General features: G+C 38.0%; 124 protein-coding genes, 3 pseudogenes and 1 riboswitch (1 of these 128 cut by a window edge). Of the genes and pseudogenes, 51 read left to right on the top strand and 76 right to left on the bottom strand.

What is annotated here, in order from left to right; translation table 11 throughout:
- Both CA730_RS16810 and CA730_RS16805 read left to right on the top strand, forming a co-directional pair.
- Positions 1–931, top strand: the 3' portion of a protein-coding gene (locus tag CA730_RS16810; RefSeq protein ID WP_096669015.1) for a bifunctional sterol desaturase/short chain dehydrogenase. Its footprint begins 293 nt before the window's first position; 931 of the gene's 1,224 nt are visible here — the last part of the coding sequence; its start codon lies off the left edge, out of view; the stop codon is at positions 929–931.
- Between the two features lie 399 nt (positions 932–1,330).
- Positions 1,331–1,621, top strand: a complete 291-nt coding sequence (locus tag CA730_RS16805) for a type II toxin-antitoxin system Phd/YefM family antitoxin (RefSeq protein WP_231939867.1) — start codon at positions 1,331–1,333, stop codon at positions 1,619–1,621.
- 40 nt (positions 1,622–1,661) lie between these two features.
- On the opposite strand, the gene CA730_RS16800 is transcribed toward CA730_RS16805, so the two are convergent.
- The gene (locus CA730_RS16800) at positions 1,662–1,961 is read right to left on the bottom strand and encodes a papain fold toxin domain-containing protein (RefSeq protein WP_096669011.1); all 300 of its coding nucleotides are present in this window, start codon (positions 1,959–1,961) and stop codon (positions 1,662–1,664) included.
- Between the two features lie 36 nt (positions 1,962–1,997).
- The gene (locus CA730_RS24580; RefSeq protein ID WP_157750012.1) at positions 1,998–2,288 is read right to left on the bottom strand and encodes a hypothetical protein; all 291 of its coding nucleotides are present in this window, start codon (positions 2,286–2,288) and stop codon (positions 1,998–2,000) included.
- 204 nt (positions 2,289–2,492) lie between these two features.
- On the opposite strand from CA730_RS24580, the gene CA730_RS16790 reads away from it, so the two are divergent.
- Both CA730_RS16790 and CA730_RS16785 read left to right on the top strand, forming a co-directional pair.
- A complete protein-coding gene (locus CA730_RS16790; RefSeq protein WP_015212917.1) occupies positions 2,493–2,792 on the top strand; it encodes a BrnT family toxin in 300 nt (99 codons plus the stop codon).
- Complete coding sequence (locus CA730_RS16785; RefSeq protein WP_039203742.1) at positions 2,789–2,989, top strand: hypothetical protein; 201 nt, start codon at positions 2,789–2,791, stop codon at positions 2,987–2,989. The genes CA730_RS16790 and CA730_RS16785 overlap by 4 nt, the downstream gene beginning before the upstream one ends.
- 32 nt (positions 2,990–3,021) lie before the next feature.
- Here the strand turns inward: CA730_RS16785 and CA730_RS16780 are convergent, their stop codons facing one another.
- The 5 genes from CA730_RS16780 to CA730_RS16760 form a co-directional block, all read right to left on the bottom strand.
- Complete coding sequence (locus CA730_RS16780; protein WP_157750011.1) at positions 3,022–3,162, bottom strand: hypothetical protein; 141 nt, start codon at positions 3,160–3,162, stop codon at positions 3,022–3,024.
- A 126-nt stretch (positions 3,163–3,288) separates the two neighbouring features.
- Positions 3,289–3,612: a hypothetical protein gene (locus CA730_RS16775; protein ID WP_096669005.1), complete on the bottom strand. Its 324-nt coding sequence runs from the start codon at positions 3,610–3,612 to the stop codon at positions 3,289–3,291.
- 59 nt (positions 3,613–3,671) lie between these two features.
- The gene (locus CA730_RS16770; RefSeq protein ID WP_096669003.1) at positions 3,672–3,983 is read right to left on the bottom strand and encodes a HigA family addiction module antitoxin; all 312 of its coding nucleotides are present in this window, start codon (positions 3,981–3,983) and stop codon (positions 3,672–3,674) included.
- A gap of 76 nt (positions 3,984–4,059) precedes the next feature.
- A complete protein-coding gene (locus CA730_RS16765; RefSeq protein ID WP_096669002.1) occupies positions 4,060–4,338 on the bottom strand; it encodes a type II toxin-antitoxin system RelE/ParE family toxin in 279 nt (92 codons plus the stop codon).
- 157 nt (positions 4,339–4,495) lie between these two features.
- A complete protein-coding gene (locus tag CA730_RS16760; RefSeq protein WP_096669000.1) occupies positions 4,496–8,482 on the bottom strand; it encodes a magnesium chelatase subunit H in 3,987 nt (1,328 codons plus the stop codon).
- Positions 8,483–8,813: 331 nt separating this feature from the next.
- Between CA730_RS16760 and CA730_RS24575 the strand changes: the two genes are divergently transcribed.
- From CA730_RS24575 to CA730_RS16755, 3 genes and pseudogenes are all read left to right on the top strand, one after another.
- Entirely contained in the window at positions 8,814–8,978 is a 165-nt protein-coding gene (locus tag CA730_RS24575; protein WP_157750010.1) for a hypothetical protein, read from the top strand.
- Between the two features lie 271 nt (positions 8,979–9,249).
- A pseudogene (locus CA730_RS24570) lies at positions 9,250–9,330 on the top strand (Uma2 family endonuclease); the annotation flags it as partial.
- A gap of 551 nt (positions 9,331–9,881) precedes the next feature.
- Positions 9,882–10,085, top strand: a complete 204-nt coding sequence (locus CA730_RS16755; protein WP_027402758.1) for a type II toxin-antitoxin system HicB family antitoxin — start codon at positions 9,882–9,884, stop codon at positions 10,083–10,085.
- Here CA730_RS16755 and CA730_RS16750 read toward each other — a convergent pair.
- Together CA730_RS16750 and CA730_RS26110 are read right to left on the bottom strand one after the other, a co-directional pair.
- Positions 10,072–10,290 carry a PIN domain-containing protein gene (locus CA730_RS16750; RefSeq protein ID WP_096668998.1) on the bottom strand — a complete coding sequence of 73 codons (219 nt, stop codon included), beginning with the start codon at positions 10,288–10,290 and terminating at the stop codon, positions 10,072–10,074. The genes CA730_RS16755 and CA730_RS16750 overlap by 14 nt on opposite strands.
- 302 nt (positions 10,291–10,592) lie before the next feature.
- Entirely contained in the window at positions 10,593–10,724 is a 132-nt protein-coding gene (locus tag CA730_RS26110; protein ID WP_269076476.1) for a hypothetical protein, read from the bottom strand.
- Positions 10,725–10,773: 49 nt separating this feature from the next.
- Here CA730_RS26110 and CA730_RS16740 point away from each other — a divergent pair, with 49 nt between their 5' ends.
- From CA730_RS16740 to CA730_RS16725, 4 genes are all read left to right on the top strand, one after another.
- On the top strand, positions 10,774–10,974 hold the full coding sequence (locus CA730_RS16740; protein ID WP_096668994.1) for a type II toxin-antitoxin system VapB family antitoxin: 201 nt from the start codon (positions 10,774–10,776) through the stop codon (positions 10,972–10,974).
- A 93-nt stretch (positions 10,975–11,067) separates the two neighbouring features.
- Positions 11,068–11,382, top strand: a complete 315-nt coding sequence (locus CA730_RS25725; protein WP_330221301.1) for a PIN domain-containing protein — start codon at positions 11,068–11,070, stop codon at positions 11,380–11,382.
- 220 nt (positions 11,383–11,602) lie between these two features.
- Complete coding sequence (locus tag CA730_RS16730; RefSeq protein WP_096668992.1) at positions 11,603–11,902, top strand: hypothetical protein; 300 nt, start codon at positions 11,603–11,605, stop codon at positions 11,900–11,902.
- A gap of 70 nt (positions 11,903–11,972) precedes the next feature.
- Positions 11,973–12,548, top strand: a complete 576-nt coding sequence (locus CA730_RS16725; protein WP_096668990.1) for a Uma2 family endonuclease — start codon at positions 11,973–11,975, stop codon at positions 12,546–12,548.
- A 173-nt stretch (positions 12,549–12,721) separates the two neighbouring features.
- On the opposite strand, the gene CA730_RS16720 is transcribed toward CA730_RS16725, so the two are convergent.
- Positions 12,722–14,590, bottom strand: coding sequence for a GIY-YIG nuclease family protein (locus tag CA730_RS16720; RefSeq protein ID WP_157750009.1), 1,869 nt, complete (start codon positions 14,588–14,590; stop codon positions 12,722–12,724).
- 91 nt (positions 14,591–14,681) lie between these two features.
- A complete protein-coding gene (locus CA730_RS16715; protein ID WP_157750008.1) occupies positions 14,682–15,248 on the bottom strand; it encodes a GIY-YIG nuclease family protein in 567 nt (188 codons plus the stop codon).
- 150 nt (positions 15,249–15,398) lie between these two features.
- Between CA730_RS16715 and CA730_RS16710 the strand changes: the two genes are divergently transcribed.
- On the top strand, positions 15,399–15,830 hold the full coding sequence (locus CA730_RS16710; protein WP_096668984.1) for a hypothetical protein: 432 nt from the start codon (positions 15,399–15,401) through the stop codon (positions 15,828–15,830).
- Positions 15,831–16,080: 250 nt separating this feature from the next.
- On the opposite strand, the gene CA730_RS16705 is transcribed toward CA730_RS16710, so the two are convergent.
- The 4 genes from CA730_RS16705 to CA730_RS16690 form a co-directional block, all read right to left on the bottom strand.
- The gene (locus CA730_RS16705) at positions 16,081–16,500 is read right to left on the bottom strand and encodes a type II toxin-antitoxin system VapC family toxin (protein WP_039199932.1); all 420 of its coding nucleotides are present in this window, start codon (positions 16,498–16,500) and stop codon (positions 16,081–16,083) included.
- Entirely contained in the window at positions 16,479–16,754 is a 276-nt protein-coding gene (locus CA730_RS16700; protein WP_027402764.1) for a hypothetical protein, read from the bottom strand. The genes CA730_RS16705 and CA730_RS16700 overlap by 22 nt, the downstream gene beginning before the upstream one ends.
- Before the next feature lie 207 nt (positions 16,755–16,961).
- Entirely contained in the window at positions 16,962–17,333 is a 372-nt protein-coding gene (locus tag CA730_RS16695; protein ID WP_197705455.1) for a type II toxin-antitoxin system VapC family toxin, read from the bottom strand.
- Complete coding sequence (locus CA730_RS16690) at positions 17,330–17,545, bottom strand: hypothetical protein (protein ID WP_096668982.1); 216 nt, start codon at positions 17,543–17,545, stop codon at positions 17,330–17,332. Before CA730_RS16690 ends, CA730_RS16695 begins: the two co-directional genes overlap by 4 nt.
- A 246-nt stretch (positions 17,546–17,791) precedes the next feature.
- Between CA730_RS16690 and CA730_RS16685 the strand changes: the two genes are divergently transcribed.
- Positions 17,792–18,367, top strand: a complete 576-nt coding sequence (locus CA730_RS16685; protein ID WP_096671594.1) for a Uma2 family endonuclease — start codon at positions 17,792–17,794, stop codon at positions 18,365–18,367.
- 10 nt (positions 18,368–18,377) lie between these two features.
- Here the strand turns inward: CA730_RS16685 and CA730_RS16680 are convergent, their stop codons facing one another.
- Complete coding sequence (locus CA730_RS16680; RefSeq protein WP_096668980.1) at positions 18,378–19,571, bottom strand: protein kinase domain-containing protein; 1,194 nt, start codon at positions 19,569–19,571, stop codon at positions 18,378–18,380.
- 374 nt (positions 19,572–19,945) lie between these two features.
- Between CA730_RS16680 and CA730_RS16675 the strand changes: the two genes are divergently transcribed.
- Positions 19,946–20,179 carry a DUF433 domain-containing protein gene (locus CA730_RS16675; protein WP_096668979.1) on the top strand — a complete coding sequence of 78 codons (234 nt, stop codon included), beginning with the start codon at positions 19,946–19,948 and terminating at the stop codon, positions 20,177–20,179.
- Between the two features lie 26 nt (positions 20,180–20,205).
- On the opposite strand, the gene CA730_RS16670 is transcribed toward CA730_RS16675, so the two are convergent.
- Both CA730_RS16670 and CA730_RS24565 read right to left on the bottom strand, forming a co-directional pair.
- Positions 20,206–20,439, bottom strand: a complete 234-nt coding sequence (locus CA730_RS16670) for a hypothetical protein (RefSeq protein ID WP_096671592.1) — start codon at positions 20,437–20,439, stop codon at positions 20,206–20,208.
- A gap of 95 nt (positions 20,440–20,534) precedes the next feature.
- Positions 20,535–20,675 (bottom strand): hypothetical protein, encoded by a 141-nt coding sequence (locus tag CA730_RS24565; RefSeq protein WP_157750007.1) that lies wholly within the window; start codon positions 20,673–20,675, stop codon positions 20,535–20,537.
- 120 nt (positions 20,676–20,795) lie between these two features.
- Here CA730_RS24565 and CA730_RS16665 point away from each other — a divergent pair, with 120 nt between their 5' ends.
- The gene (locus CA730_RS16665; protein ID WP_096668977.1) at positions 20,796–21,338 is read left to right on the top strand and encodes a hypothetical protein; all 543 of its coding nucleotides are present in this window, start codon (positions 20,796–20,798) and stop codon (positions 21,336–21,338) included.
- Positions 21,339–21,664: 326 nt separating this feature from the next.
- On the opposite strand, the gene CA730_RS16660 is transcribed toward CA730_RS16665, so the two are convergent.
- From CA730_RS16660 to petM, 3 genes are all read right to left on the bottom strand, one after another.
- Positions 21,665–22,582 (bottom strand): NAD(+) kinase, encoded by a 918-nt coding sequence (locus CA730_RS16660; protein WP_096668975.1) that lies wholly within the window; start codon positions 22,580–22,582, stop codon positions 21,665–21,667.
- An 83-nt stretch (positions 22,583–22,665) separates the two neighbouring features.
- Positions 22,666–23,667: an SDR family oxidoreductase gene (locus CA730_RS16655; RefSeq protein ID WP_096668973.1), complete on the bottom strand. Its 1,002-nt coding sequence runs from the start codon at positions 23,665–23,667 to the stop codon at positions 22,666–22,668.
- Positions 23,668–23,868: 201 nt separating this feature from the next.
- The gene (gene petM / locus CA730_RS16650) at positions 23,869–23,973 is read right to left on the bottom strand and encodes a cytochrome b6-f complex subunit PetM (RefSeq protein ID WP_096671590.1); all 105 of its coding nucleotides are present in this window, start codon (positions 23,971–23,973) and stop codon (positions 23,869–23,871) included.
- A gap of 212 nt (positions 23,974–24,185) precedes the next feature.
- On the opposite strand from petM, the gene pdxA reads away from it, so the two are divergent.
- A complete protein-coding gene (gene pdxA, locus CA730_RS16645; RefSeq protein WP_096668971.1) occupies positions 24,186–25,226 on the top strand; it encodes a 4-hydroxythreonine-4-phosphate dehydrogenase PdxA in 1,041 nt (346 codons plus the stop codon).
- 25 nt (positions 25,227–25,251) lie between these two features.
- On the opposite strand, the gene CA730_RS16640 is transcribed toward pdxA, so the two are convergent.
- The 13 genes from CA730_RS16640 to CA730_RS16580 all read right to left on the bottom strand — a co-directional run bounded on the left by CA730_RS16640 (position 25,252) and on the right by CA730_RS16580 (position 37,644).
- The gene (locus CA730_RS16640) at positions 25,252–26,037 is read right to left on the bottom strand and encodes an endonuclease/exonuclease/phosphatase family protein (RefSeq protein WP_096668969.1); all 786 of its coding nucleotides are present in this window, start codon (positions 26,035–26,037) and stop codon (positions 25,252–25,254) included.
- A 232-nt stretch (positions 26,038–26,269) separates the two neighbouring features.
- On the bottom strand, positions 26,270–26,986 hold the full coding sequence (locus CA730_RS16635) for a response regulator transcription factor (protein ID WP_096668967.1): 717 nt from the start codon (positions 26,984–26,986) through the stop codon (positions 26,270–26,272).
- 469 nt (positions 26,987–27,455) lie between these two features.
- Entirely contained in the window at positions 27,456–28,628 is a 1,173-nt protein-coding gene (gene moeB / locus CA730_RS16630; protein WP_096668965.1) for a molybdopterin-synthase adenylyltransferase MoeB, read from the bottom strand.
- A 33-nt stretch (positions 28,629–28,661) separates the two neighbouring features.
- Positions 28,662–29,132 (bottom strand): Mov34/MPN/PAD-1 family protein, encoded by a 471-nt coding sequence (locus CA730_RS16625; RefSeq protein WP_096668963.1) that lies wholly within the window; start codon positions 29,130–29,132, stop codon positions 28,662–28,664.
- Between the two features lie 42 nt (positions 29,133–29,174).
- Complete coding sequence (locus CA730_RS16620; RefSeq protein ID WP_015078775.1) at positions 29,175–29,909, bottom strand: carbonic anhydrase; 735 nt, start codon at positions 29,907–29,909, stop codon at positions 29,175–29,177.
- A gap of 205 nt (positions 29,910–30,114) precedes the next feature.
- Complete coding sequence (locus CA730_RS16615; RefSeq protein WP_197705454.1) at positions 30,115–31,542, bottom strand: type IIL restriction-modification enzyme MmeI; 1,428 nt, start codon at positions 31,540–31,542, stop codon at positions 30,115–30,117.
- Between the two features lie 81 nt (positions 31,543–31,623).
- Complete coding sequence (locus tag CA730_RS16610; protein WP_096668961.1) at positions 31,624–32,184, bottom strand: 5-formyltetrahydrofolate cyclo-ligase; 561 nt, start codon at positions 32,182–32,184, stop codon at positions 31,624–31,626.
- Between the two features lie 14 nt (positions 32,185–32,198).
- Positions 32,199–32,567, bottom strand: a complete 369-nt coding sequence (locus CA730_RS16605) for a type II toxin-antitoxin system PemK/MazF family toxin (protein WP_096668959.1) — start codon at positions 32,565–32,567, stop codon at positions 32,199–32,201.
- A complete protein-coding gene (locus CA730_RS16600; protein ID WP_096668957.1) occupies positions 32,561–32,815 on the bottom strand; it encodes a ribbon-helix-helix domain-containing protein in 255 nt (84 codons plus the stop codon). The genes CA730_RS16605 and CA730_RS16600 overlap by 7 nt, the downstream gene beginning before the upstream one ends.
- A gap of 368 nt (positions 32,816–33,183) precedes the next feature.
- Positions 33,184–34,128, bottom strand: a complete 945-nt coding sequence (locus tag CA730_RS16595; protein ID WP_096668955.1) for a GDP-L-fucose synthase family protein — start codon at positions 34,126–34,128, stop codon at positions 33,184–33,186.
- Between the two features lie 20 nt (positions 34,129–34,148).
- Positions 34,149–35,228, bottom strand: a complete 1,080-nt coding sequence (gene gmd, locus CA730_RS16590) for a GDP-mannose 4,6-dehydratase (RefSeq protein ID WP_096668953.1) — start codon at positions 35,226–35,228, stop codon at positions 34,149–34,151.
- A 402-nt stretch (positions 35,229–35,630) separates the two neighbouring features.
- A complete protein-coding gene (locus tag CA730_RS16585; RefSeq protein ID WP_096668951.1) occupies positions 35,631–36,389 on the bottom strand; it encodes a sugar transferase in 759 nt (252 codons plus the stop codon).
- 112 nt (positions 36,390–36,501) lie between these two features.
- Positions 36,502–37,644, bottom strand: a complete 1,143-nt coding sequence (locus CA730_RS16580; RefSeq protein WP_096668949.1) for a glycosyltransferase — start codon at positions 37,642–37,644, stop codon at positions 36,502–36,504.
- A 310-nt stretch (positions 37,645–37,954) separates the two neighbouring features.
- On the opposite strand from CA730_RS16580, the gene CA730_RS16575 reads away from it, so the two are divergent.
- A complete protein-coding gene (locus CA730_RS16575; RefSeq protein ID WP_096668947.1) occupies positions 37,955–38,887 on the top strand; it encodes an NAD-dependent epimerase/dehydratase family protein in 933 nt (310 codons plus the stop codon).
- Positions 38,888–39,091: 204 nt separating this feature from the next.
- Here the strand turns inward: CA730_RS16575 and pirA are convergent, their stop codons facing one another.
- The 3 genes from pirA to CA730_RS16560 all read right to left on the bottom strand — a co-directional run bounded on the left by pirA (position 39,092) and on the right by CA730_RS16560 (position 42,347).
- Positions 39,092–39,322, bottom strand: coding sequence for an arginine synthesis PII-interacting regulator PirA (pirA, locus tag CA730_RS16570; protein ID WP_157750006.1), 231 nt, complete (start codon positions 39,320–39,322; stop codon positions 39,092–39,094).
- A gap of 1,094 nt (positions 39,323–40,416) precedes the next feature.
- Entirely contained in the window at positions 40,417–41,775 is a 1,359-nt protein-coding gene (locus CA730_RS16565) for a DUF3370 domain-containing protein (protein WP_096668943.1), read from the bottom strand.
- Between the two features lie 38 nt (positions 41,776–41,813).
- Positions 41,814–42,347 (bottom strand): pyroglutamyl-peptidase I family protein, encoded by a 534-nt coding sequence (locus tag CA730_RS16560; protein WP_096668941.1) that lies wholly within the window; start codon positions 42,345–42,347, stop codon positions 41,814–41,816.
- A gap of 66 nt (positions 42,348–42,413) precedes the next feature.
- On the opposite strand from CA730_RS16560, the gene hisH reads away from it, so the two are divergent.
- Complete coding sequence (hisH, locus tag CA730_RS16555; protein ID WP_096668939.1) at positions 42,414–43,049, top strand: imidazole glycerol phosphate synthase subunit HisH; 636 nt, start codon at positions 42,414–42,416, stop codon at positions 43,047–43,049.
- Between the two features lie 171 nt (positions 43,050–43,220).
- Positions 43,221–43,778: a 16S rRNA (guanine(966)-N(2))-methyltransferase RsmD gene (rsmD, locus tag CA730_RS16550; RefSeq protein ID WP_096668937.1), complete on the top strand. Its 558-nt coding sequence runs from the start codon at positions 43,221–43,223 to the stop codon at positions 43,776–43,778.
- Positions 43,779–43,896: 118 nt separating this feature from the next.
- Here the strand turns inward: rsmD and petG are convergent, their stop codons facing one another.
- On the bottom strand, positions 43,897–44,010 hold the full coding sequence (gene petG, locus CA730_RS16545) for a cytochrome b6-f complex subunit V (RefSeq protein WP_015078754.1): 114 nt from the start codon (positions 44,008–44,010) through the stop codon (positions 43,897–43,899).
- 199 nt (positions 44,011–44,209) lie between these two features.
- On the opposite strand from petG, the gene CA730_RS16540 reads away from it, so the two are divergent.
- The 5 genes from CA730_RS16540 (at position 44,210) to CA730_RS16520 (ending at position 49,542) form a co-directional block, all read left to right on the top strand.
- Complete coding sequence (locus tag CA730_RS16540) at positions 44,210–44,584, top strand: c-type cytochrome (protein ID WP_096668935.1); 375 nt, start codon at positions 44,210–44,212, stop codon at positions 44,582–44,584.
- A gap of 345 nt (positions 44,585–44,929) precedes the next feature.
- The gene (locus CA730_RS16535) at positions 44,930–45,466 is read left to right on the top strand and encodes a cytochrome C (RefSeq protein ID WP_096668933.1); all 537 of its coding nucleotides are present in this window, start codon (positions 44,930–44,932) and stop codon (positions 45,464–45,466) included.
- Positions 45,467–45,755: 289 nt separating this feature from the next.
- Positions 45,756–48,536 carry a preprotein translocase subunit SecA gene (gene secA, locus CA730_RS16530; protein WP_096668931.1) on the top strand — a complete coding sequence of 927 codons (2,781 nt, stop codon included), beginning with the start codon at positions 45,756–45,758 and terminating at the stop codon, positions 48,534–48,536.
- Between the two features lie 173 nt (positions 48,537–48,709).
- On the top strand, positions 48,710–49,174 hold the full coding sequence (locus tag CA730_RS16525) for a LolA-like protein (protein WP_096668929.1): 465 nt from the start codon (positions 48,710–48,712) through the stop codon (positions 49,172–49,174).
- Between the two features lie 59 nt (positions 49,175–49,233).
- Positions 49,234–49,542 carry a hypothetical protein gene (locus tag CA730_RS16520; RefSeq protein WP_096668927.1) on the top strand — a complete coding sequence of 103 codons (309 nt, stop codon included), beginning with the start codon at positions 49,234–49,236 and terminating at the stop codon, positions 49,540–49,542.
- Positions 49,543–49,646: 104 nt separating this feature from the next.
- Here the strand turns inward: CA730_RS16520 and CA730_RS16515 are convergent, their stop codons facing one another.
- Together CA730_RS16515 and CA730_RS16510 are read right to left on the bottom strand one after the other, a co-directional pair.
- Entirely contained in the window at positions 49,647–50,225 is a 579-nt protein-coding gene (locus CA730_RS16515) for a Uma2 family endonuclease (RefSeq protein ID WP_096671588.1), read from the bottom strand.
- A 25-nt stretch (positions 50,226–50,250) separates the two neighbouring features.
- Positions 50,251–50,835, bottom strand: a pseudogene (locus CA730_RS16510) (Uma2 family endonuclease).
- Positions 50,836–51,001: 166 nt separating this feature from the next.
- On the opposite strand from CA730_RS16510, the gene gloA reads away from it, so the two are divergent.
- The 3 genes from gloA to CA730_RS16495 all read left to right on the top strand — a co-directional run bounded on the left by gloA (position 51,002) and on the right by CA730_RS16495 (position 54,893).
- Positions 51,002–51,394, top strand: coding sequence for a lactoylglutathione lyase (gene gloA / locus CA730_RS16505; protein ID WP_027402811.1), 393 nt, complete (start codon positions 51,002–51,004; stop codon positions 51,392–51,394).
- Between the two features lie 92 nt (positions 51,395–51,486).
- Entirely contained in the window at positions 51,487–54,105 is a 2,619-nt protein-coding gene (gene clpB / locus CA730_RS16500; protein ID WP_096668925.1) for an ATP-dependent chaperone ClpB, read from the top strand.
- 158 nt (positions 54,106–54,263) lie between these two features.
- Positions 54,264–54,893 (top strand): class I SAM-dependent methyltransferase, encoded by a 630-nt coding sequence (locus CA730_RS16495; protein WP_096668923.1) that lies wholly within the window; start codon positions 54,264–54,266, stop codon positions 54,891–54,893.
- Between the two features lie 166 nt (positions 54,894–55,059).
- Here the strand turns inward: CA730_RS16495 and CA730_RS16490 are convergent, their stop codons facing one another.
- Positions 55,060–55,368, bottom strand: a complete 309-nt coding sequence (locus tag CA730_RS16490) for a hypothetical protein (protein ID WP_231940134.1) — start codon at positions 55,366–55,368, stop codon at positions 55,060–55,062.
- Positions 55,369–55,551: 183 nt separating this feature from the next.
- On the opposite strand from CA730_RS16490, the gene htpG reads away from it, so the two are divergent.
- Positions 55,552–57,519: a molecular chaperone HtpG gene (htpG, locus tag CA730_RS16485; protein WP_096668921.1), complete on the top strand. Its 1,968-nt coding sequence runs from the start codon at positions 55,552–55,554 to the stop codon at positions 57,517–57,519.
- 51 nt (positions 57,520–57,570) lie between these two features.
- Here htpG and CA730_RS16480 read toward each other — a convergent pair whose 3' ends face one another.
- Both CA730_RS16480 and CA730_RS16475 read right to left on the bottom strand, forming a co-directional pair.
- Positions 57,571–57,822 (bottom strand): BrnA antitoxin family protein, encoded by a 252-nt coding sequence (locus tag CA730_RS16480; RefSeq protein ID WP_096668919.1) that lies wholly within the window; start codon positions 57,820–57,822, stop codon positions 57,571–57,573.
- Positions 57,823–57,859: 37 nt separating this feature from the next.
- Positions 57,860–58,084, bottom strand: a complete 225-nt coding sequence (locus CA730_RS16475) for a BrnT family toxin (protein WP_197705453.1) — start codon at positions 58,082–58,084, stop codon at positions 57,860–57,862.
- A gap of 191 nt (positions 58,085–58,275) precedes the next feature.
- On the opposite strand from CA730_RS16475, the gene rpmB reads away from it, so the two are divergent.
- A complete protein-coding gene (rpmB, locus tag CA730_RS16470) occupies positions 58,276–58,512 on the top strand; it encodes a 50S ribosomal protein L28 (RefSeq protein WP_039202842.1) in 237 nt (78 codons plus the stop codon).
- A gap of 104 nt (positions 58,513–58,616) precedes the next feature.
- On the opposite strand, the gene CA730_RS16465 is transcribed toward rpmB, so the two are convergent.
- The gene (locus CA730_RS16465; RefSeq protein WP_096668918.1) at positions 58,617–59,516 is read right to left on the bottom strand and encodes a metallophosphoesterase family protein; all 900 of its coding nucleotides are present in this window, start codon (positions 59,514–59,516) and stop codon (positions 58,617–58,619) included.
- 179 nt (positions 59,517–59,695) lie between these two features.
- Here CA730_RS16465 and CA730_RS16460 point away from each other — a divergent pair, with 179 nt between their 5' ends.
- Complete coding sequence (locus tag CA730_RS16460; RefSeq protein WP_096668917.1) at positions 59,696–60,565, top strand: hypothetical protein; 870 nt, start codon at positions 59,696–59,698, stop codon at positions 60,563–60,565.
- Positions 60,566–60,838: 273 nt separating this feature from the next.
- On the top strand, positions 60,839–61,534 hold the full coding sequence (locus CA730_RS16455) for a DUF305 domain-containing protein (RefSeq protein ID WP_096668915.1): 696 nt from the start codon (positions 60,839–60,841) through the stop codon (positions 61,532–61,534).
- 128 nt (positions 61,535–61,662) lie between these two features.
- Here CA730_RS16455 and CA730_RS16450 read toward each other — a convergent pair whose 3' ends face one another.
- From CA730_RS16450 to CA730_RS26100, 12 genes and pseudogenes are all read right to left on the bottom strand, one after another.
- A complete protein-coding gene (locus CA730_RS16450; RefSeq protein ID WP_096668911.1) occupies positions 61,663–62,286 on the bottom strand; it encodes a 4Fe-4S single cluster domain-containing protein in 624 nt (207 codons plus the stop codon).
- Positions 62,287–62,414: 128 nt separating this feature from the next.
- Positions 62,415–62,933, bottom strand: coding sequence for a hypothetical protein (locus tag CA730_RS16445; RefSeq protein WP_096668909.1), 519 nt, complete (start codon positions 62,931–62,933; stop codon positions 62,415–62,417).
- 434 nt (positions 62,934–63,367) lie between these two features.
- The gene (locus tag CA730_RS16440; protein WP_096668907.1) at positions 63,368–64,114 is read right to left on the bottom strand and encodes a retron system putative HNH endonuclease; all 747 of its coding nucleotides are present in this window, start codon (positions 64,112–64,114) and stop codon (positions 63,368–63,370) included.
- Complete coding sequence (locus CA730_RS16435) at positions 64,111–65,424, bottom strand: AAA family ATPase (protein ID WP_096668905.1); 1,314 nt, start codon at positions 65,422–65,424, stop codon at positions 64,111–64,113. Before CA730_RS16435 ends, CA730_RS16440 begins: the two co-directional genes overlap by 4 nt.
- Positions 65,425–65,449: 25 nt before the next feature.
- Entirely contained in the window at positions 65,450–65,677 is a 228-nt protein-coding gene (locus tag CA730_RS16430; protein WP_096668903.1) for a hypothetical protein, read from the bottom strand.
- A 56-nt stretch (positions 65,678–65,733) separates the two neighbouring features.
- Positions 65,734–66,543: a pentapeptide repeat-containing protein gene (locus CA730_RS16425; RefSeq protein WP_027402828.1), complete on the bottom strand. Its 810-nt coding sequence runs from the start codon at positions 66,541–66,543 to the stop codon at positions 65,734–65,736.
- A gap of 142 nt (positions 66,544–66,685) precedes the next feature.
- Positions 66,686–67,327: a microcompartments protein gene (locus tag CA730_RS16420; protein WP_015080173.1), complete on the bottom strand. Its 642-nt coding sequence runs from the start codon at positions 67,325–67,327 to the stop codon at positions 66,686–66,688.
- A gap of 142 nt (positions 67,328–67,469) precedes the next feature.
- Positions 67,470–67,628 (bottom strand): thioredoxin family protein, encoded by a 159-nt coding sequence (locus tag CA730_RS16415; protein WP_096668901.1) that lies wholly within the window; start codon positions 67,626–67,628, stop codon positions 67,470–67,472.
- Between the two features lie 3 nt (positions 67,629–67,631).
- On the bottom strand, positions 67,632–67,832 hold the full coding sequence (locus tag CA730_RS26105) for a MerR family DNA-binding protein (RefSeq protein WP_269076475.1): 201 nt from the start codon (positions 67,830–67,832) through the stop codon (positions 67,632–67,634).
- Positions 67,833–67,902: 70 nt separating this feature from the next.
- Positions 67,903–68,058: pseudogene (locus CA730_RS25720) on the bottom strand (SulP family inorganic anion transporter); the annotation flags it as partial.
- Positions 68,059–68,710: 652 nt separating this feature from the next.
- Positions 68,711–69,889 (bottom strand): acyltransferase family protein, encoded by a 1,179-nt coding sequence (locus tag CA730_RS16400; RefSeq protein WP_096668897.1) that lies wholly within the window; start codon positions 69,887–69,889, stop codon positions 68,711–68,713.
- A 393-nt stretch (positions 69,890–70,282) separates the two neighbouring features.
- Entirely contained in the window at positions 70,283–70,414 is a 132-nt protein-coding gene (locus tag CA730_RS26100; RefSeq protein WP_269076474.1) for a hypothetical protein, read from the bottom strand.
- A gap of 415 nt (positions 70,415–70,829) precedes the next feature.
- On the opposite strand from CA730_RS26100, the gene CA730_RS16395 reads away from it, so the two are divergent.
- Both CA730_RS16395 and CA730_RS16390 read left to right on the top strand, forming a co-directional pair.
- Positions 70,830–72,548 carry a diflavin flavoprotein gene (locus tag CA730_RS16395; protein ID WP_096668895.1) on the top strand — a complete coding sequence of 573 codons (1,719 nt, stop codon included), beginning with the start codon at positions 70,830–70,832 and terminating at the stop codon, positions 72,546–72,548.
- A gap of 203 nt (positions 72,549–72,751) precedes the next feature.
- On the top strand, positions 72,752–74,464 hold the full coding sequence (locus CA730_RS16390) for a diflavin flavoprotein (RefSeq protein ID WP_096671586.1): 1,713 nt from the start codon (positions 72,752–72,754) through the stop codon (positions 74,462–74,464).
- Positions 74,465–74,711: 247 nt separating this feature from the next.
- Here CA730_RS16390 and CA730_RS16385 read toward each other — a convergent pair whose 3' ends face one another.
- From CA730_RS16385 to ubiE, 3 genes are all read right to left on the bottom strand, one after another.
- Positions 74,712–75,671, bottom strand: coding sequence for a DUF1186 domain-containing protein (locus CA730_RS16385; RefSeq protein ID WP_096668893.1), 960 nt, complete (start codon positions 75,669–75,671; stop codon positions 74,712–74,714).
- A gap of 183 nt (positions 75,672–75,854) precedes the next feature.
- On the bottom strand, positions 75,855–77,093 hold the full coding sequence (locus tag CA730_RS16380) for a DUF445 domain-containing protein (RefSeq protein WP_096668890.1): 1,239 nt from the start codon (positions 77,091–77,093) through the stop codon (positions 75,855–75,857).
- Between the two features lie 142 nt (positions 77,094–77,235).
- A complete protein-coding gene (gene ubiE, locus CA730_RS16375; protein ID WP_096668888.1) occupies positions 77,236–77,925 on the bottom strand; it encodes a bifunctional demethylmenaquinone methyltransferase/2-methoxy-6-polyprenyl-1,4-benzoquinol methylase UbiE in 690 nt (229 codons plus the stop codon).
- A 348-nt stretch (positions 77,926–78,273) separates the two neighbouring features.
- On the opposite strand from ubiE, the gene CA730_RS16370 reads away from it, so the two are divergent.
- The 3 genes from CA730_RS16370 (at position 78,274) to CA730_RS16360 (ending at position 82,012) form a co-directional block, all read left to right on the top strand.
- A complete protein-coding gene (locus CA730_RS16370) occupies positions 78,274–79,350 on the top strand; it encodes a RuBisCO accumulation factor 1 (protein ID WP_096668886.1) in 1,077 nt (358 codons plus the stop codon).
- Between the two features lie 253 nt (positions 79,351–79,603).
- Positions 79,604–80,614, top strand: coding sequence for a serine/threonine protein kinase (locus CA730_RS16365; protein ID WP_096668884.1), 1,011 nt, complete (start codon positions 79,604–79,606; stop codon positions 80,612–80,614).
- A gap of 60 nt (positions 80,615–80,674) precedes the next feature.
- On the top strand, positions 80,675–82,012 hold the full coding sequence (locus tag CA730_RS16360) for a serine/threonine protein kinase (RefSeq protein WP_096668883.1): 1,338 nt from the start codon (positions 80,675–80,677) through the stop codon (positions 82,010–82,012).
- 310 nt (positions 82,013–82,322) lie between these two features.
- On the opposite strand, the gene CA730_RS16355 is transcribed toward CA730_RS16360, so the two are convergent.
- Positions 82,323–83,066: a Uma2 family endonuclease gene (locus CA730_RS16355; RefSeq protein WP_096668881.1), complete on the bottom strand. Its 744-nt coding sequence runs from the start codon at positions 83,064–83,066 to the stop codon at positions 82,323–82,325.
- 148 nt (positions 83,067–83,214) lie between these two features.
- Here CA730_RS16355 and CA730_RS16350 point away from each other — a divergent pair, with 148 nt between their 5' ends.
- Complete coding sequence (locus CA730_RS16350; protein WP_096668879.1) at positions 83,215–85,494, top strand: ATP-dependent helicase; 2,280 nt, start codon at positions 83,215–83,217, stop codon at positions 85,492–85,494.
- A gap of 160 nt (positions 85,495–85,654) precedes the next feature.
- Here the strand turns inward: CA730_RS16350 and CA730_RS16345 are convergent, their stop codons facing one another.
- Positions 85,655–86,248: a thylakoid membrane photosystem I accumulation factor gene (locus tag CA730_RS16345; protein WP_039205242.1), complete on the bottom strand. Its 594-nt coding sequence runs from the start codon at positions 86,246–86,248 to the stop codon at positions 85,655–85,657.
- A gap of 500 nt (positions 86,249–86,748) precedes the next feature.
- Between CA730_RS16345 and CA730_RS16340 the strand changes: the two genes are divergently transcribed.
- The 3 genes from CA730_RS16340 (at position 86,749) to CA730_RS16330 (ending at position 89,666) form a co-directional block, all read left to right on the top strand.
- Positions 86,749–88,092: a Mur ligase family protein gene (locus CA730_RS16340; protein WP_096668877.1), complete on the top strand. Its 1,344-nt coding sequence runs from the start codon at positions 86,749–86,751 to the stop codon at positions 88,090–88,092.
- A gap of 43 nt (positions 88,093–88,135) precedes the next feature.
- Complete coding sequence (locus CA730_RS16335) at positions 88,136–88,408, top strand: hypothetical protein (RefSeq protein WP_096668875.1); 273 nt, start codon at positions 88,136–88,138, stop codon at positions 88,406–88,408.
- 271 nt (positions 88,409–88,679) lie between these two features.
- Positions 88,680–89,666, top strand: coding sequence for a metal ABC transporter solute-binding protein, Zn/Mn family (locus CA730_RS16330; RefSeq protein ID WP_096668873.1), 987 nt, complete (start codon positions 88,680–88,682; stop codon positions 89,664–89,666).
- Between the two features lie 312 nt (positions 89,667–89,978).
- On the opposite strand, the gene CA730_RS16325 is transcribed toward CA730_RS16330, so the two are convergent.
- The 5 genes from CA730_RS16325 to fraC form a co-directional block, all read right to left on the bottom strand.
- A complete protein-coding gene (locus tag CA730_RS16325) occupies positions 89,979–91,421 on the bottom strand; it encodes a phosphoglucomutase/phosphomannomutase family protein (protein WP_096668871.1) in 1,443 nt (480 codons plus the stop codon).
- A gap of 126 nt (positions 91,422–91,547) precedes the next feature.
- Complete coding sequence (purN, locus tag CA730_RS16320) at positions 91,548–92,195, bottom strand: phosphoribosylglycinamide formyltransferase (protein WP_096668869.1); 648 nt, start codon at positions 92,193–92,195, stop codon at positions 91,548–91,550.
- Positions 92,196–92,361: 166 nt separating this feature from the next.
- Positions 92,362–93,141 carry an ABC transporter permease gene (locus CA730_RS16315; protein ID WP_096668867.1) on the bottom strand — a complete coding sequence of 260 codons (780 nt, stop codon included), beginning with the start codon at positions 93,139–93,141 and terminating at the stop codon, positions 92,362–92,364.
- The gene (gene fraD / locus CA730_RS16310) at positions 93,138–94,175 is read right to left on the bottom strand and encodes a septal junction protein FraD (RefSeq protein ID WP_096668865.1); all 1,038 of its coding nucleotides are present in this window, start codon (positions 94,173–94,175) and stop codon (positions 93,138–93,140) included. The genes CA730_RS16315 and fraD overlap by 4 nt, the downstream gene beginning before the upstream one ends.
- A gap of 41 nt (positions 94,176–94,216) precedes the next feature.
- Positions 94,217–94,753: a filament integrity protein FraC gene (gene fraC, locus CA730_RS16305; RefSeq protein ID WP_096668863.1), complete on the bottom strand. Its 537-nt coding sequence runs from the start codon at positions 94,751–94,753 to the stop codon at positions 94,217–94,219.
- A 732-nt stretch (positions 94,754–95,485) separates the two neighbouring features.
- Here fraC and CA730_RS16300 point away from each other — a divergent pair.
- The 5 genes from CA730_RS16300 to CA730_RS16280 all read left to right on the top strand — a co-directional run bounded on the left by CA730_RS16300 (position 95,486) and on the right by CA730_RS16280 (position 101,643).
- Positions 95,486–96,622: a cob(I)yrinic acid a,c-diamide adenosyltransferase gene (locus CA730_RS16300; RefSeq protein ID WP_027402849.1), complete on the top strand. Its 1,137-nt coding sequence runs from the start codon at positions 95,486–95,488 to the stop codon at positions 96,620–96,622.
- 270 nt (positions 96,623–96,892) lie between these two features.
- Positions 96,893–97,993 (top strand): Holliday junction branch migration DNA helicase RuvB, encoded by a 1,101-nt coding sequence (gene ruvB / locus CA730_RS16295; protein WP_096668861.1) that lies wholly within the window; start codon positions 96,893–96,895, stop codon positions 97,991–97,993.
- 183 nt (positions 97,994–98,176) lie between these two features.
- Complete coding sequence (locus tag CA730_RS16290; RefSeq protein ID WP_157750005.1) at positions 98,177–98,689, top strand: COP23 domain-containing protein; 513 nt, start codon at positions 98,177–98,179, stop codon at positions 98,687–98,689.
- An 18-nt stretch (positions 98,690–98,707) separates the two neighbouring features.
- A complete protein-coding gene (locus CA730_RS16285) occupies positions 98,708–99,469 on the top strand; it encodes a S1 family peptidase (protein ID WP_231939865.1) in 762 nt (253 codons plus the stop codon).
- A 428-nt stretch (positions 99,470–99,897) separates the two neighbouring features.
- A complete protein-coding gene (locus tag CA730_RS16280; RefSeq protein WP_231939864.1) occupies positions 99,898–101,643 on the top strand; it encodes a tetratricopeptide repeat-containing S1 family peptidase in 1,746 nt (581 codons plus the stop codon).
- A gap of 261 nt (positions 101,644–101,904) precedes the next feature.
- Here CA730_RS16280 and CA730_RS16275 read toward each other — a convergent pair whose 3' ends face one another.
- Complete coding sequence (locus CA730_RS16275; protein ID WP_096668853.1) at positions 101,905–103,350, bottom strand: serine/threonine-protein kinase; 1,446 nt, start codon at positions 103,348–103,350, stop codon at positions 101,905–101,907.
- Positions 103,351–103,513: 163 nt separating this feature from the next.
- Positions 103,514–103,870: an STAS domain-containing protein gene (locus CA730_RS16270; RefSeq protein ID WP_096671584.1), complete on the bottom strand. Its 357-nt coding sequence runs from the start codon at positions 103,868–103,870 to the stop codon at positions 103,514–103,516.
- 441 nt (positions 103,871–104,311) lie between these two features.
- On the opposite strand from CA730_RS16270, the gene CA730_RS16265 reads away from it, so the two are divergent.
- Positions 104,312–104,941, top strand: a complete 630-nt coding sequence (locus CA730_RS16265; protein WP_096668851.1) for a DedA family protein — start codon at positions 104,312–104,314, stop codon at positions 104,939–104,941.
- A gap of 103 nt (positions 104,942–105,044) precedes the next feature.
- On the opposite strand, the gene CA730_RS16260 is transcribed toward CA730_RS16265, so the two are convergent.
- The gene (locus CA730_RS16260; RefSeq protein WP_096668849.1) at positions 105,045–106,244 is read right to left on the bottom strand and encodes an argininosuccinate synthase; all 1,200 of its coding nucleotides are present in this window, start codon (positions 106,242–106,244) and stop codon (positions 105,045–105,047) included.
- Positions 106,245–106,381: 137 nt separating this feature from the next.
- Here CA730_RS16260 and CA730_RS16255 point away from each other — a divergent pair, with 137 nt between their 5' ends.
- The gene (locus CA730_RS16255; protein ID WP_172891204.1) at positions 106,382–107,320 is read left to right on the top strand and encodes a glycosyltransferase family 2 protein; all 939 of its coding nucleotides are present in this window, start codon (positions 106,382–106,384) and stop codon (positions 107,318–107,320) included.
- Between the two features lie 205 nt (positions 107,321–107,525).
- Here CA730_RS16255 and psbN read toward each other — a convergent pair whose 3' ends face one another.
- From psbN to CA730_RS16230, 5 genes are all read right to left on the bottom strand, one after another.
- On the bottom strand, positions 107,526–107,663 hold the full coding sequence (psbN, locus tag CA730_RS16250; protein ID WP_027402855.1) for a photosystem II reaction center protein PsbN: 138 nt from the start codon (positions 107,661–107,663) through the stop codon (positions 107,526–107,528).
- Between the two features lie 123 nt (positions 107,664–107,786).
- Positions 107,787–108,431, bottom strand: coding sequence for an aminoacyl-tRNA hydrolase (pth, locus tag CA730_RS16245; protein ID WP_096668845.1), 645 nt, complete (start codon positions 108,429–108,431; stop codon positions 107,787–107,789).
- Complete coding sequence (locus CA730_RS16240) at positions 108,428–108,688, bottom strand: TatA/E family twin arginine-targeting protein translocase (RefSeq protein WP_096668843.1); 261 nt, start codon at positions 108,686–108,688, stop codon at positions 108,428–108,430. The genes pth and CA730_RS16240 overlap by 4 nt, the downstream gene beginning before the upstream one ends.
- A gap of 155 nt (positions 108,689–108,843) precedes the next feature.
- Complete coding sequence (gene psbH, locus CA730_RS16235; protein ID WP_096668841.1) at positions 108,844–109,047, bottom strand: photosystem II reaction center phosphoprotein PsbH; 204 nt, start codon at positions 109,045–109,047, stop codon at positions 108,844–108,846.
- Positions 109,048–109,426: 379 nt separating this feature from the next.
- Positions 109,427–109,813 carry a GxxExxY protein gene (locus tag CA730_RS16230; RefSeq protein WP_407919805.1) on the bottom strand — a complete coding sequence of 129 codons (387 nt, stop codon included), beginning with the start codon at positions 109,811–109,813 and terminating at the stop codon, positions 109,427–109,429.
- A gap of 685 nt (positions 109,814–110,498) precedes the next feature.
- Positions 110,499–110,595, top strand: a riboswitch (TPP riboswitch).
- Between the two features lie 7 nt (positions 110,596–110,602).
- Between CA730_RS16230 and thiC the strand changes: the two genes are divergently transcribed.
- Positions 110,603–111,976 carry a phosphomethylpyrimidine synthase gene (thiC, locus tag CA730_RS16220; RefSeq protein ID WP_096668836.1) on the top strand — a complete coding sequence of 458 codons (1,374 nt, stop codon included), beginning with the start codon at positions 110,603–110,605 and terminating at the stop codon, positions 111,974–111,976.
- Between the two features lie 89 nt (positions 111,977–112,065).
- Here the strand turns inward: thiC and CA730_RS16215 are convergent, their stop codons facing one another.
- Together CA730_RS16215 and CA730_RS16210 are read right to left on the bottom strand one after the other, a co-directional pair.
- Positions 112,066–112,479 (bottom strand): putative toxin-antitoxin system toxin component, PIN family, encoded by a 414-nt coding sequence (locus CA730_RS16215; RefSeq protein ID WP_172891203.1) that lies wholly within the window; start codon positions 112,477–112,479, stop codon positions 112,066–112,068.
- Positions 112,469–112,717, bottom strand: a complete 249-nt coding sequence (locus CA730_RS16210; protein ID WP_096668834.1) for a hypothetical protein — start codon at positions 112,715–112,717, stop codon at positions 112,469–112,471. The genes CA730_RS16215 and CA730_RS16210 overlap by 11 nt, the downstream gene beginning before the upstream one ends.
- An 880-nt stretch (positions 112,718–113,597) precedes the next feature.
- Between CA730_RS16210 and CA730_RS25715 the strand changes: the two genes are divergently transcribed.
- The 3 genes from CA730_RS25715 to CA730_RS16195 all read left to right on the top strand — a co-directional run bounded on the left by CA730_RS25715 (position 113,598) and on the right by CA730_RS16195 (position 115,341).
- Positions 113,598–113,996 (top strand): hypothetical protein, encoded by a 399-nt coding sequence (locus CA730_RS25715; protein ID WP_231939863.1) that lies wholly within the window; start codon positions 113,598–113,600, stop codon positions 113,994–113,996.
- Positions 113,997–114,215: 219 nt separating this feature from the next.
- Positions 114,216–114,698: an OST-HTH/LOTUS domain-containing protein gene (locus tag CA730_RS16200; protein WP_096668832.1), complete on the top strand. Its 483-nt coding sequence runs from the start codon at positions 114,216–114,218 to the stop codon at positions 114,696–114,698.
- The gene (locus tag CA730_RS16195) at positions 114,640–115,341 is read left to right on the top strand and encodes a DUF3825 domain-containing protein (protein ID WP_157750004.1); all 702 of its coding nucleotides are present in this window, start codon (positions 114,640–114,642) and stop codon (positions 115,339–115,341) included. The genes CA730_RS16200 and CA730_RS16195 overlap by 59 nt, the downstream gene beginning before the upstream one ends.
- Positions 115,342–115,343: the final 2 nt, after the last annotated feature.

Here is a 115,343-nt window from a genome sequence, read left to right as displayed (position 1 = left end):
TCAATGGGGATTATGGTTAGGAGTCGCTTATGCTGTCACTTTTTTATATGGTGCTTCTTTGCGATATTTCCAAGGAACCATAGACACAGACTACAATCATTTACCCGGACCTTTAGACAAAATTCCCTCTGTTTTGTGGGTAAATAGAACCTATCATTGGCGACATCATTTTGATGATGTTAATGCTTACTATAGTGGTGTATTTCCCCTAGTGGATAAAATACTAGGAACAGGACTTTCTCTCAAAGGTAAAACCGTAGCTTTAACAGGTGCTTCTGGTGCATTAGGACAAGCATTAGTAGCGGAATTATTAAAGCATAATGCCAAAGTTGTGGCATTAACAACTAATCCTGAAAAAATCGCAGTTCAAGAGCGGGTCAAAGTTCTAAAATGGGAATTAGGTAATGAAACTCAACTAAAGGAAAGTTTAAATAAAGTTGACATTCTCATTATCAATCATGGTGTAAATGTTTATGGAAATAGAACTTCTAGTGCCATTCAAAATTCCTATCAAGTTAACACTTTTTCCGCTTTAGAATTGATAGATGTCTTTTCTGCAACTGTCACAGGACCCCAAGACAAAGCCACCAAAGAAATTTGGGTAAATACTTCAGAAGCGGAAGTTTCCCCAGCTTTAAGTCCCTTGTATGAACTCAGCAAAAGAGCATTAGGAGATATTGTCACTCTCAAACGTTTAGATAAAACTTGTGTCATTCGCAAATTAATTTTAGGTCCTTTCAAAAGTCAATTAAATCCCTATGGTGTCATGTCAGCAAAACAAGTTGTACAGGGAATTTTATTTTTTGCTAAACGGGATTTTAGAAATATTATTGTCACTGTAAATCCTTTGACCTATATCCTATTTCCCATGAAAGAATTTAGTACCTGGTTGTACTATCGTATTTTTAGCAAAGATGTGAAAAGCGAATAATTATAAAGATAGCGTTGCTAAATCATGATCATTTTTTAAAATGCCATTAGCAACGTTATCTATGATGTTGGAAAATAATAAATATGCGATTATATGTAGAAGATAAAGGTATTGATTCCCTGACGGGATGACAAAATAGTCTAAAAAGCTAATCAGATAGAGATTGTACCGATTTATGGTAAAAAAGGATAGAAGCACTTTTCTCAATAAGGACTATTAGATTACTAGGAAGCGATCGCTCATCCCCCAAATCTCCAAACAGCGAACTGCTTCCCTATCGCACTTCTCCACACCCCAAACACGATCGCAAATTCCCCACATCCCAAAACAGCTATATATTCGCTTGACAAAATATTTTCATACAATTAACATGAAATTATCAAATAATTTATTGAAATTATGATGTTTAACCTGACTAATATTCACCCATTATCAGAATTTCAGCGAGGAGCAAAGATGTTTTTGGATAAGTTAAAAGAAACTAAATCTCCTATTGTGCTGACTGTGAATGGTAAAGCTGCTGCTGTGGTTCAAGATGCTGAAAGTTATCAAAGACTTATTGATAGACTGGAATTACTGGAATCTGTTGCTAAGATACGTCAAAGTATAAATGAGTTTGAACAAGGTGAGGGTATGCCTTTAGACCAAGCATTTGCAGAATTTAAAGAAAAATATGGCATACCGGATTGAGATTTCACCTAGTGCTATTGCTGATATTGAGAGTATTTTTCTATGGATAAAAATTTTTTGATGTGTGATTATCAAAAATCATTTCTACTTCATCTATTATAATCTCAATTCCTTGATGACGACCATTAACAGATATTGCATATTTAGAAACAGTTTCATCATAGATATAACTATTACGTCCCATTGCTGAACCAGTATAAATTTTTATCCGTTTACTAGGAATTTTTTGTGATATCAGGTAATTTTGAATAGCTTGAGCGCATTCAACACATTCAAGGTTTTTGTATTTAGATATTATTTCTTTGAGTGTGTCAATTTGTTGATTACTAATTTTAATCAATTTTTATCCTATAAAATTTAAAATTAAAGATTAGGTTTATTCTATCACTAAGGCGATCGCATCCCCACACCCCCAAAAAGCGATCGCACCCCCACACATCCCCAAACAGCGATCGCACTCCCACGTCCCAAAAGCGAACTGCTTGCAGCAGCGCTTCGCTATCGCACTCTCACCACATCCCAAACAGCGATAGCATTCCACAAACCCCAAAAGTGATCGCACTCCAAACATCCCCAAAAAGCGATCGCTCTCCCACACCAAACATCCCCAAAATAGCGATCGCTCTCCCACACAGCCCCAAACAGTGATCGCACTCCCACATCCCAAAAGCGAACTGCTTGCAGCAGCACTTCGCTATCGCACTCTCACCACATCCCAAACAGTGATCGCATTCCACAAACCCCAAAAGTGATCGCACCCCACACATCCCCAAAAGCGATACCTACGGTAAACTACTGATAACAGTGTCAAAGTATAAAATTATGGTATAATTATGATGTCAACTTCTTTAATCTATTGTAATTTATAAATTTGCGTTATAATTTTGATTGGAATCCAGCAAAAGAAAAACAGAATATTCGTAAACATCAAATCAATTTTCGTTTAGCATCAACTGTTTTTCGTGATCAATATCAATTAAGTTTATATGATGAAGAACATAGTGATTATGAAGACAGATGGATTACTATAGGTTTAGACGAAACGGGTATTTTAAGGGTTGTTATTCATACTTTTGAACAAACAGATGAAGACTCGTGTTTGATTCGTATTATTTCAGCACGGAAAGCAACTTTTAATGAACAGCAGTATTATCAAGGAAGAAAGCTATGAAAGCAGAATATGATTTTTCACAAGCTGAACAAGGTAAATTTTATCATTCTGATGCAACTTTTCATTATCCTATTTACCTTGAACCAGATGTTGACAATTTTTTCAAAAAAATTGCTCAGGAGAAGAATATTGATGTGCAAATTTTAGTCAATGAATGGTTGAGAAATAATATTAAATTAATTGAAAGTATTCAGTAAAAGCAAAAAAGCGATTCCTAGGTCGCGCTTCGCTATCGCACTCCCTCCACATCCCCAAACAGCGATCGCACCTCCACACCCCTCAAAACAGCGATCGCACATCCCCACATCCCAAAAAAGCGATCGCACCCTCCCCACATTCCCAAAAAGCGATCGCATCCCCACATCCCCAAACAGCGATTATCTCCTAAATGTGGGTAAATTATGGTATAATCTCGTAAGCAAAAATTTTAGATTATGAGTTTATAATAGTCAAATTGGGTGTAAAAGCTTATGGAAACACTAAGAATAAAACGGCCTCACCAGTTACGGTTAGTTGCTTTAGATACTTTGATTTCAGATCTTTCCTTTTTATAACCTAGTATAAATCGACATATTTTTTCTAATAGGAAGTAATCACGAAAAGCAAAGCCAGTTTTAGTTATTGCATAAAGTGTCTTGACAACTGGAATCTCTTTTAAAGCTTCATCTTGAACATCCTTTATTAGATGCTCCATTATTTCGTCTATGCCTATTTCAGCCAAACTAAAAACAGTATCCAAAGCATCAGGATTAGCTATCGTTTCTCCTAACGATTCTCCAAGTGAGAGTTCTTTCGTTTTCTTGTAATTATGACTAATCATATAGCAAATGTTCTTACTTACTTAAATTATTGTATCACAACCTCAATTATTTGATTTTTCTAAACCAAAGTCATAACTTGCTCATATTCTTCCTTATGGCTTTGTAAAGCATCCCAAACATCAACCTTTTGCTGAAGATTTAACCAAAGTCTTGGTCCATTACCTAAAGCTTTACCAAGACGAATTGCAATATCTACAGTAATGGATTTTTCACCATTAATAATTTCCTGAATTGTTTGATTAGATACTCCTAAAATTTCAGCAAAATTGCTAGGATTAATATCTAAATCATCTAAAATATCTGCAATTACTTCACCAGGATGTATTGGTCTTACTAATCTATCTTGAGTAATATCTTGCAAATTATTCATAATCAATACTTCTTAATAAATTTTACTACCGTTAGTTAACAATCTCTACCTAGTTAATATCATATTAACACAGGAATTAATGATAATCTTCAAGATTGACATCATAAGCATCACCATCTTCAAATTTAAAAGTTATCCGCCAGTTTCCTGATACCTTAATTGACCAAGTTCCTTTCCTATCTCCTTTTAATTCATGCAAATCATAACCCGGTAATCTTATATCTTCTACCATTAAAGCAGAGTCTATAACTTCAAGTCTGATTCTAATTTTCTTTTCTAAATTTGCAGGAACTCCTTTATTAAAATTTTCTCTAAACAGATTTTCTAATGCTTTATTTTTAAATGTTTGAATCATAGGACTTACGCAATAACTCTCTAAAACTCTTATTCCTTCGTGTACTTCGTGCCTTCGTGGTTCATTTCTTCATTAATTGCGCGTAAGTTATAAATCAATTCTCTCTTAATTTTATCTCATGATTAAGGAGGCAGGTAAAAAACCTGCCCATCTAATCCTATTCTATACCCTCAATCCGATTTTCCACCTCCTGATACAACTCACGTAAGCGATCTAAATTCTCCTCGCTAGTTTCCCAATAACCGCGTCCATTCATTTCCAACAAAGTAGAAACAATCTTGCGGAAAGAATGAGGATTGAGATTCATCAACCGCTTTTGCATTTCCTCATCTTTGATGAAAGTCTCATTCGTGTCCTCATAAATCCAATTATCCACAGCACCAGCAGTCGCACTCCAACCAGTGGTATTAACCAACCGTTTAGAAAGTTCCCGCACACCTTCGTAACCGTGAGACAACATTCCCTCATACCATTTGGGATTTAACAACTTCGTCCGCGCATCTAAACGCACAGTTTCCGATAAAGTTCTCACCTGTGCATTCGCTGTAGTTGTATCTGCAATATAAGAAGATGGTTTCTTCCCATCCGCACGCAGACTTGCCACTAACTTAGTAGGATCTGAGTCAAAATAATGGGAAACATCTGTTAAACTGATTTCCGAAGAATCGAGATTCTGGAAAGTTGCATCAGCAGTTTTTAACGTAGTTTCAAAAATCTCCCGTGACTCATCCATAACCCCAGGATTATCAGAATTAAAAGAGAAAGATTTCCGTTTCAAATACATTTCCTGTAACTCAGCTTCACTATCCCAAGTGCTATTCTCCACCGCTAAGTTGATATTAGAAGAATAAGAACCAGAAGCATTAGAGAAAACGCGAGTTGCAGCTTGACGCAGATTTATCCCCATGTCCTCAGCTTGTTTCAAAGCATGCTTGCGGACAAAGTTCATTTCCAAAGGTTCATCAGCTTCTGCTGCCATTTTCACACCTTGGTCAAGCAGATTCATTTGGTTAATGAACAAGTCACGGAATACACCAGAACAGTTAATTACAACATCAATTCTGGGTCTTCCCAACTCTTCTAAAGGTATCAATTCCAACTTATTCACCCGTCCCAAAGCATCAGCAACTGGACGCACTCCCACCATCCACATAATTTGGGCGAGGGATTCACCGTAGGTTTTGATGTTATCTGTACCCCAGAGGACACAGGCGATGGTTTCTGGCCAGTTTCCTTCATTTTCTGACTTGTTCCGTTCCAACAACCGATCAACGACGATTTTCGCAGATTGAACTGCGGCAGAAGTGGGGATAGATTGGGGGTCTAAAGCGTGAATATTTTTACCAGTGGGTAATACGTCAGGATTACGGATAGGATCACCACCGGGTCCGGGTAGGATGTATTCACCTGCTAAACCTTGGAGAAGTCCACCGAGTTCGTTATCTGCACAAACTTGTTTTAAGCAGAATTCCAAATATTCAAACAGGGGTTTTAACGCAGAGGTATCAACTTTGGGATAACCTGATTGATGCAATGATTCCACCCAAGGTTCTTTTCTGCCCATATTGAAGAAATTCAACTTGGAAACCGCTATAACTCTGCCTTCTGCGTCAATTTGTTCTTGGACTAAAGCTGTGACAGCCGCACGGGTAGCGAGGGTGATATCTTGGAGTAATTGGACATCCTCCAAAATCCCCGCGTCGTTGTTTTTGTAGATATCTTCAATGCTGCGTCCCAGACTTCTAGCAATAATTCCGGGTAAGCCTTGAATTTCTTCCTCTTGCCGATCTAAACTAGCAATATTGACCAAAGTTGCGATCGCTTCTTCGGCACTAGGAGGTTTACCAATCACGTGCAGTCCACAAGGTAACAACCGCGATTCAATCTCCATCAACCGCCGATAAACGTTACCAACGATGTTATCCCGTTCTTCCGAGGACATATCCTTAGAGTCGGTTTCTGGTAACTCAATATCCTTGTCTAAGTTGACAATGCGGCACTTATCCATGATGGAATTGACAATAGAAACGCCGCGTCCTGTGTCTTTCAAAGTTTGGTAAGAAGCAATTAACTCGCTGAGTTCTTTCAAACCTTTGTATAAACCAGCATTTTCCGCAGGTGGTGTCAGGTAAGAAATTGTTTCTGCATAACTGCGACGTTTAGCAATTGTGGCTTCACTGGGGTTGTTAGCTGCGTAATAATACAGATTAGGAATTGAGCCAATTAGTTGATCTGGGTAACAATCACCGGACATTCCCATTTGCTTACCGGGCATAAATTCCAAAGAGCCATGTGTCCCAAAATGTAACACAGCATCAGCGCCCCAAATCCGTTCTAGATAGGTGTAGTAAGCTGCAAAACCATGATGGGGACTTGCGGAACGGGAGAATAACAACCGCATGGGGTCGCCTTCATAACCAAATGTTGGCTGCACACCAATAAACACATTACCAAATTGTTTCCCATAAATCAAGAGATTTTGGCCGTCGCTGTTCAAGTTTCCGGGAGGTGGTCCCCAGTTTTCTTCTAAGCGTTGGGAGTAGGGTGTCAGTGCTTCATATTCTGGCACAGACATTTTGTAAGCAACGTTGAGTTCAGGACTGTTGTATTGTGCTTGTGCGTCGTGGATTACTTGTTCTAGCAACTCTTGGGGAGTTTCGGGAATATCTTGTACATCGTAACCGTTGTTTTTCAGTCCTTTCATGACTTCATGGATAGAACCGAATACATCTAAATATGCGGCTGTACCCACGTTACCTTTGTCGGGGGGGAAGCTGAAAACAGTGATAGCAACTTTCTTGATTAATTTAGGTTTGCGGCGCAGAGTTGCCCATTTTAAGGCGCGTTGGGCAACAATTTCTACCCGGTCTTGGAGGGCGATCGCTTTTCCAGTTGCCCCATCTTTACCTGATAAGATAATAGGCTCAATTGCCCCGTCTAATTCAGGGATAGCAATCTGTAAAGCCACTTGAATGGGATGTAACCCCAAATCGCTATCTAGCCATTCTTCGGTGGTTTGGAAGACCAAAGGCAAGGCAACCATGTAGGGACGATTTAACCGTTTTAATGCTTCAATAGCTTTCGGATGGTCTTGTCTGGCGGGTCCACCCACCAAAGCGAAACCAGTTAAAGAGACTACCGCATCTACTAATTGTAATTTAGTTGTGGGTTCATAGAAGTAAGCTTCTATTGGTTTAGAGAAATCCAAACCACCAGCAAACACAGGCAGAACTTTTGCACCTAATGATTCTAATTCCTGGACAATTGCCACATAATGGGCATCATCACCGGTCACTAGGTGAGTTCTTTGTAAAACCAAACCTACACATGGTGCAAGAGGGTCTTTGAGATTTCTAGAAATATCCCTGCGGACAGAATACCAGTTGAGATATTCTCGCACATCCTCAAACATACTTGGCGCTAAAGGATGCCAAATTCCCATGTCGGGATAAACAACTGGTGCTTCATACTTAGCAGCAGCAAAGCTTTCTTTTTCTGCACCTTTTAATACGTATTTATCAGCCAGCATCAGCAAGAAGTTTTCCAGGTTTTCCGCTGAACCACCTAGCCAATACTGAAAACTGAGCATGAAGTTACGCGCATCTTGTGCTTTTTCCATAGGTAGGAATTTCAGCACTTGGGGAAGTGTCCGCAATAACTTCAACATTCCGTCTTGGAAACCAGCGCCAGATTTTTCTTTGCGCTTTTTCATGAAGTTAGCGATAACGCTCTTGGATTGTCCTAACTGCGCCAAGGAGAAGCTACCCATTTTATTGAGGCGCATAACTTCGGGCATGGAGGGGAAGACAACCGACACATCTAGATTATCACGATGGGGTTCAACTGCGGCAACTACTTTCTGTGCTAAGTCTTCAATAAAAATTAGAGAAGCAATGAATATATTAGCACTGGCTATATCGCGCTGAAATCCTTCAAAGTTTTCAGTTCCACGCAGTTCTTCAATCAAGTATCCACTGATTTCTATGGCTACGCTGGGATGATTAGCGTTAATTTCCCGTACCGCCTGCGATAATGCACTTTGGTATTGGGATTCTAGCACGACATAGACAACCTTGATTAATTTACGTCCCCGTAAATCATCAGGTGCAATATGTCGAATAGTGGACTTGACTTGGGTAAACATTCAAATAAGCTCCTTTCAAGCGTGTTCTCATGAAGTTCGTCACGGCTAATATGGCCGTTTGTAACTGCAATTATTTTCGGCAATAAGAGTTTTTTAGCAGAAAACTCGGATTCTGTGGGGGTTTTGTCCTATATCTGACACAAAATGATATAGAAAACAACACATTTATTAATGAATCTTAACAAAGAATACAGGTTCTCTCACCTGGTTTTAAATTTTGTTTACATAGTTGTTTCAGCATCTAGTGCTAGTGGTAGAAAAATAAGTACATACTTCTGTATAATTAAGAGAATATTAAAAATAGTTGTCTTTTTAGCTTGGTGAGTGCCAAATGAGTGACCTCAAGAAAATAGATACCAATGCCTATGTGACAGTACAGGGACAATATGCTGTGGTCAATGAAGGTGCAGGTTACGCAATTATCAACATTCAAACAAAGCAGATAGTTGCTCGTAATATTTCATCTTTCCTTGACTGTGTAAAAACGCTGGAATAAATTGTTGGAAAGGGTGAATCCCAAGATCCAATTCAATATTCTACATCTAATGAAAATCAACCTCAGATACAATTAACTAACTTTGGTGTTAAACCAGATGTACAACGACTTATTGAAATCTACGCTCCAGCCACAGTGAGAGTGGAGAAGAAGGTGCATTGGAATCGAAGCCGATATAAGTGCTACGATCTATCTGGTAACTGTCTTGGACGGGTTAAAGGAAAACAAGGAGATCGCTATTGGGAAGACATAAACGGTAATAAACATTACTAAGAGAAACTTTCCTCCCATTTGTCCTGATTTTGTAATTGAGTTACTTTCTCCTAGTGATAGTTTGAAAACTAGACAGGATTTACAGATTAATCAATAATCAACAATTGGTTTGTAATCAGTTAGGGATGAATTTGTCAGAATCAGGATAACCAGGATTAAAGGATTTTCAGGATGTTATTTAATAATTGTTGGTGAAAAATTGGGGATGATTTTATTTACCATCATTCATACAAATACAATATTAACCACCAACAAATAACCGATAAATTACATCCTGTACATCCTCAAATCCTGGACATCCTGATTCAGACAAAAAATCCGTGTTAATCCGCGTTTATCTGTGTTCACCTCTGAATCAAGAAAAATAGGCGATCGTTTAAAATTGGGGTTGTGTGCGATAGCGAAGCGCTCCGTAGGAATCGCTGTTTGGGATGTTGGGGTGCGATAGCGAAGCGCTGCTGCAAGCAGTTCGTGTAAAATTGGGGTGGTTGTGTGCGATCTCTGTTTAGGAATAAGTTGGGGTGCGATCGCGTACAGCGCGACCAAGGAATCGCCAATCTTGTAGTGCTAGGATACTACGAAGAACCGTTTGCTATGATTGAGATTAATTCTACAAATATTATAGTAACTATGAAGTGGCGAGTCATACTTGAACCTGATCCAGAAACAAGCGAATGGGCAATTTGGTGTCCAGAACTCCCTGGATGCACCTCTGCCGGTGTTACACAAGAAGAAGCCCTTAATAATATAAGAGAAGCGATCGAGCTTTATTTACAGCCCGATACTATTCAACTTCTTCCTGGAGCAGTAATCCGTGAGGTTATGCTCGGATGACTCGACTCAGGAGAATGAAGGCTGAATTAGCAATAAATTTGCGAATTTCCTGCAATTCCAACTTATTCCTACATCCTTGCATCAATTCCATCGCTAGATAACCAGCTAAAGCAATTTCTTCCTCTCCCAAAGAACTTAACCAACTAATAGCAGGTGGATATTTACGAAGAAAGTCAATCATAATATCACTATCTAGGAGAATCATAACCTCTCCTTTGTGACTGTTCACGCAACTGACGAGCGTAAGCAAGGCTATCTGTAATATCGTCGCGCTCTTCCCATAAACCTATCAAGCTCGAATCAAGTAATTCATGAGCAGTTAATACCTTTTTCCTTGTAGGAAGAATGGATAATAAAACAATTACCTCTACCTCTTGTCCTTCTACCACAGGTAAATTTTGAAAAGAGATTTCACCATTTTTCTCTATAGTTTTTTGTAACCTAATTGCTTGCCTAATTTTGTCATCCTTACAATAATATAATGCTGCTGTTTAATTAAGTACATTTCTAATTATAGAATATCACAAAAAGAGATCGCTGTTTGGGGATGTAGGGAGGGCGATAGCGAAGTGCTGCTGCAAGCAGTTCGTTTAAAATTAGGGGTTTGTGAGCGATCGCTGTATGAATGAAATCAATCACCTAAAGTGCGCTACCATTTATTTAGTCATTTTTAGGATCAGAATTGATTGTGACTACATCTCTCAACATCAACGAAGCCTTACTAAAAGAGGCGTTGGAACTTGATAATCAGGTGAACATTGATTCTTTAGTAGAAACAGCACTGCGCGAATATATTCAACGTCGTAAGCAGCTCAAAGTATTAGACCTCTTTGGAACTATCGAGTATGACGAAAGCTATAACTATAAGCAGCAACGTCATCAAGCATGAGCATTATTGTTGATACTTCTGTTTGGTCATTGGCTCTACGTCGGAGAACACCATCTGATTCTTCCCCAGCAGTCACAATAAAAGCAGAATTTAATCACTGATGATCAAGTTGCCTTAATAGGCGCAATTCGTCAAGAAATTCTTTCTGGAATCCGCAATTTTGAACAGTTTACCCGTCTGCGAGATTACCTCCGAGCTTTCCCTGATTTAGAACTCATGTCTGAAGACTACGAACTTGCCGCCGAGTTTTTCAATATCTGCCGCAGTAAAGGCATTCAGGGTTCAAATACTGATTTTTTGATTTGTGCAGTTGCTCATCGTCGCAGCTACAGCATCCTCTCCACTGACAATGATTTTCAGAATTTTCTAGTACATATTCCTATTATTTTATTACCTGTTGAGGGTTAATGCGACCTAGTAATCGCCATTTAGGCATAATTGGAATAGCGATAGCGAAGCGCTGCTGCAAGCAGTTCGCTGTTTAGGGATGTTGGGGTGCGATAGCGTTCGCGGAGCGTCCCGGAGGGAAATAGCGCTGCTGCAAGCAGTTCGTTTAAAATTCAGGGGGTTGTGTGCGATCGCCCTTGAGTTTAAATAAAATAGAATCATATAACCACAAAACCGCACTATGACTTCACGACTCGAAAATGCGATCGCTGCTATCCAACAGCTATCATCCACAGAACGTCAACAACTGTTGCAAATCTTTACCCAAAGCAATTCATCCTCACAGTCTCAAACCGATCTTAAAAATCTCAGTCATCAGTTTTGGCAAGATACCACACTCAAAGAACTACTCGCCACACAGACCCCTACCACCGTACATAACCTCAAACATCTCGCTGCTGACTTTTGGCCTGAAGAAGACTCCATCGAGGATTTTCTCATCTTCCTACGAAGCGCTCCGCAGGAATCGCTGTTTAGATAGGGTTTAATAATATAGAATAGGATATGAGATAGTTAAAATTTCTCCCTAAACATTCAATGAGGATATGACAATGAATGCTTTAACTGTCAATTTAGATTCAGTAATGAAAATGACTGATGACCAGTTTTTTAAACTATGTCAAGCAAACCGCGATTTAAGATTTGAAAGAAATGCAAATGGAGAATTAATAATTATGCCACCAACGGGAGGAGAAACGGGAAATAAAAATGCGAGAATCACTCAACAAGTAATGAATTGGACTGATGCTGATGGTACTGGCATCGCTTTTGATTCTTCTACTTGTTTTAAGTTACCAAATGGTGCAGATCGTTCTCCTGATGCTTCTTGGATCAAGTTAGAAAGATGGGATGCTTTAACTGATGAAGAAAAACAAAAGTTTCCTCCTATTTGTCCTGATTTTGTGATTGAGTTACTTTCTCCTAGTGATAGTTTGAAGACTACACAGGAAAAGATGCAGGAATATATAGATAATGGAGTGGGTTTGGGGATATTAATTAATCGGAAATCTCGTCAAGTGGAGATTTATAGACCAGGAAAAGAGGTTGAGGTTTTGGATTTTCCTGCTACGGTTTCGGGGGAAGATGTTTTAAAGGGTTTTGTTTTGAATTTGGGGATGATTTGGTAAAATTATATAGCTATTTATTTAACTAGGTAAATATGGTTGTTTAATGGGTGTGGAGGAGGGTAGGGGTTTGTATGAAAATGAACCACGAAGAAGCGAAGGACACGAAGGAAGAAGAGTTTTAGAAAGATTTTTCGTAGGGTTTAATTTCAGTGGCTTATTACTATATAGTCATATTAAACATTCATCCAATCTATATCATCAGGTTCATCTGATTTTACAACAGCTTGATCTGATGTATTTGATGTATTTGAATTTCCCATAAAAAATGCTTTTAACGCATTTATTCGTTCTTGTTCTTCTAATCTGCCTCTTCTGTATTTTGAATCTGATGAATTTACTCTCTGATTTTGCAATTCATAATCTTCATAAATATCAAGCCATTCTTGTGGAAATAGCAAAGTTCTCCAGCTAATATTAGTAGATGTAGACAATATTTTTGATATCTTAACTAGATCACAACATAGTTGATCTTTGCTGTTTGCTAAAATATATTTTCTCAACATCTTTAATCTTTCATTGTGAGCATAATTATAAAAATTGTCCTGTATATCATTTACTTCAGATTGTGCAGATAGAAAAAGTCCTATTTTAAATCTTCTACCATTCCAACCATTATCTAATAAATATAGATATACTTTAGTAATTTGAGAATCTATATTTTCAATACTACTGCCAAAAACCTGAAACCCTATTGATTTAGTAAAGATTTTATTAGTTTTCAAACCTATATTTGGAAACTTGGTAAGGGTATTAATATTTTGTAAAACCTTTTCCGCATCCTCTCTAGTTTGGTATGCTTCTAAATATAAAATAGTTTTATTAAACTGATTCCGATTTTTGTAATCAGTAATAATTGCGGGTGTAGTGATTATTGTCTTTATAACTTCGGTGCTATTAGTATTTAATTCTGCATAATACACAACTAAATAACTAACTTCATTTTTTCTCAGTTTTTTCACTGGAATTATTGTTTTAGGAGGTTCAGATTTTTCTCTATCTACACGATTTCTCAACTGATCTCTCTTCTCTCTAATTTTATCTTGATCAAATACTTCAGCTAAGACATCATAATTAATATTATTTCCTATTTGATCCCATAGTTGTAAATATTTAGGTGTATCACTTAAAAAATCTTTTAGTTTTATTTTTGTACCAGTCCATCCGAGATTTATGAGATGACGATAAGCATCATTTATTGTTGAGACTATTCCCGCAGTTGCAACGGATAGAGATTTTTGTTTAGCATAGGGTGAATCATGATGATTTAATAATACACCTCCTCCTGACTTACTCCAGGCTTGTTCTTCTACCTTTTCAGCATCTTCTCTATTCTTAAATGGTAAAGTATATAGAATCCAGATCCTTCCTGCTTTTGCTTCGTAGCAGGTAGATTTAACTTCTCCTTCATAATGTTGTCGCATTCTTTGAGTTAAATTAGATGTCATTCCCCAATAGATTCCATCTATTTCTTCTAAATATAAACAGTATATAAAATCAACACTATTAATTCTCTTAGTTTGTTTCAATTGCTCGAAATATTCACCAAAGTTAATAGATGGCTTGGGTTTTCTATAACTTCGATGTGTATAACTTATACTTGATAAAAAATCATAATCATCTAGCGAACTTAATTCATTATTATTGATAGTTTCAGAAACACTATCTTTATCTGTATTAATAATAGGATTTTGTTCAAGGTTTGAATTTTCAATTATAATATTTTTCTGCTTTAATAAAATACGTAAACTTTTAGCTTCATCCTTACGCTTTTCCGTATTAGTTATTACCTCAAAAGTCACACGCATTCCTTCCGGTAAATCAATAGGGTAAAAATTATTTGTTTCAGATAAATATTCCCATTGGATAGAGTTTGGATCTTTACTACTACTCCAAATAGATAAATTAGGATTTAATTTCTCTGCTTCAATAACACTTTCTTCTAATCCTAATCTCTCAGCTAATTCTGCTAATGTATAACCAGTATTATCTTTATTTATATAAACTTCATTACCGTTATCTCTGGTAATAAAACCAAAGTTCATTTTCTTATTATTTCTGTTTTTTCCAAAGAATTTGATTAAACCTGTGTGTCTCATAAAATAAATATCCTCTGACAAATAAAGTTTGTGTTAATTATTCCAGAATTATTGTTTTTATAAATTTTCTATTACGCGCTCTTGTATGCGCTCTTGATTTTGTTGCTGGTTGTTTTTCCACATTAGATAGTGTTTCTTCTGTGAGATAAATATCTTTATTATCCCAAGATTGTAAATAAACTGGTATTCTTTTGAGAAAATACCTCAATGCTATTTGATGTCCATCCCATCCTAAATCCAGAAGATAACGGTAAGCAGATATCATATCTGTTACTGTACCAGCATAAGAAAACAAAGTTCCAGAACCATAACCAGATTTTTGCCAAGCAATTTTTTCACTAGCTTCTGCTTCTTCTCTAGTTTTAAAAGCTACTGTATATAAAATATTAATGTTTTTACGCTCATCTGGTGATGTTGAATGTACATCTCCCTCGAAATGCTGTTTCATTCTTTCTTCTAAGTTTGATGTCATTCCCCAGTAAATAGCATCATTATATCTAATACTTTCTTCAGTCCCATGCTCAAAAGTCATCAAATACTCAAGTCGCAAGCAGTATAAAAAATGCCTAGCAGGTTTTCTTTTAATTCTTGCTAATTTATTCATTCTCTTATAACAAATGGTGAAAACCATTATATTTTACAAAATCTATATTTAAGACCGTAAAATTACATATAGTGTGATCGCCTTCATAATCCGTAACTTGTGGCACAATCATAATGTAAATTTTAGAAGTATCACCAAACTAAACTTGCCATGAACGTAGCAACATTTGAAGCATCTGTCCTGTACAATGACATGGTTGGCTCTGTATCAGTTGATAATGCCGATCAATCTTCAATATCTCACTGGCTTGATAAACGCAATCTGAGAAACTCACGAGATGAGCTAGTATTTGGGATAACACTGTCTTTCGGGGAGAATCACGGAGAGGAGATTGTCAATCCAGTCAGGGTAGTATTCTTGCTAATTACAGGCGAAAATATGGCTACACTGACAAAAAAGATTAATGGTGACCAAGTACCAGTACAGGTAAGGCGCATTGAAACAGGAATGACATTTCCTGAATTTTTCAGCTTATTCAAACAATTTAGTCTTACACTCTCACCGAATCAGAACAAGCATACAACTAAAGGAATTGAATTCAAAGGAATACTAGAGGGAGTGAAGTATCAGTATGAAGATTGAGCCATTGTTTTCATGTTAGCTCCTTACAATAGTTTAGGATGTTGGTTGGGAGAGCGATCGTTTAAAATTAGGGGGTTGTGAGCGATCGCTGTTTGGGGATGTTGGGATGCGATCGTTTAAAATTGGGGGTTGTGAGCGATCGCTGTTTGGGGATGTGGGATGCGATAGCGAAGCGCTGCTGCAAGCAGTTCGCTTAAAATTAGGGTAGTTGTGAGCGATCGCCGATATTATACATTAACTATTATTTTCTTCAAGGCAAAATCTCAAAACAATCACAATGCTGAGGTCGAAATAATCTAAAATCTCGCTGATCTAAAGTCAATATTCTTTTAATATCAAAACGTTCAGCTATAGCCATAACACTTGCATCTACAAAATCAATCCGACTATCTGCATATTCATCCAAAATTTCCGCAACACGCACTAAATCTTGATCTGTCAAAGCTACTAAAATAAATCTACTTGCAGATAGTCCTTTTAAGAAAGCTACTAATGTTGCTGAACCTGCATTACGTCCTACCAAATAAGCCACTTCTGCTAATACTGTTTGTGGCAATAAAATTTGTTTTTGTTGTGTGTATACTGGTGTTACACTATTGTGCATTGTATCCAAACGATTCAACAATGCGACAACAAAGCCAGTATCAGCTACTGCTGGGGTTCTTTCCATGTCCAACCTGATTTTTCTGTCACTTCATTTTGGAGAATATCTTCGGAATTAATAGCTAAATCAGGTGTGGCTGCAAATAAGCCAATTAATGGATCAGATACAGCATCATTAACTGTTTCTAGTGATTGGATTTCCAGGTATGATCTGACAGCTTCACTAATAATTGATTCCGGTGATTGACCACGATTACTAGCCAGATTGATAAGTTTTTCGAGTAAAGTCTGTTCAGGATTCCAGTTAAATGTAGATTTCACAAGATAATTTCTCTCTTATTAACCACAAATAATATTATAACAAATAAGTGAAATTTTATTAACGAAGCGCTGCTGCAAGCAGTTCGCTGTTTGGGGATATTGGGGTGCGATCGTTTGTTGAGGATGTGGGAGTGCGATCGCTGTTTTAAACTGTCCAATCTTCGAGTAATAATCCGGTCGCCTTACCAAAATCTTGATGATTGCGAGTTAATAAAACCAATCCACGAAAGAGGGCAATTGAAGCAATTCGCGCATCCATCTTGGCCAGTTGAATACGTTGCGATTGTAATTGATTAAATGCCTGGGCTGCTCTGCTCCTATATCAAATGAGACTAGAGGTAATACCTTGAAATCGTTAAGGAGTCGCGTCATCATTTCATACCCTTTGACTACGTCATTGGAATTACGCGCACGATTAATATAAGCATGACAACCCAGCATCTGCTCATGAAATGTCACTGTTGATACAGCAAAATCTGACAATGGATAGCAATTCATCCGGGTTGAAAGATTGCTGTAATCGTTTCCTGTTTGTCGTTGAAGAATGCTCAGATGATCTGTATCTAACAAATATTTCATAATTCTTCTGGCGTTTCCAGAATGGATTCATCACCTTGACGAATTACTCTTCCATAAGCAAGCACTTCTTCAAAAGCTGAGTCATTCTTAAAAGAACCTGTAATTTGTTCTAGCCAATTCATTGGTTGAGGAGCTACAATTTGCCTTTGTAACTGTGTAAGTGCAATCTCCACTCCTGAAAGCCGTTCTTCTATAGATGTATTGATTGTCATTTGAGTTTTCCGTTAATCATTCATTTCTATCTGAAGCATAATGATTTCAAGAGGATTTGACAACCATTACTGTTTGGGATGTTGGGGTGCGATCGCAAAATTAGGGTAGTTGTGAGCGTAAGCGTTGCGCTGCTGCAAGCAGTTCGTTTAAAATTAGGGTGGTTGCCATTAATTGGTAACTAATAATATAGAATAGGATATGAGATAGTTAAATTTTCTCCCTGAACATTCAATGAGGATATGAAAATGAATGCTTTAACTGTCAATTTGAAATCATTAATAGAAATGACTGATGAGCAGTTTTTTCAGTTATGTCAAAACAACCGAGAATTGAGATTTGAAAGAAATGCAAATGGAGAATTAATAATTATGCCACCAACGGGAGGAGAAACGGGAAATCGTAATGCGGGTATTACTGCTCAAGTCTGGATTTGGAATGAGCAAAATAAGGAAGGTGTAGTTTTTGATTCTTCTACTTGTTTTAAGTTACCAAATGGTGCAGATCGTTCTCCTGATGCTTCTTGGATCAAGTTAGAAAGATGGGATGCTTTAACTGACGAGGAAAAACAAAAGTTTCCTCCTATTTGTCCTGATTTTGTGATTGAGTTACTTTCTCCTAGTGATAGTTTGAAAACTACACAGGAAAAGATGAAGGAATATATAGATAATGGTGTGCGTTTGGGTTTATTAATTAATCGGAAATCTCGTCAAGTGGAGATTTATAGACCTGGTAAGGAGGTTGAGGTTTTGGATTTTCCTGCTACGGTTTCGGGGGAAGATGTTTTAAAGGGTTTTGTTTTGAATTTGGGGATGATTTGGTAAAATTATATAGCTATTTATTTAACTCTAAATTACCTTCTTTTTCTCTACGCGCTATTTTCAGTATTATCTTATAGGTTTCTATATCAGCTTCTTTCCATTTTCCAGTTGCTAAAAGTTTATCTAAATTACGAAATTCAGCTTTATTAGTTGTAATTTTAACAACAGATTGAGGAGTTGAAGTTACTTTTGGAGGATTTTTAGGTTTAACAACAGGTTGAGGAGTTGAAGTTACTTTTGGAGGATTTTTAGGTTTAACAACAGGTTGAGAAGTTGCAGCTACTTTTGAATCACCTTGATTAGAGAATACATTATTCATAGCATAACCACTAGCAAAACTAACAGCTACTGCTACACCAAAACCAGCCAATATTTTAGTAGGAAAATCTCTCTTATTATCAATTGTATTTAATAATTGTAAGGCTTCACTGGCATTTTTATAACGTTGACTAAAATGGTCACGTACCATATTATTTAGAACTTCAGCAAATCTATCACTAACTTGGGCATGATTTCGCCAAATTATTTCCCCAGTAGTCGAATCTTCCTCAAGTTGTGCTGGTAATAAACCTGTTACAGCTTGAATACCAATTATTCCTACAGCATAAACATCACTAGCAAATTTGGGTTTACCATTTGCCTGTTCAGAAGGCATATATCCAGGTGTACCAATACCTACAGTTAAACTTGTTTTCCCTTTTGAATTAACTGTAAAAGCCGCAATTTCTTTAACTGCTCCAAAATCAATTAAAACTATTTTACCATCAGCACTGCGACGCATTATATTTGATGGTTTAATATCTCGATGAATAATATTATTTTGATGAACAATTGCTAAAATTTCCAGAATTTCTTGTAGTAGTTTAATTGTCTGTTTTTCAATTAATTTTTTACCAGGAATAATCTCTGTATTCAAATCATATCCATCTACAAATTCTTGCACAAGATAAAATTCACCGGTTTCTGTAAAATAAGCATAAAGGGCAGGAATTTGATCATATTTACCTAAATCTTGTAATATCTTGGCTTCATTTTCAAATAATCTTTGAGAAATTGCCAATACACTAGGATCAGGATTGCGCTTCAAGTGCTTAACTACACATTTAGGATTTCCTGGTAAGGCGGTATCTTCAGCTAAATAAGTATCTCCAAAGCCACCTTGACCTATTTCTTTAATGATTTTATAACGACTCAGAAGTGTAAGCATCTTTACCTGTACTAATAATTTTATCTATACATGATTGTTTAGTATAATCTATTTATAACCTAGTGCGATCGCCGATCTTGTACGTTAAGTTCAAGTATGAAACCCAATAGCTTCTCGTTTATTCACTGACCTTACTTAAGTGATTGAGGTGACGATAGTGCAAGTGCTGACTTGTAAGTTTGCCTAAAATTAGGGTAGTGCGATAGCGAAGCACTCCGTTAAAATTGTGGTAGTTATGAGCGATCGCCATTTAGGGATAAGTTGGAATTGCGATAGCGAAGCGCTGCTGCAAGCAGTTCGTTTAAAATTAGGGTTGTGAGCGATCGCTTCCAAAAGAGTGTAATCATAGAAGAAGCAAGTGATGAGAAAAGATAATGCAAAAGCAGCTTAAACAAATAATTGTATCCCATCCAGAAGTGATGATGGGAAAACCTGTAATTGCTGGTACACGCATTACAGTTGAGTTAATTTTAGAAAAATTAGCCGCCGGTGAAACCGCAGAACAAATCTTAGAATCACATCCTCGACTGACACCAGAAGCAATTCCAGCAGCTTTAGCATTTGCACCTAACTTGAAATTACCTTCGAGAAACCATATCAGAGCATGAGTATCTAAGACATATTTCATAATTAGTTATGACCAGTCTAAGCTATCTTCAGTATCTCCATGAAATTCAACAATTTCAAAATCAGCTTCTGTTGACTGCTGATTTCCAGAAAACATACCAAACTGCATTATTTGTTTTTTTTGTGGAAGTTTTTTAGGTTTTAAAAATGTGACAATAACAAGACTTTCTGAAATATCAGATGGTAATTCTTTAAGTTCTACCTTACCGTGTTTGTAAATTCCTTCAATTGCTTGCAACATAATTTGTACCATTATCGAATTTCGCTTATGTTGTTACGCTAATTTAACTATACACCATAGATATTCATAAATAACACAAGTATCTAATAAATATTTCATAATGTGATATCTCTACCTGTGTCTTTATATCGTTCAAACAACGGTTCAGTTTCTTCTAATTCATGTAAAAGAAGTAATTCCGATAACTTAACTTGAGATTGATTTGATTGAGCAATTTTATCGGTAAGTAATATCAATCAATAACTTGACTTCAAGGTTAGATTATTTTCTATTCAAAAGCTGTAAAAATTGAAAGCACAAAAATAAAATTAAATCATTTACTATAAATATAGCTAACTTCATTTTTAATTACTACCATGACCACAAATTCTATTTTTCGCTTATCCCCCATCATTCGCATCACATTATTAACATTATATATAGCTTTAACAGTTCCTTTACCTATTTTAGCTAAAGTTACTTCAGCCTCTGTTCCTCCATCATTGTTAATTATAGGAATTATCGCTGGTTTTGTGATTTTATATGCTGTACTTTCTGAAAGAGTAATAGCAGATGAGGAAAAAATTCAAGTCACTTATCCAATGTGGATACCACGCTTTTTCCTTCCCGGTTGGTCTTTGCTTTGGTCGGATATTAAAGATTTGAAACCACGTACTACAGGTCAAGGTGGATTAGTATATTATTTTGTCAGTCATGATGATAAAGGTTATTTATTACCCATGCGTATAGCTGGTTTATCTCGGTTACTCAAGATTGTTCAAGAAAAAACTAATATTAATACTCACGATGTTAACCCTTTCTCGCAACCTTGGATGTATATCATTTTATTTGGTTGTACCTTATTATTGCTTTTAGTAGATATTTGGACTATTGCTAATAGTATGACTGTTCTCCCGTAGGTTGGGTTGAAGGGTGAAACCCAACAGCTTCTCGTTTTTTTCACTGACCTTTGTTTCAGCGATTGAGGTAGCAGTAGCTAGAAAATAAAACCGTGAATTATTGCTACTGCACTGAGATCGCGCAAGTGCTGATTTGTCAGTTCGCCTAAAATTGTCATAGTTGTGAGCGATCGCCGTATATGGTACTAAAATTATGGATAATATAGCCAACTAACTTCTAGATGGTAAATAGGAAATATCAGTTTTACCAGATGAAGAAGTGTGAGTTACACTAAGTTGGCATTTACCACCACAGACTACCTAACTGACAATTACACAAATGACAATTAAGGCAATTCTACCGAATTGGGTTTAGCAATATGCGGTAAACCCCAACCGAGTTTTTCCCGAAGAACACGGAAAAATTCCGGTGACTGGAGACGAATAAATCGGGCGCTATAGGGCGATCGCTCTAAATATACCCGATCTTCCGGTAAAATATAACATCCACCATTGCCATCTACCACCATCACCAACCGGGGAATGTTCACAGGATAGATATTAATCGGTTCACTATCGGGAAACACCAAAGCCCTAGAAGCCAGAGAATGAGGACAAATAGGTACTAACTGCAACACAGGCACACCGGGAGTAATTACTGGACCACCTGCGCTTAAAGAATAAGCCGTTGAACCAGTTGGAGTAGAAACAATAATTCCATCAGCCGCAATATCCACAGGCGAATGTCGTCCCACCGCAATTTCAAAATGGCACATACAAGTTAAAGGTTCTCGATGTAGCACCATCTCATTTAAACATAGGGCTTCCCATTTCACCGTATCTCCCCGCATAACTTTAACGGTGAGCATAGCTCTATCTTCAACCTGATATGCACCCGCCATTGCCTGTTCTAAGGCTTGGGGTAATAGGTTAAGATAAGTTTCCGTCAAAAATCCCATGTGACCAGTATTTACTGTCAGCATGGGGATACCACAGGGTGCTACCAGGCGTGATGCTGCTAATACAGTTCCATCTCCTCCTAACACCACAGTAAATTTCATATCTGAGTCAAAGCCAGGGGGCGTAAGACCTTCAATGGGGGTGTGAAAGACAGGACTATCTGGTTGAGAATAGCCCAATATCCCACCGATACTAGCTGTGATGTACACATCCCAACCAGCAGCGGTAAGTTTGTCTTTTAGTTCAATAGCGACACTACTCGCTATCGGTTTAACGTCGTTATAGATAATGCCTGCTTTCGGCACACTCAAATATCCAAGTTTAAGGGCTGTTTTTTATGTATCTCATAGTTACACATTTTGGACTAATGTAACCATAAGTCTCATATTTATTGACTATTGGCTTTGGAAGATTCTTTAAAGGGAGTCTTTTTACTTTTGAGCTTTTTGCTTTTAGCTTTCTCGTAATCTAACTGTTTCAGCTTGTTCATAATCCGGCTGAAATATTCTTGTAGATATACTTCCAGTGTGGTGGTTTGTTGTTTATCTAAACCAAAAACAGTATATACTTCGTCCATATTTTCTGCATTTAGAGCTTTACCACTGGCTAAAACTTCTGTAAAAGCTAACCTATCAGAAACATTCCATCCCCATTGAAAGAAGCGCAGTAAATTCCGCACAGCCCGTAATAATCCAATGGGCATTCGTGTAACTTTTGCGTCTCTATCAGATAAGCGTTCACAAAGATTAATAATTTCCTCAGCACTCCAAGCACGAGTTCCCACGACCGGGAAAGCTTGCTTTTCTGTTTCTGGTACTGTCAAAGCCCGCACTGCAAATTTAGCAATATCTTGAGTATCCATGTAGCCAATGGGTGAGGATGTTCCTGTCACCCATACTGGTTGTTTTTCTAAAATAGGTATGCCATATTGACCAATTAATCCTTGCATAAATCCAGCTAAACGTAAAATGGTGTAGTTTAAACCGGATTCTGCTAAATATGCTTCTGTACATCCCTTAATTTCCATCAGCGGTACATTGGGATATTTATCAGCATCGAGAATTGAAAAGAAGATAAATCTTTCTACACCAGCGGCTTTGGCTGCTTGAATTAATGCTACTTTTCCATCCCAATCTACCTCTTTAATAGTTAGGGAATCTGTAGCACGGGATGTAGCGGCATCAATAACTGCTGTTACTCCCGTCAATGCTTCCGTCAGGGTCTGCGGATTGCACAAGTTTCCTCGTACCAATTCTGCACCCCATTCTTTGAGAAAAGCAGCTTTTTTAGGACTCCGAACTAGACAGCGGACTTTGTATCCTTCATCAATTGCGCGACGAGCCACTTGTCTTCCCAAGGTGCCAGTTGCACCGACTATTAATAATGTCATGGGGTTGGTTATATATTTTAATGTTTATGAAAAGAATCTTAACAGAATTAGTTATGTAAATAAAACTTTACATCGTTTTAATAAAAGATTTAGGAGTCACCGAGTCACCGAGTCAGGAGTCAGGAGTCACCGAGTCAGGATGAAGAATTAATTTTTTCTCCGTCTGCGTCCTTTGCTTCCCCTGTGTCCCCTGCTTCCGTTCTATTCTTCTGCGCCTTGAATTTTGAGTAACAAAGCACCGATCGCCCAACCTACGAAGATTAGACCGAAAGATAGCATAGCTGCATTTAATATTTCGCCGCCCATTTGCTGTAATGCTCCTTTGTGGATTGTTGATTTATGTTTCCTGTTTTTCAGACTGCTGAATTTGATTTGAAGGCTCAAATCTTATTTTCAACTTTGAGGATTCAGGTAAACTGGGTCTATCAGAATTATTGAGATTAAACCTTATAAATAATTCTAAACCAATTTAGGGATGATATTTGAGGATGGGCGGGGAAACCCCGCCCCTACAATAAATGATTAATCAAGATAAACGTCCGCGTTTGGTGCTGACACTGGGAGATCCAGCGGGTATTGGTTCTGAGGTAATTGTGAAGGCTTTGGCTGATCCTGAAGTTACTCGAAATTGTGATGTTGTGGTGGTGGGGAGTAGAATTTTATTAACTCAAGTTTATGAAAATAGCAGTAAAAATATTGATAATTCTCTCCCTTTGGTCAATCCTGCTGATTTGTCTATAGTTGATGTGCCTAGCGCTGGTGAAATTATTACTGGTGTCGGCAATGCAGCTAGTGGTGCGGCGAGTTTTGCTTATATGGAATATGCCATATCCCAAACTTTGGCGGGTGAGTTTGATGGGATTGTGACAGGACCCATCGCTAAATCTGCTTGGAAGGCTGCTGGTTACAATTATCCAGGACAAACGGAACTTTTAGCCGAAAGGGCTGGTGTGGAGCGTTTTGGGATGTTGTTTGTGGGGCGATCGCCTTTTACTGGTTGGACTCTGCGGGCGTTACTTGCTACCACACATATTCCTTTATGTCAAGTATCTGCCACCTTAACACCACAGTTATTAACAAAGAAATTAGATTTGCTGGTGGAGTATTTGGAAAATGATTTGGGGATTAAAAATGGGAGAATTGCGATCGCTGGATTAAATCCCCACAGTGGAGAAATGGGACAACTGGGAACAGAAGAAATAGATTGGTTAATTCCCTGGTTGGAATCTGAACGCCAAAAACGCCCCCATTTACAGCTAGAGGGACCCATCCCCCCAGATACAATGTGGGTGAAACCGGGTATAGCTTGGTATGGTAATTCTCCAGTTAAAAATCCCGCTGATGCTTACTTGGCACTGTATCATGACCAAGGTTTAATTCCCGTGAAGTTGATGGCTTTTGATCGGGCTGTAAATACCACCATTGGTTTACCGTTTGTGCGGACTTCCCCTGATCATGGAACAGCCTTTGATATTGTCGGTAAAGGTATTGCTGATGCAACAAGTATGAAAGCAGCGATTAATTTGGCGGTGGATTTGGTAAGACAGAAGTTAGGGTGAGAAATCCGGGTGAAGTCAGCTTGAACTATTCAGATTTTAGAACTGTTAATTTCACAATCACGGGAAAATGGTCAGAAGGCCACACACCTCCCCACTGTTGACGATTAATAATGACTTGTTCTACTGAGAAAGATATCTCGCAATATATAGTATCAATAGCATCCCAGGCTTCACCTGTAAAATTGTGAAAAGTTTTTTGTTGTTCTAGAGGAAAATTAGCTAAAGGATCTTGTAATTCTTTACCATTGGCTAAAGGAGATAGAAAAATTCGCCGTTCTGGAGTATCAGGATTAGCGTTAAAATCTCCTGTGACTAGCAAATAGTCCTCTGGTGGAAATTCCGCCAACCGTTGACTAATTAAAGCTGCACTTAACTCCCTAGATTTGGCATTTTCGTGATCTAGATGGGTATTTAATATAGTTAAAGATAGACCAGGATTAGCAACTGCAAAATTAGCCCAAGTAGCCATACGTGGTAAACGAGTTCCCCAAGTAATACTACCAGGAATTTCTGGAGTATCACTGAGATAAAAATCCTGTGTTTCCTGAAGTTTTAGACATTGTGGGTTGTAGAAAATTGCACAATGTTCACCCGTTCCTGTCCCAGTGCGATCGCCCCCAATAATGTTATATTCAGGTAAGAGTGCTTGTAAATCCGCCAATTGATGGGGTTTACCCTCCTGTGTACCCAGCAAATCCGGTTTGTAATATTGAATTAAAGAAGCGATCGCCCCCAGACGCTTTTTCCACTGACGCACCCCAGGATCTGGTTTATCATAGCGGAGATTAAAAGTCATGACAGTAATTTGCATATATATTTTTTAAAGCTAACAGTGCAGTTTATCCTAAACCAGAGAATATGGAGAAATATAATGAGAATATCCTATAGAACCCAAAAATTAAAGGTTTTATCCGAGGCTTGAGTAGATACGACTCCCTGACAGACTTTAGCTCCAATATCTATTGATTAATCACCTAAATCATCTCATCAAGCCCAGATTTGAGCAAATTGTTAAGCCATCCCAACCATCAATTTAGCCAAATTTAAACTGTGGGATTTTCAGGTGGATCAAACTTATAGCCATAACCCCGTACCGTCTTAATAAACTCCGGCATACTAGAATCAGCCTCCATTTTCTTGCGTAATTGACCAATATGCACATCAACAACGCGCCCATCTCCCACATAATCACACCCCCAAATCTTTTGAATTAATTGAGTGCGACTCCATGCTTGTCCAGGATGGGTAGCCAGAAAATGTAAAATATTAAACTCCAAAGCAGTCAAAGGCAAAGCTTTATTATTGAGTGTAACCTCCCGTGCGTCCGAATTAATAGACAACTGATTAAAAGTGAGGCGTTGTGAAACACCGGGATGAATATAGCGAACACGCCTTAATAGTGCTTCTACCCTAACTTCCACCTCCGCCAGACTAAATGGTTTAGTTAAAAAATCATCCGCACCAGCAGCCAAAACCTTGATTTTATCAGCTTCATCATTGCGACTAGTCAGCATCATTACCAAAACATTAGTACGACTCTGCATCTCTTGACACAATTTATAGCCATTTGCGTCTGGTAAATTCCAATCAAGAATTACTAAAGCCGGATTTAATTTTTCAAAAGCAACAAGAGCCGTTTTACCGTCCGCGGCTGATTCTATTTCATATTTACGACTCAAGAAACGCTGAATCAAGTTGCGGACACTGGCATCATCATCTACAATCAGAATCTTAGACTTAGTTGTGGAAAGCGTATCCATAATGCAATATATTGTTGTTTCGGCAAGTTGCTGTGACGATAGGTACTGCTCAAGTTGAGTTTTTGAAAGTAAATTGACCCTCAATCTCTATTTATTGATAGCAGGAAAGCTAAAAGTCTTTTAGTATCTAAATCAAGCAGCAGGGGTAATACCACATTCTGCTCAAGCCATGTTTTATGATTACGGGATGTCCTCTTCTAGCTGGAAACTGTTATGGCTAAATTTTTCATGAAGTTTGTGCAAACTTTAGACATCTTACTCTTTAAAAGAAGTATAGGTAATGGACAATTTTGGTATTTTTTAAAGATTTTTTTGTATAAATTATATCAATAACTAAAATAGATGCCTCTATATACATCATCACAAGATACCCAACTATCTAAAATATCGGGTATCTTGCTGTTAACATCGGACTGGAGATAGTTATAGGTTTTTGCTAAACATGATCAACAATCCTGAAAAAAAATGATTAATACTGAGGAACAGAAGCATCCACTTCTTGACTCCAAGCATTAATTCCCCCTTTAACATTTGTCCCAGTAATCCCCGCTTCCTTCAAGATAGCCAAGGCTTTCGCGGAACGTCCACCCATTTTACAATGAGCAATTAAACGGTGTCCATTGAGTAATTCCTTCACCTTAGCCACACCATCACCATTTTCAATATCTGGTAAAGGCACTAACACAGAACCAGGAATTCTCGCAATTTCATACTCATGAGGATTACGCACGTCTAGCAGCACAAAATCCTTTGCCCCACCATCTAATAACGCCTTCAACTCCTTCACAGTCATTTCTTGAATTTCCATTTGCTGTTTCGCTTCTTCAGCTTGGGCTTGGGGAATACCACAGAATTGTTCGTAATCTATTAGCTTGTCAATAACTGGACGGATGGGGTTAGGACGCAGTTTCAACTCCCGGAATTTCATATCCAAGGCATTATAAAGCACAAGTCTACCACTCAAGGTAGTACCATTCCCCAGAATAATTTTCACTGTCTCTGTGGCTTGAATAATCCCAATCATTCCCGGTAAAATTCCCAGCACTCCACCTTCTGCACAGGAAGGAACCATTCCTGGTGGTGGTGGTTCGGGGTACAAGTCACGATAGTTAGGACCACCTTCATAGTTAAAGACGGTTGCTTGTCCTTCAAACCGGAAGATAGAACCGTAAACGTTGGGTTTATTCAACAATACGCAAGCGTCGTTGACTAAATACCGCGTCGGGAAGTTATCAGTTCCATCAACAACAATATCGTAAGGCCGAATAATATCTAAGGCGTTTTCTGAACTCAACCGGGTTTCATACAAATCAACCTGACAATGGGGGTTAATTTCATGAATCCGGTTTTTTGCTGATTCGATTTTCGGTTTACCTACCCAGGATGTCCCGTGAATAACTTGACGTTGCAGGTTAGAAGTATCCACAACATCAAAATCAACAATACCAATTCTGCCTATACCTGCGGCTGCAAGATATAACAGTAATGGTGAGCCTAATCCACCCGTACCAATACACAATACACTGGCGGCTTTTAGGCGTTTTTGCCCTTCCATACCCACTTCTGGCAAAATTAAGTGGCGGGAATAGCGTTCGTAGTCGTCTTTCGTCAACTGGATTTCATCCAGGTTGGGATTTAGCATAGCAGTTGTAGGAATCAGCGCGGAGTATTAATGTTAACTTAAATTTGCTAATTTTATCAGTTCAATTGTCTCGGCTTGAAATTGGTGGTTGTCATCAAGAGTCCAGCTTTGCAGTTCACCAGCTTGAGCATTTTGTACGGATGATATCACATAAGAGTATTCTGGCCAAGCGTATATTCTATCCCATTCTGAAGGAATAGCTGGATAGTCAGGATGGGAATGATAGATACCAATAATATTTAAGTTACGGTTTCTCGCTGCTTTTTGCGTTTGTAACATGACTTGAGGCGATATTGCATATCGTCTTCTGGTACTATTTTCTTGGTCTTCTGTAAAGTTACTCTTTTCTGTATTCCAGACGTTCTCTGTGGGGATGATTTCTACTACAATTTTATATTCATTATTTTTATAACCTAAAATTAGCCCACAGCATTCATCTGGGTAGGTTGTTTGAGCATGATTTTTGATAATTTCTAGATGATTTGTTTTTAGTTGAAGATTCATGATAGCTTGCAAACGCAGATAAAGAAAAAAGAAGGATAAATATCAAGTTAAGAATCTAACTTTACCAGTATTAATATCATAGTAAGCACTGATAATTTTTAATCTGTCATCACGGATTAATTTATCTATAATTTGTGAATTATTCTGCAATTTTTTAGCTTGGTATTCAATATTATTAATCACTGGATTGTTATCATCATTAATATTACTTCCTGTTCTGGGAGTTGCCGATAAACCTGGCTTAATGTCATCAATCACAGAGTTAATTTTACCATTATCTGGTTGATTGTCAATTGCTGCTGATACTGCACCACATCCTTTATGACCTAAAACAACTATTAGTTGTGTTCCTAAATTAGCGGTAGCATATTCTAAACTTCCAATGGTTTCATTACTGGCAATATTACCAGCTATCCGCACAACAAATAAATCTCCTAATCCTTGATCAAAAATTATTTCTGGTGGTACGCGAGAATCTGCACATCCTAATATTGCTGCATAAGGATATTGTTTTTTAGATACTGATAGTAAACGTTTTTTCGATTGATTAGGATATTGACGATTTTGATTAACAAATCTTCTGTTTCCTGCTATTAATCTTCTTTTTGCTTCCTCTGCACTAACTGGATTAGGATTAGGATTATTTTCAGGAATTGTAATTTCTGAACGGTTAGTAATGATTTCATTGCAAGCAGTCAAAGTACCCATACTCAAGGTACTTAAACCTACGAATTTTAAGAAGTTACGACGACCTACAAATCCGTTAATTTTACTCATGACTCCACCTGATAACTTCTACATAATTTTTACAGAAGATATCAGATTTGATCATGATGTGAGAGTAGCTTATTACACGGTTTAAGGGTTATTTAATCTTTTGTTTAAATACCAAACAATATATTGGCAGTATGGACTATATTTGCCTTCTGCATCTTTGCTACTAAGTCCGACTGGGAATGAATTCCCAATCTAATGGCAAAAGTCATCTAAAGATGAAACTCAAGCTTTCCTTCTCTACAACGGTTTCCCAATCAATTCTTAATGAATTACCATGAACAATTTTTGCAGATTTAGTTAAAGGAACTCTGAAAAAATATTGACCAAATTCATGACTAACCTGAATATTCATTTGATGGTCAATTAACCACATTGCCACCTCAGCAACACGCACCGCAAATTCATCATATTCAATACCCGCAAATTGATCTACATTAACCTTAATAATATCTTGAATATTAATAAATTGCTGTCCATTTTTATTCAATGCTTGCAAAATTTTAATCTCTAGCTCTCGCAATTCCCGATAAGTGATAATTAAGAAATTACCGCAACCACAAGCAGGATCAAGAAAATAAAGACTAGCGATTTTTTGATGTAATTCTTGGAGTTTACCCCGATTACTTTTGACTTTTTCCAATTCTAAATATAAATCATCTAAAAATAGAGGTTTAATCAACTTTTGAATATTTTTTTCCGAGGTATAATGAGCGCCTAAATTTCGTCTTTCCTTGGGATTCATGACCGCTTGAAACATCGAACCAAAAATAGCCGGTGAGATTTTACCCCAGTCAAAACCACAAGCTTCTAAAAACATTTCCCGCATTTTGCTATCAAAAGCAGCCGGTTGTAAAACCTCTGCAAATAAGTTACCATTCACATAGGGAAACTGAGCCAAATTAGTATCTAAATTTGTTAATCTTTTTTCCGGTGGTGTATTTAATGTATGAAAAATAGAAGCAATGTGCATTGCTAAATCACTACCATCTGATTTAGTATGTAAATCAATATATTCCCAAAAAATACCTTTATCAAAAATGCCTGTATCATCAGCAAATAAACAGAAGAGTAACCGGACTAAATAGACTTCTAAATCATGACCTCGATAACCAACTGCTTCTAGTTTATCATGTAGTTTCCCCATTAATTCAGCAGCTTGTATATTGACCGGATCTTCATCTTTATAGGTGCGTTTTTCATAACCAGCCATAAAACCGAATAAATGAACCTGATTAATAAAATCTTTTAGTTCAAATTCTGTGGTAATATTAGTATCTAAGTCGTAGAGTTTAAACTTTTGGAAATCAGAAACTAAAATATATTTTGGTAATTCATGTTCTTTTAAACCAGGGAAATAATCTTTAGCTTGCTGCATAGCTTTATCTAGACTTTTTCCCCTAGATTTATGTTCTACTAAAATTACACCTTTCCAGAGTAAATCAATAAAACCTTGTTTATTATCGGCTTTTTTTACAGATTGTTCAAATGTCGCCACCCGTCGCCGAGAAATACCAAAAACATGAAAAAAACGATCCCAAAATGATTTAGCTTCGGCATCTTCTGAGGTTTCATGTTCCCATTCTTGAGAAAATGCGATCGCTCGACTTTTGATTTCGTTCCAACTTAAAGGCATAGCTGATAATTTTGGATAAGAAACAGTGGTTTTAAATAATCATAAATTATTTTTTACCTGATGTTGCTTTTCCCCACTTTTTTATCCATTTTCTGTAATCACCCTTTGCAAAGGTTTATCCCAAGTATCAACAGGTAATTGAGATAAATAAGCAAAATCAAAAACCACTCCTATAGTTGCTTTTGTCTTCCAAGCGGGTGAATTTAACAAACGGTCATAATATCCACCACCATAACCTAAGCGGTATCCTTGGACATCACAACCCACACAGGGAATAAGTATTAAATCTACTTCCTCAATCTCAATTATCGGTGCTTCGTGGTGAGGTTCTGTAATCCCATAAGCACCGATATTAATTGTGTCATCAGGTTGCCAAGAATGCCAAACTAGAGACTTATCAACACAACGGGGAAAACCCCAACGTTTGTTAGTGTTCCTATACAGCGAGCTAATATCAGGTTCTTGACGAAAGCTAAAAAAAGCGAGAATTGTATTTGCTTGATTAAATATAACCGAGTTTTGGATATTGGTGGTGAGGCGATCGCTCTTTTCTCTCCATTCTAATAATGTCATTGACTGACGTTTTTGGAGTAAAATCCGCCGCAGTTCTTTTTTATTTAATTGTGAATTTATTTTTTGCAAAGCTGAATATGACTTTAAATTTTATCAAAATCTATTTCTTGTGGTTCTGTTACTATTGCTAACCCGGCTAAAATTTGTCTAATTCTTTTTTGAGATAGCGTGCCAATTTTTTCAGTTAATAGAGCTTTATCTACTGTAAAAATTTGCGATACATTTACTACACTTTCTCTGTCAAAATTAGCTTCTCCTAACTCTAGTAAAACATTACCTATCGCCTTAGCTCGTCTCAAATTAGAAGTTAATGCACAAACTATTACGGTTTTAATTTGAGAACCGTTGAGTAAGTCATTTTGGATCACCACATAAGGACGAATATAAGCTGGTTCTGAACCTATTGGTTCTCCCAAATCAATCCAATAAATATCACCTTGCTTAATTACCATTCTTTTTCTTGTAATTGTCCTTGATGATATCGCATTGCTGTTAACATGATTTGTTCCGATTCATCTAGATCATCTGCATAAGCTTCATTGATACTTTCTACTAATTGGCGATGTTTTTGACGACGCAGAAATTCTGCCATTGCTAAAGCAACTAATTTACTGCGAGGTATTTTCATTTCATGCGCTAAAGCTATTACTTCTTCGTAAAGTGATTCTTCAATGGAAATAGCCGTTTTGATGCTTGTCATTGAGTTATACCTCTTTTCTAACTAAGAGTATAACTTGATTTTACTCTTATTCTATTATTTAGTTGTTAATTTATTTTTTGCAAAGCCTAATACAATGTTGGATTTTTTCAGGACTTACGCAAGTGGCACATTGGTAGGGTGCGTCAGATATCAACAATCTGTTTATTTGCAGGATTTATGCAGTAGTAAAGCACCCTACAACAGATTTTTTTGTGACACTTGCGTAAGTCCTATTTTTCTTTTCTCTCGTTCCCGTACTCTGTATGGGAATGAATTAAGAAGGCTCTGCCTTTGTGTGTATAATCGTGAGTCAGAGACTCTATAAAGGCATTCCCAGTCGAAGACTGGGAACGAGATGACGAAATACTCTATGCAGCGTTTTTGCGCCACCAATCAATAGTATTTTTCAACCCTTCTCTAAATTCTACTTCAGCAGTAAAACCAAAAGCCTGTTTTGCCCTTTCCGTATCCAAACAACGTCGAGGTTGGCCATTGGGTTTGTCGGTTTCCCAAACAAGTTCACCCTCATATTCCATCAATTCGCAAATTAAGGTAATTAGATCTTTGATAGAGATTTCGTAACCAGTTCCTAAATTGACGGGTTCAGCATCATTATAAAACTGTGTTCCCATGACTATTCCCCGTGCTGCGTCTGTAGAATACAAAAATTCACGGGTAGGAGAACCATCACCCCACACAGGAAGTTGTTTTTCTCCCCTGGTTTGGGCTTCTTGCACTTTACGAATTAAAGCAGGAATAACATGAGAACTGCTGGGGTTGAAGTTATCTTCTGGTCCGTATAAATTCACAGGCAAGAGATAAATACCATTAAAGCCATACTGCTGACGATAGGATTGCAGTTGGACTAACAGGGCTTTTTTCGCCACTCCGTAGGGGGCGTTAGTCTCTTCTGGATAACCACTCCAAAGGTCATCTTCTTTAAAGGGGACGGGGGTAAATTTAGGATAAGCGCAGATAGTTCCTACACAAACGAACTTTTCTATCCCCTGTTGATAAGCAGCATGGATTAACTGAGTTCCCATCATCAAGTTATCGTAAAATAACTCGCCGGGTTTTTCTCGATTCAGACCAATTCCACCCACATGGGCAGCTAGATGAATGATAATATCCTGTTGGTCTGCCGCTCGTTGGCAATTTTCCCAAACCCGCAGATCACAATCGTGCGATCGCGTCACTGTAATCTTCTCACGATTAGCGCCATGCTGACACAATTGATCTATCACTTGACGACCGAGAAAACCCGCCCCACCGGTGACAAGAATTCGTTTATTTTCTAATTCTAAGGCTGTCATATTATTATCCTTGATCTGAATTAAAAGTGCAGAGATCCTAATTCTTGACGGGTAGTAGCAATATCTTGAATTTGTTTTCCACCATTACCATTGGAGGAAGTACAACCCACAGCTTGTAAATCAGCTTCTACCATTAGCGCCACCAGTTCTTTAAATGTTACCGATGGTTGCCAGCCTAATTTCTGCTGTGCTTTAGTGGGATCACCAATTAGTAAATCTACTTCAGCAGGACGCAAATAGCGCTGATCAAACTCTACGTATTTCTGCCAATCAAGATTGACATAACCAAATGCTAATTCTAGAAACTCTTTGACTGAATGGGTTTCACCAGTCGCCACTACATAATCATCTGGTTGCTCTTGCTGCAACATCAACCACATTGCTCTTACGTAATCTTTCGCATAACCCCAATCTCTCTTGGAGTCCAAATTACCCATGTAGATATTTTTTTGTTTGCCAGCGACAATACGGGCTACGGCTCTGGTTATTTTGCGGGTAACAAATGTTTCACCCCGTCTTGGAGATTCATGATTAAACAAAATACCATTACAAGCAAACAAATTGTAAGATTCACGGTAATTCACCGTTTGCCAGTGAGCGTACACCTTAGCACAAGCGTAGGGACTGCGGGGATAAAAAGGTGTGGTTTCACTTTGAGGAACTGCTTGCACCAAACCATACATTTCCGAAGAACCGGCTTGATAGAAACGGACTTCAATCCCAGTCCGCTGTTGATAATCGCGGACTGCTTCCAATAAACGCAATGTCCCCATACCTACAGCATCTACTGTATATTCAGGTGAATCAAAACTGACTCGGACGTGGGATTGAGCGCCTAAATTATAAATTTCTGTAGGTTTGACTTCTTCTAAAATTCGTCGCAGAGTTGTTCCGTCCGTCAAATCACCATAGTGAAGAAATAGTCTTGCGCCATCGTTATGAGGATCTTCGTACATATGATCAATTCTGTCTGTGTTAAAAGTGGAAGTACGGCGAATAATTCCGTGTACTTCATAACCTTGTTCTAGTAAAAGTTCGGTTAAATAAGAACCATCTTGACCAGTAATACCAGTAATTAAAGACCGTTTTCTTTGTGTCATGATTGGTGATGCCTTGTTGTTTTTAGTTAAAGATTACAAACAGTCTGATATATGATATAAATTAGCAGTTAAGTTACATAACTGCCCAATAGTCAGGCTGCAAATATTAGTTGCTATTAAATCAGGGTCAACAAATATTTTTGCTAAAAAACACTTTAACAAATAATTATAGGTTTATGTCAATTAAAATTCTTGATTTTACAGCAGGTTGCGTAGTTAGGAGGTGCAAAATCTCAATTGAAACCTATACACAAAGCCAGTTTTACTCCTGAATCCTGAATTCTGTTGTAAGTGTATTAATTATTGCCTATACTATAAAAATAAATGAATTTTATACCTTTGCTGTCAAAAATGGTTTTTGGGGCATAATGTTGCCCCATAAGAGGGAATTGGTATACTTACCTAGTAAGCTCCTTTATTTTTGGGCATGATGACAACATTAACTGTTTTGAGGATAATCCACAAATCAAGCCAAAAATTCCGAAAATTGACATAATGTAAGTCTATTTGTACCCGGCGAGGATAGGGAATATCATTCCGCCCAGATACTTGCCACAAACCAGTAATTCCCGGACGAATTGTTAAAACATGATTGATATAATCACCATATTTTATTAATTCTTCTGCCACCAAAGGTCTTGGACCAACTACACTCATATCTCCTTTGAGAACATTCCAAAATTGGGGAAATTCATCTAAGCTGGTAATTCGCAAAAAATGGCCAATTTTAGTGATTCTTGGGTCTGTTTTCAGCTTAAAGTTGTCTTCAAATTCTGCTCGCAGACTAGGTGATGTGGTCATCATTTCGACGAGAATTTCGTCAGCATTGTTGACCATAGTGCGAAACTTAATACAATTAAAGCTGCGGTAGTTTTTGCCTACCCGTTCTTGAACATAAAAGATCGGCCCCTTTGAGCTTATGGCTATCAATAAGGCCAATATCATGTAAATGGGAGAAAACAAAATCAAGACCGACAATGAAAAAACTATATCAAACAGTCGTTTAAAAAACTCTCCGTATAAACCCTGAAAAGATAAACTTCTGGATTTCACCTTTGGCTGTTTAACTTTTTGACCACGTTTTGATAAAACAGTCATAGATGTACTGTTATCCTTTCGCGGGTATCGTTTGCCGGAGAGGAGTGAACTCTGGGCAGTCATCATACTCCTTTATAATCCACACCACACATAGTCCCGATCTTAAAGCTAAAAGGCAGTAATTTTGAGGAAAAATTCACTGTCTTCTGAGAAAATAAATCCAAAAGGCTGATGTTTACTGTCTGTAAACTCCTTTTTCTCGACATTCATTCACAAAACTGAGATAACGTTCTGCAAAAACCTGGCGAGAAAATTGATTAGCGTGTGTTTGTATATACTCATAACTGTATAAATGTTGCTGATCTACAAATTTTTCTACGGCATCTACTAAAGCTCCTACTGTTTGGATTTTGAATAATATACCAGTTCCTGTATCAGGATGTGTTTGAATATCTCTAACTGTTTCTAATGCACCACCTGCACCATAGGCAATTACGGGAGTTCCACAAGCTTGGGCTTCAACTAGGGCAATGCCAAAGTCTTCGCAAGCTGCATAAACAAAGGCTTTGGCACGGGACATATAATTTTTGACGATATGATCGGGTTGCCATCCTAAGATTTGAATATGTGGTTGGGCTATTTCCCGTAATTTGTTCATTTGGGGACCTGTGCCAATAATGATCAGGGGTTTTTTTAGCTGATTAAAAGCCTGGACAATTAAAGAAACTTGTTTATAACTGACTAATCGAGAAACTATCAGGTAAAAATCCTCTTTTTCCGAGGAAAAGGGACATTCATCTAGGTTAACTGGTGGATAGATGACTGTTGCTTCCCGCCGATAGCAACGCCAAATCCGTCTGGCTGTGTGTTGGGAGTTGGCAATGAAGTAATCTACCCGGTTGGCGCTGATTACGTCCCATTGCCGCAAATTATGGAGGATTTGGCGGGTGATCCAGCCGATTGCTCCTTGCCCTAGTTTGCTTTGGTTGAGATAATCAAAGGTTAAATCCCAAGCGTAGCGCATGGGGCTATGGCTATAACAGATATGCAATTGATTAGGGGTGGTTAAGACTCCTTTAGCTACAGCATGAGATGAAGATAAGATAACTTCATATTCTCGCAAATCCAATTGCTCAATGGCCAAGGGTAATAAGGGTAAATATTTTTGGACTCCTTGACGGGCTTGGGGAAATTTCTGTAAAAACGTTGTGCCAATTTGACGTTTGTACAGGTAACTTTCTGGATTGCTGGATTCAAAATCTATCAGGGCATACAAATCAGCGTCAATGTGATTTAATATCTCTTGGACTACGAGTTCTGAACCTCCTGTGGCTTGAGGGGTTAACCACTCATGAACTAAGGCATATTCTAGGGACACGGTTAAGTTGAATGGGTGGAAGGTAATTAAGCTGTTTTAATGCGGTGATATAGCAGGTGACAGGTGACAGGTGACAGGTGACAGAGTTTAAAGTCTTGTGCTGCTTAAGTTCTATGACGAGTTTATGTTTTTATCCAACTGTATACCGCTATATTAAATATTCCTCATTGTGATCCAAAAGTAGGAAAATCTCTAGATTTAATAGAAGACATAATCTTACCAAAAGATGTTCCAAGATCACACTGCAACCTGATAACCTCAAAGATAAGGTTGATTTTGCCACTTGTGGTTATTTAGGAGTTAGGAAGTTATGCGGATTCTGGTTATTGGTGGAACTCGGTTTATTGGGGTGTATTTGACTGATTTACTGGTGAGGGCTGGACATGAGGTGGTTTTGTTCAATCGTGGTAATCATGCTGCACCTGCGGGGGTAGGACAAATTATCGGCGATCGCACTGATGCAACTCAACTCAAAGAAAAGTTAGCATCAGCAAGTTTTGATGTCGTTTTTGACAATAATGGTAGGGAACTCACGGATACGCAACCTCTGGCAGAAGTTTTTCAAGGACGGGTGAAACATTTTGTTTATATGAGTTCGGCGGGTGTTTACCTCAAATCTGACCAAATGCCCCATTTAGAAGGTGATGCTGTTGATCCTAAGAGTCGTCACAAGGGTAAACATGAGACGGAAGCTTACCTGAAGCAGTTGGGAATCCCCTTTACTTCTATTCGTCCTACTTATATCTACGGGCCGCAAAATTATAATCCTTTGGAAAGTTGGTTTTTTGAGAGAATTGTGCGCGATCGCCCGATTTGTATTCCGGGAAATGGAATGCACCTAACTCAACTAGGCCATGTTCAGGATTTAGCTCAAGCGATGACCCAGATAATCGGTAATGAAAAGGCGATTGGGGAGATTTATAATATTTCAGGCGATCGCTATGTTACTTTTGACGGTTTAGCCCGTGCTTGTGCTGTAGCTGCTGGTAAATCTGCTGATGATCTGAAAATCGTTCATTATGATCCGAAAAAGTTTGATTTCGGTAAACGTAAGGCTTTTCCCATGCGGGTCCAACATTTCTTTGCATCTGTGAATAAGGCACAAATAGAATTAAATTGGCAACCTAAATATGATTTAATTTCTGGTTTGCAAGATTCTTGGGAAAATGATTATTTAGCGACTGGTGCAGATAAATTAGCAGTTGATTTTTCTGTAGATGATGAGATTTTGAACGCTGGGTAAGTAGTTTGGCGAGGACACAATGGCGTAAATAAACCAACCATTATACATCTCCCAAAAGCCTATACTATCTTCGTTTTGACTTCCGCCGTGCCCTACTAGATATCTGCACAAAAGAATACAGGTACAATTTATGAATTGTACCTACAATTGTTTCAGTTTACGTATATTTAAATTTGGTCTTTGTCTACTGTTATAGTCAAGTTTTTATTTCAGGGATAGTTTTACTCGGTTGTAAATTAACCCAAATAAACCAACTTTAACATCTTCAGGTTCAGGTTGTTCGCTAAATTCTCTCATTTCCGCTTCTAACTGATGCAATAGGTTTTCGTTATTCTGCGTTCTCGCTACTTGCAAGCGATGTTCTAGGATTTTTTGGATATTTTCTTGATGCTTTCTTGTAGTTTGTTTAGTCAATTCCATTCTTTTTATACTCATTTTCATTGTCCTAAGTGTAGTTATTCACTCCCCCCTCTAAAATTATTGAAACCCTTGATCTCTCGTTAAAGATAGGGGGGAGTGTGAACAGTTACGTCCTAAGTAAGTGGATGTGAAATAACCAAAATGTGTGCCGATATGTAAATTAACCCCAATGCGTTATTGTGGTTGAGTTTTAGCCATTTTAAAAAACGAAATATATTTCGATTTTCCTCCGCCCACCTACTTAACAAAGAATTTTAGGGTTGCACATCTGTATTAGATTAGACACTGAAGTTTAATCTAAAGAGCTTCATTATTGCTCAAGTTCTGGATAGTATGTGCGACTTTAACGAAGTTAAGCAAAGTTCTTCAATAACAATTTTTCGTTGCTAAACTCTCTTTACCTAATTTTATCCTGTTTGTATTCATCCTTGGTATCTCCTTGACGGATTTTAGCGTTATTAAATTTAAATATGAGATTAAACACTGGATTTGAGACTAAAAAGAGGAAATGATGTGGGTATGTTGAGTTGAGAAAACCCAAAGCAAAACTAAGCTTTTTAAGCTTTGGCTAATACATATACTAAAAACGGACGATTAGTAGACTTTTAGCCAGGCAAAAATTTTTGTATATCAACACTCTTGGCGATTTGAACAGTCAGGCTGTGACCCGTTTTTAGTATAACCAAAATTCCATGAGAAAGATATTGTAATAATTACGAGAAAGATATTGTAATAATTACGGTTTTTAGGATGATATTTCCAGTAAAAAAACTACTATAAGTTTCGGTAGTTGTAGTGGTTTTAGTACCTCTTAGGAGGGTGCTTGAAAAGTAATAAGAGGTAATAATGTATGGCAAATGCCTGGATATAATAGGGAAATATCGGGGTAGATTCCGCGCAGTAAATTTTTCATGTTAATTTATACCCTGATAACTCTTTTTACTCATTTTTTTAACTTTGCTAACATCTTCTTAGAAGTCTTTCTTTTGACTCAAACTTGCATTTTAGAGGTTGTTTGCAAAGTTTTTAATATGAATAATCAAGATATCAAAAGATCCCCAAACCCAGATTTCTTGAAGAAGTCGGGGATCTGACTCGGTTATGTTGAACTACCTAGCTTGAGTTGACACGGTTATAACCTGTGGTGGTGAAGCATCTGGTGGATAAAGAAAATCTACTTGGACTAAAGATTTATTTTCTGGTTTTATATCCAATAAAACTAATGGTTCTCCTGCTTCACCACGCTTTTGAACTAAATGCACAAATTTATTTTGCCATTTTCCCTGGTTTTGATAACGTAAGCGTACAGTACCTCGGAAGAAGATTTGACGGGCTGGTAGTTTAAAAAAGCGTAGTCCAGATTTGCTTAATTGATTTTCTTTCAGGGGAGTTTGGACTGCAATACTCACAGTTTGTTGATTTTGAGTATTGTTATATAAAGGTAACTTGAGACTATATTGAGTCCCATAATTACCATGAGCGTAATAAGCGGTGTCAGGATAGCGGACTAACATGGGTGCGGTTTGAATTTGATTTGTGCCTAATGTTCCTCCATGTAAGGTACTCAAACCGTAGGAGAAGGCTGCACCAGGTTGGGGAATGGTTAAATACTTGCTTTTTGGGGCATCTACTATGTCTGCTAACCATCGAGAACCCTTGGATACTCCGGCTACACGCCCGTAAATTGTCGGTTTGTTGTTTCCTGTGATGGGTGTGGGGACTTTATCTCTGGGTGTGGATAATTCACCATTATCTAATAAATTTTGCCATTCTGTTAAATTAGGCGCACGTTCACTACCATCAATATTTGTGCGGGCAAACATCGCCAAACTAGCAGCATAAACATTACCATTACTTCGCAGTCGCAGATATGTAGACCGACCATTTAAAGGAGGTGTTAATCCTTGCACGGGAATGGGTAAATTTAATAACATCTGGCTTTCCCCTGGAGGAATGACAATTTGTGGGGGGAAAATATCTTGTCTTTTCCCTCTCAAAATATCAGACATCACCCGACTTCCAGGACCGGCAAAAACTGTTCCTAAGTCATTGGGAATTAAAGATGCTATTTCCTTAAATGGGGCATCTGGTTGACTTAAATAACTCGCACCTTGCAATATATTAACTGTCACTGGTTGAGAACCAGGATTATGTAAGATGATGCCCAAGTACAAAGAACGTAAATTTTCCGGTGGTTCTGCTTTGGCAATATGATGGGCAAAAATATCAAATTGTCCGCGCAAGGGAAAATTTAAATGGGCTGACGGGACTTTTTTCCCTGCTGCTGGAAAGGTAGAAAGTAAAATTCCTTCTTTTAATACCAGTTCTGGACTATTGCTATTAAATACTGGTACTGAATCCAATTGTCCTGGCAAAGGGCGTACTGATTGGATTTGTAATATTTCTTCTGGTGGTGGTGTGGCAGGAACAGCTTGAGCAAGGGTGAAAGCAAGTAATAGTGGTAACATAATACTGAGTAGATTTGTTTAAACAGACGTGAATATTTCTAGAGAAGTGCCAAGTTGTTAATGATCAAAACGAAATCAGTGATGATCTGTAGAGAATTTTCTGGGGTTAAAATTGGGACATGAACAAAAATACACTTAATTGACAGTTGAGACTGGTGTAAATAGTCCAATACTGAATAATAAAGTCCCTCGCAGACAAACTTACCACAGTCGTAGCTAATCTCAACTGCGGCTGTTTGGACTAATAATTTTTCGAGATCAACGCTGGTTTGGAAAATATTTTCGGGGGAATTTATAGAGATACTTGTACTACTGGCCAGGACTTCTACGCTTAATTGGGAACGAGTTTCCGCCATGCCACAACAAATAATATAGTCTGGTTGGAGTTCATTGATTTTGGCAATGACGCGAGGACTTGCTAGTTGCACATCTACAGGTAAACGATGCAAAAAATTTAAATCATGGGAGAATGAAGCCATTTTGGCTAGTGCGAGTAACAAGTCATCGGATGAATTTGACTCTTGTTGGCTTAACCAAATGTCAAAAGAAGTTATTAGTATTTTTTTTTGCATTATAAATAATAATTAGAATTAGAATAATTAAAAGCCCTCCCTCATAAATTTACAAGGAGCAGCTAAATGGCAGTGATTGCAGTTGTTGATTACGATATGGGAAATTTGCACTCTGTTTGCAAAGGATTAGAAAAAGCTGGCGCAACTCCTCTGGTTACTTATTGTTCTCAAGAGTTGGCAAAAGCAGATGCTATAGTTTTGCCAGGGGTGGGAGCATTTGATCCGGCGGTACAACATTTGCGATCGCGTGGTTTGGAACAACCGATTAAGGATGCGATCGCTTCTGGCAAACCGTTCTTGGGTATTTGTTTAGGATTACAAATTTTGTTTGAATCCAGCGCCGAAGGAACGTTACCAGGATTAGGAATTGTCCCAGGAAAAGTCCGCCGGTTTCGTTCTGAACCCGGAATGACGATTCCCCACATGGGTTGGAATCAACTCCAACTTAACCAACCAAAAAACCTTTTATGGGAACATTTGCCTATAGATCCTTGGGTTTATTTTGTCCATTCTTACTATGTTGAACCCACAAACCCCCAAGTCCTGGCGGCAACTGTGACTCATGGTGGTCAAAGTTTTACAGCAGCGATCGCTCATGAAAATCTGATGGCGGTTCAATTCCATCCTGAAAAATCATCAAATGTGGGATTGCAAATCCTCTCTAATTTTGTGGCTCAAGTCCGTGAAAAAGTTTTTGCTTAACAAAAGTTTGCAATATTTTCAGGTGTGAAACTTTGATACAATCATCTGCTACTAGCTATCAGTTCAAGATTAATGATAAATAATTCCTGGATGCTACAAGTCTCCAGATTTATCTCTGGAATCAATCCGAAATCCAAAATCCAAAATCCAAAATCGGATGATCAATAAGTAATGAGTCTAAGAATTTACGGGAATCGTCTGCTTAAAACTTTACCAGGTGAACATACCAGACCTACCAGTGCGCGAGTCAGAGAAGCATTGTTTAATATTTGGCAGGGGACAATCGGTGGTTGTCGCTGGTTGGATTTGTGCGCCGGTAGTGGTTCTATGGGTGCAGAGGCTTTATGCAGAGAAGCCAGCGTTGTAATTGGCATTGAACAATCAAGTCAAGCCTGTGCCATTATCCAAGAAAATTGGCAACAGGTAGCCAAGCCAGAACAGAAATTTCAGCTATTACGGGGAAACGTTACCCAACAGTTAAAAAAATTATCAGGTCAAAAATTTGACAGAATATATTTTGACCCACCTTATACTAGTGGATTATATGAACCAGTATTACAAGCGATCGCTCAATATCAGCTTTTAGATTCCCAGGGAGAAATAGCAGTTGAACATCGTCACCAAGATTGGACACCACTAACCATCCCCAACTGGGAAATCTGCCGTCAAAAAAGCTATGGTAAAACCGCTTTGACATTTTATCAGGAACAGGTGACAGGGAACAGGTGACAGGTGACAGGGAACAGGTGACAGGTGACAGGGAATAGATGTTCTTCTTTCCTTCTCCTGACTCCTGACTCCTGAACTCCGAACTCCGAACTCCGAACTCCCGACTCCTCAATCAATATCAGCCGCCCAATTCAGTAGGACGCTTATATTGTCTATAAGCAGCGTAAAACAAACCGCTTAAAGTTACAAAAACTAAACCAAGTACAATACCTGATAGTAAGGGTTCAACCACTGTAAAGCTCCTTGTTGCAATTATTGAAAGATTCGATTCCTGTTTTTCATTTTACCAAACTTCGCATTAATCCCGCGTTCCATAGTAGCTTTAAATATAAATACTAGATAAAAATTATCATTTGTACTTGCGAACACCATCAAGAAATTTTAAGCTATGTGTAGGAAATGAAAACTTGCACATTGTCAAGGCAAACCTTTTGGATAACCAGCTAATCAAACCTGAAACCCTCATTCAACAGATCGTTATCTTCACCGTAGCGATACTGATAGCCCTCCCATTAATCCTGTTTGGGGTGGAAATCGTCAAAGCCTCCGATCCTTATGTTAAAAGTGTTCTATCCCATCAAGGCAACCTAGTCCAGGGAAAAGCTATTTTCCAAATCAACTGTGCTGGTTGTCATGGTTTAGACGCAACCGGACTAGTTGGACCAAGTTTACGTGAAATCTCCAAATATAAATCCCGCTATGGACTGATTCATCAAGTAACTAGCGGAGATACACCACCTATGCCCAAATTCCAGCCTAATGTCCAAGAAATGGCAGACCTTTTAAGCTATTTAGAAAGCTTATGAATATTTGTGCATGATTAAAAAAGATTATAAACTTACTGATAAATTATCATGCCCATTCAAATAGTTCTAATAGACATAGAAACTGGCAACTGCTAACAAGGAAACGCAACAAAAAATAGACAACAAAAGTGTTTACAATTACATTTATATGAAATTAAACAACTTAATTCTTTTATTCCCCATCATTACGTCATTAGTTATTCCTTTAGTGAATTTAGAATTATTTAATTCAGAAATTGCATAATGATTGGGTCAGTGATGGTGAAACCAGAGGTGCTGGAGTTGATGAGATTTTAGGAACTTTTCCTCTACCCACTGCAAATAAATAGTCAAATTGAGAACTTTATGCCAAATTTAGCAAAAAGCAAATCCCACCGCCGACTAAAACGCCAACTACTTATCGTCATGCTGGTGATTTTTGCTTGGAGTATAGCTATGGGCTGGATATTGGGATTCGCCACCAGCGCTCACGGTGCAAATCCTGTAGACTCAATTGGGACTGTTGATGTCGTACCAGTACAATATCAACCAGGACAAGAACTGTATTTAGAAAATTGCTCATCTTGTCATATCGCATTACCACCTGCTGTATTTCCTAGTCAAACCTGGAAAAATCTTTTACAAGATTCCCAGCACTATGGCGCACAAATTAAGCCCTTAGATAAGGCTTCACATTTTTTGGTATCAAAATATCTTTACACCTTTTCCCGTGTACAACTACAAGAGGAAGCAACACCTTACCGTCTCAAGGATTCTCGTTATTTTAAGGCTTTGCATCCTGGTGTTAAATTACCTAAACCTGTAACTATGAGTAGTTGTGTAAGTTGTCATATTGGGGCTGATAAGTATAATTTCCGCAGCCTCAGTCCAGAATGGGAGTAGAGGTAGGGGGCAGGAAGCAGGAGGCAGGAGGCAGGAGGCAGGGAGAAATAATTTAATGACAACTGACAACTGACAACTGATCAATGACCAATGAAGCAGTTTAAATATTAAGATATTAATTAAAACCTATGATTGTATAAAGGCGACTGGTTTGCTTTCATTCGGTTTTTGAGTAAATTCTCATTTTCCACCCATCCATAAGCAAAAGGGCTGGGTTACATTAAGTGTCTATAATTATATAGCCAAAGCTTAAATATCCATTTCCCTTGATTTAATTCTATAAACTGCCATGCTAAAACTTTTGTTGGGCGATCCCAACGCTCGTAAACTTAAAAAATACCAACCTTACATTACAGAAATTAACCTCTTAGAGGAAGATATTAAGCCGCTGTCTGATGAACAGTTAAAAGCTAAAACCGTCGAGTTTAAACAACGGTTGGCTAAAGGCGAAACTCTAGATGATATTTTACCAGAAGCCTTTGCTGTGGTTCGGGAATCGGGGCGGCGTGTCTTAGGATTACGTCACTTTGATGTGCAATTGCAGGGTGGGATAATTCTGCATACTGGACAAATTGCCGAAATGAAAACCGGTGAGGGGAAAACTTTGGTAGCGACTTTACCAAGTTATTTAAACGCCCTAACTGGCAAAGGTGTCCACGTAATTACTGTGAATGATTACCTGGCGCGTCGGGACGCGGAATGGATGGGTCAGGTACACCGGTTCTTGGGGTTGAGTGTGGGGCTAATTCAGTCCACTATGACCCCCAATGAGCGCCAGAAAAACTATGCGTGTGATATTACCTATGTCACCAATAGCGAGATTGGCTTTGATTACCTGCGGGATAATATGGCTACTTCAATGGCTGAGGTGGTGCAACGTCCGTTTAATTTCTGTGTGATTGACGAGGTAGACTCGATTTTAGTTGATGAGGCGCGGACTCCATTAATTATTTCGGGTCAGGTGGAAAGACCGACGGAAAAATACCTCCAAGCGGCGGAAATTGCTTTTAGTCTCAAAAAAGATGAGCATTACGAAGTTAATGAAAAGGATCGTAACGTTCTTTTGACGGACGAGGGTTTTGCTGAGTCGGAAAATCAATTGGGTGTGACAGATTTATTTGACCCGGAAGACCCTTGGGCGCATTTTATGTTTAATGCGATTAAGGCTAAGGAATTGTTTCTGAAGGATGTAAATTATATTGTCCGCAATGATGAAGTTGTGATTGTGGATGAATTTACAGGTCGGGTATTACCGGGACGACGGTGGAGTGATGGTTTACACCAAGCTATTGAAGCGAAGGAACACGTAGAAATTCAGCCAGAAACCCAAACTTTGGCGACTATTACCTATCAAAATTTGTTTTTGCTGTATCCCAAGTTGGGGGGAATGACAGGAACGGCGAAAACGGAAGAGGTGGAATTTGAAAAGATTTATAAACGAGAAGTGACGATTATTCCCACTAACCGGATTAGAAGAAGGGAAGACTTGTCTGATATGGTGTTTAAGACTGAACCAGGGAAGTGGGGTGCGATCGCTAAAGAATGTGCCGAAATGCACGAAAATGGTAGACCTGTGTTAGTAGGGACAACCAGTGTCGAAAAATCCGAACTTCTCAGCCGACTCCTCAAGGAAATGGATATTCCCCATGAGTTGCTTAATGCTAGACCAGAAAACGTAGAACGGGAAGCGGAAATTATCGCCCAAGCTGGACGCAGTGGGGCTGTAACTATCGCTACCAACATGGCAGGACGAGGTACAGATATTATCCTGGGTGGTAATTCCGAGTATATGGCGCGGTTGAAACTACGGGAATACTTTATGCCTCGCATTGTCAGCCCTGAAGATGATGAATTTGGCGTACAAAGGGCTTCGGGTCTACCTATGGGTGGTAACGGTGGTGGACAAGGTTTTGTTCCTGGTAAAAAGGTAAAAACTTGGCGGGCTTCTCCAGAAATTTTCCCCACTCAATTAACCAAGGAAACAGAACAGCTTTTAAAAGCGGCTGTAGAGGTGGCTGTGAAGGCTTACGGTGAGCGCAGTTTACCGGAGTTGGAAGCAGAGGATAAGGTGGCTGTGGCGGCGGAGAAAGCCCCGACAGATGATGTGGTAGTTCAGAAGTTGCGGGAAGCTTACCAGCAGGTTAAGCAGGAATATGAAGAGTTTACCAGCCGCGAACATGATGAAGTAGTGAGTAGAGGCGGGTTGCACGTTATTGGGACGGAACGCCACGAATCACGACGGATTGATAACCAATTACGCGGACGGGCAGGAAGACAGGGCGACCCTGGGACAACAAGATTTTTCCTTAGTTTAGAGGATAACCTATTACGAATCTTTGGGGGCGATCGCGTTGCCGGCTTGATGAATGCTTTCCAAGTCGAAGAAGATATGCCTATTGAATCAGGGATGTTAACTCGCAGCTTAGAGGGCGCACAGAAAAAGGTCGAAACCTATTACTACGACATCCGTAAACAGGTGTTTGAGTATGACGAGGTAATGAATAACCAACGTCGGGCTATCTATGCGGAACGTCGCCGGGTGTTGGAAGGTCAAGATTTGAAGGAACAGGTGATTAAATACGCAGAAAAAACGATGGACGACATCGTTGATTATTACATCAACCCTGATTTACCTTCGGAAGAATGGGAATTGGATAAGTTGGTGGATAAGGTGAAGGAGTTTGTTTACCTGTTGGCTGATATGCAGTCTGTCCAGTTGGAGGATATGGGTGTGGTGGAAATTAAGGCTTTCCTCCATGAACAAGCGCGTATAGCTTATGATATGAAGGAATCGCAAATTGACCAAATTCAACTGGGTTTAATGCGTCAAGCGGAACGGTTCTTTATTCTCCAACGCATAGATACTTTGTGGCGGGAACATTTGCAACAAATGGATGCTTTGCGTGAGTCGGTTGGCTTGCGTGGTTATGGACAAAAAGACCCGCTGATTGAGTATAAGAGCGAGGGTTATGAGTTGTTCTTGGATATGATGGTGAATATCCGCCGTGATGTGGTTTATTCTCTGTTTATGTTCCAGCCTCAAGCGCAGCAAACTGCTGAGATGGTTTAAGGTAATATTTTCACGCGGAGACGCAGAGGCGCAGAGAGTTTTTTCTGCGTCTTTGTTTTATGTTGAGTATGGGAAAAATGAACCATGCAGGAGAGTTAGCGCAAAATCTGGTACAAGATTGGCAAAATGTATAAAATACTAGTTTATAATTGACTTTTAATCACAAATTACTTATGAAACTGACTATATCCACAATCGTATTTGTCAGCCTTATTACTCCTCTGGGTGGTGCTGTCAATGCTATCCCACCTCAAAATACTCCTCTCCAACCCACAACCACCAATGAGACTACAAAAAAAATAGATTTAGTCTTGCTGGTTAAGGCTATTACTGGCTTTTTGCAGAGCGATCGCTATCTCACCGAATCAGAGCTAAAATTCAAAGTAGGTGGTCAAGGTGTGAATGCTGATATCAACCTCAAAACCAAAACCATTGTCCAGTCAGATCAAAAGTTTCGCGCAGAAATCGCTACTGTAGGAACTACAGGTGAAATCAAACCTTTGACTGTAATAGTTTCGGACGGTAAACAGGTTTGGATTCACAGACCTGATTTAAAGCAATATGCTGTCACTACTTATCAAAAGTTCGATAAATCAGGGGATGGAATTTTTATGAGTAATCATCCTCAGCATTTTTAAATATTCCTGCTAAAGAAAGAAAACAGATTGCTAATAGTAGTTTATCAGATAAAAATGTTTTGTCTTATCTTGTTTCGGCTATTGATGGAGTAATTAAAGGAAATCAGGCTACCGTAGATACTGATTCTTTCTATGTCTATCATTACAAAGATGCTAAAGAGGGATTTACATTTAGTGCTTTTGTGCAACCAGACAATGCTAACCTCAAACAAGTACAATTAGTTGGTAAAAGTGAAGGATTAGATATCATGTTAACTGAAAAAATCCTCAATAGAATCGCAAATCCTGATGTCACTCCCCAGACTTTCACATTTTCACCACCACGAGGAACTAAAAAGGTTAAATCCCTCTCTATTACGCCTTTTTAAAGATTTAAAGTAAATTTGTTTACCTTTTTACCTGAATTTCTTGTCTGTAGAGAGGTAAGCTGTTTTTTATGGCAGAATAGAATTAAGAAAAATTATTTTTATCACTACCAAATTTTACTCATATTCAACACAAACCCCGGTAAAATAGGATCACAACTCACAGTATCAGGATTTTCTAAATACTCTTCTATTTGTCCAGGACGATAAATATAAACTCGACGATTTTTACGGTCAATTAATAAACCTAATTGGATTCCTGTTTCTTGCATATATTCCTGCATTTTATCTTTTAAAGGTTGTAAGTTATCAGAAGCTGACCTTAATTCAATCACAAAATCAGGACAAATAGGTGCAAACTTCTTTTGTTGTGCAGGTGTAAGTTGATTCCATCTTGCTAACTTTATCCAGGAAGCATCAGGAGAACGTTTCGCACCTGTGGAAAGTGTAAATCCTGTACTGGAATCGAAACAAATACCTGTGTTATTTTTTTCTGACCATACATATAACTGTCCAGCTAAGTTAAAATTACGATTTCCTGTTTCTGAACCTGCGGGTGACATGATTGATATATCTCCAAATTTATTCCTCTCAATCCGTAAATCACGGTTTAATTGACAGAATTCAAAAAATTGATCATCTGTCATTGATGAAGGCATTTGCAACATTAAGGGAGATGAAAGCATGATAATTTCCTTCCATTTATTCGGTTTACCAAATTTTACCCATATTAAAAACAAACCCTGATAAAACAGGTTCACAACTAACAGTATCAGGATTTTATAAATACTCTTCTATTTGTCCAGGACGATAAATATAAACTCGACGATTTTTACGGTCAATTAATAAACCTAATTGGATTCCTGTTTCTTGCATATATTCCTGCATTTTATCTTTTAAAGGTTGCAAGTTATCAGAAGCTGACCTTAATTCAATCACAAAATCAGGACAAATAGGAGCAAAATTTTTTTGTTGTGCAGGTGTCAGTTGATTCCATCTTGCTAACTTTATCCAAGCAGCATCAGGAGAACGTTCTGCACCTGTAGAAAGTGTAAATCCTGTACTGGAAGAAAATGCTATTCCTGTACCATCTTCATCTGTCCAATTCATTAATTGTTGGATAATTCTACCTTCTCGATTTCCTGTTTCTGAACCTGCGGGTGACATAATTGATATATCTCCAAATCTATTTCTCTCAATGCGTAAATCACGGTTTTCTTGACAGAAATCAAAAAATTGATCATCTGTCATTTGCACTGATGAGGGAAAATGTAATATCAAAGGTGATGAAATCATAATTATTTCCTCCATCTGAAATTAAAATCTATCTTACCACAAGCCGTTGCTGAAGTTAGTTAACATATAGTTACCAACGGTTGAGCAATTAAAAGCAGAATTAAACGCAGATTTCGTGAAAATTCCCTATAGAATATAAGACGCAGGAATTAAACAAAGGGTAAATATGCGATTACTACACACAATGCTTCGCGTCGGTAATTTAGAAGAGTCCTTAACATTTTACTGTGATGTATTGGGAATGAAGTTACTCCGACGTAAAGATTATCCAGCGGGAGAATTTACCCTGGCTTTTGTCGGTTATGGAGAAGAAAGTGATCATTCCGTTTTAGAACTCACCCACAACTGGGGCGTAGAAAAGTATGATTTAGGTAGTGCCTATGGTCATATCGCTTTGGGTGTGCATGATATTTACGCTACCTGTGAGACTATTGGAAAACTGGGTGGTAAGGTAGTCCGAGAACCAGGACCTATGAAACATGGTTCAACAGTAATTGCTTTTGTGGAAGATCCAGATGGTTATAAAGTTGAATTGATTCAGTTAAAAACTCCAGAATGATTTAGGGTAGAGGGTAAGAAGAGAACTTCTTTACCCATTACCCAAATCCCTCCTAAACTTAAATTACAAGTCTAAAATCTAAAATTTTACAAATGCAGCCTACAGATCCTGATAAATTTACTGATACAGCCTGGGAAGCGGTAACAAAATCCCAAGACGTGGTTCGTGCTTATAAACAACAACAATTAGAAGTTGAACATTTAATTCTCGCCCTTTTAGAAGAACCTACCAGCCTAGCTACAGCCATTCTCACCCGTGCGGAAGTTGATTCTGTGCGATTCAAACAACAATTAGAGGCTTTTACCCAACGTCAACCCAAGGTTGGTAAAAGTGATCAACTTTACCTGGGGCGGAATTTAGATTTACTTTTAGACAAAGCTAATGAAATTAGAGCCAAAATGAGAGAGGAGGAAATCTCAGAAGGGCATATAATTCTAGCGTTTGGTAATGATGAACGTGTTGGTAGACGGTTATTTAAAAGCTTAAATATAGATATTACTCAAGTAGAACTTGGGGTTAAATCTGTTCGCGCTACTCCCAAAATCAAAGCATCTCCAAAAGCAGAAGCAGATGTACAAGAGGAAGCTTTAAAAAGATTTGGACGAGATTTGACAGAACAAGCAAAAGCAGGAAAATTAGATCCTGTGATTGGTAGAGATGATGAAATTCGCCGCGTCATTCAGGTATTGTCTCGACGTAGCAAAAATAACCCTGTGTTAATTGGTGAACCGGGAGTGGGGAAAACAGCGATCGCCGAAGCTTTAGCCCAAAGAATGGTAAATGGTGACGTTCCTGAATCTTTGAAGAATCGCCAATTAATCTCTTTGGATATCGGTAGCTTGATTGCTGGAGCAAAATACAGAGGTGAATTTGAAGACCGTTTAAAAAATGTCCTCCGGGAAGTTACGGAATCAAACGGGCAAGTAGTTCTATTTATTGATGAACTTCATACCGTTGTCGGGGCTGGTTCTAATCAACAAGGTTCAATGGATGCAGGAAACTTACTTAAGCCAATGTTGGCGCGGGGTGAATTGCGTTGTATTGGGGCAACTACCTTAGATGAATATCGCAAATTTATTGAAAAAGATGCAGCATTAGAAAGAAGATTTCAACAGGTATATGTAGATCAACCAACAGTTGAGAATACAATTTCGATTTTGCGAGGTTTAAAAGAACGTTATGAAGTGCATCATAATGTTAAAATTTCCGATTCCGCTTTAGTCGCCGCTGCAACCTTATCAGCGCGGTATATTGCTGACCGCTTTTTACCAGACAAAGCGATAGACTTAGTTGATGAAGCCGCAGCGAAATTGAAAATGGAGATTACATCCAAACCTGCGGAATTAGAAACCATTGATAGACGCTTAATGCAGCTAAAAATGGAAAAGGTGTCGTTAACTAGAGAAGAAAATGGTACTGCTCAAACAAAAGAGCGTTTAGACCGTATTGAGGAAGAAATTAGCACATTAACTGTTAAACAGCAAAAACTTAATGAGCAATGGCAAGGAGAAAAGCAGCTATTAGAAAATATTAGTGCTTTGAAAAAAGAAGAAGAAGCTTTACGAGTACAAATTGAGCAAGCAGAACGTGCATATGACCATGAAAAAACTGTCATACTGAGGTACGGTAAGTTGGAGGGAGTACAGCATGATCTTGAAACCAAAGAAGCGGAACTTTCAGCAATTCAAAGCCAAGGTTCTACCCTGTTGCGAGAACAAGTTACCGAAGCCGATATTGCCGAAATTGTCGCTAAATGGACAGGAATTCCCGTAAATCGGCTTTTGGAATCAGAAAGACAAAAATTACTGAAATTAGAAAGTCATTTACATGAACGGGTAATTGGTCAAGAAGAAGCAGTTTCCGCCGTCTCTGCGGCTATCCGTCGCGCCCGTGCGGGGATGAAAGACCCCTCTCGCCCCATTGGTTCATTTTTGTTTATGGGACCAACTGGCGTGGGTAAAACCGAACTCGCCCGCGCCTTAGCTCAGTTTCTCTTTGATTCGGATGATGCTTTGGTACGTTTAGATATGTCCGAGTACATGGAAAAACACTCAGTTTCCCGCCTAGTGGGTGCGCCTCCTGGATATGTTGGTTATGAAGAAGGGGGACAACTTTCCGAAGCGATTCGCAGACATCCTTACTCGGTAGTGCTGTTAGATGAAGTAGAAAAAGCCCACCCCGATGTATTTAATATTTTGTTGCAAGTATTGGATGATGGTAGAGTTACTGATTCCCAAGGACGGGCTGTAGATTTTCGGAATACTGTCATAGTCATGACTAGCAATATTGGTAGTGAACATATTTTGGATGTAGCTGGTGATGACTCCAAGTATGATATGATGCGAAATAGAGTTATGGAAGGTTTGCGAAGTCACTTCCGCCCCGAATTTCTCAACCGCATAGATGATCTGATTCTATTCCACGCCCTTAATCGTTCAGAAATGGGACATATTATCCGTATTCAACTCAAACGGGTGGAAAATCTGCTCAAGGAACAGAAAATCTCTTTCGAGATATCCCAAGCTGCTTGTAATCATCTTGTAGAGGCTGGTTATGATCCTGTTTACGGCGCACGTCCATTAAAACGTTCAATTCAGCGCGAGGTAGAAAATCCTCTAGCGACAAAGTTACTGGAAAATACTTTTGTTTCTGGTGATACTATCATCATTGATAAGGCTGAAACTGGGTTAAGTTTTAGTAAAAAAGTTTAGGCGTTGCTGAATGAAAGTATAAATTTGTTAGGCTTCGCCCCGCTTCGCTAACACGCAGAGGCGCAAAGAGTTTGAGAAAGGGAATTTTTGGTTTTCATACCGCCATTATCCAACGCTAAACTTTAAATGAATTTTCATTAGTAAATAGGGGGCTTTCTATGGAACTTATTTCTTCATTAGGAATTACAGGTTCGCAATATCTTTCCAAGGAAAGATTTATTAGTTATCATCATCAGTCGCGGTTATTGTTTTCCTTGGGTAGTCAGGTTAAAAATGTTCTAGAAATTGGTATTTTTAATTCCCTGTTTACAGAAATACTCAGACAAAATAACTATAACGTCACTACGGCGGATATTGATCCTAGTCTCAAACCAGATATAATGTTGGATTTGACGGCGGAATTTACACTACCAAAAGACAAGTTTGATGCAATTGTTCTGTTTCAAGTATTAGAACATTTTCCCTACGAAAAATCTGAATTAGCATTGCAAAAACTCGGCGCAGTTACTAAGAAATATTTGGTGATTTCTATTCCCAATACTACTCAATATCTATCATTGCAAGTCAAAACTTCTTTTTTGCTTAAAGCCAGACATTTACTCTGGGAAATTCCCCAATTTTGGAGTACAACACCACTTTGTGATGAACATTATTGGGAATTGGGATTGAAAGGATATCCCAAAAAGCGGTTTTTGGAATCTGTTGCTAAAGCTGGTTTGATAGTGAGGGAAGAATATGTTGATCCTACTTTCCCATATCACTACTTTTTGATCTTAGAAAAAATATAAGTGCGATCGCTTGTTATAATACCAATTCTGTATAAAGATGCCCCAAATTTAGAAAGGAACGAACCACAGAGGCACAGAGAACACAGAGGAGGAAAAGACAAGGTTGCAAAATTCAACGCAGCTTCATAAAAAAATGGTATGGGATCATGAGAATATCCTTGTTTATCTACTCGGTTTTCTTTTTGGTGGGACGTTTCCGTTCTGATTTCTTCTTGAAACCTACTGCTTGGGCTGCATCACTATCTGACCCAAATTGACCTTTTACTGCTTCTTTCATGACTAAAACAGCATTATGTAACTCCCATTCTGCTTGTTTGGCTGCGTCTGCGGAGGCTTTAAATAATGCTTGTTTTTCAGTTTCTTCTTGTTGTCTTGTCACCATTTCGGCATAAGCTTTTTGTAATGCTTCCGGTGTAGCTGCTACACGAGCAGTGGTATAACCGGACACGGCTTTAAGTCCATTGTAAGAATCTATGTCTTGCTAGAGGTTGCTAGGAAGTTGGGCTTTACCACTGTCTTTAGTCTTCAGTCCCCAGTCTAGCATGATGGTAGTGTAATCCGAATCATAATTAAGAGGTATTCCTGACTCCAAAAGAGATAAAATCACCGAAAATTGATTTTCATAAAATATATCTGCAAGTAAAACCGACGGATAACTATGTTAGAACAAGGCAATATCAGTATTCATACCGATAATATTTTCCCGATTATCAAGAAGTCTCTCTACTCAGATCATCAAATCTTCTTGCGGGAACTGGTATCCAACGGGGTAGACGCTATCCAGAAGTTAAACATGGTATCCCGTGCTGGGGAATACAATGGCGAAATTGGCGAACCAGAAATTACCATTAGCATTGATAAAGACAACAAAATCCTCTCCATTACTGATAATGGCATTGGTATGACCGCAGAGGAAGTAAAAAAATACATTAACCAAGTTGCTTTCTCTAGTGCTGAAGAATTTATTGACAAGTATGAAGGTAAGGCAGATCAACCGATTATCGGTCATTTCGGTTTGGGTTTCTACTCATCCTTCATGGTAGCAAAACAAGTAGAGATTGATACTCTATCTTACCAAGAAGGCGCACAAGCTGTGCGTTGGACTTGTGATGGTTCACCTAAATTTGTTTTAGATGAATCTCCTCGCACCACTCGTGGGACTACGATTATTCTCACATTGGAAGGAGAAGAAGAGGAGTTTCTCGAACCAGCACGAATTAGAAATCTTGTCAAGACTTACTGCGATTTCATGTCAGTTCCCATTAAAATGGATGGGGAAGTTTTAAATAAACAAAAAGCTGCGTGGCGTGAATCTCCCAGTAATCTCACCAAGGAAGATTATTTAGAGTTTTACCGCTATTTGTATCCTTTCCAAGAAGAACCTTTGCTGTGGGTGCATTTAAATACAGATTATCCCTTTGTGATTAATGGGATTTTGTATTTCCCGAAAATGCGTCCTGATGTAGATGTTACCAAAGGACAAATTAAATTATTCTGCAATCAGGTGTTTGTGAGTGATAACTGTGAGGAAATTATTCCCCAGTTTTTAATGCCCATGCGGGGCGTGATTGATAGCACTGATATACCTTTGAACGTTTCTCGAAGTGCATTACAAGGCGATCGCACTATTAGAAGAATTGGCGATTATATAGCCAAAAAAGTCGGTGATAGACTCAAAGAGTTATACCGTGATGACCGCGAACAATACGTAACAGCCTGGAAAGACTTAGGAACATTCGTGAAATTTGGCGTTCTCAACGATGAGAAATTCAAAAAACAAGTTGAAGACATTATCATCTTCCGTAGCACAGCCAAATTAGAAGCCCCTGTAGCCGACACCGCAGCCGTTGAAGTCCAATCTACAGATGGTGATGCGTGGCAAGATGTTACCCCAGCAAACGCGACCAGCATCCCCTACACCACCCTGAAAGAATACTTAGAACGGAACAAAGAACGTCACGAGAATAAGGTATTCTACAGCACAGATGCAGCCAGTCAAGCCACTTATATTGAACTCCACAAAAATCAAGGTTTAGAAGTCCTCTATATGGACTCATTCATTGATACCCACTTCATCAACTTCCTAGAACAAGAATATCGAGACGTTAAATTTACACGGGTAGACTCTGACCTCGATAACACCCTCCTCGATGACAAAACTGGCGAAATTGTTGACCCCACCACCAACAAAACCAAAGGAGAAGTCATTAAAGAACTATTTGAAAAAGCCCTCAACAAGCCCAAACTCAACATCCGCACCGAATCCTTGAAATCAGATGATCCTCAAGGCACACCACCTGCAATGGTATTATTACCCGAATTTCTCCGCCGGATGCGAGAAATGAGCGCTATGATGCAGCAGCAAACCGTTGAATTTCCCGAGGAACATATTTTACTAGTAAATACTGCTCACCCGTTAATTCAAAACTTGGTTAATATCAGTCAAGGTAGTATTATTCAAGGTGATGGTGAATCACCTTCAAGTCAATTAGTAAATATGATGTGTCAGCACGTTTATGATCTGGCACTGATATCGCAAAAAGGGTTTGATGCAGATGGCATGAAATCCTTTGTAGAACGTTCCAATGACGTACTTACCAAGCTAACAGAACAAGCCAGCAAATAAACAGCCAGATAACCGACTTCTCCGAGAAGTCGGTTGTAACACTTTATTTTTTTAGAGATTTTCTTGATGGTTAATATAAGAACGCAGCACAGTATTAATCATTGATTGATAGCCTTTTCCCTGGTGTTTGAACCATTCCAAAACGTCACTATCTAAGCGAATGGAAATAGCTTTTTTAGTAATAGGTTTCACCATTTTAGCGGTTTGCCAAAAGTTATCATCTAATTCGGGAATATCAGAAGTATCAATAGCAGAATCTGGGATATTTTGGATTTCTTCAAGACGTTTCGGCGAGATATTCATAGTATTGTCTCCTTTTTTTAGGGGTGGCTTTTCGGGCTTAAATCAGACGGATTTTGCCGTTTCTTTCGGTATGGGCTACGGTGACAACAATAATTCCTTGTATTGCACCAATAGTAATTTCTCTAATTTCTTCATCATAGTCAAATCGTTCATCAATTGACGTAAAAACGATTCCCTGAAAAATTTCTTGTGCTTCCTCAAAGCTAAGTCCATGTTTTTTCTGATTGTGTTGATTTTTATGTTCGTCCCATTCAAATTCCATTTACTTTATAAATACATTTTGTATATACACAAGAATAACACAAGTAATTAAAAGTCAAGATTAGGATTTTCTCAAAAAGTCGGTAATGCTTGCCATAATTCCCCAGATACTAGATAATTATTCTTTTACCCGAACTTGTTGAGATATAATGGGAAGGTTGTCTTAAAATAGAACTCTAGGAGATATTTATTATGTCCCGTCGTTGTGAACTAACTGGTAAAAAAGCCAATAACGCTTGTTCCGTTTCCCACTCTAACCGTCACACCAAGCGTCTACAGCACGTTAATCTGCAAACAAAGCGGGTTTGGTGGCCTGCTGGTAACCGTTGGGTAAAATTGAAACTTTCCACCAAAGCCATCAAAACCTTAGAATTTAAAGGTTTAGACGCAATGGCAAAAGAAGCAGGAATCAACCTCAACCACTACTAAATAGCAGGGAACAGGGAACAGGGGGAGGAAAAGTTCTTTGATATTGATTATTCTTCTTTCTGACTCTGGGCAACCACAGGGGGTTGCCCCTAAAATTCCTTTCATTAAACACTTTTTAATTTAATTACACCCTGATCAAAAACGCGATTATTAGTACCAATAGCGCTCACTTCCATTCTATCTGCATACACATCATAAGCAGCAAAACTCAAATCACTGGTTGAATATTCTGTCCATTGAGAACGACCAACCGGACGATTACCAGCACCAGCACCACAGATTAAATAGGTAGTTCCATTAATAGCGCGAGTGCGTTCATAATTATGTTCATGGCCATTGATATAAAGTTGAACATTGTATTTTTTAAACAGCGGAGTAAAGGTTTTAATAAAATTTTTGTTACTCCCATAATTACCAGATGAATAAATGGGATGATGACCAAAGACAACTTTCCACGGTGCTTTACTCAGACTTAATTCCTTCTCTAACCAAATTAATTGATTTTTCCAATCAGCATTACCATTAGTATCTAACGCAAAAAACTGAACTTTATTTTGACTAAATGTGTAATAACGTCCCTGCATATTAAAACCAGGATATTTAACTTGGGGAACACCATTATCAGTGCGAATATCATGATTACCTAAACAAGCATGAAACTTGACACCATTTTTTAGTAAAGGTTGATAGGGACGCTCAAAAACTGCATTGATTTTCTCAATTTCCCCATTATTATAGATATTGTCACCAGCTAAAACTACCAAATTATAAGGATTTTGCTGATGATAAAAATTCATAGCATTTGCTACAGCATATTGTCCTTTAGTCCCAGTTCCTGTATCAGCAACGGAGACAAAACGCAATAATAAATCTTTTTTGACTGGTTTAGCTGCTGTTGCTGATTCTATGAGAGAATTTGAATTTGACAATTTCCCACTCAGAAATCCAGATGCTATGGTGCTGATTCCACTTAAAAACAAAAATTGACGGCGGTTAATATTCATATTTTATTAAAATGGCACAATAGATGATTATAGTCAAAATACAGCAAATTGCAGATCAATGAGGTACAGGATATAACTGCAAAGGCAGACACCAAGCCAGTTTTACTCCTGACTTCTGACTCCTGACTCCTGCTGTATGTTTTCTATATTTTTGATTAGCTAATTTGGGTAAAAGTTCCATGTCAGGAGACAAACGCAGAAAACCAAAAAATGAACCCGCACCCACACTCTATCAAAAAAATCAACCAATTTGGAAAACGGCAATTATCCAAGTTTTACGGAGAACGATTGGTGTTTTAGAAACTACAGTAGTTAAACTGGAGACAGAAACACCCGCTGATACTCAGAAAAAAACTAATTTTTTATCGCGTTGGGATGGATTTTTAAGGACATTCCGCTTATTTTTACCATCAAATATATCTAACAATGTATCAGATACGGTGCTGACAGGGATTTTTGCAGCAATTTTTGTGGTGACAATAGGAATCACCACATTTATGTTTATTCCTAAATCTGTTGAATTCGCAACTGTTCCCCCGGTAGAAGAGGTTATCCCACCAAAATCAATTATAGAACCAGAACCAACTCCCACCCCAGTTATAGAACCAGAAGTCATACCAACCCCAGCTATAGAACCAGAACCAATTCCCACCCCAGTTGTTGAACCTGAAGTCATACCAACTCCAGTGATAAAACCAGAAACTAGCCGGACTCCAGTTGTCGAATTAACACCTGAACAAGCTTTACTAGCAGCAATTGAAAATCAGTTTTCGGATATTAGCGTTTCTGTTAAGAATACTAAGGATAAAAATATTATTTCTCAACTCATAAAACCTCTGCAAGCTAATTTCCGTACTAGTGATTTAACTGTGAAAATTAGCGATATTTGGTATAATCTGGAAAAATCTCAACAGGATAAACTAGCTGCGGATATATTACAACGTTCTCAAGAACTTAATTTTGTCCATTTAGAAGTTGTTGATTTTCAAGAGAAAATAATTGCCCGTAGTCCAGTAGTAGGTAATAAAATGATAATTTTTAAACGTTGAAACTTGATAGCTAGTACCGCAAGGCGTTCGTCAAAAGTCAAAACGAATATACAATGAGCTTTCCAGTAGTTTGGAATGGTCTATTTATTTCCGCCGACCTGTACTAGTTATTTTGTTAATAAAGATTAATATCACAAAACATTTCATCTTGATTTCATATTCCCATGAAAAGCTAGAATTTAGTTAAACGCATAACTGGTTCCAAATATTTGCAACAGTTAGGTTTAATGACTTTTACTATTAAATCTTCATATTTTCAAGGAAAAACAAGTTATGAAAAGCAAAAATTTGATTTATGGTTTGATTGGGTTAGTAAGCAGTAGTGCTGTTAGTGGATTATTAATCGTCAGTAACACGCAAGCACAAACTCCCAATTCTGAACACAATTCTCATCATTCATCTAAACAAGCTAATCCCCCTAAAAAAGGAATGATGATGCAAACAGATCAGCATTTTATCGAAATGATGATTCCGCACCATCAGCAAGCCGTAGAAATGGCTGATATTGCATCAACTCGCGCACAACATCCAGAAATTAAGAACCTAGCAGTTGCTATTAAAAAAGACCAAACCCGCGAAATTGAACAGATACAAACCTGGTATAAAACATGGTACGGTAAAGAAGTACCTGTAATGACTATGACTGATCAAGAAATGATGACAGGTCATGGGAATATGTGCCAACAGATGAATCCACCAGACAATATGAAAATGCCGATGAATGGTAGAATGCGCTGCATGAATATGGATTTAGAAACATTAAAAAATGCACCAGATTTTGATAAAGAATTTATTCGTCAAATGATTCCTCATCATCGTATGGCTGTCAAGATGTCACAGATGATTGTTAAAAAAACTGCCAAACCAGAAATCCGTAATTTGGCTAAGTCTATCATTAAAACTCAAATGGTAGAAATTAACCAAATGCAGCAATGGTATCAAAGTTGGTATAAGTTAAAGCCTGTATAAACCATTGTGAAACCCGTATATTGCGCTTGATTTATAATCGTTACGGCTGGTTGTATGAAGAATTTTAGCAGTTCCAAATTTGAGAGGCTGAAAACCGAAAATACCTTGATTTTTCAGCCTCTCTAAAATTAGCTTAATTCCAATAAACCTTGATAACCTGTAACAATGCGATTACCATCTTTGAGAATATGAACTTCAATTTGATCACTAGCCCAAGTGATTTTATCTGCAAATTCTGGATTAAAGATATTGACTTTTTGATTACTAGAAGAAACGGGAGAATCAGGAGAATTAATTGCTAGAGATTTGATAAAAGGACCATCAATCAAAATATCTAATTCTGCCAATAATTCTTTTGCACCGGGAGGTGCGGAATCAGATTGTAATTGCTGGAGTGTAAAACCAGTAAAAGACATGATATTTAAACCTGCGGCTTTTAACCTTTTGGCTAAAATTGTTAGTGCAGGTGCTTGCCAAAATGGTTCACCACCGGAAAAAGTTACACCCGTATTCTGGGGATTTTTGAGAATACTTTCAGCGAGGGTATCAATAGCAACTAAATCATTAATCTCAAATGCCCAGGAGTCGGGATTAAAGCAACCAGAACACTCACGGTTACAACCTTGTACCCAGACAACAGCCCGACAACCGGGGCCATTAACTTCTGATTGGTCAACATAACCCATAATGTTCAGATAACCAGGGGGAATGTCCGCGAGTGCTAGAGATGGGTTCATGGGCTTAGTTTCCATCTTTTCTCAACTCCTTTTCAACTTTTCCTATTACTTGCTAATATAGCGAGACTCTGAAAAAGTGTGGAGAAAGAAAATATAAGCTTTTTAAAGTTTGATTATTTGGTGCAGTTAACCTTTAGGTTTTTTTAAGCTTTTGCCCAGGAGGGGATGAATGAACGCGCAGCAGCGATCGCATGAAAGAATGCAAATATCCTGTGGCTCGCTTGACCATAATCCCGGCATTTTTGCAGGTCGAAAGACCGTAATTCTTTTTCGATGACGTTTTCGACATCAGCAGCTAAATTTAACCTACCTTCATTGAGATAACATTCGGTGAGAAACAGTAATTTCTCAACATTAATTTCATTGGTTTCCCATTGAATTTCAATAGGAAACTCATAATTTTTTTCTAATGTTCCCCCACTGTAAACGTTTTCCATGAGTTTATTGCCGATAATATATTTAACTTTATGGGTGTTAGCCAGTTCTATTAAATCATCAGCAGTTGGCTTCAATCCCAGACGACGACGGAAAACGGAATCAATAATTTCATACTTACTATTGTCTGGAAATACTGTGACAACCACAGCCGCAATTCCTTCTGTATTTCCATAACATCCGATGATGTTTTGACTTTCTTCACCGTGAACAAATAAGATATCCATAATATGCACCAACTGAATTAACAATAGGGAATTGAGTTGATAAGATTCTCGCAGATGAGATGCAATACTTGTCGGTCAAGGAAATGTAGGTTGGGTTTCGCTGTCGCTCAACCCAACAAAATCCATGATAATATTGAGTTATGGCTGATGCATCCGGCGATCGCGAAGCGCTGCTGCAAGCAGTTCGCAGGGATACGCCACACTATGGCTATAATCTATCAGACTTTTTTCCAAAATTGTAACTTTGTTCAAAAAAAAGCACTTTTTTATCAATAAGTTAATTTTAGATTAATTACAAACTAAAATCTATTTCTTTAGATAGATGAAAGGGCAGATTTTATTTTGTTTAATCAAATGTTGCTCAATTAACATATTTTTGACATCTCGTTGCAGGAGTCAGATCCCCGACTTCTCTAAGAAGTCGGGGATCTTATTTATTGTTCTGAATAAGAAATATTAATCAGATGTCGTTCTGCACCTGCACCTAAAACCCAGCGAAGAGTTGTGAAAAACCGAGGCCAATTGTCTGTACCATTACCAAAATATTCGGCTGCAATTTTCTCTTCTAAATCATTTATATCAATTGTCTCATCATCAAGTTCTTTTTCTATTTCGTCAATTACAGCTAATCGTAGATTCTTTAATCTTTGAACATTAAGTTCCAGGGTATCAATAGTAAATTGAACATTTTCTATAGGAATACCAGAATCTTCACAAGCTTTTTTATCAGGTCTAATTTCACCATCTTTACTACTGAATTTAAATAGACGTAATATTGGTAAATTGAGAGGATTTAATAATCTACCATCAGGTATAAAACCATCTTTTTTATGACCACAGCAACGGGAATATTTGAGTAATTTTGAATTTTGCTCATGATCATCTTCTACTCCACCTGGAGGACGACAGATACCTAACATATTTTGCCAATCTAGATCATGATTATTTTCTTTTGTTGATTCTCTACAGGGGATAAAATGCTCAACAGAGCGATTGTTTTCATGAATAGACATTTCACAATAAGCACAAAGTCCTTTTTGATCAGATGCTAAAGTTTTACGAATTGCATTTAAAGTTTCTTTATTCTTTTTTAAATCATTCCATCGTTTAAATTGAGAAGAAAATCGCTCTTTATAGTTTTTAAGTTCCTCTGGTTCTGGGGATTTCAGCACTTTTTTCACACCGCATTCCTCCGTTCCAGTTTGCGGATTTGCATATCTGCTCTAGTCATATCTGGATCATAAGATTCCCAGTGTTGTAATTCTTGTCTGAGGCGTTTTGCTTCTTCTAATTGACCATTATCAATTGCTTCAAAAAGTCGTGTCAGTGTTCTTGATTCGTCTGTGTCTGGTCTTAAATCACTCAATCCTAAAACATATCTGACAATATCTGAACTTTTCATCCCCTTGGTAGGTGATGGACATTCCTTGATTTGATAATCTTCTAATATCTTCACCTGATTTTGTTTAACTGTTGTCACAACTTCGGGACTGTGAGTAGTGGCGATAATTTGAGTGTTGGGAAATACCTTTTTTAAATCAGGAATAATCTTTTGTTGCCACGTTGGATGTAAATGCAAATCTAACTCATCAATCATCAAAATGGCTTCTGCTGCTAATGGGTTTTCCATGTCTGGGTTTGCTTGTGCTAAACGTCGCGCAAAATCCATTACCAACGCCAACATATTGCGATAACCTGCACTTAATTGACTTAGTAAAAGTTCTCTTTTCTCTCCTGTTTCCATTGTCCACTCAACCATTAATTTTGCAGATGTTGCACCTGAAAAATAAATGCGAGCATTGGGAGCAATAATGGTAGAAATAGCATTTCTTATTTGCTTTAAATCAGGAAGTTCAAAGTTAATATCTCTCCGCTTTTTTACCTCTCTTAGTTCTTGTAACTCGCGCACAAAAAACCAGTTAGCTAAATCTGTAAAATCAGATGTTGCATCAAGGATGTTATTTAAAGCATCAAATCTATTGAAGTATTTATTTGAAATATCTTCAATATCATCAATATTATTTAAGTGGCGATCACCTCTATAATAAGCTATAATGGAAAGGTCTGATTTTTTGTTATCTAATTGATTTAAAAATTTACTTTCCAGTTCGGCTAAAAGCTTTGTTAAACCTTTGAATGATAGAGATAAAGGCAACTTATTATTAGCAATCATTTCTTCATAAACACTTGTCCAATCTGAAAAACCAGTAGCAGATACAGTGAATTCTGGTGGATTTATTTTTCTATTATCTTCTTGATTGGCTGATACCTCTCGTCGTTCTAAAACAAGTGATTTACCTTCTATCTCTTCTGTGGCTAAAAGCCTCTGAATCTTAATAATATAGGGAATCATTGCAATAGCAATACCATCCAATAATGCACTTTTACCTGATCCATTATTACCAACAAAAATATTGATATCGGGATCTAAATTAACTTCCAAATGCTCGAAGCAGCGGAAGTTTTTGATAATAACTTTTTGAATGTGCATTGATTTATTTTTCTTGATAAAATTACTAATCTTCGTCTAAAGCTACAGGTTCAGTAGGATCATCATAACGGATCACTTTGCCACGTAAAGGATAAAGATTGGTATTTTGTGTTTCTAGAGATTTAATTTGATGTTGTGCGGTTTGAGGTTGTAAAATAATCACTTCCACAACATCACCAGCATGGAAAGGTAAACCTTTTAACACTAAAGTTCCATCTTCAGTTAAGGACGTTTCGATTTTATGAGCATTCATATTATCAACTTGGTGTGTTACAGTTGATTTTATTTTAACATATTACCTCGTTACCATTAATTGCATTTCTTTGGTGTTAATAATTCTAACTTATTCTCTAAAATCGTCCCTTTTAGATTTGCTCCCTGAAAATTTGCACCGCGAATATTTGCACCTTTTAAATTTGCTCCTGCTAAATTCGCACCTTTCAAATTTGCCCAACTTAAATCAGCTTCCGTTAAATTAGCTTCACTCAAATTAGCTTTCGATAAAAATGCGTTTCCTAAATGAGCTTTTGTTAAATTAGCCTTATGTAGGTTGGCTTGATAAAGTTGAGCAGTCATTAATTCTGCTTCATATAAATTTGCTTCACTCAAGTTGGCAGTAATTAAATTAACTGCCATCAAAGTTGCAAAACTTAAATTACTGCGAATAAGTTGGGCTGCGGCTAAATCAGCATTTTTTAGATTAGCATTTTGGAAATCTGTACCAATTAAATTAGCATCTGTAATCATAGTATTTTCCAGATTTGCACCACTGAAATCAGCACCAATAAAGTTGCCAAAACTTAAATTAGCCTGGCTTAAAATTGCCCCACTCAAATTAGCAATACTCAAATTAGCTTGACTCAAGTTAGCTTCTATTAACTTGGCTTGATAAAAAATAGCATTACTGAGATTAGCATGACTAAAATTAGTTCGTACTAATAAAGCATGAGCTAAATTGACTTTATTCAAATTTACCCCTTGGAGATTTGCTCCTCGGAGGTTTTCTCCTAGTAAATTTGCACCGCTAAGATCAATGTCAACTTGGGGATTTTTGTTTCTCCATTCTATCCAAGTAACTGCTCCTGAACGTAATACATTGAGATGTTGTTGATTTGCCATTTTTTGCTCCTTTAGGACTTATGCAAGTTTCACACTTAATATTTCTTGTAGGGTGCGTCAGACTTGATTATGGGGTAAGAATAAACAGATTTTTAACATCTGACGCACCCTACTAATATGTTAGTTGCGTCAATCTTGTTCCTTATTCGTTACGCTTACCTTGGGGATTTTCCCTTCCAGGTGAGTTTTCAATTGCGGCTAAAGCGCCCGCTGCTCCTGCTAAAATATCCTGTTCTGAGCCACCTAAATAAAGTCTGCCAAAACTACCGACAGCTTGAACTTCGAGGATGTTAATTTGCGCTGCTTTTTCTGCTTCATTAGCTGCTAGTGCTGCATAAGCGGCTGGTTCAACTTCCAATACATAGAGGGTTTGTCCTGCTAGTAGCAGTTGTCCTCGACGGGTACGGTTAATAAGTTGGGTTTGGTAAGCGTCAATATTGCGGATAATTTGGCTAGAAACTACACGAGGTTTGAGACATTCCTCTTTTTTTACGCCTAAAAATGCCAAAATCGCATCTCCAGCGGCTCGTGTTTCCCCTTGAGAGCCAGAATGCACTTCTAATAGTCCGTATAGCCGTTCTACTACTTGTACTCCAGGACGAACGGAAGCGGATTTCAGGGCTACGTCGGTAATCTTGTTGATTTCGATACCAGGGGAAATTTCAATCCATAGGGATGTATCCCCCGGTAATGGTAAGAAACCCTGGGCTACTGTTCCCATGTATGCGGCGTGTTGAGGTTGCAGATTGTCTAGAAATACGAAACTGCGTAGTTCTATACCCAAAGTCTTAATTCTCCAGTCATGAGGGTAAACATTTTGGATTGAGATTGATTTAGATCCCCGACTTCTTTGAGAAGTCCGGGATCTGCAATATATGAGTTTACCGTTAAAGTGGACTGATTTGATAATTAGTGATTATTAATTCCTAAAGCCTTTTCATCACACCCCGTTGAGCGATTGCAATTGGATCTGTAATCTGTCTGACTTCAGCATCTAGTTTAAGAGTAGTAATTGCCTCTTGCACATTGGCTTCTAGTTGATGACATTTCTTGCAACCTGTACCGAGAATTTCAACTTTCAACATGATTTATTCCACCTTTTCTAAAATGACACATTCATGATTGGGATCGGCATCTTCAGATTTCTGAAGTTGTCGAATGTTATCTTCTATTTCCTGCAATTTTTTGGATAATCGTTCGTGCATTGCTTGGCAAGTTAGAGACTGCCCCTCCTTGAGTGTCAAAATATTTTTGATGGATGACCAGCGAAATGTCCCGATTGATACCATAATCATGACAGCAACTAAGGCGGCCATGGGCATTTGCTTCACCCAATCTTGTAAAAATAAAATGGCAATTAATAAATGAGGCATACAGCCCAACTTTGGGATCTACTCTGGCAATAATTGAAAAAGCGATCGCTTCGGGAATCAAAGCTAGTCCTACCACAGCACCCGCCATAATGTCTCGCTGGGTGTTAAAAAACCATTCCCGCTTCAAAATTGTTCCGTTCAAGTTTCCTCCTCACGTTTTCATGAAAATAAAATTTTCAGTGCATCATTTGTACTCAAAGTATCCCACTTGTCTATATAATTCCGTCATTAATAATTCGTAATTCTTTGCGGTTACAGAATTACCTACACGGAAATATTTAGCTATTTTCAAACACAAATAGTAGTAAATAGCAAAATTAAAAAAGCAGATTACACAAGCTTTTTTAAATTTTTAATTATTAATTTTTAATTGATTTATCTTGGCAGCAAATTTAGACAAGGTTAATCACCTAAAGCCATATTTAGAAACTTGATGCGCTTACCTCTACCCTGAGAGTTGTCACTAAATCTTCAAGGTGGACAGTTTCTTTGTGTATTAATGGTTAAAAGCTTTTCTGGTCTTAACATCTCACTAGTACCGCAAGGCGTTCGTCAAAAGTCAAAAGCAATATTGGGCAAGCTTTTTGGCGATTAAGAATAGTTGATTTATTTACGCCGTGCTGTGCTAGGGTTTGATTATTAATTTTTACAATATCATGGAAATGTTAATCTCGGCAAAGAAAATATAAAAATATGGGGCGACTAGAAGTCGCTACTACACAAACAAAGTCCACCTGGGTGGACTAAGGCAAACAATCAGGTATTTTTAAACCAAGTATTAATTGAGGCTTTTGTTAAATCACGGCATCTTTGATTTTTCGCTTTTTCAAAAAATTGGACATAAATGGCCGCTCAAAGTATAAGTAAAACCAGTAAGCGATAATGAGTGACATTACTGTACCTAGTAAATAACATCCGGCTGCAAACATATCTGGTGAGATTGGCAGGTAAAACAGGCAGTAACGCACCAAAACTAAGACTGGTCCATGAGTGAGATAGAGACTATAGGAAAATGTCCCCAGGGCGATCGCTAAAGGATGTTGTAATATCTGTAAGATTAAAGATGGTTTTTTGTCTTCTATTATTGACTTGGTTAAGGAAATAAATAGACAGGCAAATGCCAGACCAGCAAAAGTTTGATTAATCCATATATGCAGTCCTATCCGTCGCCATTCAGTGATGACAGCAATACAGGTAAAGATAATGGATAACCAACCCCAAGGTAAAGAATTTCTGAGGGCTACTAACTTGGGTTTTTGGGAAAATCCAATATCTGCTGCTGCCATTCCTAAACAGAATATACATAAAAACCAAGGATTTGCTGATTCAAGTAATCCATTCAACAAATATATAGGAGTTAAACCAATTAAAAAGGTAATAATCACAACCCCAAATAATCCCAACTGTCGCCATATAGGTAATAAAAATAGCGGAAATAAAAAGTATATTTGCCATTCTGTGGCGACAGTCCACATGGGTGGGTTAATAGTTAGATATGAGTTACTGTCAAGATTATGAACTAGGAGTAGTTTAAGCAATACATCCATAAAAGAAAATCTGGGAGAAAATGCTCCTAGTCCTGCTTCTGCATTCCATTGAAAATCGGTAAATTTTTCTAAACCCAAGATAATTGTTGTTAATAGTAAACAGATCAACAGTGTTATATAGTAGGGTGGTAAAATTCGCCGCGATCGCTTCTTAATATAATTCATGAAACTTCCTGATAACTGACCATTTTCAGAACGCGCTACTGGCAGCATCAAAACATAACCAGAAAGAACAATGAAAATGACAACACTAAATGCACCATATTTCATGGTTTCTCCAAATAATGACCACATTATAGGCAATTGCCCTTCAATTGATGGTTCAATATGTACGAGGACAATATATAAAGACGCTAATCCCCTCAATCCGTCTAAATAAGGAAGATGAAGTCTCTTTTCGGCAGATTTTTCGATCATTTGAGTCATGCAACTAATCTCCTATTATCTTAAATAGAGGTTATTTAATTGTTATAAATTGCTATACAAAAGATGCTGTATTGATTTGCCAGCAAACTCTGCAATACGCTGTATGTACTTGTTTGAAAATTAGAGTGAATACTTTTTTTATATTTGGAACTCATAAATACTGAAGCTAAAGGCTTTGATGCAACATCAAATTTCTAACTATTGCTGTGTATAAGTTAATAATTTGATAAGAGATTATCATTCAGTAATTTAGTTACCAAATATCAAAGTATTTATTTCACTTCAATGACATCTATTACGCTATGTCAAAATAGGTGTGAAATTTTCTCACTACTATTAAGATGTAATTGTTGAATCATTCATTAAATTTCCCAGCAAGTACAACACCGCCAATTAGGGTGGAGTGTCTCCAACTTCCGCCATCACATTGAAGTTAACCATCGGAGCAAACAAATAAATACTTCCCCGATTACTATAACGGCTTCCTTGCAGCCAATTTTTAGAATCTGCCGCTGTTGTAATCATAGTATGCCAATAAAATTTACTTATGCACTCTTCGTATAAAACGCCTTCATGGTGACATAAATAATGTCCTTTTATCATATTAAATGAAAGTTATAAAATACATATCAAGTAATAGTAAAGTTTAAACATAAATTATGAAGATTTAAAAGTAAACACAAAACCAAAGTTTTAATTTATACTCATAAGCTTCTGCCCCTCTGCCTCTTAACTCCTGCCTTTTTGTAATTAATATTCAGAATGCTGATCAATTCAATTCTTGCTGATAGCTAATGGCTGAATGGTTACGTAAAAACTGTATCTGTGATCACAACTTTAATTTTCCGAAATATACTTTTCATTACAGCTTTAAAAAAAAATAATAGCGACAATGGGGGGCAGAAGAAATGATTGTTTATTTATTTGCTCTTGTGAAATAATGGTAGCTATCTCAGAGAACGTTCAGAACCGATTAACTATACAAACTGTAGAAATTGCCCCTAACACTACTGCGATTCGTTCTCTAGACTGGGATCGGGATCGTTTTGATATTGAATTTGGTTTACAAAATGGTACAACCTATAATTCATATTTAATTAGAGGTGAACAAACAGTTTTAATTGATACTTCTCACCAGAAGTTTCGTGAACTTTATTTAGAAACTCTTAAGGGTTTAGTTAATCCTAAGACTATTGATTATATCATTGTTAGCCATACTGAACCTGATCATAGTGGCTTAGTCGAAGATATTTTACAGTTAGCACCAAGAGCGACTGTTTTAGCTTCTAAAGTGGCTTTGCAATTTTTGGAAGGTTTGGTACATGAACCTTTTTCTAAGCGAATTGTCAAAAGTGGCGATCGCATCAAAATTGGTCAAGGTCATGAAATGGAATTTGTCAGTGCGCCGAATTTACACTGGCCAGATACTATTTTTAGCTTTGATCGCAAAACCCAAGTTCTCTACACTTGTGATGCCTTTGGAATGCACTACTGTGATGATCGCACTTTCGACGAAGATTTAGAAGCAATTGAAGCTGATTTTCGCTTTTATTATGATTGCTTAATGGGTCCAAATGCTCGTTCTTTGCTGAATGCAATGAAGAGAATGGGTGAACTTGGTGAAATTAAAATTATTGCCAATGGACACGGACCTTTACTACATCATAACCTCGATGTTCTCACTGAATATTATCATAATTGGAGTCAAAAACAAGCAAAAACAGAAACTACTGTGGGTTTGTTTTATGTCTCTGGTTATGGATATAGCGATCGCATAGCACACGCCATTGGCGATGGTTTGCAAAAAGCTGGTGTTGGTGTGGAAGTATTGGATTTAAACACCGCAGAAAGTCAAGAAATTCAAGAATTAGCCGGTCGCGCATCTGGTTTAATTGTGGGGATGCCTTCTACTAGTGCAATTAAAGCACAAGCCGCAATTAGTTCTTTATTAGCAGTTGCTAAAAATAAGCAAGTTGTGGGTTTATTTGAGTCCTATGGTGGCGATGATGAACCCATTGATACTCTCAGACGCAAATTTATTGATTTAGGTATTAAGGAAGCTTTTCCCGCTATTCGTATTAAAGAAACTCCCACAGATTCCACCTATAAACAATTTACAGAAGCCGGCAATGGTTTGGGACAATTGTTAGTCCGGGAACGCAATATTAAACAAATCAAATCTCTCGACGTGAACATGGAAAAAGCGTTGGGAAGAATTAGTAATGGTTTGTATATTGTCACTGCCAAAAAAGGCGATATTAGCGGCGCAATGATCGCTTCTTGGGTAACACAAGCCAGTTTACAGCCTTTAGGTTTTACCATTGCTGTAGCTAAAGATCGCGCTTTAGATAGTTTATTGCACGTAGGAGATCGCTTTGTTCTTAATGTTCTTGAAGAAGGAAACTATCAAGACCTGAAAAAGCATTTTCTCAAACGTTTAAATCCCGGTGTTGATAGATTTGCAGACGTAAAAACCCAAAGAGCTAAAAACGGTTCACCCATTTTGACTGACGCACTCGCATACATGGAATGTGAAGTTGTTAATAGTATGGAATGTAGTGATCACTGGATTTTATACTGCACAGTTGAAGATGGAAAAGTTTCCAAACCTGATGGAATTACCGCAGTTCGTCATCGCAAAGTAGGAAATTACTATTAATAGGTAATAGGTAATAGGTAATTGGTGATTACCCTCTTCTCTACCTGTTCCCTGTTCCCTGTTCCCTGTTCCCTGTTCCCTATTACCTAATTATTAACTAACCATCTTTCATAATAACTATGACACTTCCAGATTCATTTTCTAACGCTGTTGAATCGGCTAAAAATTGGGTTTCTCAAGTTTTTTCGACCCAGCAAGTATCCATGAGCGATTCTAGACCAAGGGACGTACAAATACTACCAATTGCTACCAACACAAAAGTAATGCGATCGCGTAGTAAGTCCCGGTTGCGGTTTGAAATTGAATATGCTCTAGAACGGGGAACTACTTCCAATAGCTATTTAATAGAAGCCGATAAAACTGCATTAACAGACGCTCCAGCAGAAGGATTTACAGAAATTTATCTGGAAGCATTACAAAAAACTATCAATGTCCAAAAGTTGGATTATGTAATTTTGGGACATTTTAACCCCAATCGTATTCCTACTTTAAAAGCAATTTTAGCGATCGCACCCCAAATTACCTTTGTTTGTTCTCTTCCTGCTGCTAATAATTTACGCGCTGCTTTCACCGACCAAGATATCAAAGTTCTCGTCATGCGGGGGAAAGAAACCCTCGATTTAGGTAAAGGTCATGTCTTGAAATTCTTACCTACACCTAGTCCCCGCTGGCCTGAAGCACTTTGTACCTATGACCAACAAACCCAAATTCTTTTTACAGATAAGCTATTTGGCGCTCATATCTGCGGTGAAGAAGTATTTGATGATCATTGGGAAACTTTCAAAGAAGACCAACGTTATTACTTTAATTGCCTGATGGCTCCTCATGCAACTCATGTGGAATCAGCTTTGGAGAAAATCTCCGATTTACAGGTAAGAATGTATGCTGTCGGTCATGGACCCCTGGTACGCACCAGTTTAATCGAACTAACCAAATCTTACGCTGAGTGGAGTCGCGCTCAAAAAGATCGAGAAATATCCGTAGCACTTCTCTATGCTTCCGCTTATGGTAACACTGCGACCTTAGCACAAGCAATGGCGTTAGGATTAACCAAAGGTGGTGTTGCGGTTAAATCTGTGAACTGTGAATTTGCGACCGCTGACGAAATCCGCACCAGCTTAGAACAAGCAGATGGTTTTATCATTGGTACTCCTACCATAGGTGGACACGCACCTACGCCTATTCATACCGCATTAGGGATTGTTCTTTCTACAGGTGATAATACCAAACCTGCGGGAGTATTTGGTTCTTACGGTTGGAGTGGTGAAGCTTTAGACTTGGTAGAATGCAAACTCCGAGACGCTGGCTATCGTTTCGGTTTTGATACCTTGAAAGTCAAATTTAAACCAGATGAAGTCACTCTCAAATATTGCGAAGAAGTCGGTACAGACTTTGCTCAAAGTTTGCGAAAAGCCAAGAAAGTGCGCGTTCCTCAACAAGCTGCAACCCCCACAGAACAAGCTGTAGGTAGGATTATTGGTTCTGTCTGTGTCATTGCTGCCAAACAGGGAGAATTTTCGACAGGCATGATGGGCGCTTGGGTATCTCAGGCTACTTTTAATCCACCGGGAATTACTGTAGCGATCGCCAAAGAGCGAGCAGTCGAATCACTATTATATCCTGGTGGTAAATTTGTCTTGAATATCCTTCCTGAAGGTGTTCATGTGGAATACATGAAACATTTCCGCAAAAGTTTTAAACCTGGAGAAGATAGATTTGCTAACTTTCCCACAGCGGAAGCCGATAATGGTTGTACCATTTTAACAGAAGCTTGTGCATATCTAGAATGTTTGGTACAACAGCGCCTAGAATGCGGTGATCATTGGGTAATTTATGCAACTGTTGACAACGGTAAATTACTCAAGCCGGATGCTATGACTGCTATTAACCACCGGAAAACAGGTTCATACTATTAAAGGATATATTATATTATAGCCCCATCCTCTAAGAATAAATGGCGTTGCTGATTAAGGGTATGAATTTCAGTCTCACGCAAAGGTAAGAGTTTTAAAGATTCAATTTGGGAATTTCATACCTCAATATGGCTTCGCCACGCAGGCTATCAGCAACGCCGAATAAATTATAGCCCCCTCCCCGCAAGCGAGGAGGGGGCTGGGGGTGGGGTTCTTGTATTTTAAATCTCCCAAATACTCCTTTGGGAAATTACTTTTTCTGAGAACGATTTTTCTTTCGAGACTCTTTCTGCATTTTTTTCTTTTTATTAGCTTTAGCTTTATCTTTATCTTTATCTTTATCTATATTTGTTCTTGAGAAACCATCAACTCTTTCCAAAGCAATGGGGGAAACATAGTTTTTATTTGATGACTTAAAGTTTTTTAATAGCGACGACATATCCCTTTTATTATCTGTATTAGCTCGAAAACAAGCCCAACATTCCATTTCTGATACAGTATCATCAATCCAAGAATAACGTTGCTTCTTTTGCAGTTTAGCTAAGGCAGCTTCTACACCCATTTCAATAGCATCATGTACATTCTTTTGACTTATAAACCACCTATCAATTACATCCTGTTCATAAAGTTTGTCAATATGATGCTTTAATTCAATAGGACAAATATCCGTACTATTAACTACTAAATGAGTCCAAACAAAGGAATCAGCAGGTTCATTTGCAAATTTAGTTGAAAAAAGTTCATCATAATATTGAATAACCTGCTCTCTAGGAAGAATTCCTTGAACAACGAGAACAACTAATGATTGTAGAGCAGCATCTCTAACATATTCATTAGCTTCTTGATTTTCTATTAGTTGCTTAATTGGCTCAATATTTCCATGACAAACACAAGCCAGAATTCTTGGTAAATCTTCAGTGACTACATCTCCAGTGAAATCTAGTGTGATATCCCCCGGAATTGAAAAAAAGTCAATAATTAGCGGATAAGCTTTAGCTTCTCTAAATTGTGCTAATAAATATAAAGCATAAAGATGCAAGATATATGCTTCTTCCTCAAGTAATTCCTCTAGATTGTTTTTGCATTCTTCCAAGGTTGCTAACAACAAAGGAGTAATAGCTTCCTGTTCTGCAATAGCTCTCTCCACAGCTAGACGAGGAAATACTCCAGTATTGTTTTCTAGTTCCGATAAAATTTCTTCTAACTGCATATCAAATATTGGGTTGACTAAAAAAAGGCCGTGCTTATGATCCCGCGAGAAGCATCGAGTACATAGTATACCATTTTTGCTTGATTTATTATAAATGAAATAATGTAGCTATAGTTACCCCTTCAAGATAGAAAACACGGAATAACGTATTATTAGTAGAAATTACCAATCACCAATCACCAATTACATAGATTGACTCAAAAATAAAAATCCTACTTGTAAAAAACCAACAACAAAACCTAAAATACCACCCAAAGTGACAATTGCTTGTAATTCATTTCTGACAATTCCCTCAATTGCATCTTCTAACTCAGCGGGGGAAGTAGCTTTGACTCGTTCTACAATTACTTGATCTATAGATAAAACAGGAATTGCTTGAGCAACAATCACCTCTAAATCTTTTTCTAGATACTTTTCTAAAATTAATGCCAAATCCCGCGCCACAACTTCTAAAGAAGTGTTAACAACGGCTGAACTACTTAAGCGATTTAGTAAAACAATAGAAATCCTTTCCCAATCAGCCGATTCTGTTAATTCTTTGAGCAAATCACCACCACTATTTTGCAGATATTGACGCACACTATCTCGAATCGTTTTTCGCAGTTGACGCACTGTACCAACGGGGAGATTTTGTAAAGATAAATTTTGTAACAATTCCTTAATGCGATCGCGCATTTTTAAATCTTTGATTAATTCTTGCAATCGCTTGTTAGTTGCTTCTTTCTCATCTAAGCAAAATGTCCGTAATCGAGTTAAAGTATTTTTCAACCCAAACAAATTTGCCACTACCCAATAAGTACCACTGGTTTTTTCTCGAAAGCTTTCATCAATAGTTTGAATTGTCCGATCTGTTAAAAAATCAATAATAACTTGTCGTAATCTATCTGAAGGTAAAACCACCTCTAGCAACCAATCAGCTAACCGGATAGATTGTTCATCACTGAGTTGAAATTCTAGTAATACTTTGTCAAATATTTGGTTAACTTGGGTTTCTAAAAATGTTTCTTTTCTCGCCAAAACCTTCAAGAGACGCGGTAAAGATTCACCTAATAAATCCCGTAAAATACCAGCTAAAATTTTAGTGCTACGAGGGTTTTTATCACCTTTAACTTGATCAACTACCAGACGTAATAACCAGAGAATTCCACCTTGTAATCGTTCAGGTTGTAGGAGTTTCCGCGCCAGATTTTGCATTTCTTCTGGAGTCAGTAGCGATTTCATAATCGCATTAGCAATATTCTGTCCTAACCGTTCCTGATTACTAGGAATTAAACCAGGAGTAAACGGTACTTTTCGTCCAAAAATATAAACGGCTTTATAGGGACGAAATAACATTTTTATGGCTATGTCGTTGGTATAATAGCCAATTAATCCACCCAGAATGGGGGGAGAGATATATAATAGAATTCTAGACAAATCCACAGGCTTTTGGATTAGGTAATGGGTAATTTGTAATTCGTAATTCGTAATTCGTAATTTGTAATGGATTAGATCAGGGATATTAAAGAAAACATTTATTTTGTTTCTTATATCCTAATTTCAATCACCAATCACCAATTACCAATCACCTAATTACTACTAATACTCCCATCATACCGTTAGCAATGGGGTAATGTGTGGCATTTATAAAACCGGCTTCAAGAGCTAACTCTATTTGCTCCTTCCCAGTGGGAAATCGGTCTAAACTAGGGCTAATATAAGCATATTCGTCTTTTAAGCCTAGATTAGTAGCTATGGGAACTACCAGATTATCCAAGTACCACTGTTGCACAGCGCGGTACTGTTGATTGTCGGGACGATGAAAGTCTAAAATTGCGGCTTTCGCACCTGGTTTGAGAACACGGTGTATTTCTTTGAGACTACCGGGAATATCTTTAACATTTCTTAATCCATACCCCATCGTGGCTGTGTCAAAATAATTATTATCAAAAGGTAAATTTAATACATCTGCTTCTATCCAATTAATAGGAGGTTGGGGATAGTAATTTTTGCAGCGTTCTTGAGCAGTATTTAGTAAGTTAGCAGAAAAATCTACTCCATAAACTTTGCCTATTTTCCCTACATGACGTGCTAACCGAAAAGTTAAATCCCCACTACCGCAACACAAATCTAAGCCAGTATCACCAGGTTTAGCTGCGCTCCATTTGACTGTCATTTCTTTCCAAATGCGGTGTTGTCCCAAGCTTAATTGATCGTTAAGTTGGTCATAAACGGGAGCAATACGATTAAATATAGCGCGGACTTCGTTACTCATTTGTTGAGGGAATAGGGAACATTAAGTTTTTTGGCACTTTCAGGGGTTAGGCGTTGACGGCGAACTTGGTTAGATTCAAAATTGGGTTTATCCATAAATATATCCGTGTTAGCTGCTATTTTGTTATATTTTCTATCTGTATGATGTTAAGAATAGCGCTGAAAACTCAAATGAGATGCAAATTTCTTTGATACACTAATTCTACAACTATATATCTCACTTATTTTTTCTGACTATTTTCATGAGTAATAAGTCAAAATACACATAAGAGAAGAAGATAGTTTTCTAGCTTTACATTTCTTCACGCTCATCAGACAGTATTAACTTTTTAAGACGCATCCTTTAATTATGACCGAAATACAGCCCAATTTGCCAAATCCTGACGAAGAAACAGCCACAGAATTATTAGTTAAGCTGAGACAAAAACAGGGGACTTGGGTAGAATGGGGACAGGCGATCGCCTACCTGCAAAAAAATGGTTACAATCCCCAAGACATCTTTGAAGCCACTGGATTTGAACCAATTCAACAAAATCAGGTAATTGTTGGCTCTCAGGTTTATAATTCTATGGAAAAATGTGGCTCATCATCGGCAACATTGGCATATTATAGCACCAAGAGTAGTGATGTCTTATATGAATTGCGTGGATTAACCCAAGAAGACCGAGCCACGACTGCGGATTTGACATATCAATACAAACTTGATGCCGATGTAGTCAGGGATATAGCCAAAGCAGTGAAAGACTATTCTTGGTTTCCTACTTTACCCGAAGGTTTTAGTAAACATCCAGGAGATGCGATCGCCTATCAATCCTGGAAATATGCTAAACAAAAATCTGACTTATCCGAGCGATCGCGCTTAATTGCCAAGGGCTTACGCTTTGCTCATTCCGAAACAGCCAGAAAACAACTAGAACAACTGTTAATGGATTTTAGCGTTACGGCTAAAGTAGCACCGCCGATTTTACCATTTTATCGTCTAGAAATTGATGAAGATTTACCCCGGATTTTACCAGTTGTAGGTGAATTACCATTAACATCACAGGAATTAAAAGCTGTACCATTTATTACCGAAATTCAACCATTTCGGATTGTTAAATTTGCCGGAGAACAAGCTTGGGTAGCCTTACCGGGCTGGAAAGTGCTACTAAATGCAGAAGATCCTGTAGTTGTCATTGGTAATAGCGATATTTTCCCCAACCCCCATCAAAACAAAGTTGAACCGATCATGATCGTCATAGATCGCGCTCAACGAGAATGGGATATTTCCAATTACTTTGTGTTTGAAAACGGCGATAGTATTGACTTTCAATGGTTTGAAACCGCACCAGCAATTCCCCTGTTAGGAAAAATGATTGTCTTAGTCCGTCCCAAGAAAGTCCTTGATGAAGAATATACCAAGGATGCTTGGCAGATTGACGAATAATGTAGTTAGCTTTCCCGACAGAAGCCCCCCGCTCACTCTTAGGAGCGGGGGATGAATGGGGCGTGAGTTGACTACAGTTCCCTGACTAATGTGCGTAGCTCGTTCGTGTAGCGTCTCGTAGAGAGAGAAGGGAACAGGTCGGAAACCAACACTCTCTTATTAAAAAGTTTTAGCTTTATTCAGCAAGCCCTATATAGAGACTACACAAGCTTTTTGTGCGAAAATTAATCCAAGTAATTGGGGAGTTGCAAAAATGGCTTGGGTAGCAGGTGATCAGTTGCAAGGTGGAAAATACACCGTTGAGAAAGAATTAAGAAGGGGACGCTTCGGGATTACTTATTTGGTTAAAAATAAAAATAGCGATCGCCAAATTATCAAAACCTTAGATATTAATTTACTCACATCCCTGAATCAATCAGATCGGGAACGGCTAGAAACGATGTTTTTGCAAGAAGCAGTCAAACTTACGCGCTGTCAGCATCAACATATTGTTAAATTTTCCGAACCTTTTAAAGAAGCAGAGTCTTCCTGTTTGGTAATGGAATATGTGGCCGGATTAAACTTAGCTGAACGTGACCAACTACAACTTCCTGAACAAGAAGCATTAGTTTACATTCGGCAAATTGGGGAAGCTTTGACAGTTGTACATGACAATAACTTGATTCATGGAGATGTGCAACCAGAAAATATTATTTTGCGTGGGGGAAAACCTGAAGCTGTACTCATTGATTTTGATTTGGCTCTAGATTTTGACCATGAATTAACCACGCGACGAGCCGAAGAAAATGCCCCTGGATTTACATCTCCTGAGCTTTATGTTAAAGGCACTAAACCAACTCAAGCCAGTGATATTTATTCTTTGGCTGCAACTCTTTATGTGCTTTTGACTGGAAAAATTCCTGTAGATGCTCTCAAACGTAAACTGGATAATATTCATTTACAAGAACCAAAAGAAATTAATCCCAAAATTAGCGATCGCATTAACCAAGAAATTTTAACAGGGATGAAACTAAATCCCCAAGAGCGATCGCAATCAGTAAAAAAATGGCTTGACTCTTTAGGTGGAACTGAAAAAAAACCAAAGCCTATACTTGATTGGAGTTGGGATAAAAACATCCAGTTCTGGACATTGGTTATAGCTGGAATTGCTGCTATTGGGACATTACTCTCAGGTATAGTTGGCTGGATTCCTATTTTTAAACCATCTCCACCTACCAGTACACCATCACAATCTCCCAGTCCTACGGCTACCAATAAACCGTAGAATCATGTAAACTTTTCTCAGGTGGTGGGATGAAAATAAATATTTAAATCAGAGGTATTCATGACCTGGGGAATAGGACAGGAATTGCAGGGTGGTAAATATGTAATTGAGCAGATTCTCGGACAAGGAGGATTTGGCATTACTTACAAGGCATTACAGGTGAACCTCAATCGGCCAGTTGTCATCAAGACACCTAATGAATATCTGAACCATGATCCAGAGTATGACAAGTATATAGAAAGATTTATTGCAGAAGGGCGGACACTAGCACGTTTATCTCAAGAGCCTCACCCTCATATCGTGGGCGTAATTGAACTATTTCAGGAAGGTAACACCCATTGTCTAGTCATGGAGTTTGTACCGGGGGAAAATTTGTTTCAGGCTGTCAAGCGTAGGGGAGCATTACCAGCAGCAGAGATTGTAACTTATATTCGCCAAATAGGGCAAGCTCTAATGGTAGTGCATCAAGCAGGTTTAGTACACAGAGATGCCCACCCTGGAAACATTATGCTGCGAAGTAATGGTAAGGCTGTTTTAATTGATTTTGGTATTGCTAAACAAATAATTCCTGCAACTCAAAGTTCGACGGATAAGGCAGCTAATGATGGATTTGCCCCTTATGAACAAAGATATAAAGGAAGTAGAGATCCAAGGGTAGATGTTTACTGTCTCGCTGCTAGTTTTTATTTTGGGGTAACTGGTAAAAAGCCCACAAATTCTTTAGCTCGTAAACTTGATAATGAGCCGCTAATTCCACCGCAAAAGATTATTTCTAGTATCAGTGATGGATTAAATAGAGCAATTCTCTATGGTATGGCTTTGGAGGCAAAAGACCGTCCTCATTCTATGCAGTCATGGCTAGAAATATTAAGCTACAAGTTTAATACAGAGGCAAAAAATCCAACAGTAACATTTCCACCTCCAGTTGAGGATATTTACAAAAAAGAAGTTGTTTATCCTGAACCTACGATAGAGAAAGAAACTATTAGCGATAAACCAGCTAGAAAAGTTCCTTGGGTTTCATTGACTATATTATTATTGCTTTATTCCCTAATGGGCTACATCCTAACTGCCGTTAATGCTCCGTTTTCGCTTTCGGCTGTAGTTGTAGCTTGGGCTATGACTATGGCTGTGGATGTGGCTGTGGCTGTAGTTGTAACTTGGGTTATGGCTGTAGTTGTAGTTGTGGCTGTGGTTGTGACTGGGACTTTCGGTGTGGTTTGGGCTGGGGCTTTGGCTGGGGCTGGGAATTGGGTTGTGGCTGGGGCTGTAGTTATGGTTATGGATAAATTAGGAAAATCCTTTAGCAAGTTTCATACTTTTCTAATTTTGGCTGGCACTTCCAATATCGGCTTAGGTTTAGGATGGATAGTACACCAACTTTTGAAGCCGGTTTGATAGATAGTAAATAGACATTTGGAGGTAAAGATTGTAGAGACCTTCCATATAATATAAAATCACTACGCATATTTAACTTCTAACTTCAGGACTTACGCAAAATATTCCTCAAATCCTCATTTCTCCGTGTTCTCCCTGCCTCTGTGGTTCGTTATCGGGCGTTGCTGAATCAAGGTATGAAAATAAAAATCTAATAATCTGAAGTATTGGCCATGTAATAGTTTAGCGATCGCTAATAAATAAAAATCATACCCGAAATCAGCAACGCCCGTTATCGTTATTCCGTGACTCGTAAATCCTAAATTTAATATTACGCTTCCGGTTCAATTCCCAAAGCCCGTAATTGTGCAGTCAACCGATTTGCTCTTTGTGTTTCCTGTTCGGCTCTTTCTTCACCGGTTAACAACAAATTACCTTGCAAATCCCACCACCGCAACCAGGGTAATTCTGCATTCTGATATTCTCCTTGCCATAAACCTAACTCCACACCCATAGTTGTAATTGAATAATGTCCCCTTTCATTTGCTGACAATAACTGATATTTTCCACCAATTAATTCATAAACTTCTATACTGGCTTTATTAACTTCATAAATGCCGTAAAAAGGAGTACGAACTACCTGCTCATAAATCCAAAATTTACCTTTCCACGGAGTTTTATCTCGTTCTTCTGCACCATTCCCCGAAACAAATTCTAAAACAATTGATGGAGCAATAAATTCTTGCCAAAGGACATAGGAGCGTCGGGTTTTACCATTTAAGGTAGGTGGTACACTGGGAACATAGAACCAGTCTGGTGCTTCTGCACCTTTCTCAGGTGGTTCAGTAATACGCCAATAAATGCCTAAATCTTGTCCAATAAAATATTGACTATCAGGATAAAGTTTTTGTAATACTGGTTTGATAGAATCAGTTAGTAGAATACTTTGGGGATGTTCTTGCCAATTTTTCACAAATGTACCGTCCGACTCTGGTAGTTGGGTATGATCTGGAAGAGAGGTTTCTGGGTAAGGGCGTAAGTCTGGATCTTCCTGGACATCAGTTGTAAAAGTCATTATGTCCTCCTGCTGGTGTGAGGTTTATTTTAGTTTAGCAAAATTAGGAGGAGAAGCGATCGCCCAGCGCTCCGTATGATGTAATGAACCTACTCCTCTAATTGAGGATATTAACTTAAATCAAATTACACAGCTTGTATAAAAACTAATGACTAATGACCAATCACCACTGACTAAATTAACAGAGAATATCGCCACCATTCGCGCCCAGCTTCGCCCAGGACAAACACAAATGGCGGATTGGAGAGGGGGAGCATTGGCTGTGTCTGCTGTGCCTGGGGCGGGCAAATCTACGGGGATGGCGGCAGCAGCAGCGATCGCCATTGCTTGTCAATATGAGGATTATTTAAATACTGGTAATCAGGATTATAAACAGTTAATTGTTGTTACTTTTACCCGTTCTGCCACTGCTAATATTAAACTTAAAATTCGGGAAAACTTAAAAAAATTATCTTTACCACAAACAGGATTTGCAGTTTATACTTTGCATGGTTTAGCTTTAATTATTGCTAGTCGTCATCCTCATTTATCGGGTTTACAATTAGAAAATGCGACTTTAATCACACCAAATCAAAGTCATAAATTCATTCGCACAGCAGTAGAACAATGGATTGCTAATTATCCAGAAATTTATCTACGCTTACTTGCAGGAAAGCAATTTGATGGAGAAGAAACCGAAAAACTCCGTCGTCAATCGGCGCTGCGAACGGAAATATTACCAGATTTAGCTTATACGGTGATTCATGAAGCCAAAAGTTCGGGAATATCGCCAGCAGATTTATTAAAGTGGAGTGAACAAACTCATAATAAATATGACATTTTAAGAATAGCCGCTGGATTATATGAACAATATCAAAAAATCATGCAGTTACAAGACTTTATTGATTACGATGATATGATATTAGGGGCTTTAAAAGTTTTGCGAAATCCTAGCACCTGCCGCATTGAACAAAATAAAGTTTTTGCTGTTTTTGAAGACGAAGCTCAAGATTCTAGTCCTTTACAAACAGATTTATTAGAAATACTCGCTAGTCAAGAATATGCAGATAAATTAGATAAATCAGCTTTGAATTTAATCAGAGTTGGTGATCCTAATCAAGCCATTAATTCTACATTTACACCTGCTGACCCGATTTATTTTCGGGAATTTTGCGAAGATTGTCAAATTCAAGATAGACTAGCCCAAATGGATCAAGCTGGGCGCAGTACGCAAATAATTATTGATGCAGCTAACTTTGCTTTAGAATGGGTTAATAATCAAGATTTTGCCAAAACTCAACATAGACAAGCACCATTTAGAAATCAGAAAATTCAACCAGTCAATCAAGAAAATGGCAATCCTCAACCTGTGGGACAGGGTTTAGAACTTCATACCCCTAGAGATATTCATCATACAGTTGAATTACTTTCCCAAAGAGTAATTGAGTTATTTACCGAAAATCCCCAAGCTTGTGCAGCGATATTAGTGAGAGAAAATCGCCAAGGACGATGGTTAGCTGCGGCTTTAGAACCAATATGTAAAGAACATAAAATAAAACTTTATGATGTAGGAGAAAAAGAACGCCGTTCTCATGTTCCTCAAGAAATTCTATCATTATTGCAGTTTTGCGATCGCCCCCATTCCCCCGATTATCTCAAAGCTACCTTAGAAGTCCTTGTAGAACGACAATTAATTCCTACCCAAGATATTAACACTCTAGCTAGTTTACCTGAAGAATTTCTATATCCGGGTCCTTTAGCCACACCCCAAACAGAAATAGTCCAAAAAGCCGCTCATCTTTGTCGGAGTTTACTTAGGGCTTATTTAGAATTACCATTTTATCAAATAATTTCTTTTTTGGCCTTAACCTTAAAATATGATCAAGCCGAATTAGCCACTGCGGATAAACTTGCAGAACGGGTAAATCAGCAAATTTTTGGGAATAGTTCTATGGGGGCAATGATCTCAACTTTAAGTGAAATTGTCAATTCCGAAAGATTTGAATCTGTAGAACCAGAAAATGTAGAAGCACAATATACCAAAGCCGGACAATTAACAATTATCACCATGCACAAAGCCAAAGGGCTAGACTGGGATTATGTATTTTTGCCTTTTCTCCATGAAAATTTAATTCCTGGACGCTTTTGGATTCCCCCCCAAGGACAGTTTTTAGGTGATTTTACTTTATCAGAAGTTGCCCGCGCCCAAATTCGTGCCGGACTTCACAAAAAACCCATACCGGATATTAACCAAGCCTGGGAAGAATCAAAATACCTGAAAATTGCTGAAGAATATCGTTTACTTTATGTTGCCATGACTAGAGCCAAAAGACTCTTATGGATGTCTGCGGCTCAAAAAGCACCTTTTACTTGGAGTAAACCGGAGAATTTACAAACATCAGCCCCTTGTCCAGTTTTTACAGCTTTAAAACGGCAATTTTCTCGGTGAAATAATGTATTTCTCCTTTCTTGTTCCTTTCTCGTTCCCATACTCTGTATGGGAATGAATTCAGAAGGCTCTGCCTTCCATAATAATAGAGGCAGAGCCTCTGTGACAGCATTCCCAGTCAGAGACTGGGAACGAGGTATGGGGTATGACTTAAGCTATTCTATTGGTCTTCTAACTGACTGCTGAATTCTCTTGGTGAACGTCGTTTTAACTCGACTGACTCAGTGCGGGGTAATAAGTCAAATATTTCTCTCAATTTGTCGTCTATTTCCTCAAAAGGTACTTGACCTTTTTTGTTCAAGATTACCTTACCTGACTGGTCAAAAACTACAACTTGAGGAACACTTCCTCCATAGTAATATCCCGCTTCTGTGGGTTGATAGGTATTGTCCGCTAAAAGAGTATCAACGCTGACAGGAATGATTTCTGTGGCGCGACCATAGAATGCTTGCATCTCGGAAACAACCGGCGCATATTTTTTGCAATCGCTACTGTCATCAGTGTAGAATGTCACTATTGCTGGTTTATGTTCTGCTAATGTCTGTGCTAGAGTTTCTTTGGGGGGAACGAGAGAACCATTACCAGCATAAATTACAAAAATATTGCCATCATATCGGTCATCTTTAATACCTGCTAATGCTGGCTGCATACTAATTACGAATAGGCAAACAAGCAGCAATAAGCATTTCGACACTAACCGTTTCCAATTAGTAATTATTTGAGTTTGTGAAAAAAGCCACTTTATGCTATTCATTAACAGAAACCTTGTCTTTGCTACTATTTTTTGTGAGTTTGTGCTGAACTGATGTTAACTGGTTTGGATAATAATCACACGCACGCACTATTTTTTAAGATAACCTTTACATGGTGTTTTCAGAGAAAAAATTATTTGTTAGTTAGGGCTTGCTGAAGAAAGCTAAAACCGTATTTTCGGCTTTGGAAATAACTTATTGAGTAGGGTGCGTCAGATAAAGGAAATCGGTTTTTTACTAACTTATCGGGTCTGACGCACCCTACAAGAGATAAAATACACATTGCATATTCAAGAAACTTTGTCAATGTGTAAGCCTTATGAGTTAAACTTATACCAGGTTAAGATGAAACTCTATAGAATCAGATTTCCAGAGTAATTGACCGCAGATAAACGCAAATAAAGACGGATGGATTTATGGATTTCATGATTCTGTGCAGCTTCACATAAAATTGGGATTACGGGTTAAAATTCTTTTGGCAATTATAGGTTATTTATAAATCATGACTCTGGGTAAGAAAATAAAGGTTATAGATAGACTCCGCTTGGGTTTTGCGGTATCAATGGCTAAAAGTGTGACGTTTTTGGTGCGGTCATTGCGTCTTGGTGCAGCTAGTGTTTTACCTGGTTCGATTGCGCGACGGATAGAACCTCGTATTTTGGAGTTATTGAGTCAGCAGGTTAAAAATGGGGTAATTCTCATTGCGGGGACGAATGGGAAAACTACTACGGCGTTACTGTTATGCACTATTTTAGAACGGAATGGTTTCCGTATTGCCCATAATTCTACGGGTGCAAATCTGGAAAATGGGTTAGCAACGGCTTTAATAGATAATGCTAGTCTGCTGGGAAATCTGAATGTAGATTATGCAATTTTGGAAGTTGATGAAAATATAGTTCCCAAGGTTTTAAAACCGCTAAAACCTCGAATTATTCTCTGTTTAAATCTGTTCCGTGACCAGTTGGATAGATATGGGGAAGTGGATAGTATTAGTAAGCGGTGGACTCAGGTAATTGCTACTTTACCAGAAACAACAGTAGTTATTCCCAATGCTGATGATCCGACTTTATCCTATTTGGGTCAACAGTTACCGCAAAAGGTGTTATTTTTTGGTTTAAATGAGCCTGAAAATTATTTAGAAGCTATTCCTCATGCTGTTGATTCTATTTATTGTCCTAGCTGTGGTCATGCTTTAGATTATCAAGGGGTTTATTTGTCCCATTTGGGAGATTTTACTTGTCCTAGTTGTGGTTTTACTAAAAGTCAACCTGCTTTATTAAGTCAGGAATGGCCACAAATGCTTGTGGGTTTATATAACAAATATAATACTTTGGCAGCAGCTACAGCAGCACAAGCATTAGGAGTTGATGAGGTGAATATTAGGGATGGAATTAATAATTTTCACGCTGCTTTTGGTCGTGCAGAAGATTTAGTGATTAATGGTAAACGGGTGCGGATTCTATTATCGAAAAACCCTGTGGGAACAAATGAAACTATCCGCGTCGTCACTCAAAGTACCGATAAAACGACTTTATTGGTGTTGAATGACAGGACTCCTGATGGTACTGATGTATCATGGATTTGGGATGTGGATACAGAAAAGTTGGTAGCACGGGGTGGAACGTTGATTGTCAGTGGCGATCGCGTGTATGATATGGCTTTACGTCTACGTTATAGTCAGGAATCTCTGGACAGTGACATCAATCTGATTGTAGAGTCAAATTTGCAGCAAGCGATCGCTACTGCTCTAGAGCATACACCAGCAAATGAAACTTTACACATTCTCCCCACCTATTCAGCCATGCTGGAAGTGCGAGAAGTATTGACTGGTAGGAAAATTCTCTGATAATTGACAACTAACAACTGCAATAACTGTTTATATGTGAATTATGAAAATAGTCAACCTGATTTTCCTGGCTTTTCCTCTGTTTTTCGCATCTCTGCTATTGGTAATTAACCCAGCACACGCTTCCCAATTCAAATCTACATCTGCTGTGCAAATGATTGTGGTGACATCTACTCAAGCCAATCTTGATATAGTTACACCGCAAATCAATAACATCACACATTCTGTAATCGAACAAACTGGTTGTAGTTGCACTAATTGTGTTCAAGCTAATTTACAAAAATTACAAGGTAAATTACCTACGGTGGGAATTTAAGAAATTAGAATAATCAATGTTTTAGGGACACAGTAAATCTGTGTCTTTATTAACTCAAGTTGCTAATTATCTCGTTGAGGCTGGTAATTGGTAATTGGTAGCAACTTACATGATTACTTTATATATAGCATGAGTCAGGAGTTAAGAGTCTCTTACTGTATGGCTTTTATTGTAGATTCTGTATCTCATTCAATTGCATACTGCTATAATTATTAAAATTAGAAGGTTCAAATTCTGGAGTTGTTAATATATTCATCAATTAAAATAAATCATGTTAGAAAAAAGACTATCTTCACATTTATTGAAAACTATCATTTTAGGCGTAATGGTGGGTTTATTTGGATGTGGAAATAAAACTATTAGTACACCATATAATACCACCAATAATAATATTAATAATAATTTGCCTTTTGTTGTAGCAACTAATAGCGTAATTTGCGATTTAACAAAACAAGTTGCTGGAGATACAATTAATCTGATTTGTTTAATTCCTCCTGGTATGAATCCTATAAATTATAAACCCATGCCAGAAGATAATCAAGCTATTAAAAATGCTAGTTTAGTGTTATATCATGGTTATAATTTTGAACCAGGTTTAATTAAAATTATTGAAGAGATTAAAAAGCCTAAATCAAAAATTGCCGTTGCTAAAACTATCGGTGTAAATTTAATTAAAATTAGAAAAAACGGTAAACAAATTGTTGAACCTCATGTTTGGCATAACCCAAATAATACTATCAAAATGGTGGAGATAATTAATAGTAGTTTAATTAAACTAGTACCAAAAAATAAGAATATCTATAATAAAAATACAAAAATAATCACCCAAGAAATCAATCAAATCAATAATTGGATTAAAGTAAGACTAGCTAGTATTCCCGATAAAAATCGAAAATTAATTACAACAAGTTCAGCAATGATTTATTATGTCAAAGCTTATGATATTCCCTATTCAGTCAATTTAGGTAATGTTAAAAATATGGGAAAATTGACAGATACAGAAGTCAGAAATTTGGCTAAGGATATTCAAAAAGCTAAAGTACCAACAATTTTTGCAGATACAAATACCAATTCCAATTTACTCGCACCCGTAGCGACAGCAGCGGAAGTAAAAGTTTCTCAAAAACCACTTTATATTGGCGGACTAGGTGAACTAGGAAGTGACGGAGAAACCTATCAAAAAATGATGACAACTAATACAAGAATCATTGTAGAAGGATTGGGAGGAACATATTTGAAGTTTCATGTGAGACAATAATTACTGATACTTGAAAATTGTTATCTACTCATCACCAAAACCTGATAAAATACCCAAATAATATATTTAAAACAAGTCGGTTAAAACCGACTTTAGCTGTTAGACAGGGAATTTATTCCTTGGCTAAATTTTATGTTGTAAAAGTCAGATACCCGACTTCTTTAAGAAGTCGGGTATCTTGTTGTTCATAACTCATTTAGGCTAGTATCGCAGGGCAGAAGTCAAAAGTCAAAAGTCAAAACGAAGACAGTATAGGCTTTTTAACGATTTAGAATGGTTGGTTTATTTATGCCGTGTTGTACTAGTTATCAATTAATTTGATTCTGCCCAATTTTCCGCCCAAGCTAGAGTTTTATGAACTTCCTCTGGTGTGGACGCTTCACAATAAAGACGTAAAACCGGTTCAGTACCGCTGAATCTAATCATTAACCAACTTTGATCAACCAGACGAAATTTATAACCATCAATTGTTTGACAACTAATTACACCTTTACCCGCAATTTCTGTTAAAGGTTGAGATTGCAACTGTTTTAATAGTCGCCCTCTGACTTCCATATTTGCTAAAGGTAAATCAATCCGATCATAGCTGGATGAAAAACCAGTTTGTTGTTGTAAATAGCGATAATATTCACCTAAATCCAACCCTGATTCTACCACTGCTTCTAATACATAAAGTGCCGATAATAAAGCATCGCGTTCGGGAATATGGCTACCATAACCAATCCCACCGGATTCCTCACCACCTAGCAATACCTGGGTGGCTAACATTCGGTCAGCAATGTATTTATAACCTACTGCTGTTTCATGGATAGAAAGGTTATGTAATGCGGCTACACGGGGCATTAAGTCCGAACCGCTGACAGTTTTGACGATTTCGCCCTGAAAGTTGCGGCGCAGGGTTAAATGGTCAATTAAGATGGGAATTAGGATTTGGGAACTGAGGAAATTAGCATCTTGATCTACGGCGGCAATGCGATCGCAATCTCCATCAAATACCAAACCCACAGTTAAACCGGTTTTATGGGTTTTCCGATGGGTTTTCATAACTGTAAATAGTCGGGAAAGATACTTTGGTAAAGGTTCAGGCGCACCACCTTCAAACAGAGGATCACGGTCGCTATTAATTTCCTTAACTTCTTCCCCTAATAATCGGGCTAATCCCCCGGCAGCTGCCCCGTGCATGACATCCACAAATATTGTTAACTTGCCAGTTGCGATAAATTCCTTAATTTTGTCAATATCAACTTTAGCCGCTAATGCTTGACAATAACTCGGCCAAGGATCAAAGGTTTCTTCCTTACCTGGAATCGCCGCCGGGGCAACTTTTTCTGATAATAAAGCCTCTATCTCTTGAGTAACTTCCGGTGGTACTGAACCACCAAAAGCACTTTTAACTTTTAATCCTAAATATGCACCAGGATTATGACTAGCTGTTACAACTAATGCCCCTAAAGCCTTGAGTTCTTTAGCCGCCCAACTGTAAGCTGGAGTTGGGGCAAAAGTTTCGCTAAACAGGACATCAAAACCAACTGCGGTGACAGCATTGGCAACCACACGGGCAAACTCTTCCGCCATAAATCGGCGGTCATAACCGATAATAATCGTTCGGCTACCCACTTGGGAAAAGTAAGTATTATGTAAAACTTTGGCTGCTACGGTTGCGACTAATGCCAGACGTTCAAAGGTAAACTCCTCACCTATCACACCCCTCCAACCATCTGTACCGAATTTGATTGGGTTAGTTACAACTGACATAAAAATATCCTAAATTTCTCACTGAGAATTTTAACATTAGTCAGTGGTCATTTGTCAGTTGTCAGTGGTAATAAAACTCTTCCTCTATTACCAATTACCAATTACCAATTACCTATTCCCTATTCCCTATTCCCTTTTTAACAAAGAAATTGCTATTGGTAAAATCCGATGCTCTTGGATTTGAATTCTCGCGTGTAGTGTTTCTGATGTATCATCTGGTAAAACGGGAACAGCCGCTTGAATTAAAATTTCGCCACTGTCAACTTCTAAAGAAACAAGATGTACAGTACAGCCAGTAATTTTGACTTTCGCAACTAAAGCCTGTTCTACAGCTTGCACGCCTTTAAAACTTGGTAATAAACTGGGATGAATATTAATCATGCGATTAGGAAAAGCGTCAATTAAAACTTGTGTTACTAATCGCATCCATCCCGCCATAATCACGAATTCTACATTATACTGCTGTAGTGTTTGGACAACTTTATGATCAAATTTTTGACGATTTTTGTAGTCTCGATGATTTAACAATACAGATTCTACACACCAATTTTTAGCCCTAACTGCTGCTTTCGCATCAGGATTGTTGTAAATTAGAACTTGAATTTGCGCGTTAATTTTACCGTCGGCAATGGCTTGGGCAATTACTTCAAAATTACTACCATTGCCAGAAGCCATAATTCCTAGTTTCAAAGGCTGATTAGATGAAACTTGGTGATTATAAAGATCAGGATAAATGAGACTATCAGTAGTATTTATGGGAGAATCGTGAATCATAGACAATAATTATTTTCACAAAATTTTTGAAGGTCGAGAGTTTCAGATCCCCGACTTCTTTAAGAAGTCGGGGATCTTGTTATTTGTTATCGAGAAATTTTTCTGATTTATTAATCATAATTATCTAAATCAAATTAATCAAACAAATCATCTTTCTGAGTATTATTTAAAATTCTCGTCTTAAGAAAATAATAATGGCGATCGCTAACAACATAAAACTGTACAGTAAACTATAACCTGCATTGGTAACTAATCTGATTGGATCAGGTAGTGCTTGCAAACCGTAAACAGCATCATTTTTTAAATCTAATCTAGATAAATCTGGCAAAATTAGATATAAACTTTGGGTAATGCGTTCCATCCCAGGATTCTGACTTAATTTACCTAATGCCACTAGATATTGAGTAACATTCCCCATTAAATACACTGCAAATGTTAGGGATGTAGCTATTGGTGAACTAGTAAAAACGCCCAAAGTAATGGCTACGGCAGTAATTAAACATAATTGCAAAAATATGAATAGCGTAGCCAGAAAAATGCTAGTAATTGGATAGGATACTTGACCAACTTGTAAGAATCCTAAAAAAATTATTGTCATTGCAGTAATGAGGACACCGATAACTGCTGATAACCCTAAATATTTACTAGCAATAAATTCACTGCGGCTGATGGGTTTGGCAATTAATACTAAAATAGTGCGTTTTTCAATTTCTTTGTTAACTAATCCTGTGCCGATAAATATAGCGACAATTAAACCAATGACGTTCATTGTTGCCAAACCAAAGTCCAAAAATATTTTATTACTGGTGGTGCCGGCAAATTCGGGAATGGCACGGAAGGCAATAGCCAGGATGATAGCATAAAAACCGATGATGTACAGAATGCGATCGCGGATCACTTCCTGAAATACATTCTTAGCCATGACGACAGTTCTAATTACATTCATAGTAATTTCTTGTTACTTTCTTGTTGTTGTGCTGGTGGAGAACCCATGATAAATTTACTTGTGCGATCGCAAGTAAGACGAGCAACGGTATTTTTATTATCTGTTTGTTTATCAGAGTTAGATGGTTGAATCAGACAAGATTTTTTCCAGTAATATCCTTGAGCGTTGGCGCTGGGACCCCCCCAAATTGTCAAAATATCCAGCCTATATCCACCAGAGTTGATACCGACTACACGCGGTTCAACTCGCCACAATAGCTTTTCTTGAGATTTACCTAAATTACTATTAATCGTTCTTCTTCCCAAGTTGCCTAGTTGCTGATTAGCTTCTAGTAACCATTTTTCTACTTCACCCCAAGGTTTATTGGCAAGTTGTTGATTAATTAAGGGTTGTAGTTTATTTAAGATCAAATCACCAGTTTTTGGCTTTCGTGCTGGTGGTTCTAATCTAATCACAAAAGCACTTTTCTGAAAATTATCTGCTCGTAAACTGGGATATTCTTTTAACCATTTATCTATCACGAAGTAAAACTGAAGCCAACAACTAATTAGCATACACCAAGCTAATAAAACTACAACTTTTTGACGATCTTGTAATTTAGGAAGTTTGGCTTTTGCTAATTTTCCACCTGTACCTTCAAAGAAATTAGGTATGGCTGTAACTATGGCAGCTATTGTTGGCCAAATAACTATCGTATTCGATGTTAATACACCTTCTTTGTGTCCAAAGGCAAAGACGCTCACTAAAAAGCCCGTGATTACTGCCCCAACTGGCATAAAAGTTCCGGGAATTCTTAAAGGATCGTCGGTAGTATACCAAGTTGTTCCTGCTAATAAAAATAACCAACCACAAAAGGCAATAATATCCCTAATATACCCTACGGCAAAATATGATATTCCCCAAGAAAAAACACTCAAATAGATAAGTGTTTGCCATGAGTATGCTTTAGTTGGTGTCAGAAATTTTTGCACTCCTGCAAATAAATCCTGAATATATTTAAATATCCCACCTATTTCCTTCAATAAAAAGTTCATGAGATTACCTCTAATTAATGCAATGATGAATATTGATCATTTTACCGAGAGCGAATTAATATGATGAAGGTTATGGCACTGTAACTGAGTGAATTTGCTATTAATGTTGCCGTGATTAAATTAGTATTCTGCAACTTAGCTATATTCATATAACTAGCTCTTTGTTGTGAAGAAATGGGTTCTGGCTGGGTGTTTTTTCCGCCTTCACCCATAAAAATGATGAGGATCTTCATCAATAAAAATTTAACTAAGAAAGTCGCCATGAAAATAGTAAATGATAATAAAATTATCATTGTACTAATGCTAGAAGCTTTAATCTTATTGAAAAATACATAATTAATCAATTCGGCTTTGATCGGAATAGGTAACATCGGTTCGACTGTGAAAAACACAATCCAGCCAATGACACTCGAAAAAACATTTAAGGCAATGGCATAAAAAATGCTGGTTTTTTTATCAAACTTTAACCATTTATGAAGAACATAGGCTTCTATGGGAATGGCAGTTAGTAAGAATAATATTTCAAAAAATATCGCCCCAATAGGCAAGATTATGGGTAGTGATAATTCATCAGACATAATGGTAACAACAAGAAGATTTTAGGAGTTAGTTAGATCCCCGACTTCTTCAAGAAGTCGGGGATCTGGGGATTACGTTTTTTTTGACTTAGTTGTACAGAGTATAACTGAAAGAATACGGATAATCGGCAATTATCTCATTGTTCTGACATTTATGATCTGAGTGTGACAGGATATTTAGATTGATTTTATTAATACATCTGTCCAGCTTGAATACGCAAAGATAAAACTGCCCACCGTAGTATACAAAAGCGTAAATAAACCAACCATGATAAATCTCCTAAAAGCCTATACTGTCTGCGTTTTGACTTTTGACTGGGAATTTGAGATTTTAGATTAAAAAATTTGGATTTAATGTAGGGGTAGCGCCCTGACAGGTGTAGGTTTTTTACATTCTGGTGAGGGCAAGACTTGGGCGACAAGGTGGACAAGGTGACAAGGGAGGAAAACCCTACAGGATGATGTTTTTTGGCAACAATAACACACCGTTAAAAGACTATTGTGCGGATAAACTCTTCCTTGTCTACGTTCCCTCCAAGTCTTCCCAGTCTTGCCTTCACAGACAATATTAAAAACCTACCCTTGTGAGGCCTACCCCACCCCGTGCCTACCCTAGTATTTGAGGACGGAAAAATACTCGCTGCGCTGCGTACGCTTCGCTAACGTCAATCCACAATTGAGTGATTCTAGTTTCGTTAAGATAAGAATTGCCACTTTATAGCTTTTCAAAAGATGACAAGGAACGGTATCGGTATTCGCACAGCGCAAGTCCGTTCTGAGCGGCTTACGGGTCAAATTCACGTCTATGATGGTATTGGGAAAGGTAAGTCCCAAGCGGCTTTAGGGGTGGTTTTGCGCTCAATTGGGCTGGGAATAAATACACCTAGTGATTCTAGCCGGGTTTTATTGTTGCGGTTTTTGAAAGGGCCAGAACGAGATTATGATGAAGATGGAGCGATCGCTGCATTACAGCGCGGGTTTCCCCATTTAATTGATCAGGTTCGCACCGGGAGAGCGGAATTTTTTGGTCATGATCAAATTACAGCTTTTGATCGAACAGAGGCTGCAAGGGGTTGGGATGTAGCCAAAGGGGCGATCGCTTCGGGATTGTATTCGGTAGTTGTCCTGGATGAAATTAACCCGGTTTTGGATTTGGGTTTGCTGTCAGTGGATGAGGTAGTCAATACTTTAAAATCTAAACCCCAAGAACTGGAAATCATCACCACTGGACGCGCAGCACCGCCACAATTATTGGATATTGCGGATTTGCATTCGGAAATGAAACCCCATCACCACCCCACAGCCGCAGAACTTTTTATTGAAGGCATTGAAATTTATACAGGTGCAGGTAAGGGTAAATCTACCAGCGCTTTGGGTAAAGCTTTGCAAGCAATTGGTAGAGGCATCAATCACCCTGGTTCTACCCGTGTATTAATTATGCAGTGGCTCAAAGGCGGTAGTGGTTATACTGAAGACGCAGCGATCGCCGCCTTACAACAATCCTATCCAGAAATTGTAGATCATCAACGCTGTGGACGGGATGCCATTGTTTGGCGAAATTCTCGTCAAGATTTAGACTATATAGAAGCAGAAAGAGGTTGGGAAATTGCCAAAATTGCGATCGCCTCTGGTGTCTATAAAACAATTATTCTTGATGAACTCAATCCCACTGTTGATTTAGAATTGTTACCCGTTGATCCCATTGTTCAAGCCCTCCTCCGCAAACCTCGTGATACAGAAGTGATCATCACCGGGCGCTGTCAAAACCAACCCGCTTATTTTGATTTAGCTAGTATTCACTCTGAGGTTTACTGTCATAAACACTATGCAAATCAAGGCGTAGAATTAAAGCGTGGAGTTGATTTCTAAAGATACAGCGGGTTTCATCTGTATGAGTTACATCTTAGCCCCCTCCTCGCTTGCGGGGAGGGGGTTGGGGTCATTGGAGGACGCACCCTACAAGAGATAAAATCCACATTACATATTTAGAAAACTTTGTCAATGCGTAAGCCCTATAATAGTAAATTTACAAAATTAAATAAATATCTGTATTCTCAAGCAACCCCAAATATCCTATACTAAATCTTACCTACGAATGATTAAACCCCCATTTCTGTACTTCTGAAATCCCTGAAAATTATGGCGATTATCTCCTCCAAAAAACAGCCTCCAGAACCCAACGGAGAACCCAAAAAGCAACGGGAATCAGCCAAAGTACCCCCCGCAGAAAATCTGTTGCAATCAGAAGCTGCCATTAATGAACAAGGGAAACCAGAAGAAAGTATTCGTCCCCAGCGCTTTGCTGATTACATCGGCCAAAAGGATTTAAAGGATGTCTTAGATATAGCCATTAAAGCTGCTAAATCTAGGAATGAAGTCATGGATCATTTGCTGTTGTATGGACCACCAGGTTTAGGTAAAACCACAATGGCGATGATTTTAGCCTCAGAAATGGGGGTAAGTTGCAAAATTACCAGCGCCCCAGCTTTAGAACGACCACGAGATATCGTGGGGTTATTGGTGAACCTGAAACCAGGAGATGTATTATTTATAGATGAAATTCATCGGTTATCACGGATGACAGAGGAAATTCTCTATCCAGCCATGGAAGACTGTCGCTTAGATATCACCATAGGTAAGGGTTCTAGCGCCAGAATCAGAAGTATACCCTTGTCTAAATTTACCCTAGTTGGGGCAACAACCCGCGTCGGAGCTTTAACTTCCCCATTGCGCGATCGCTTTGGCTTAATTCAAAAGTTGCGTTTTTATGAAGTTGATGAACTTACTCAAATTGTGACTCGCACCGCCGAATTATTACAAACTTCAGTTAATTTAGACGGGGCTACAGAAATAGCCAAACGTTCACGAGGGACACCAAGAATAGCTAATAGACTACTAAAAAGAGTCCGTGATTATGCGGAAGTAAAATCCTTTATAGAAATAAGTGCAACTGTAGCATCGGAAGCATTACAACTATTCCAAGTTGATCCTTGCGGTTTAGATTGGACAGATAGAAAAATGCTCAGTGTGATTATTGAAAACTTTAATGGTGGTCCAGTCGGCTTAGAAACCATCGCTGCTACCACTGGGGAAGACACCCAAACCATTGAAGAAGTTTACGAACCATATTTAATGCAAATAGGTTATTTAAGTCGGACACCCAGAGGGAGAATAGCAACTAAAGCCGCCTATCAACACATGGGGTTTAAGCCACCTAATGAGCAGTTATCATTACTGTAGCCTAAGATCCCCGACTTCTTTAAGAAGTCGGGGATCTGTCGGGGATCTTAGGCTAAAACAAGAGAGAAAAAGAAAGCTCTGAATTTAATCCCTAATTACCTACTTATGAGTTAAAATCTCATTGAAATCACGCAAATAATTGAACATATGGCCACAAAAATATCTGGTCAACTACACCCAAAATTGACTCAAATATTTGCTACAGCGTCATTAACAGCCTTAGCAAGCTTTACAGCCATGAGTCAACCTAGTTACGCTGGAGGCACTAAATTCTATTGTGCCGCAGAAGATGGGCAATATTTCACCTTTACCCGTACAGAAGACGGTCAAAGACACAAGATTATGGGTTGGACATCAACCTACTTTCCCTCGCAATACAGCCCTAAAAAGCGATGTCAGGAAGTATCAACAAGATTTCAAAGAAATTACGATAATGGTACACTGAAAAAAATCGCCTCTGGAATAGTCAACAGGGAAACCGTAATTTGTTCTGGAAGTGACTCTAATACGGTCTGTAACTCCGGTAATTTACTATTTACCCTCAGACGGGGTACAAATGGCAGAGATGTGGCTAATAGGTTGTTTAATCGTCAAGCTCTAGCTGGCGCTGAAATTATGAATCAAAATTCTAACACTGATGATATCATCTTTGATTTTGATACTTACTTAAATAATTTACCAGCGGAGCAAAAATAAACTATACATCTTTTCAAGTTGTCAAATTTTACAATTATCAAATTCATCACCTGTGTTAGTGGTTTGTGTTTACTATTACCTAATTTAAGCCTAGATGCTAATATTTATACTAAGAATACTCCCGTAGACCAACCACTAACCCGACTTTCTCCAGCACAAGTAAAACAACAAGCAACAGATATTACCGTTAAAATCCTGTCAACGGAGTTTCTTGGTTCAGGAATATTACTGAAGAAAAATGGCAATATTTACACAATATTAACAAACGCTCATGTTTTAGAAGCAGGTCAAAGACCTTACAACATAGAAACGCCAGACAGGAAAATACATAAAGCCAAAGTATCTAAAAAAATGAAGTTTGGTAAATATGATTTAGCCATGTTGGAATTTTCTAGTAATACAATTTATGGAGTAGCAAATATTGGGACTCAATCAAAAATAGGAGATAAAGTATTTATTGCGGGTTTTCCCGCTGATGAATCAGAAAACACAGTTCAACAGTTCACATTCACAACAGCTAGAATAGTTCTAGTTCTAGAAAAAGCCTTAGAAAGAGGATATCAAATAGGATATACAAACAAACTAGAAAAAGGCATGAGTGGAGGACCATTATTAAATGAAAATGGTCAATTAATCGGTGTTAATGGAATGCACGCTTATCCATTATGGGATGTTCCCTCAGTATTCATAGATGGTACACCAGCAGATGAAAAACTACATCAACAAATAGTCCGTTTAAATTGGGCTATAGCCATAGATAAACTCAAACCTTCTCCATAGTTAACCTCCTCTTTAAAGGCTTTTGAACCCACGAAGGTGGGTTTCGTCTGTGTAGCCGCGACTTCTAGTCGCCCTTGCTTAGATAACGAAAAATCAAGGCTTTTGAACCCACGAAGGTGGGTTTCGTCTGTGTAGCCGCGACTTCTAGTCGCCCTTGCAAGTAATAAATTAGACTTTTCAAACACCCTCTTTAGGTCTTTCTATGAGATAATTAATGTTGGGTTTCCTTGCGTCAACCCAACCTACATTTTGTACAAAATGATGGTTTTTGTAATTGGGTACTTATAGTGTTATTGTGAGACAAGTTATTTTTTTACCGGAATCTAGTAATTGTTATTTACCAGATTCTTATATATATTTCAGTGGTTGGGTTGATGATTTAGACAGAAATTAAACAATCAAAATCCTGTAAATCCTTGGACATTCTGATGCTGACAATTAATATGTACTATAAATACACAATTCCCACATTATTTATCCTCACATCTATCACCCTAAACCAACCAACGACGGCCAAAGATTTATCATGCAGTTCTAAAATAGATAAAATATCCCAAAAAATCACGGTTTTAATTGATATTAATAATAAAGATAATGGTTCGGGAATTTTAATTAAACAAGAAGGTAATACTTATACTGTTCTCACAGCTTTTCACAATGTTAAAAATACTAGTTTAAAATACACTATTATCACCCCCGATGGACAACGTTATCCCATTCAGGGGGAAAATATTAAACCACTGGGAACAGGGATAGATTTAGCTGTGGTGAAATTTGTTAGTAGTAAAACCTATCAAGTAGCTAAATTTGGCAATTCTGACTTAATAAAACGTGGGGATAATGTTTATGTAGCTGGGTTTCGTCTTTCCACCCCCAATATTACTGCACCGCTTTATGATTGCTTTGATGGACAAGTTTCCGCTCATGCCACTCAAGTAACCATAGATGGTGGTTACAATTTAGTTTATACCAATCCCACCCTCAAGGGCATGAGTGGCGGACCAGTGTTAAATTCAGAAGGTGAGTTGATAGGTATTCATGGCAGAGGTGATGAATATGACAATAGGGAAAGAGATAGATTTGCTGGTATTCCTATTAATACTTATGTGCGGATTGCAGCAGGTGTTACTGATAAGCCCAGCATTAGGGGTTTAACAGCTAATGATTATTTTGAGTTAGGATTTAAGAAGTATGAACAAAAAGATTATCGAGAGGCAATAGTAGCTTATACAGAAGCTATTATTTTTAATCCCAACTATTCCTATGCCTACAACAACCGGGGAGTTGTCCGTTATGAATCAGGAGATAAGCAACGAGCAATAGATGATTACAACCTAGCTATCAAGTTTAATCCCAACTATGCCGATGCCTACAACAACCGGGGAGTTGTCCGTAATGAATTAGGAGATAAGCAACGAGCAATAGATGATTACAACCTAGCTATCAAGTTTAATCCCAACTATGCCGATGCCTACAACAACCGGGGAGTTGTCCGTTATGAATCAGGAGATAAGCAACGAGCAATAGATGATTACAACCTAGCTATCAAGTTTAATCCCAACTATGCCGATGCCTACAACAACCGGGGAGTTGTCCGTAATGAATTAGGAGATAAGCAAGGAGCAATAGATGATTACAACCTAGCTATCAAGTTTAATCCTAACTATGCCCAAGCCTACAACAACCGGGGAGTTGTCCGTAATGAATTAGGAGATAAGCAAGGAGCAATAGATGATTACAACCTAGCTATCAAGTTTAATCCTGAATATGCTGATGCTTACACCAATCGAGGAATTATTTATCATCAGCAAGAAAACTACACAGCCGCAATATCTGATTATAATCAAGCAGTTGCCAAAAATGCTAACAGTTTAGTCGCTATCAATAATATAGGCTTGATCAAATATGAACAAGGGGACAAAAAAACAGCGATTAAACAATGGCAACAAGCTATGAAAATTAACAATCAACTTGCTGAACCTATATTAGCGTTGGCTGTTGCTTTGTATACTAAGGGAGAAAAAGAACAAGCTTATCAATTAGCAACGACTGCATTAAAATTAGATAAAAACTTTGCTGATGTCAACGTTCTCAAAAAGAATGTTTGGGGTGATAAAATAATTGCTGATACTCAGAAATTGCTATCTACTTTACCTAGAAAATTACAACAATAATATTTTGTCTGATAGCAAAGCGTGGCGTAGCCATATCAGGATGTCCAGGATTTAAGGATTAACAGGATGTTTAATTGTCATCCGGAGTCTGGGAACGAGATAATGGGTTTATTAAAAGATTTGGATTTGATGTAGGGGTAGCGCCCCCGTGCCTACCCCTACCCCCTTGGGCAACCACGGGGGGATTGCCCCTACCGTGTTTTTGGGGCAACCACGGGGGGATTGCCCCTACCCGTGTTTTTATTGATATTATAGATTAATTTAATCAATCTGTAATGACTTTATCATATCTTCTACAGGTTTAATCAACTTATCATAATCATCTATGGGTGCAGTATAAGCAATTAAATAAGCTTGATTGTTTCTCAAAGTCATTACATACATATTTTTGATTTTTTGTTGTTCATTTTTACCAGTGACAATTATTTTTTGTCCTGTTTGATTTGCGATAATAGTTGAACTTCTTTCTATGATATTTGATGATTCTAGGTTACTTTTGATCATCCTCTCCTGGTCTTCCCCGTAATTTTCTAAAGTTCCCGAATATTGAGAACTACTAATAATCAATCTAGCTTTTTGTTGAGGTTGAATAAATGTAACTATTTTACCAATACCAATGACAGAGATAGGAGTTTCGTCCGCGAACCAACATTCAGGATATTCAATTTCTATATTATGTTCCTTATTTTTATAAGTTGCTAATTTTCCATCACATTCAGAAATAGGACGGTTTGGAAATACAATTATTCCTATGATTACGATTAATCCCAAAGGGGCAATTTTCAGGAATAAATGATAAATTTTAGGTGGTAGTAATGGACTTTTTCTAGATATTATAGATATTTTTTGTAATGCTGTTAATACTTCTGTTACTGTCTGATAACGGTCTCTATGATCAGATTTGACCATTTTATCTAAAATGTCTGCAAGTTGATCACTAACTTTAATTTTACTATAATAACGCCAACTTATTTCTTGGTTATTGTTATCATTATTGATATCTTTAGCCTCCATTCTTGTAAGTGCTTCAATTACAATCATTCCTAGAGAAAAAATATCACTATTGAATTCTGGTTTACCTTCTCCTTGTTCCCTGGGTGCATATCCTTTAGTGCCAATTCTTGTAGGATTATAATTACCATTCTCTTGGTTAATAAGTTCATTACCAATTATTTGAGTATCATCTTCTTGGTTATTAATTGGTTTAACAGGTTTAACTATCCCAAAATCAATGATGACTATTTTATTATCTATTTCTTGTCTCATGACATTACTTGGTTTTAAATCACGATGAATTACACCTTCACCATGAATATATTCCAATACTTCCAGAATATCTTTTAATAATTTAATAACAAATGCTTCACTGATATTAGTATTGGTAGATGTAGGTGGTAATTCTTTCGTTAAATCATGTCCTTTAATAAATTCTTGAACTATGAAAAACTGTTGATTTTCCGTAAAAAACGCTAAAAGTTTGGGTATTTGTGGATGATTGAGTTTTTGTAAAATTCCTGCTTCTCGTTCAAACAATTCTTGAGCTTTTTCTAATTGCTCTGGTTTTGTAGTTAATGGTGTAAAATGCTTAACCACACAAACGGGAGACCCAGGACGTTGAGTATCCTTGGCTAAATAAGTAGTTCCAAATCCACCCTGTCCTAACCTGGTAGTAATACAATAGCGTCCGCCTATAGTCGTACCTATCATCAGATTCACACCCCACCTGATTCCTTATTTTGGGAAATATGCGGTTAATTATCGCACATTTGTCGCCATATTGGCGAAACTATTTGAGAGGTTAATTAATTTCAAATCCCCAACTCCTTAAAGAAGTCGGGGATATTAAAAGATATAAAAATACTGATTTAGTCTAAACTCCAGTTGCTACTAGCTGTTGATTGGTAACAGGAGTGAAAATATCTTCGTAACTTGGGAAAATTTCAAATACTGAATCAAGCTGGGTAAGTTCCAAAATCAACTTAACTGGAGCTTTAACGTTGCAAAGAACCAACCGACAACCACTTTGACGCGCTGTGGTAAGTCCCTTGACAAGTGGAACCAATCCAGAACTATCCATGAAATCTACTTCTGATAAATCTATAACCCAGAGTTGGTGATGCTGAGGTTCAATTGCAGCCATCTGTTCGCTCAAGATAGTACCACTATCGAGGTCTATACTACCTTGGGGTTTGAACAAAATTACTTGGCGTTCTTGTGTAAGAGTCATAAATTTAACTGAGTATTTAAAACACAAAAGAAAGGGCAAACTGACATCCATACTGTTTATAATTCAACCGCATAATGACTGTTTTCGCAAAGTTTATGAGAATTAACAGCAGCACAGTTGAAAAAATCTTTTTCAGTATTTATGCCGTATAATTTGTTTATATGTCTTTCTAGTATAAGCATAATTTACCGTTAATTTCGGTAACGAACTTATCATTATCTCAAATTACTATAGCAATCCGGTTTGATTAGTGATTGGTGATTGGTGATTGGTGATTGGTCATTGATAAAAACTATTCTTCTTTCTTCTTCTTCCCCCTGAACTCCTGACTCCTGAACTCCTGAACTCCTGAACTCCCCCTATTGCGGTTTGATTGACACCATAGCCAAAAGCAAGCAAAGATATGGTAAAGGTAAAAATTTGTAAACTCGGTGGTGCTGGATGTCTTTTGAGCTACTTTCACTAGAAAACATCCAAGAAATTGCTCATAATTATGGTTATTTAGCAATTTTTTTGGGAATATTGCTAGAAAATTTGGGCATTCCTCTTCCTGGCGAAACCGTAACCATTGTTGGTGGTTTTCTTGCCGGTAGTAATGAATTAAATTACTGGCTGGTTCTCGGTAACGCTGTGGGGGGTGCTGTAATTGGCGGCAATTGCGGCTATTGGATAGGTAGAGTTGGTGGTTGGCCTTTTCTGCTGCAAATTGGCAAGATTTTCCGCATTTCCGAAGTCCGACTACTAAGTATTAAAGAGCAATTTACAGAAAACGCCGCTAAAGCTGTATTTTTTGGCCGCTTTTTTGCCTTATTGCGGATTTTTGCTTCACCACTTGCAGGTATAGCGGAAATGCCCTTCGGTAAATTCCTAATTTATAATCTAGCTGGAGCGACTGCTTGGGGTAGTGTCATGGTGACATTAGCTTTTTTCGCGGGAAGAATTATTTCCCTAGAACAATTGGTAGCCTGGGTCAGTAAATTTGCAATTTTGGCGTTACTGATTTTAGTTGCTGTGATTGCTGTACCAATTTGGTTAGAGTCCCGCGAAGTGAAACAGCAAACTGAGGAATAGGTAACAGGTAACAGGTAATGGGTAATGGGTAATGGGTAATGGGTAATGGGTAATGGGTAATAAATTATTTCCAATCACCAATCACCAATCACCAATTACCTAATTACTTATTCTGCTGCGCCCAAATACGGGTAGGTAGTCCCCAAACGTAGATGAAGCCTTCTGCGGCTTTGTGATCAAATTGATCTTCTGCGCCGTAGGTGGCTAAATCGGGAGTGTAAAGAGTATTGTCACTCCAACGCCCAACTATGACGGCGTTACCTTTGAAAAGTTTTAATCGCACTACACCAGAAACTCTTTCTTGTGTTTGTTGAATAAAGGCATCTAAAGCTGCTTTAAGTGGACTATACCAAAGTCCGTTGTATACGATTTTGGTATATGTTTCTTCTATGCCTCGTTTGTAATGACTGACATCTGCTGTTAAGGTGAGGCTTTCTAAGTCACGGTGGGCGTTAATCAGAACTATCATGGCCGGTGATTCGTAGATTTCCCGTGATTTGATGCCTACTAACCGGTTTTCAATCATGTCAATCCGCCCAATACCATGATTTCCCACAATTTTATTGAGTTGTTCAATTAACTCAACAGGCTCTTTTGATGTGCCATTGATAGTGGTAGGAAGCCCTTTTTGGAAGCCAATTTCTAGATATTCCGGTTCATTGGGAGTATCAGCTATGGCTTTGGTCATTTCATAAATTTCTTCTGGCGGCTCGTTTGCTGGATCTTCCAATGTACCAGCTTCAATACTGCGACCTAGCAAGTTTTTATCTATACTGAAGGGAGATGATTTTTTCACGGGTGCAGGAATACCAAACTTCTCACCATAGGCGATGGTTTCCTCCCGACTCATACCCCATTCTCTGGCTGGTGCGAGGATTTTTAGGTTAGGGTTGAGCGCTGTACAGGAAACATCAAAGCGTACTTGGTCGTTACCTTTCCCTGTACAACCGTGAGCGATCGCATCCGCACCATATTTCGCAGCGGCTTCTACTAGAATCTTAGCAATCAAGGGACGAGCCAGGGCTGTACCCAGAGGATAGCGGTTTTCATAGAGCGCATTGGCTTGAATCGCTGGAAATGCGTAGTCTTTAACAAAGATATCCTTAACATCCGCTACCAAGGATTCACTTGCACCGGATTTGAGAGCTTTTTCTCGAATTGGTTCTAATTCATCTCCCTGACCTAAATCTGCTGCTAGGGTAATTATCTCTTCCACTCCCCACTCTTGCTTGAGATAGGGAATACAAACAGAAGTATCAACTCCACCAGAATATGCTAGAACAACCTTTTTAGCGCGACCCATGAATTTCTCCACTTAGGAAAACAAAGAATGAGTCATTATTATATCTGACTTGCCTAGCGTATATTTTCTTGTGCAACAGTAACTTTGTTATATTTGTCTTATTCTCAATATAGGCAGTAGTTTTTTTGGGTGAAACTGTGTTTTTTAGTATTGTCATTCCCACTTATAATCGCTTACCAATTCTAGAAAAGTGCCTCCGCGCTTTGGAGAGTCAGGAGTTAAGCCGCAAAAACCATATAGAAGGTTATGAAGTTGTGTTAGTAGATGATGGTTCTACTGATGGTACACTAAATTGGTTAGCAACGCATAGAAATGAGTTTCCTCATGTCCGCTGCTTTGAACAAAATCATGCAGGTCCAGCAGCAGCGCGAAATTTAGGGGTAGAAAAAGCGCAAGGTGACACAATTATTTTTATTGATAGTGATTTAGTGGTTTTGTCTAATTTCCTCCAAGCTCATACAAATGCTTTGGTACAGGGAAGGGAGAAATTAGGAAGCAATAGTTTTTTTACTTACGGTGCTGTAATTAATACTTGTAATTTCACTAATCCTACGGATGAACCTTATAAAATCACAGATTTTTCCGCCGCTTTCTTTGCTACTGGTAATGTGGCTATTCCCAAACATTGGTTAGAAAAAGCTGGATTATTTGATAATGGGTTTCAACTTTATGGTTGGGAAGATCTAGAATTAGGTGTTAGGTTAAAAAACTTGGGCTTAAAATTAATTAAATGTCCTGAAGCCGTTGGCTATCACTGGCATCCACCATTTAGTTTACAGCAAATTCCTAAATTAATTGATCAGGAAATTCAGCGGGGACGCATGGGAGTTTTGTTTTATCAAAAACATCCTACTTGGGAAGTAAAAATGATGATTCAAATGACCTGGTTTCATCGTCTATTATGGGGGATTCTTTCTGTAAACGGATTATTGAATGAAAGAACTATGTCTCCGTTATTACAATGGTTAATTAATATTGGTAAACCGCAATTGGCTTTGGAAATTGCCCGGATTTTCTTGAATTGGTATAATGTCAAGAGTGTTTATGCGGCTTATGCTGAAACAAAAAGTAAGTAAATCAAATTTATATACATCCTAGCTCATTAGGGTGGGTATTCCCCACCATGATCCATCATGTTATACTCAAAACGGTTAAAAATTGGACTTTTTTATAACACAAAGAACAAGTTCAAAACCTCTCCCCGCAGCGGGGAGAGGTTTGGAGAGGGGTTCCATCTTTCTTTAAACTATGAACCGTTTGTAGTATAAATTAATAACCCTATTAATCATCGTGATCATCAAAAGGATCATCTAATTCCTGACTTGGAGGTCCAAAAGATGTATAAATTGCCATACCAGTAATAGCAACCAATGCCGAGCAAAAGGCAATTCCAAGCACCGTAGCGGGTTCTAAGTCCATAAATTTAGATACATATTATGAAAGCCATATTTATAGAATATTACAAAATTTAACTTATCGCACATTGTCCCGGAATTCAGGAGTCAGGATTCCTAACTCCTTCTCTGAACAAGCAACCACTCATCAAGAATCAATACCAGTAAAATTCTGGGTATTACAAAGATTCATTGCCTTTTCTACTCCCTGTTTGAAACTAAATTCTCCACACTCAATAACAAAGCTTAAAACCTGAGACATAACTTTATTCTCAGCAGCGGAAAATCGTCCCAAAACATGAGAAACAGTATGAGAATTATCCCCATCTATTGCGCCCTTTGGTTTACCTATGCCAATTCGCAATCTGGGGAAATTTTGGGTATTTAGATGAGAAATAATGCTTTTCATGCCATTATGTCCACCTGCAGAACCGGATAAACGTAAGCGAGTTTTACCCAAAGGTAAATCTAAATCATCATAAATGACTAATACTGATTCAGGCGGTATTTTGTACCAATTTGTCACAGCTTGAATAGCTTGTCCTGAAAGGTTCATATAGGTTAAGGGTTTGAGCAAGCGGACTTTACCCTTACCGGCTGCATTCCCTTCACCAAACTCTCCTTGAAACTTGCGATTTTCAGCTAGAGAGATTTGCCAAGCGCGAGCTAGGGTATCTATAGCTGCAAAGCCAATATTATGACGAGTTTGATCATATTTAGGCTCTGGATTTCCCAGTCCAACAATTAGCTGGGGAATTACCAAAACCATTGGTTTTACTTGTTCATCTTTCATCCTTGTATATTTTCTGGCTGGTTTTTTCCAGCTTCAATGTGTTTATGTTCTAATTCAGCGGTTGTTTGCACAGTTTCTTTTAATTGTTCAGATTCTTTTTTGAACTCGCTTTGAAATTCATTAGAGGCTTCTTGAAAACTGCGAATAGTTTTCCCCAAACTGCGACCAATTTCTGGTAACTTCTTCGGTCCAAAGATTAATAATGCAACTACCATAATGACACCCATTTCTGGTAAGCCGATACCAAATATATTCATTCTTCTCTCCTGTATACAGAAAAACCGCCACAACTACCTTATAGCTTTGGGATCTAGATTAATTTTATCGCTATTTTTAGGCATTTTTTTTGAATCATAAAAAAACCCGGACAAGCCGGGTAGGTAATCATGTTAGCTTGATGGCTGGATAGCCATTAGCCGCCTAAACTGCGCCAATCAACAAGGACATCCTGAATTAACAGAGACTTGTTATAAACTTGGAGAATAATTAGCAGAAATACCAGAAATAAACCCATAAACACACCCATTAAAGGTGTTGTTCCCCAACCTGGAGATACCTTACCATACTCAGCATTTAAGGGTCTGAGAATATCTCCCAACCTAGTCCGTTGTGCCATAGTTCACCTAAGAATTAGTTGCCAAAGCTTTTTTTAATTTTTTTAGACATTCCTAAACCTTTACAGGCGGAGGATTCCTGGTTTGAACTTGCCTGTTTTAGATTAGTCTAATCACAGGGTTAACAGTTCATAATTACTCGTGTGCTTGCCACAAATAATTACCCAAGCTGTTATCCGATGCTGGATAACTTCCCGGTTGTCTCACGGTACATGGATGAATCCAAAAGCTGTTCTTAAATTATCGCAGTTTGTGATCTTTGTTTAGCGATATTGCTGGAGGTTTTCGCCACATTTACAAAAATACATGATTTTGGCTGGACTGATACGGTTATGGAGGAATTAACGAACCGCAGAGGCGCAGAGTACACAGAGGGAAGAGTTAGAGAGAGAGGGCTATGCGTTTGATACCGTCTTTGAGGAGGGGAACATTAAAGTTGATGAGGAGTCCTAAAGTGCGCTTGGTTATTTTGAGGTAGGAGAGAAGTTGAGCTTCGTGAATGGGGGCTAGGGTTTGCACAGCTTTTAATTCTACAACTAAACAGTCTGCAACTAAAAAATCTAATCTACCTCTACCTACATCATGTCCTTTATATGTCAAGCTTATTGACTTTTCAACCTCATGATGTACACTCCGAATCATAAATTCAACCACCAGTGCCTCCTTATACACCTCCTCCAAAAACCCAGGACCCAAAACCCGGTGTACCTCAATAGCAGCCCCAATAACCTCCCCCGTAAGCTCATTTATATCCTCTCCCAAACCTATTACCTCCGTGTCCTCTGTGCCTGGAGTGGTTCGTATTCATCACATAATTCTTGCAAAAATAACTAATTACCAAATTAACCCAATTATCACCTCTACCAAATCTCTTACCTCTGTGTCCTCTGTGTCTGGAGTGGTTCGTATTCATTATAACTTCTTCTCACACACTGATAAGAAATGTGTACTGTGTTCTGAAGAAAAAGCCGGAAAATTAGCTTTTTATTACATCTTTACTATCAACAGGAAGAAGTAATATTTAATTTATTCACAGGCGAAAAACGCGAAAATCCCAAAGCCTTAATTAGAAACTCTTGCGAACCATCTAATTTTTCTAACCTTCTAGCTACAGCATAGTAATTGCTAACTTACCCGCCTAGCACTGAAGTGTAAGGCTAATAACAAAAGTCGTCTCAAGACGACTGAAAAAAGAAAAGATTGGAGTCCGTTAAAAGGGACTTTCGCTATTAGGCTGGGGTTTCAACCCTAGTACAGGTCGGCAGAAATAAATAGACCATTCCAAACTACTGGAAAGCTCATTGTATATTCGTTTTGACTTTTGACTTTTGACTTTTGACGAACGCCCTGCGGTACTAGGCGGTTTGTGTAACCAACTACAAATCCTCCTTTCCCCATATCTTCACGATTTATCATCCCCCTCCCTCCAATCATCACCAAAATGCTACAATCTACACCATGCTAGGGGTGCTTGGGAAAACAAGCTGAGATCAAACCCTTAACACCTGAGTCTGGATAATACCAGCGGAGGGAAGCTGTTTATTTGAGGATTGTAATATGCGGACAGAATGGGTAGCCAAGCGACGTGGACAAAAGAACGTATCGCAAATGCACTACGCTCGCCAGGGTGTGATCACCGAAGAAATGCAATACGTAGCCAAGCGGGAAAACCTGCCTGCTGAACTTATCCGCGCCGAAGTTGCACGGGGACGGATGATTATCCCTGCGAATATTAATCACACCAACTTAGAACCGATGGCTATTGGTATCGCTTCTAAGTGCAAAGTTAACGCCAATATCGGTGCTTCTCCCAATTCTTCCAACTTGCAGGAAGAAGTTGATAAACTCAACCTGGCGGTAAAATACGGTGCTGATACCGTTATGGATTTATCCACAGGTGGCGGTAATTTAGATGAAATTCGTACCGCAATTATCAATGCTTCACCTGTTCCCATTGGGACTGTTCCAGTTTACCAAGCTTTAGAAAGTGTTCACGGCACTATTGAAAATCTCACCGCTGACGATTTTCTCCATGTCATCGAAAAACACGCCCAGCAAGGGGTAGACTATCAAACTATCCACGCGGGAATTTTGATTGAACATTTACCTTTAGTTAGAAACCGGATTACAGGGATTGTTTCTCGTGGTGGCGGAATTTTGGCGCGGTGGATGTTGCATCACCACAAACAAAACCCCCTCTATACCCATTTCAACGACATCATTGAGATTTTTAAAAGATATGATGTTTCTTTCAGTTTGGGCGACTCCCTGCGCCCAGGATGTACCCATGATGCCTCAGATGAAGCTCAGTTGGCGGAACTGAAAACTCTGGGAAATCTCACCCGCAAAGCTTGGGAACATGATGTCCAGGTAATGGTGGAAGGTCCGGGTCACGTTCCTATGGATCAAATTGAGTTTAATGTCCGCAAGCAAATGGAAGAGTGTTCGGAAGCACCTTTCTATGTTCTTGGTCCTTTGGTTACAGATATTGCTCCTGGCTATGACCATATTACATCGGCCATTGGGGCTGCTATGGCGGGTTGGTATGGGACAGCGATGTTGTGTTATGTGACTCCTAAAGAACATTTAGGTTTACCTAATGCTGAAGATGTGCGTAATGGCTTAATTGCTTATAAAATTGCGGCTCATGCAGCGGATATTGCTAGACATCGCCCTGGTGCTAGAGATAGGGATGATGAACTTTCTAAAGCTCGCTATAATTTCGACTGGAATCGTCAATTTGAGTTATCTTTAGACCCAGAAAGAGCGAAGGAATATCACGATGAAACTTTACCAGCAGATATCTATAAAACTGCTGAGTTTTGTTCCATGTGTGGACCTAAGTTCTGTCCTATGCAGACTAAGGTTGATGCTGATGCTTTGACTGAATTGGAGAAGTTTTTGGCTAAAGAACCTGTAGCGCAAGGTTAAATACTGAACAACCAGATCCCCGACTTCTTAGAGAAGTCGGGGATCTGAGGACATCAATATTAAAATGTAAAAATCTATAAGCGAACAAATTAAATTTCACCCAAAAATTTCTGAACCGATAAAATATCAATCTGTTTAAATGGGTGAAGAATCAGCAAATCTTCATCACCTGTAATAATACATTGAGCTTTGCCACTCACAGCTAATTCCAGGTATTTATTATCTTTAGGATCTCGACATTCATTGATTTGTTCAGTAACATTAATAAACTCGATAGTTTCTACTAAATTATCTATTAATTCCCTCCGTCTTTCTAAGGTAATATAACGGTTGAATTTTGGTCTTGATAAAACTTCTTGTAACTCGGCAAAAACAGCAGCACTTAACAAGATAATACCTACATCTTGAGCTTTATCTAATGCCTGACGTGGTTTACTTTGACTAAATAAAAATGCACTTACGAAAACATTTGTATCAAATACAAAACGGCGTTTATTTATCATCTTGCAAAATAGATTTTAAAATTTCAGGAGTTAAACCATTAGCTTGTGCTTCTTGACTGGCTTTATCCATCGTATTTCTAAGTTTTTGAAGTGCTTCTTTACTATTTTTTAATAAATTTGACTCCATAATTAATGCTAACTTTAGCTGAATTTGTTCCTGTTCTTCCTTAGTACTGCGACGATAAGCTTCAGCAATATTTGATGGTACTTTGATGATTATTTCTTCTATCGTATTCATATTTTTACCATTTTTATTCTTCCTATTCGACAATTATAATCTAATTTTTGAATTGCTGCTGGCTTTTGTGAATTAGTTTAACTTGTGGGGGTAAACCACTTTTAAAACTATGCTTTCGGTAGTATAATAATTATTATACAATATTTTTCATGTTTATTGTGATTTTTGATATAATCAAATGACTCGACAATCTCATGACTAATTTGCTAAAGAATATCTAGAGGAATTATTAACACCTCTAGGAACAATTAAAAAAAGTGAAAAGGTTAAACGTGAAATTCAAGAAATTGATGTTTGGTTTGAACCCTTTTCCAGGGGAAACGCATCTAAATCTTATTGACAAAATACCATTTTAATGTATAAACCAATAAATCCCTATTTATCGTTTGATTGATTTTTTCAGGATCATAGTGATGGACTAAAGTATTGTCAATAAGTGGTCGTTAATGCGAATATTTTGGTCATTATTGAGATTGAATCACCCTTATTGATAAGATGCGTTTCCCCTGAACCCTTTTCTGATCAAAATCAGGAAAATCTCCCTTTAGGTTTATTAGGGAAGATGGCAAAAACTCAATGTTTATTTGAGCCTTTTCGCAACCCACCATCAGAAATATAAATTCGTAGTTGTTTACTTAAATTATATGCTGTTCATGGCGATATAGTTAGGAAAGCAAAACGCGAAAACAGAAATATTGCTGAATCAGAATTGCCGATTTTATGGATTTTAACACCAACTTTTTCATCTCGGATGATTACCGGTTGAGGTGCAACTGAAATTGCAGAAGATTGGGTTGAAGGTGTTTATTTTCTACCGAATATCCTGAAAACAGTAATAGTTGCTATTCATCAATTACCAGTAAATGAGGATACGTTATGGTTGAGAGTTTTGGGAAAAGGAGGAACACAGAAAAGAGCAGTTGAGGAATTAACGGAATTACCAGAAAATAACCCTTTTCGAGAGAATTTGTTAGAAATTTTAGCGGACTGGCGCAAGAATTTAGAATTGAGAGATAATTTAAGTAGGGAAGAAGAGGAAGTAATTATGAACTTATCACCGGCTTATTTACAACAAATAGAAGATTGGAAGCAAGAGGAACGATTTTCTTTGATAACTTCTCTTATGGAAGGGCGTTTTGGTAGTTTGGATGCTGAGTTATCTGGTTTGGTGGAAAAGATTGCTAATATTCCTATTTCTGAACGCACTCAGTTACTTCTTTCTTTGGGTAATTTATCCCGTGAGGAATTGTTACAAAGATTGAGGAATGAGGAAGGTTAGGGTAGTATATTTCTTGGCAGTTTGAGGAGATTTCCCAAACTGCTGATTTTTGTTTGATGCTGATGCTTTTACGGAGTTAGAGAAATTTTTGCCGAAATAACCTGTAGCCCAAGGTTAAGATAATTTTCATTAAACATCGTTATTGGGTTAAACCTGGTAACGATGTTGTGTATAATACTTGTGAATTTGATCAACTAGATAAACAGGATAAGGGTGAAAATGAGTCAACCAGACATTCGCAGTATAATCATTAAATCTGCCCAGCAATGTAAAACGCAAGAAGAAGGCTGGTTCTATTTATCGGATTTTGGCAGCTTTCTGAGTCAAGCATTTGATTTTAAATCTACAGGGTATTATTTAAACCTATCCCATTTCCTAGGGGATTACCCTGATTTATTAGAGCTAAAACAAGATGAATCCTCTGAAGTTCCTGTTACTATGGGAAGGTTGATTGAAGAATCTTCACAAGTTATAAAACATGGTATCCCAGCAATAAAACTAAAAGTTAAACAAAACAGTAGACGAATTTCGATTGCTAAAAATGCACTTTTTGAATGGGCTTGGCTTGGTGATCTGAGCAAAACTTTAAATAAGCTGCGAGAACTAGCTCTTGATGAACAATGGTTTTATGGCGATAAACCAGATGACAAATATCCTATTTTGCACAAGTATTTATTTTATACTATTTTATACTTTCTATAGGCTCACTAAAGAAGAAAATAAAATTCTTACGACAGAAGAATTTGCCACGTTTAATACTGGCTTGGTTGACAAGTATTATGAACCTATTTTTGCACTTTTTAAGAAAAGTAAAACTATGAGACAGCAATGGGAACTTTCTGATTTTTGTATAGCGGGTCAAGATTGGGCTGGAAAAACGCTAGTGCGCCAATTTATTAAGATGCCAGAACAAGCAAATTATTTTAGTAATACAGCAGATATGCTGTACAATACTTCAGTAGGAGAACCAACACTTGATTATCAGCATATTATAGTAGACAATACAGATCGCCTCCCTTTAAATTTTCTTGAAAAGAATCTTCCTGAAAACTTTGTTGTGGAAGATATAACAAAAATGGATTATCAGACTAAACGTTCTTACTTTAAAAGATTTGGTGAAGCACTTAAAGAAGATACGCAAGCATTTAGAGCCATTAAAGATAGATTAGATGCTGCCTTAAAATTGGCTATTAAACGGGTGAAATGGAATTATAAAACTGCCATTCCAATGTATTTCCCAACTAAAAATATTATGTCTCTTTTACTACCATTAGCCCTTGTTGATGATAATAAAGTTGATATTGCATTAGTAACAGAACTAGGACTTACGCAAGTGTCACACTAAAA

Source organism: Dolichospermum compactum NIES-806, from assembly GCF_002368115.1.
GTDB lineage: Bacteria > Cyanobacteriota > Cyanobacteriia > Cyanobacteriales > Nostocaceae > Dolichospermum > Dolichospermum compactum.
The sequence above is the reverse complement of the archived record's forward strand: the minus strand, read 5'-3'. Positions and strand labels throughout refer to the sequence as shown.

What these genes read in the sequence shown, in the direction of transcription:
- thiC (WP_096668836.1), top strand. Translation starts at nt 110,603, where the DNA reads ATGCGGACAGAATGGGTAGCCAAGCGACGTGGACAAAAGAACGTATCG.
- CA730_RS16340 (WP_096668877.1), top strand. Translation starts at nt 86,749, where the DNA reads ATGACTCTGGGTAAGAAAATAAAGGTTATAGATAGACTCCGCTTGGGT.
- CA730_RS16730 (WP_096668992.1), top strand. Translation starts at nt 11,603, where the DNA reads ATGACTTCACGACTCGAAAATGCGATCGCTGCTATCCAACAGCTATCA.
- CA730_RS26105 (WP_269076475.1), bottom strand. Translation starts at nt 67,832, where the DNA reads ATGGTATCAATCGGGACATTTCGCTGGTCATCCATCAAAAATATTTTG.
- CA730_RS16690 (WP_096668982.1), bottom strand. Translation starts at nt 17,545, where the DNA reads ATGACAATCAATACATCTATAGAAGAACGGCTTTCAGGAGTGGAGATT.
- CA730_RS16655 (WP_096668973.1), bottom strand. Translation starts at nt 23,667, where the DNA reads ATGACATTATTAATAGTCGGTGCAACTGGCACCTTGGGAAGACAAGTG.
- CA730_RS16725 (WP_096668990.1), top strand. Translation starts at nt 11,973, where the DNA reads ATGAATGCTTTAACTGTCAATTTAGATTCAGTAATGAAAATGACTGAT.
- CA730_RS16775 (WP_096669005.1), bottom strand. Translation starts at nt 3,612, where the DNA reads ATGATTAGTCATAATTACAAGAAAACGAAAGAACTCTCACTTGGAGAA.
- CA730_RS16705 (WP_039199932.1), bottom strand. Translation starts at nt 16,500, where the DNA reads ATGGAAAGAACCCCAGCAGTAGCTGATACTGGCTTTGTTGTCGCATTG.
- CA730_RS16755 (WP_027402758.1), top strand. Translation starts at nt 9,882, where the DNA reads ATGAAGTGGCGAGTCATACTTGAACCTGATCCAGAAACAAGCGAATGG.
- CA730_RS16600 (WP_096668957.1), bottom strand. Translation starts at nt 32,815, where the DNA reads ATGACAAGCATCAAAACGGCTATTTCCATTGAAGAATCACTTTACGAA.
- CA730_RS16195 (WP_157750004.1), top strand. Translation starts at nt 114,640, where the DNA reads ATGACAAATATCCTATTTTGCACAAGTATTTATTTTATACTATTTTAT.
- secA (WP_096668931.1), top strand. Translation starts at nt 45,756, where the DNA reads ATGCTAAAACTTTTGTTGGGCGATCCCAACGCTCGTAAACTTAAAAAA.
- CA730_RS16450 (WP_096668911.1), bottom strand. Translation starts at nt 62,286, where the DNA reads ATGGAAACTAAGCCCATGAACCCATCTCTAGCACTCGCGGACATTCCC.
- CA730_RS16395 (WP_096668895.1), top strand. Translation starts at nt 70,830, where the DNA reads ATGGTAGCTATCTCAGAGAACGTTCAGAACCGATTAACTATACAAACT.
- hisH (WP_096668939.1), top strand. Translation starts at nt 42,414, where the DNA reads ATGGCAGTGATTGCAGTTGTTGATTACGATATGGGAAATTTGCACTCT.
- clpB (WP_096668925.1), top strand. Translation starts at nt 51,487, where the DNA reads ATGCAGCCTACAGATCCTGATAAATTTACTGATACAGCCTGGGAAGCG.
- CA730_RS16560 (WP_096668941.1), bottom strand. Translation starts at nt 42,347, where the DNA reads ATGCAAAAAAAAATACTAATAACTTCTTTTGACATTTGGTTAAGCCAA.
- htpG (WP_096668921.1), top strand. Translation starts at nt 55,552, where the DNA reads ATGTTAGAACAAGGCAATATCAGTATTCATACCGATAATATTTTCCCG.
- pirA (WP_157750006.1), bottom strand. Translation starts at nt 39,322, where the DNA reads ATGAGTATAAAAAGAATGGAATTGACTAAACAAACTACAAGAAAGCAT.
- CA730_RS16785 (WP_039203742.1), top strand. Translation starts at nt 2,789, where the DNA reads ATGAAAGCAGAATATGATTTTTCACAAGCTGAACAAGGTAAATTTTAT.
- CA730_RS16715 (WP_157750008.1), bottom strand. Translation starts at nt 15,248, where the DNA reads ATGAATAAATTAGCAAGAATTAAAAGAAAACCTGCTAGGCATTTTTTA.
- ubiE (WP_096668888.1), bottom strand. Translation starts at nt 77,925, where the DNA reads ATGAGTAACGAAGTCCGCGCTATATTTAATCGTATTGCTCCCGTTTAT.
- CA730_RS16460 (WP_096668917.1), top strand. Translation starts at nt 59,696, where the DNA reads ATGTCAGGAGACAAACGCAGAAAACCAAAAAATGAACCCGCACCCACA.
- CA730_RS16360 (WP_096668883.1), top strand. Translation starts at nt 80,675, where the DNA reads ATGACCTGGGGAATAGGACAGGAATTGCAGGGTGGTAAATATGTAATT.
- rsmD (WP_096668937.1), top strand. Translation starts at nt 43,221, where the DNA reads ATGAGTCTAAGAATTTACGGGAATCGTCTGCTTAAAACTTTACCAGGT.
- CA730_RS16685 (WP_096671594.1), top strand. Translation starts at nt 17,792, where the DNA reads ATGAATGCTTTAACTGTCAATTTGAAATCATTAATAGAAATGACTGAT.
- CA730_RS16675 (WP_096668979.1), top strand. Translation starts at nt 19,946, where the DNA reads ATGCAAAAGCAGCTTAAACAAATAATTGTATCCCATCCAGAAGTGATG.
- CA730_RS16400 (WP_096668897.1), bottom strand. Translation starts at nt 69,889, where the DNA reads ATGACTCAAATGATCGAAAAATCTGCCGAAAAGAGACTTCATCTTCCT.
- CA730_RS16390 (WP_096671586.1), top strand. Translation starts at nt 72,752, where the DNA reads ATGAGCGATTCTAGACCAAGGGACGTACAAATACTACCAATTGCTACC.
- CA730_RS26100 (WP_269076474.1), bottom strand. Translation starts at nt 70,414, where the DNA reads ATGATTACAACAGCGGCAGATTCTAAAAATTGGCTGCAAGGAAGCCGT.
- CA730_RS16575 (WP_096668947.1), top strand. Translation starts at nt 37,955, where the DNA reads ATGCGGATTCTGGTTATTGGTGGAACTCGGTTTATTGGGGTGTATTTG.
- fraC (WP_096668863.1), bottom strand. Translation starts at nt 94,753, where the DNA reads ATGTCTGATGAATTATCACTACCCATAATCTTGCCTATTGGGGCGATA.
- CA730_RS16525 (WP_096668929.1), top strand. Translation starts at nt 48,710, where the DNA reads ATGAAACTGACTATATCCACAATCGTATTTGTCAGCCTTATTACTCCT.
- CA730_RS16345 (WP_039205242.1), bottom strand. Translation starts at nt 86,248, where the DNA reads ATGAATAGCATAAAGTGGCTTTTTTCACAAACTCAAATAATTACTAAT.
- CA730_RS16475 (WP_197705453.1), bottom strand. Translation starts at nt 58,084, where the DNA reads ATGGAATTTGAATGGGACGAACATAAAAATCAACACAATCAGAAAAAA.
- CA730_RS16330 (WP_096668873.1), top strand. Translation starts at nt 88,680, where the DNA reads ATGTTAGAAAAAAGACTATCTTCACATTTATTGAAAACTATCATTTTA.
- CA730_RS16355 (WP_096668881.1), bottom strand. Translation starts at nt 83,066, where the DNA reads ATGACTTTTACAACTGATGTCCAGGAAGATCCAGACTTACGCCCTTAC.
- CA730_RS16635 (WP_096668967.1), bottom strand. Translation starts at nt 26,986, where the DNA reads ATGGATACGCTTTCCACAACTAAGTCTAAGATTCTGATTGTAGATGAT.
- CA730_RS16535 (WP_096668933.1), top strand. Translation starts at nt 44,930, where the DNA reads ATGCCAAATTTAGCAAAAAGCAAATCCCACCGCCGACTAAAACGCCAA.
- CA730_RS24575 (WP_157750010.1), top strand. Translation starts at nt 8,814, where the DNA reads ATGAGTGACCTCAAGAAAATAGATACCAATGCCTATGTGACAGTACAG.
- CA730_RS16515 (WP_096671588.1), bottom strand. Translation starts at nt 50,225, where the DNA reads ATGCTTTCATCTCCCTTAATGTTGCAAATGCCTTCATCAATGACAGAT.
- CA730_RS16445 (WP_096668909.1), bottom strand. Translation starts at nt 62,933, where the DNA reads ATGGATATCTTATTTGTTCACGGTGAAGAAAGTCAAAACATCATCGGA.
- CA730_RS16710 (WP_096668984.1), top strand. Translation starts at nt 15,399, where the DNA reads ATGAACGTAGCAACATTTGAAGCATCTGTCCTGTACAATGACATGGTT.
- CA730_RS16430 (WP_096668903.1), bottom strand. Translation starts at nt 65,677, where the DNA reads ATGAATGCTCATAAAATCGAAACGTCCTTAACTGAAGATGGAACTTTA.
- CA730_RS16465 (WP_096668918.1), bottom strand. Translation starts at nt 59,516, where the DNA reads ATGAATATTAACCGCCGTCAATTTTTGTTTTTAAGTGGAATCAGCACC.
- CA730_RS16300 (WP_027402849.1), top strand. Translation starts at nt 95,486, where the DNA reads ATGACAAGGAACGGTATCGGTATTCGCACAGCGCAAGTCCGTTCTGAG.
- CA730_RS16315 (WP_096668867.1), bottom strand. Translation starts at nt 93,141, where the DNA reads ATGAATGTAATTAGAACTGTCGTCATGGCTAAGAATGTATTTCAGGAA.
- CA730_RS16670 (WP_096671592.1), bottom strand. Translation starts at nt 20,439, where the DNA reads ATGTTGCAAGCAATTGAAGGAATTTACAAACACGGTAAGGTAGAACTT.
- CA730_RS16620 (WP_015078775.1), bottom strand. Translation starts at nt 29,909, where the DNA reads ATGAGTAAAATTAACGGATTTGTAGGTCGTCGTAACTTCTTAAAATTC.
- CA730_RS16680 (WP_096668980.1), bottom strand. Translation starts at nt 19,571, where the DNA reads ATGCTTACACTTCTGAGTCGTTATAAAATCATTAAAGAAATAGGTCAA.
- gloA (WP_027402811.1), top strand. Translation starts at nt 51,002, where the DNA reads ATGCGATTACTACACACAATGCTTCGCGTCGGTAATTTAGAAGAGTCC.
- CA730_RS16640 (WP_096668969.1), bottom strand. Translation starts at nt 26,037, where the DNA reads ATGCAAATTACTGTCATGACTTTTAATCTCCGCTATGATAAACCAGAT.
- CA730_RS16480 (WP_096668919.1), bottom strand. Translation starts at nt 57,822, where the DNA reads ATGAATATCTCGCCGAAACGTCTTGAAGAAATCCAAAATATCCCAGAT.
- moeB (WP_096668965.1), bottom strand. Translation starts at nt 28,628, where the DNA reads ATGCTAAATCCCAACCTGGATGAAATCCAGTTGACGAAAGACGACTAC.
- CA730_RS16720 (WP_157750009.1), bottom strand. Translation starts at nt 14,590, where the DNA reads ATGAACTTTGGTTTTATTACCAGAGATAACGGTAATGAAGTTTATATA.
- purN (WP_096668869.1), bottom strand. Translation starts at nt 92,195, where the DNA reads ATGATTCACGATTCTCCCATAAATACTACTGATAGTCTCATTTATCCT.
- pdxA (WP_096668971.1), top strand. Translation starts at nt 24,186, where the DNA reads ATGATTAATCAAGATAAACGTCCGCGTTTGGTGCTGACACTGGGAGAT.
- CA730_RS16210 (WP_096668834.1), bottom strand. Translation starts at nt 112,717, where the DNA reads ATGAATACGATAGAAGAAATAATCATCAAAGTACCATCAAATATTGCT.
- CA730_RS16770 (WP_096669003.1), bottom strand. Translation starts at nt 3,983, where the DNA reads ATGAATAATTTGCAAGATATTACTCAAGATAGATTAGTAAGACCAATA.
- CA730_RS16585 (WP_096668951.1), bottom strand. Translation starts at nt 36,389, where the DNA reads ATGACTGCCCAGAGTTCACTCCTCTCCGGCAAACGATACCCGCGAAAG.
- gmd (WP_096668953.1), bottom strand. Translation starts at nt 35,228, where the DNA reads ATGACACAAAGAAAACGGTCTTTAATTACTGGTATTACTGGTCAAGAT.
- CA730_RS16260 (WP_096668849.1), bottom strand. Translation starts at nt 106,244, where the DNA reads ATGGGTCGCGCTAAAAAGGTTGTTCTAGCATATTCTGGTGGAGTTGAT.
- psbH (WP_096668841.1), bottom strand. Translation starts at nt 109,047, where the DNA reads ATGGCACAACGGACTAGGTTGGGAGATATTCTCAGACCCTTAAATGCT.
- petM (WP_096671590.1), bottom strand. Translation starts at nt 23,973, where the DNA reads ATGGGCGGCGAAATATTAAATGCAGCTATGCTATCTTTCGGTCTAATC.
- CA730_RS16415 (WP_096668901.1), bottom strand. Translation starts at nt 67,628, where the DNA reads ATGTTGAAAGTTGAAATTCTCGGTACAGGTTGCAAGAAATGTCATCAA.
- CA730_RS16215 (WP_172891203.1), bottom strand. Translation starts at nt 112,479, where the DNA reads ATGATAAATAAACGCCGTTTTGTATTTGATACAAATGTTTTCGTAAGT.
- CA730_RS16495 (WP_096668923.1), top strand. Translation starts at nt 54,264, where the DNA reads ATGGAACTTATTTCTTCATTAGGAATTACAGGTTCGCAATATCTTTCC.
- CA730_RS16605 (WP_096668959.1), bottom strand. Translation starts at nt 32,567, where the DNA reads ATGGTAATTAAGCAAGGTGATATTTATTGGATTGATTTGGGAGAACCA.
- pth (WP_096668845.1), bottom strand. Translation starts at nt 108,431, where the DNA reads ATGAAAGATGAACAAGTAAAACCAATGGTTTTGGTAATTCCCCAGCTA.
- CA730_RS16265 (WP_096668851.1), top strand. Translation starts at nt 104,312, where the DNA reads ATGTCTTTTGAGCTACTTTCACTAGAAAACATCCAAGAAATTGCTCAT.
- CA730_RS16455 (WP_096668915.1), top strand. Translation starts at nt 60,839, where the DNA reads ATGAAAAGCAAAAATTTGATTTATGGTTTGATTGGGTTAGTAAGCAGT.
- CA730_RS16365 (WP_096668884.1), top strand. Translation starts at nt 79,604, where the DNA reads ATGGCTTGGGTAGCAGGTGATCAGTTGCAAGGTGGAAAATACACCGTT.
- CA730_RS16760 (WP_096669000.1), bottom strand. Translation starts at nt 8,482, where the DNA reads ATGTTTACCCAAGTCAAGTCCACTATTCGACATATTGCACCTGATGAT.
- CA730_RS16270 (WP_096671584.1), bottom strand. Translation starts at nt 103,870, where the DNA reads ATGACTCTTACACAAGAACGCCAAGTAATTTTGTTCAAACCCCAAGGT.
- rpmB (WP_039202842.1), top strand. Translation starts at nt 58,276, where the DNA reads ATGTCCCGTCGTTGTGAACTAACTGGTAAAAAAGCCAATAACGCTTGT.
- CA730_RS16695 (WP_197705455.1), bottom strand. Translation starts at nt 17,333, where the DNA reads ATGAAATATTTGTTAGATACAGATCATCTGAGCATTCTTCAACGACAA.
- CA730_RS16280 (WP_231939864.1), top strand. Translation starts at nt 99,898, where the DNA reads ATGCTGACAATTAATATGTACTATAAATACACAATTCCCACATTATTT.
- CA730_RS16805 (WP_231939867.1), top strand. Translation starts at nt 1,331, where the DNA reads ATGATGTTTAACCTGACTAATATTCACCCATTATCAGAATTTCAGCGA.
- CA730_RS16750 (WP_096668998.1), bottom strand. Translation starts at nt 10,290, where the DNA reads ATGATTCTCCTAGATAGTGATATTATGATTGACTTTCTTCGTAAATAT.
- CA730_RS16385 (WP_096668893.1), bottom strand. Translation starts at nt 75,671, where the DNA reads ATGCAGTTAGAAGAAATTTTATCGGAACTAGAAAACAATACTGGAGTA.
- CA730_RS16625 (WP_096668963.1), bottom strand. Translation starts at nt 29,132, where the DNA reads ATGAATCTTCAACTAAAAACAAATCATCTAGAAATTATCAAAAATCAT.
- CA730_RS16765 (WP_096669002.1), bottom strand. Translation starts at nt 4,338, where the DNA reads ATGATTCAAACATTTAAAAATAAAGCATTAGAAAATCTGTTTAGAGAA.
- CA730_RS16200 (WP_096668832.1), top strand. Translation starts at nt 114,216, where the DNA reads ATGAGTCAACCAGACATTCGCAGTATAATCATTAAATCTGCCCAGCAA.
- CA730_RS16240 (WP_096668843.1), bottom strand. Translation starts at nt 108,688, where the DNA reads ATGAATATATTTGGTATCGGCTTACCAGAAATGGGTGTCATTATGGTA.
- CA730_RS16370 (WP_096668886.1), top strand. Translation starts at nt 78,274, where the DNA reads ATGACCGAAATACAGCCCAATTTGCCAAATCCTGACGAAGAAACAGCC.
- CA730_RS16335 (WP_096668875.1), top strand. Translation starts at nt 88,136, where the DNA reads ATGAAAATAGTCAACCTGATTTTCCTGGCTTTTCCTCTGTTTTTCGCA.
- CA730_RS16615 (WP_197705454.1), bottom strand. Translation starts at nt 31,542, where the DNA reads ATGCCTTTAAGTTGGAACGAAATCAAAAGTCGAGCGATCGCATTTTCT.
- CA730_RS16665 (WP_096668977.1), top strand. Translation starts at nt 20,796, where the DNA reads ATGACCACAAATTCTATTTTTCGCTTATCCCCCATCATTCGCATCACA.
- CA730_RS16435 (WP_096668905.1), bottom strand. Translation starts at nt 65,424, where the DNA reads ATGCACATTCAAAAAGTTATTATCAAAAACTTCCGCTGCTTCGAGCAT.
- CA730_RS16275 (WP_096668853.1), bottom strand. Translation starts at nt 103,350, where the DNA reads ATGATAGGTACGACTATAGGCGGACGCTATTGTATTACTACCAGGTTA.
- CA730_RS16425 (WP_027402828.1), bottom strand. Translation starts at nt 66,543, where the DNA reads ATGGCAAATCAACAACATCTCAATGTATTACGTTCAGGAGCAGTTACT.
- CA730_RS16565 (WP_096668943.1), bottom strand. Translation starts at nt 41,775, where the DNA reads ATGTTACCACTATTACTTGCTTTCACCCTTGCTCAAGCTGTTCCTGCC.
- psbN (WP_027402855.1), bottom strand. Translation starts at nt 107,663, where the DNA reads ATGGACTTAGAACCCGCTACGGTGCTTGGAATTGCCTTTTGCTCGGCA.
- ruvB (WP_096668861.1), top strand. Translation starts at nt 96,893, where the DNA reads ATGGCGATTATCTCCTCCAAAAAACAGCCTCCAGAACCCAACGGAGAA.
- CA730_RS16595 (WP_096668955.1), bottom strand. Translation starts at nt 34,128, where the DNA reads ATGACAGCCTTAGAATTAGAAAATAAACGAATTCTTGTCACCGGTGGG.
- fraD (WP_096668865.1), bottom strand. Translation starts at nt 94,175, where the DNA reads ATGAACTTTTTATTGAAGGAAATAGGTGGGATATTTAAATATATTCAG.
- CA730_RS16325 (WP_096668871.1), bottom strand. Translation starts at nt 91,421, where the DNA reads ATGTCAGTTGTAACTAACCCAATCAAATTCGGTACAGATGGTTGGAGG.
- CA730_RS16350 (WP_096668879.1), top strand. Translation starts at nt 83,215, where the DNA reads ATGACTAATGACCAATCACCACTGACTAAATTAACAGAGAATATCGCC.